The organism is Sorangium sp. So ce834, assembly GCF_051521425.1.
GTDB classification, from domain to species: domain Bacteria; phylum Myxococcota_A; class Polyangia; order Polyangiales; family Polyangiaceae; genus Sorangium; species Sorangium cellulosum_D.
The window spans coordinates 1,960,830-2,076,172 of record NZ_CP150351.1 but is presented as its reverse complement, the minus strand read 5'-3'; the positions used below and the strand labels follow the sequence as shown (position 1 = coordinate 2,076,172).

The following is a 115,343-nucleotide window of genomic DNA, read 5'->3' as shown; positions in this document are numbered from 1 at the left end:
GGGAACGGGTGAGGCCCGGCGACCGTCCCGATCAGGTAGTGCGTGTCCTCGTAGCTCTCGGTCCAGTAGCGCAGCGCCTCGTTGAGGGCGTCCTTCAGCGTCTGCGTGCCCGAGCTCACCGGCACCACCTCCGCCCCCATGAGGCGCATCCGGAAGACGTTGAGCCGCTGCCGCTCGACGTCCTTCGCGCCCATGTAGATGCGCGTGGGCATCCCGAGCAGGGCGCCGATCATCGCGGTGGCGACGCCGTGCTGGCCGGCCCCGGTCTCGGCGATCAGCCGCCGCTTGCCCATGCGCCGCGCGAGCAGCCCCTGGCCGAGCGCCTGGTTCGTCTTGTGCGCGCCGCCGTGGAGCAGGTCCTCGCGCTTGAGGTACACCTTCACCCGCGGGTCGCCGGTCAGGTTGCGGCACAGGGTCAGCGGCGTCGGGCGCCCGGCGTAGCTCGTCAGCAAGGCGTTGAACTCCGCCGCGAACGATGGATCGCCGCGCGCCTCCAGGTACGCGCGCTCGAGCTGCTCGAGCGCGGGCACGAGGATCTCCGGGACATAGGCGCCGCCGAAGGCGCCAAAGCGGCCGCTTTGCTGCATGGTGATTGCCTCGATCGTCGATGGTGCGTGGTGCGTTGTGGAAGATGGGGTTCAGGGAGACGCGCGGTCCGCCGGGGCCGCGGGGCCAGGGTCGTGGCGCGAGGGGCCGCGCGCGGCGTCGAACAGCCGCGCGAGCAGCTCGGCGCACTTCTCGCCGGGCGCGCGCTCGACGCCCGAGCTCACGTCGAGCGCCCAGGTCCCCACCCGGCGCGCCGCGGCGATGTTGTCCGGCGTGAGCCCGCCCGCGAGCAGGCTCCGGCCCCGCGCCGGGTGGCCCTCGATCGCGCTCCACGCGAACGTCCGCCCGGTGCCGCCGCGCGCCTCGGCCGTGCGCGTGTCGAAGACGAGCCGATCGGCGCGGCGCTCGACCTCGGCGCCCGCGCCGGATGCGCCGGCGGCGCCCGGCTGGCCGGCAGCGCCCGCGGCGCCGGCCGCCTCGCCGGACGGCGCCATCGGGACCGCCTTCCAGACCTCGCACCCCTCCGGGAGCGCGCGCCGCAACCCCTCGACGTACGCGGCGTCCTCGTCGCCGTGCAGCTGCACGGCGCGGAGCCCGAGCGCGCGCGCCGTATCGGCGACGAAGTCCGCGGGTTGATTCAAGAAAACGCCGACGAACGCCAGCCCTGCGGCGGTGGCGATCGCGATCTCGGCCTGCTCGCGCGTCACCCGCCGCGGCGAGGCCTCGGCGAAGACGAGGCCGCCGAAGCGGGCCCCGAGCCGCTCCACCTCGCGCGCGTCCCCGGGGCGGGTCAGGCCGCAGACCTTCACCCTGCCGTTCACCAGCGCGCGGGCGGCGTCGGCGATGTCGGGGCTGCGCATGAGCGAGGTGCCGACGAGGAAGCCGTCGACCGAGGGCGCGAGGCGCTCCACGTGGGCGCGCGACTCGACGCCCGACTCGGCGATGACGATCCGGTCGCGCGGCACGCGCGGGGCGAGCCGCTCCGAGACGGCGAGATCGACCTTGAGCGTCTTGAGATCGCGGTTGTTGATCCCGATCACGGGCGCGGGCAGCGCGAGCGCGCGGTCGAGCTCCGCCTCGTCGTGGACCTCGACGAGGCAGTCCATGCCGAGCGCCTCGGCGGCGCCCAGACAGAGGAGCGCGGTCGCGTCGTCGAGCACCGACATCATGAGCAGGATCGCGTCCGCGCCGTGCGCCCGCGCCTCGACCACCTGGTAGGGGCTCACGACGAAGTCCTTGCAGAGGATCGGGACGTCCAGGACCGCGCGCACGGCCTGGAGGATCTCGAAGCTGCCCTGGAAGAAGGGCTCGTCGGTCAGCACGCTCACCGCGTCCGCGACGCCGTAGTAGGCGGCGGCGACGGCGTGCGGGTCGAAGTCCGGCCGGATGAGGCCCTCGGACGGAGAGGCCTTCTTGCACTCCAGGATGAACCGCGCCCCCGGCGCGGAGAGCGCGCGCCGGAGGCTCCGCGAGGTGGGCGGGGCGTTCGCCCTGAGACCGGCGAGCGGTGTGCGCCGCTCGCGCTCTGCCACGTCCGCCCGCTTTCGCTCCACGATGCGCGCGAGCACATTGCCTTTCTCAGCCATGATTCGCCTCCTTGCGCGCTTCTTGGGACGCTTCCCGGCTCAGCGCCACGAAGCGCGCGAGCCGCTCGGCCGCGCGACCCGAGCTCAGCACGTCGAGCGCGGAGGCCGTCCCTTCGCGCAGGCTGTCGGCGCGCCCGCCGATCCAGAGCAGCGCCCCCGCGTTGATGGCGACGGCCTCGCGGTGCGCGCGCTCGCCGCGGCCGGCGAGGAGATCGCGGAGCCACGCCGCGTTCTCCGCCGGGCCGGCGCCCCGGAGCGCCTCGGGCGGCGCGGGCGAGACCCCGGCGTCCGACGGGTCGATCGTGAGCTCCTCGACGACCCCGTCGCGGAGCCGCGCCGCGCGCGTCGGGGCGTGCAGGGCGATCTCGTCGAGGCCCCCGCCGTGCACGACGAGCGCGGCCTGGCACCCGAGCATCCCGAGCGTGCGGGCGGCGTGGCCGACGAGCGCCGGGTCGTAGATGCCCATCACCTGGATCGGCGGCGCGCTCGGGTTCACGAGGGGGCCGAGCAGGTTCATGATCGTGCGCACCTTGAGGGCGCGGCGCACCGGCATCGCGTGGCGCATGCCCGCGTGGTACTGGGGCGCGAAGAGGAAGCAGAAGCCGACCTCGTCGAGCGCGCGGCGCGAGACCTCGGCCGGCGGGTCGAGCCGGGCGCCGAGCGACTCGAGGACATCGGCCGAGCCGCACTGGGACGAGACCGAGCGGTTGCCGTGCTTGGCCACCGGCAGCCCCCCTTCGGCGGCCACGAACGCCACGGCGGTCGACACGTTGACGGTGCACTGCCCATCTCCGCCGGTGCCGCAGCAGTCGGCGTACGCGTAGGCCGGCCGCGCGAACGGCGCCGCGGCACCCCGGAGCGCGCGCGCGGCGCCCGCGACCTCGACGGGTGTCTCGCCCTTCGCCTTGAGCGCGACCAGCAGCGCGGAGAGCTCGAGCTCGGTCAGCGCTCCCGCGAACGCGTCGCGAAACAGCGCCTCCGCCTGCTCGGCGGAGAGGTCCACCCCCGCGCAGAGCGCGTCGATGACTGCATGCATCATGGTTCGCTCCTCATGTTCACGGTCGTTCCGGCAGACACTGCTCCTCGGGATTCGAGCGTCGGACTGCGGCGCCCTGCATAGCGGACAAAAACGAAAAGGCCCACCGTTGTTCGGCGGGCCCTCTTTCTTCTATCTTCAGGTCGGCCTCCCGGGAGGGAAGCGCATTACCCGTCGCTAGGGCCCGCCTTGGTACAGCACCAGCACCACCAGCGCAGCCCGGCCACGCGCGAGCTCACGTGGGCGGCCCCGCGCGGCCGGGCTGCGCCGAGGACGAAGGCCTCGGAGCCGGAGCGAGCGGAGGACGCGGTGAACGCGCTGGGCATGCGGGGAACATAGCTTGCGGTCGCGCGGGGGGTCAAGCGGGTTCGCGGCGGTTTCCGCTTCGCTGGTTCTGCCGGTCTTGTCTGTCGACCGGCCCGCCTCCCGCCGGCAGCCTTCCTTCCCGCGCGCGGTTGCCCAGCGGCGCGACGGACGCCCGTGGGGTCCGGGCGCGGGCGCGCGAGACAGCTCCCGTCGAGGACGTGGTGGATGCGCACGTTTCACGGCGCCGCGGTGGCCACAACGCTCGTCGGGCTCAATCGAACACGAACCAGCGGACAACCGAGACGACAAGACCACTCTCAGGCCGCTCAAAGCGACCACGCAATTCGATGGTCGACACTGTTCCGGTTGGCCGATTCGGATTCGGGGGTTGCATCGTCAACCCGAGCCCATCGCACACCCGATGAGCGGGCGCTTCTCCGTTGACTTCCTCGAGCCGCCTCGCTTCCCTCCCTGGGACATGAGCACCGTGGCGATGGAGGCGGCGTCGGTCGGAGCGCAGCTGCGTCCGGTCGGCGTGATCCGGTCCGCGCTCAAGAGCCGCGGCGATGCGCCCAGGCAGGGCTCGGAGGGCGCGCCCGATGCGTGGGTCGAGGTGCACCCGTGGGCGGCGGAGGCGCTGAAAGGCCTCGTCGCTGGCGACGAGATCCTCCTCATCACGTGGCTTCACGAGGCGCGCCGCGACGTCCTCCAGGTCCACCCGCGCTCTGACACGAGCAACCCGCTCACAGGCGTCTTCGCGACGCGATCGCCGGACCGACCGAACCCGCTCGGCCTCCACCCCGTCTTCGTGCGCGCGATCGAGGGCGACCGCCTCCGCGTCGGGCCCATCGAGGCCATCGACGGAACGCCGGTCGTCGACATCAAGCCGGTCCTGAAGTGAGGGGCCGCACGTCGAACGCACCTCGTGCCCGATCGACCTCCAGCCGGGCGCGAGCGTCGAGATCCGCGAGCTCGCCGCCGCGCGCCCGCGATCGACCCGCGCCGTGGGATCCAGCGCGCCGACCGTGACGAGCCCGTCCACGCAGGGCGTCCCGAACCTCCCCGGGTGGGGCAAAACTCCCCTGTTCGAGCAGGCTCCTGGGCCTGGCGGCACGAGGCATACGACGTGCAATGCGCGTGGGCTCGCCGGCCTCGTCGGCACGGGATGGCTGGCGGAAGGAGCTGTGCATGAGCCTCATCGACCCGTGGGTCGGCGATCCGCCGCCCCCTCCGCCCGCGGACCGGTATGGCGCGGGCTGCCGGGTGCTCGTGGCCGAGGATGACGACGAGATGCGCGCACTGCTGGCGTCCACGTTGAAGTGTGACGGCTTCGAGGTCGTCGAGGCGAAGAACGGCCTGGAGCTCCTCGATTACCTCCTCCCCTGGTTCTCCGGCCGGGAGCCGCCTGCGCACGTGGACGCGATCGTCAGCGACATCCAGATGCCGTGCTTCACGGGCATGGAGGTGCTCGCGGGCCTGTCCGCGGTGCGGCGCCGGCCGCCCATCGTCCTGATCACCGCCTTCGGCGAGAGCTCCACCCACACGCTGGCGCGCTCCCTGGGCGCCGCCGCGGTGCTCGACAAACCGTTCGACCTCGACGCGCTGCGAGGGGTGATGAGCCGGGTGATCGCGGCGCGGCCGGCGCCGGAGGACCCGGGTTGAGCTCCCCGACCCGGGTTGAGCTCCCCGACCCGGGTTGAGCTCCCCGACCCGGGTTGAGCTCCCCGACCCGGGTTGAGCTCCCCGACCCGGGTTGAGCTCCCCGACCCGGGTTGAGCTCCCCGACCCGGGTTGAGCTCCCCGACCCGGGTTGAGCTCCCCGACCCGGGTTGAGCTCCCCGACCCGGGTTGGGCTCCCGCAGGTCGGCGCCCGACCTCGATCGCTCCCCTCCCCGCCGCCCCCAGCCCATCCGCTCCCGCAGGATACTTTCCGGTTCCGTGCACCGATGGTAGGCCCCCGTTCTGCAGGGCGCACGACCTCGCGGCCAGGCGCGATAGGCCCTCGCGAGGCGCCCGCGCGGCCCTCCCCCCAGTGTGCCCATGATCACCGCCGAACCAGGTCCCCCGCCGCCGAGCGCCGCCGGCGCCCATGACAGCGTCCCGCCGCGATCCCCGAGCGGTCCGCCCGCCCGCCCGAGCGCGCCGCCGGCGCGGTCCGCCCCTCCGCCGGCGCGGTCCGCCCCCCCGCCGCCGCGCCGCAGCGCCTGGACCACCCGCCTCGGCGAGGCCTGCGTGCTCGGCCTCGGCGTCGCGTCGCTCTCCGCCGTCCCGACCGCGCTGCGCACCGCCCGCGCCGGCGCGTCGTTCCTCGACGGGCTCCTCGTCGGCACCGCGGTCCTGCTCCCGCTCGTCACGCTCGCGATCATCCTCTCGCGCGCCGCCGGCCGCGGCTTCCGCGGCATCGTCGGCGCGGGCGGCGAGCGCCTCGCGGTCCTCCGCGTCGCGCTGTGGATCGGCGTCGCCGTGCCCGTGCTCGCCGCCCTCGCCGCCCTCCTCAAGGCGACGACCCACCACCGCGGCCTCGCCGGCGCGACGTTCGGCGTCCTCGGCCTCGCCGGCGTCGCCGCCGCGGCGCTCCTCACCCAGCGCCTCGTCGCGCTCGGCGACCGCCTCGCCGCCCGCGGCGTGAAGCCGTGGATCCTCGCCGTCGCCGGCGCCGCCATCGGCGTCCTGCCCCTCGTCGCCGCCTTCGCGCCGCTCGCCGCCCTCGCGGGCAGCACCCCCGGCGACGCCGGCGCCGCCGTGCGCGCCGCCATCGTCGACGGCGCCATCGCGCTCGTGGCGACCGCGCTCGTCTCCAGCGTCGACCTCAGCGCCGCGGTCGGCCGCGTCGCCGGCCTCGCGGGCGTCCCGCTCGCCGCCCTGGTCCTCATGACCGCGACCGCCCGGGTCGAGTCGTTCCCCGCGCTCGGCCAGGCCGTCCGCGCCGGCGGCGGCCTCGCGGCCACCCTCCTCGGCGCGCTCGAGCGGTGGACCGACCGCGACGGCGACGGGATGGGTTCGCACTTCGGCGGCCTCGACTGCGACGAGGGCGACCCCACCCGGTACCACGGCGCTCCGGACATCCCGGGCGACGGCATCGACCAGGGTTGCGGCGATGCGGCCCAGGGCGACGCCTCCCAGCCCGCCCGGGCGCTCGCGGGCCTGCCTGCCCCCGCCAGCGCCTCGCCGGCCGCGCCGGCGGCGCCGGCGCGCGCCACCGCCGCCGCGCCCGCGGACGCCGCCGCGCCCGCGGACGCCGCCGCGCCCGCGGCGCGCGACGATCGCGGCGCGGTCGTCCCGGCCGTCCTGACCAGGACCACCTCCCCCGCCACCGTGGTGGCCGCCGCCGCCGCGGCGTCCGCCGCCGCCGCGGCCCCCGCCGCCGCCGCGGCCCCCGCCGCCGCCGCGGCGCCCGCCACCGCCGCGCCGGCCCCCGCCGCCGCCGCGATGTCCGCGCCGGGGCGCCCCGACATCCTCCTCGTCACCCTCGACACGGTGCGCGCCGACCACACGTCGGCCTACGGCTACGGCCGCGACACGAGCCCGCGGCTCGCCCAGCTCGCGGCCCGCGGCGTGCTGTTCGAGCGCGCTTACGCCGCCTCGAGCGAGATGCAGCGGGCCATCGCGCCCATCGTCACCGGCCGCCGCCTCAACCGGGCGGCGCGCGACCGCCGCGCGTGGCCGACGCTGCTGCCCGAGAACGACACCCTCGCCGAGCGCATGAAGCGCGCCGGCTACCTCACCGCCGCGGTCAGCTCGTTCACGTGGATCAGCCAGGAGCGCGGCTTCGACCAGGGGTTCGACCGCTTCGAGACCGTCTACGGCGAGGCCCACCCCGAGCGCGAGGCGACCGGCCACCTCGCGGTCGAGAAGGCCATCGAGCTCCTCGACGGCTACGCCCAGCGCGCCCAGCCGGTCTTCCTCTGGCTCCACCTCTTCGACGCCCACGAGCGCTACCTCAGCCACCCCGGCATCCGCTTCGGCGCCGGCAGGACGGCCGCCTACGACGGCGAGATCGCCTACGTCGACCGGCAGCTCGGCGCCCTGCTCGACGCCGTGGCCAGCGGCCCCCGCGCCGGCCGCACCGCGATCATCGTCCACGGCGCGCAGGGCGAGGGCCTCGGCGAGCACGCCTCCGTCGGCCACGGGGTCGAGCTCTACGAGGAAGCCATCCGCGTCCCCCTCGTCGTCGCCCTCCCCGGCGCCACGCCCGGCCGCTACCCGCACCCGGTGAGCACGATCGACATCGCGCCCACCGTCCTCGACCTCGGCGGCGCGGACGCCGCGGCCGTCGAGGGCGGCTCCCTCGCCGCCATCGTCGCCGGCGCGGACCGCGCGCCCCGCGGACCGGTGTTCGCCCGCACCGCCCGCCGCGCGGCGGTCGTCGACGGTCACCTCAAGCTCCTCGTCCTCAAGCGCAAGAAGCGCGACCGGATGCTCCTGTTCGATCTCGAGCGCGATCCCCGGGAGACCCGCGACCTGTCCGACGAGCGCGCCGACGACGTGGCGCGGCTCCGCGAAAAGTTGTCTGCCTTCGAGTCCCCCGCGCAGTAATCTACGCGAGGGAGCATGCACAGGTACGCCCACTCGCCGCGGAAGCCCGCGCCCCCCCGCGCGAGGGCGCTGCGCGCTGCCGTCGCCGCCGGCTTCGCGCTGGGCGTCGCCGCCCTCGCGCTGCTCGTGGTGCGGCTCGCCGAGGCGCCGGCCGTGCCGCCGACGCTCGCCACCGGCGCCATCACGGGCGCGCTGCCGCGCCGGCTCCGGTTCGAGTGGCGCCTCGTGCGCGACCGCCACTGGCAGATCGCGTCGTCCCCCGCCGAGCCGCGCGAGGCCACCGACCAGATCGAGGGCAACCGCGGCGTCTGTTCGACGGGCATGGTCGAGGTCTCCGGCCTCATGAAGCTCGACCCCGCGCCGAGGGCCCAGGGCGACCTGCGCTCCATCGACGAGATGCAGCGGACGACCTGCAAGCACTGGATCAGCAGGGATTACCCGGAGCGGTGCGCGGAGTTCGATCGCGAGAAATGGCTCGCCATGTCGGGCGATCTCGACACGAAGCCGATGCATTTCTGCATCGATCGCTACGAGTACCCCAACCAGAAGGGCGTCTATCCGTTCATCCTCGTCTCGTTCTACGAGGCGAACGAGCTCTGCGCCGAGGAGGGCAAGCGCCTCTGCGACGAGGCCGAGTGGACCTTCGCCTGCGAGGGTGAGGAGGCGCGGCCCTACCCGTACGGTTACGTCCGCGACCCGGAAGCGTGCGTCGTCGACCAGCCGTGGCGCCCGTTCATCGAGACCGCGCTGCGCCCGCGGGGCGGCCCCGCCGCCATGGCCGAGATGGATCGGCTCTGGCAGGGGATGCCGTCCGGCGTCCAGCCCCGCTGCCGGAGCCCCTTCGGCGTCTACGACATGACCGGCAACATCGACGAGTGGACCCGTTCCGTCCGCGAAGGCGAGCGCCCCTCCATCCTGAAGGGCGGCTACTGGGGCCCGGTCCGCACGCGCTGCCGCCCCTCGACCCGCTCGCACGACGAGAACCACATGTTTTACCAGCAGGGCTTCCGCTGCTGCGCGGACCCGGGCGCCGCGGGGGCCGCGCCGGCGGACCGCGCCGTCTCCGGCGATCCTGCCGCCGCCCCGCTGCCGCGCGAGCTCCGCTGACGCGCTCGCCGGCCGGCGGGCCCTCGGCCGTCGCCCGCGCCGCCGCGCAGTCGACCGCGCTGGCCGCAGCGCGTATCCTCTGCGCTGATGGACGATTCCCCCGCCGGACAGGGTGCCTCGCCTGGCTCCCGCGACGTGCGCGCCGCGCACGCCGGCACGCGCCTCGCTGCCCGGGCGGAGCCGCCGCCGGGCGCCGCGCCTGCGCCGCCGCGCGCGCGCCGGCTCGATCGGCTGACCGGCCTCGCGCTCTTCGCCGCCACCGCCGTCGCGGCGCTCCCGACGGCGCCGCTCGTGCTGCGCGCGATCGTCGACGATCGGTCGCCGGTGCAGGGCGCCGGCCGGTTCGCGCACCTCCTGGAGGGGCGTTCCCCGGCGGCGGGCCGCGCGCAGGCCCGCGCCCGCTTCCCCTTCGACGACGACCCCGGCGCCGACGAGCCGCGGTCGCCGCACGACGACGGCCCAGCCTTCGACGAGGAGGACGATCCGGCCGCGCCCGCGCGCCTCCAGGCGGGCATCGCCTCGCGCAGCGTCACGCTGCTCGACGAGCCGCGGGCGGACGGCGCCCGGATCGGCGCCGTCGCCGCGGGGGAGCTCGTGATGGTCGTGCGCGAGTCGGGCGCGTGGGCGCTCGTCATGAAGCACGACGGGGGCAACATGATCATGGGCTGGGCGCGCCGGAGCGAGATCGCCATCCGATGAGCGCGCGGCCGCCGGAGTCGCCGCGCGCCTACCGCGGTCGCCTGCTCACCCCGCTCGCGGCGTCGTCCAACGGCGATCGGGTCCGTTACCTGGACGACGCGCTGCTCGTGGTCGGCAGCGACGGTCGGATCGCGCAGGCGGCGCCCTTCGCCCCGGGCGCCTTCCGGGGGCCGGTGCTGGACTTGCGGCCATCGGTGTTGATGCCGGGCTTCATCGACGCGCACGTCCATTTCCCGCAGACGCGCATCATCGGCAGCGCCAGCGGCTCGCTGCTCGACTGGCTGGAGCGGTCGGTGTTCCCCGAGGAGGCGCGCTTCCGCGACGGCGGCTATGCCGCGCTCGTCGCGGGCGAGTTCACGGCGCGCCTCGTCGCGTCGGGCACGACGACGTGCGTGGTCTTCTCCAGCTCGTGCGCCGGCGCGACCGACCAGCTCTTCGGCGCCCTCTTGCGCGCTGGCCTGCGCGGCATCGCTGGCCTCACGCTCATGGACCAGAACTGCCCCGAGGCGCTCCGTGCCCCTCGGGACGAGGCGATCGCGGCGGCCCGGGATCTCGTGCAGCGCTGGCACGGCGCGGGCGGCGGCCTGCTCGAGTTCGCGATCACCCCTCGCTTCGCGCTGTCGTGCTCGCGCGGGCTGATGGAGGCGGCCGCGCTCCTCGCTCACGATCACGACCTCCTCGTGCAGACGCACGTCGCCGAGACGCCTGCCGAGGGCGAGGCCACGCTGCGCGAGCACCCGTGGGCGCGCGATTACATCGACGTCTACGACCGCGTCGGCCTGCTCACCGGGCGCGCCTTGCTCGCGCACGGCGTTCACCTCTCGCCGCGCGAGTGGGATCGCCTCGCCGAGACCCGCTCGTCGGTCGTCCACTGTCCCGACTCGAACTTCTTCCTCGGCAGCGGTCGCATGCGCCTCGCCGACGCGCGCGCCCGCGCGGTCTCGGTCGGGCTGGGCAGCGACGTCGGCGCCGGGCGCAGCTTCGACATGCGCCGCGGCATGTCGAGCGCCTTCGACAATGCCCTCTGTCTTGGCGACCGCCTCCTCCCGTCCGCGCTCTTCGTCATGGCCACGCAGGGCACGGCCGACGCCATCGGGCTCGGCCGGGTCATCGGCAGCCTCGAGTCGGGCAAGGAGGCCGACTTCATCGCCGTCCGTTTCCCCGAGCACATCCTCGGTGAGGCGGACCTCCTGAATCACCTCGTCTTCGCCCCCGAGACCGCCGCCGTCCACCGCGCCTTCGTCCGCGGCCGCCCCGTCCACCTCCGCCGCCTCGGAGCTCCCCCCCATCATTCACCGTAGGCGTCCGTGGATGCCTCGTACACCTCGAGCTCCCAAACGAGGATCTCGAAATCGCGCCGCAGGATGTACCGTGCCCCGTCGTCCCCGCGCACCTTGAAGTAGAGGTGATCGCCCCCTGGCCACCTGTCGAGGATCTCGGTCACCCGCACGCGGCGCTCCCCCAGGGTGAACGCCACGGGCTCCTCGCTTCCGCCGTGGCCGGCACGGCACGCCACATCGACCCGCATCTGCCTTCGCAGGGTAGCAGGCCCGGGCGCCCGGCTCCCGCGATCCGCCGCGCCGGCGCTCGCCGGCCGGGCGGCGCCTTGGAGCGGCGCTCCCGGCGCGATGCGCCCGGGAGCGCCTCCTCGCTTCAGTTGGGGTTGACCGAGCAGCCGTAGAGCAGGTTCATGCCCGCCGAGTTGTCCTGGACCGCCATGGAGCACGTGTCCGGGCACAGCCGGATGATCCCCTCGTCGATGTAGAAGGACATCGGCTTGCACTCCTCGGGCGTCTTCACCTGGGAGAAGGTCTGCTTCTGCCCGCCGTTGCTCGGCGTGAACTCGATCTGCACCGTCTCCAGATCGATCGAGTGCCCGCCTGGCGCCTTGGGCACCTCGATCTCGCACGACAGCTTCGCGCCCGAGATCACGCTGTCGGCGATCGCCTGGAACACGGCGTCGTAGGTGTCGTACTGGTTGATCGGATATCGCAGCCCTCCGGTCATCACGCTGAGCGTCTGGTACGTCGTCCCGGGGTCGACCGAGCCGGGCCGGCACTGCTTCCAGGTGACGGGCTCCTCCGGCGGCCAGGGCGCGGTCGGCGGCGTGTTCTCCACGATGCCCACGAAGCTGAAGAACATGTAGTTGCGCGCGCTCGGCGAGCCGAAGAGCTCGGGCGCGAGCTTCGTCAGGGCCGCGTCGAAGTCCTGTGCCGCCTTGGTGCCTCCGGCCAAGGTCTCCATGTCATCGTCGTCGATATCTTTGAGAGCGATGTCGCCCTCGTCGGTCTTCGTGGCGTCCGCGCCGAGCGAGATCGTCGAGCAGTCGACGCCGTCGTCGGTGATCTCGACGAACACCTTGAGCGAGTCCGGCCGCAGCCACTGCGACCACCCGGGCGAGGTGGTCTCCCCCTTGGGCGGGATCGCGCCCTTCAGGGTGTCGATGGCGAGACAGAGCGAGTTGACGCTGCTGACCTCCAGGCTGTACTGGTAGAAGTGCGGCGGGTTGGTGTTCGGGGTCGTCGGGACCGGCGAACAGCTCCCGCTGCCGAGCGGCGCCTCGATGCAGACCGACTGCTCCAGAGCCGAGCTGCCGTGCTTCGAGATCATGATGACGCGGTAATCGATGCCGCTCCGCTCGATGATGGAGGCGAAGTTCTGGTTGATGTTCCGCTGGACGCTGTTGATCTCGTCCGTCATGCTCTCGGAGTTGTCGATGAGGAAGATGATGTCGGCCGGCCGCTGCTCGTAATCGGCCTGCAGCTTCGTCGCGACACACGCGTTGTCCTCGTTGAGCGACCCGTCCTCGGTCCCTCCATCGAACTGGAGCCCGCCGCCGTCCCCGAGCCCGCTCCCGGTCGTATCGCTGCCCCCGCCGCCGCTGCCGCTGCCAGAGCCGTTGTTGCCGGAGCTCGCCTCACCACCCCCGCCGGAGCATCCACCGATGGATGCCGCCGCCGCAAGCAAACCCAAACCAATCAGCCCAACAAGCGTCTTCGTCGAGAGCTTCAAAATGGACCTCCCAATGGGGGGCGCGATAGTGCGCAGCAACGGATGTTACCAGAGACACGTCCGGATGGATGCGATCGGCATGAAATAATCGAGCCTGACGGCAGGTAGACAACCGTCCACCGTTGTCGGTCCATGTACCTTGTCTGCGACCGATGGACTCGCGATCTGGGACAGGCGCCCCTAAGGAGCGAGGAGATGGCCGAGCGCGGGTGAACGGGCTCGACGCGCGACAAGGAGGGTCCGCGCGTCCCGTCGATACCACCCTCGTGCACACGCGAAGCGCGCCGAGCAGGCCAGCGCAGGGCCGGGCAGGCTCGTCGACGCCTGCCCCCTTACGACCCTTGCGCGCCCGCCCCCTTCGCGGCGACGAGCTCCCGCGCCGCCGCGAGCAGCCGCTCGGGCGTGTTCGCCTCGGGCTCCTCGGTCACGAGCTCGACGAGCCGCTCCAGGATCTCCCCCACGAGCCTGCTCGGCGGGATGCCGAGCTCTTTCATCAGAACGCTGCCGTTCACCGCGAGATCCTTGGCCGACAGCGCCGCGCCCGCGGCGAGCATCGCCTCCACCCGCGCCCGGAGCCGCCCGATCGTCGCGATGTCCTCGGTCACCTCGCGCCCCTTGCCGAGCGCGTCGGCGACCCCGATCTCGTAGAGATCCGGCGCGAGCGCCGGCGTCACCCGCCGCAGCCACCGCCGCACCGCGGCGTCGGTCCACGAGTCGTCGTAGCAGATCAGGTGGTGACGGATGAGCGCCACGATCCGCGCCCGCTCGTCGTTGGAGAAGCGCAGCCGCGACAGGATCGGCTCGGCCATCTCGGCGCCGACCCGCTCGTGCTCGTAGAACGTGTAGTCGCGGGTCTTCTCCGAGAACTCGCGCGTCCTCGGCTTGCCGATGTCGTGCATCAGCGCCGCCACGCGGAGGATCGGCTCCGGCGTGCACGCGTCGAGGCAGGCCATCGCGTGCCCCCACACGTCGTACGCGTGCCAGCGGTTCTGCTCGCACCCGACCGACTCCATCATCTCCGGGCAGGTGATCCCGAGCAGCTCCGTGCGCCGCATGATCTCGAACGCCACGCTCGGGCGGCGCGCGCGCATCGCCTTCAGCCACTCGTCGCGCACCCGCTCCGCGCTCACGCAGCGGAACGTCTGGTGCGACCGCGCCGTGCCCATGGCGCGCTCGGTCTCGGGATCGAGCGCGCCCTCCAGGGTCGCCGCGAACCGCGCCGCGCGCAGCACCCGCAGCCCGTCCTCGGCGAAGCGCTCGGCCGGATCCCCCACCGCGCGGATGATCTTCGCCTCGAGATCCCGCTGCCCGCCGAACGGATCGATGAGGTGCCCGTCCACCGGATCGAGCGCGATGGCGTTCATGGTGAAGTCCCGCCGCGCGAGATCGGCCGTGATGTCGTCCACGAACTCGACCCGATCCGGCCGCCGCCCGTCGCTGTAGGTCCCGTCGCCCCGCAGCGTCGTGACCTCGTACGGCACGCCGCGCACCATGACGGTCACGGTCCCGTGCTGGATCCCGGTCGGGATCACCTTCCGGAACGCGGCCATGACCTCCTCCGGCCGCGCGTCGGTCGCGACGTCCCAGTCCTTGGCGGGCTCGCCCCGGAGCAGATCGCGCACACAGCCGCCGACGATCCAGCCGCGCTTGCCGCGCTCGCGGAGGCGGCGACAGATGCCGAGCACGTCCTCGGGGACGAGGTCGATGAGGTGAGCTATCTGGGTCACCCCCGCGGCTTATCACGGCGCCCGGAGAGCGGGGCCCGCGCCGAGCAGCCGCTCACTTCTTCTGATGCGCCCAGGGATCCCGCACGTCCGAGCCCTTGGGCGGCTTGGCCGTCGTCTGCGGCGGCGGCCGCGGCGTCCCGCCGGCCCTCACCTTCGAGCCGCCCTTCTCGTCGACCTCGACGAGCTTCACGAGCTTGCTCTGCTCCGTCCCGTCGAGCACGACCGTGCTGGGGTGGTACCCCTCGGCCCGGATGTCGATCGTGACCGTCTGCCCCTGCTCCACGTCGATGCTCGCGGGCAGCCGCAGCTCCACGCCGTTGCGGTAGCCGACCGCCGTCTCCGGCACGGCGGCCAGCGCGACCACCGTCTTCTGCACGGCGGGCGGCGGCGCGGGGACCGGCCTGGCCGCCGGCGCCTCGACCGGCGGCTTCGGCGCCTGCGAGCCCGTGTCCCGCGCGGACCCGCTCGCGCCGATGACGAAGATGGCGGTCACGATCCCCACCGCGGCCGCCGCGCCGGCGACCCACACGTAGCGCGGCCACGGCGAGCGCGGCGGCGACGGCGGCGTCGCCGGGACGATCACCTTCGACGTCTTGAAGTAGTCGTGCGGCACGTTGAAGCCGCCCGAGCGCGCCATCATCTCCGCGACCGCGCCGGGCACGCCCCCGCTCCTCACGCGCTCGAGGTCGTCGTGGAGATCGCTCATCGACTGGTAGCGCGACTCCGGCTTCTTGGAGAGGCACTTCAGGATCACCGCCTCGAGCCCCGGCGGGCAGTCCGGGCCGCCGACGAGCGCGCGGATGGGGACCGGCGCCTTGTACATGTGCTGCGTCAGGATCCCCATGAAGTTGTCGGCGTTGAACGGCAGCTGCCGGCTCACGAGCTCGTAGAGCATCACGCCGAGCGAGTAGATGTCGGTCCGGTGATCGATGGGCGCGCCGGCGGCCTGCTCGGGCGACATGTAGTGCGGCGTCCCGAACACCGCCCCGGCGCGCGTCAGCTTGGTCGTCGTGCTGGTCGACACCTTCGCGATCCCGAAGTCGAGGATCTTCACGAAGTTCGGGTCGCTGCCGCGCGCCACCACGAACACGTTGTCCGGCTTGAGATCGCGGTGGATGATGCCCGCGTCGTGCGCGGCGGCGAGCCCCGCGGACAGCTGCAGCGCGATGTGGCAGATGCGGTCCATCGGCAGCTCGTTCGGCGAGTCGATGAGCTGCGCCAGGCTCACGCCCTCCAGGTACTCCATCACGAAGTACGTGGACCCGTCCGGCAGGTCGCCGAAGTCGGAGATGTCGACGATGTGCGGGTTGCCGATGCTCGACGCGGCGCGGGCCTCCTGCACGAAGCGCTCGAAGATCTCGCGGTCCCGCGCGAGCTCGGCGCGGAGCACCTTCACGGCGACGCGCTTGTCGATGACCTTGTGGCGGGCGAGGTAGACGAACCCCATCCCGCCCTCGCCGAGCAGCCGCTCGATCTTGTACCGGTGATCGAAGGTCGTCCCGATGTACGGATCCTTCGCGCCGGGCGGCCGCCGCTCGCGCGGCTCGACCTCGTCCGGCGGCGGGATCTCCAGGGAGGGCTCCGCCTCGCTGATCGGGGCCGCGCTCGTCCTGCCGCTCACCTCGTCGGCGTCCGGCTCGCTCTGCCGTCCGAGCCGCGGGGTCTTCTGGCGCAGCGGCGGCGGCGCGCGGAAGCTCGGCGGGATCTCGCTGTCCGGCCCCTCGACCCAGCCCGACCTGGAGGGCCTCGACGAGGGCCGGAGCTCGACGTCCACGGGCACGTCGTCGCCTGCGCCCTCGGGCTCCACCGCGGGCGCGAACGCGGCGCCGACGCCGGACGCGCGAGCTCCGCCAGCCGCGCCGCTGGGGCGCGACGCCGGCGCCTCATCGAGCGCGCCTGCCTCTTGCTCGAAAACTCTGCTGCGCGCGGTGTGGTGCTCGTTTTTGGTGGCGCTCATGAAAGGCTCGCGGGCAGAGGTGCACGCCACATGCCGGCATCAGCGGCAGGGTCGGATCCTAGCAGGTGTTCGGTCCGGGAAGCGAGGGCCGCGGACGTCGCCCGCGAAAGCCCGCGCGGCCGGTGGCGCCGGGGCGCAAGCCGCCGCGACGGGGCACAGCCGCGCTGCCCTCTGCGGCGCAGCGGGCACCGTGCCGCGCGCGCCGCGTTCTGCTAGGAGGGCTCCGCGATGAGCTACCCCATCAAGGTCGCGCTCTACACGGCCTGGATTGCCCTCAATGTCGTAGTTCTTCTGGTTCTTGCCGCGCTGATCTACGATATCGCGACGCAGCGCTACACCATCCGGGTCGCGCTGCAGTACCTCGGCTCCAAGAAGCGGGCGTTCGTTTCGGTCGGCACCACGTTCGCGATCCTCGGGGTCGCGCTCGGTGTCGCGGCGCTCGCGACCGTGATCAGCGTGACCGGCGGCTTCCGGACGGAGTTCCGCGACAAGGTCCTCGGGGTCAACGCTCACGTCCTGGTGATCAAGTACTCCACGGATTTCCGGGAATACCGGTCCGTCATGGATCAGGTCGCCAAGGTGCCGGGTGTGATCGGCGCGGCGCCCTTCAGCATCAATCCCATGATGCTGACGCACGGCGACGCGACCGCGACAAACGTGCTCGTGAAAGGGGTCGACCCGGCCAGGAGCCTCGGTGTGGGCGCTGACGGCGCCGCCGTGCCCGTGCTCGATCTGCCTCGGTACGTCCTCCCGGGCGGCGATCTCAGCGGGTTGCGGCGCCCCGGGGCGAAGCCCGCCGAGCGCGCGCCGCCGCCGTCGCCGTCGTTGCCTGACGTTCCTCTCCTGGACAAGGGCGCCCGCGGCGCGCTCGAGCCCGACGCTGGCGGGGAGTTCGATCTGCTGAAGGCGTACGAGGCGCGCATCCTGGAGGACGAGCGCAAGGCGGCCGCGCGGGGCGCCGGCGCCGAGCCCGCGCCTCCGCCGGCCGAGCTCGACGTCGCCGCGGAGGCTGGCGCCGAGGAGGCCGAGCCCGCGCTCGACGCGGGCGCCCCCCAGGGTGCGATCGAGCCGGAGGGCGGCTACGGCAGCAAGCTGCCCGACGACGACGAGCTGCCGCCCGAGGTCGATCCGGATCCCTGCGCGGACAAGGAGCGGGTCGCCAAGCTGCCGGGCATCGTCATCGGCGCCGGGCTGGCGAAGAACCTGTCCCTCGACATCGGCGAGTGCGTCACCGTCACCTCGCCGACCATCGGCTTCTCGTTCTCGGACGGCGCCATCAAGCCGCCGGTCGCCAAGCAGTTCCGGGTCATCGCGCTCTTCGAGGCGGGCTTCGAGCAGTACGACACGAAGCTGGCGTACGCCGATCTCTACGAGACGCAGGCGTTTTACGATCACGGCGACACGGTGACCGGCGTCGAGATGAAGGTCGATGACATCGACAACGCCAGCAACATCGCGCGCGAGATCACGAACCTCCTCAGCAACGGGCTTTACTACACGATGGACTGGGAGGAGCTGAACCACGGGCTCTTCACCGCGCTGGTCGTCCAGCAGCTCCTCATGAGCGTCGTGCTGGGGCTCATCATCGTCGTCGCCGCGTTCACCGTGATCGCGACGCTGATCATGGTCGTGCTCGACAAGAAGAAGGAGATCGCGGTCCTCAAGGCGATGGGCTCGACGGACTCCGAGATCCTGCGCATCTTCCTGTACCAGGGCGGGATCATCGGCCTCGCCGGCACCACGCTGGGGCTGCTGCTCGGCGTGGCGGTGTGCAAGGGGCTCCTGGTCTACGGATTCCCGCTCGATCCGAAGGTCTACTTCATCTCCCGCCTCCCCGTGCACGCGACCCCGCAGGCGTTCGCCATCACGGGCGACGTCGCCATCCTCATCTGCCTCCTGGCCACCGTCGCGCCGAGCCTGTACGCCGGGCGCCTGCGCCCTGCCGAGGGCTTCCGCGCGCAGTGATCTCCCCCTCCTGACCGCGCTCCCCGGCCCTCTCCCCGAGGGCCGGGCGCCTCGCCGAGGCCTCCTTACCGCCGCGAAGCCGCGTAGAGCCGCTGCCGCCGGTCGACCGTGTCGAGGTCGGACGCGACGTAGAGCGTGCACTCATCGGGCGAGAGCGACGGCGTCATGACCGCGATCTCCGGCTTGAGGCTCGCCAGCAGCATCTTGGCCTTCTCCCCGGGCACGGGCAGCCCGTCGGCCCCGAGCCTCACATAGAAGCTCCGCAGCACCGACGCCTGCGCGCAGTCGCCCCGCGCGCTGTACGGCGCCTGGAAGAAGAGCAAGCTCCCGTCGGGCGTCACCCACGGCGCGAGGTCGTCGCCCTGCGCCGGGCAGTCGCCGGGCAGGACGATGTGGAGCTCCTGCACCTCCGCGGCGTCGGCGAGCGTCGTGAGGAGCCGGCTCGTGATCTGCCCGCCGTCCTGGTGCTTGTTCATGAACCAGTACCGGTAGGGCTGAACGCCGTGGGCCACCGCCACCGAGTGGCTCCCCCCGTCCAGGTTGAGCGCGTCGAACGTCTCCGCCCGGGTCGCCCCGAGCTCGTCCGCGACGAGCAGCAACGGCAGGCTGCCCGGCCCCGCGAGGAGGCGATCGAAGAGCAGCGAGCCCTTGGGAAAATCCTCGCGCGGCGAGGGCGCGTCGACGGGCAGGAGGAGCGGGCCCGACTCCGACTGCGGCGAGTTGACCACGGGGCTCGCGACCACCTCGCCCGCCGTCCAGGGCCGCCCCGTCGCCGTGGCGATCTGCGCGTCGCTCGACCCGAACGTGGCCACGTAGACGAGCCGCTGCGTCGCCGCGCCCTCGCCCTCGCCGGGCTCCTCGCGCACGCGCGGGAACGCGGGCTTCGAGCCCTCGACCTCGATCGCCGTCGGCGCGACGAACGACAGCGCGGCGCCGCGGTCGGCGCAGCGCACGCACGTCTCGCTGGCCGTGCAGAACTCCCCGGCCTTGCACGCCGCGCAGCCGCCCTCGCCGCCTCCTCCCGCCGAGGAGGACGACGACGAGGTCGCGGCGCCGGCGCCGCCCCCGCCCCCGTCGCCGCCGCCTCCGCCGCCCCCCGAGCTCGACGACGACGCGTCCGACGCCTCGGCCGCCGTGAACGGCTCGCCGCAGCCGGGCGCGCCCCACAGCGCGGCCAGCGAGAAGATCCCGAACAAGCGAAGCGTGCGCACCCGAGCTGCCTCCTGCCGTGTTCCCGCCGCGCGGAGCAGGCGCGCGCCCGGGTCAAGATCCCTTGTTGTAATCCGTGTCCTCAAGAAGGATGACGTTCGTCTTCGAGCGGGTCTCGCCGACGCTGGTGACGTAGACCGCGGGCTTGTCCTGCACCGGGCAGACCTTCTCGCACGCGCCGCAGCCGATGCAGAGCGACGGATCGACGTGCGGGCGCTGCACGTGGACCATCTTCATCGGCGGCTCCTTGCCGTGCTCCGCGGCGACGGGCTCGCGCTTCGGGATGTCGACCTCCTCGACCCAGATCGCCTTGGGCGACGTCGGGCAGAACTCCTCGCACACGATGCACGGCACGCTCATCGACCACGGCAGGCAGCGCCCCTGGTCGTAGAACGCCGTGCCGATCGAGATCGGCTTCTGGCCGATCCCCATCTTCTGCTCCTCGGTGATCTTCTGGATCGCGCCGGTCGGGCACACGTCGCCGCAGAGGACGCACGAGTGCTCGCAGTACCCGATGCGCGGGATGACGATCGGCGTCCAGAGCCCCTCGATCCCCGCCTCGAAGAACGCCGGGTGGATCGCGTTGTTCGGGCAGACCTTCATGCACTCGGCGCACCGGATGCAGCGCTCCAGGAACTCGCGCTCCTCGACCGAGCCCGGCGGCCGGATGACGCGGTGGTCGTAGTTCGCGTCGAGCACGTCGGCGATGCGCGCGGTCGGGATGAGCACCGCGCCGGCGGCGGCGGTCGCGAGGGCGGTGCGGCGGCCCGTGTCGGGCGTCACGAGGGCGCTCTTCCGGTTCGGCAGGAAGCGGAACTTGATGACGTCCTCGGGGCAGGCGTTCTCGCAGTTGAGGCACATGTGGCACTCGTCCTGCCGCCACTTCACGCCGCCCTGGGGCGAGTCGGCGCCCTGGCAGTGCACGAGGCACAGGTTGCAGTCGGTGCACTTCGCGTGATCCTTCTGCATCCCGAAGAGCGCGAAGCGCGCGAACACCCCGAGGAAGGCGCCGAGCGGGCAGAGCACGCGGCACCAGAAGCGCGGGATGAAGCGGTTCATGAACAGGATCGCGACGAACAGGATCCCGACGAACCACGCCTGGTGGAAGTAGAACTGCTTCGTCTGCCACACGCTCGCGGCCAGGAAATCCTGCGCGTGGTCCGCGGCGGTCTGCACCGGCCGGCTCCCGGTCGCGGCCGCGGAGCCGGTCACCACGCCGGCGACGTACTGCGCGGCCGGGATGACCGCGAGGCCGATCGCCCGGACGGCCACGCAGATCGGATCGAACAGGCCGCCGATCACGCTGCCGGCCGCGCTCGCCGCGAGGAACGCGTACATCAGGTAGTACTTCACCCGCTGCCGCGCGTACGTCTTGTTCGCCTCGACGCGCTTGCCGCCCTTGCCGTAGCGCGACGGGAAGATCCACCCGAAGAAGTGGTGGAGCGTGCCGAACGGGCAGATCCAGCCGCAGAACACGCGCCCGAAGACGAGCGTCAGCGCGAGGATGCCGAGCGACCAGAGCAGGCCGCGGTAGACGGTGTGCGTCGAGAGCAGCGTCATCGCCCCGACGAACGGGTCGGCGAGGAGGAACCCCTCGACGGGCAGCGGCAGGCGGACGCGCGCCTCGGACGAGGCGAACGAGCCGCGGAAGCCGGTCTGGAACAGGAAGTAGAGGAACAGCCCGAGGCAGCCCGCCTGCACGGCGCGGCGCACCCAGACGAGCACCTGGATCGCCTTGCGCGCCGGCAGCCCCGAGCCGGGCCGCCGCTTCGCGCCCGGCCGGACGATCGCGCCCGCCTTGCGCAGCAGCGCGGCCCAGGGGTTGGCGCTCGTCGGCACCGCGCGCGCCGCGGGCGCCGTCGCGCCGCGGGGGCTCGCCTTCGCGGGCGCCGCGGGCGCCGCAGCCGCCGAGGGACGGTGCGCCGGCCCGGCCGGCGTCGGATCGGAGTTGGCCATGATACTACACCTCGGCGAGCCGCAGGTTCTGCCAGTGCATCGTGCCCAGGCCCCGCTCGTGGCCCATCTTGAGGTACGGGATCTCCTCGGGCTTGCGGCCGATGAGCTGGCACCCGTACGCGTCGGCGGCGACCTGGTCGGTCGTCGCGATCACGGTGTGCATGTCCTTCGCGTCGGCGACGTTCCCGCCCTGCGGCCCGTTGCGCATGAGGACGCGGACGGCGTCCACGATCGTGAGCGTCGGCTGGATGAACGTCGCGAGGTCGGCGATCGACACGTCGATGTTCTGGTGGAGGCGGTTGCGCCGGCCGCCGAGCGCCCCGTACCAGTTCTTCATCGCCGCGGTGTACTTCGACAGGTTGTGGTGCTTCGCGATCGGGACGTTGATGACCTTGTCCGCGTTCACGAGCGGCGTGTAGACGGGCCAGTCGTCGAGCACCTCGCCCTTCAGGCGCATGCCGCGGAAGCGGTGCGCGGCGGGGATGACGACCTCGGCGCCGACGTCGTACGCGGCCTTCCAGATGCCGGAGCGCTGGAAGCAGCGGTTCGGCTCGTTGCACGAGGCGTCGGTGACGATGACGCTCTTGGCGCCGGCGTCGTAGGCGAGGCGCACCACCTCGGCCACGACCTTGGGGTTCGTGTTGGCGGCGTGGATGGGCGTGCGGTCCCACCCGATGTTGGGCTTCACGACCACGACGTCGCCGCGCGAGATGAAGCGGCGCATCCCGCCGAGCGCGTCGACCGCCTTGCGGACCAGGGCGGCGGGGTCCGGCGCGCCCCCGGCGAGCGCCTCGGCGCCGGCGCGCGCGACGACGAGCTGGGGCACCCCGGCGGGCGCGTCGCGGAGCCGGTAGTCGCGCGTCTGCTGGCGCTCGGGCGCGGCGGCCGCGGTGCCGCCGCGGTCCCACCGGGCCGCCGCGACCCCGGCCGCGCCCCCGAGGACGAGGCCCGCTGCGCCCAGCCGACGCAGCACTTCACGTCGAGAGATGTCACCCATGGCCCTCGCCTTCCCTGGCCCTACGGATAGCCTCCCCGGGCGGCTGCCACAAGCAGAGGCGGCCTGGCGGCGACGACGTGGGCCGCCTTCCAGCGCCGGCGATCAGGGAGGAGCGGCGGCGGACGGCGCCGAGGCCGCCGGGGTCGCCGTCGTCCCGCCCGCTGCTGGGGGCGCGCCCGTCGCGGGGGGCGCGCCCGCGCTCGCCGGCGGCGGCGGCAGCTGCGGCAGCGCGCCGCTCGCGGCGGGCGCCGCCGGCCTCCCCGGCGAGGGCGGCGCGTCGTAGGGATCGGCCGCCTCGGCCCTCAGGCGGTCGCGCTCGGCGGCGCAGCTCGCGCGCTCCGCGTCGCAGGCGGCGCGCAGCTGCGTCGCGGCGGCGAGCTCGGCGGCGCGCTGGTCGGCGAGCGCCCTGGCCTCGTCGCGCTCGGCGGCCATCGCCGCGCGCGCCTTCTCGGCCTCGGCGAGCCGCTCGCGGTCCTCCATGGCGGCCTTCTGCGCGGCCCCGGCGCTGTCCTCGCAGGCCTTGAGGCGCAACGCCTGGGTCGCGTGCAGCGACTGGATCTGGCGGGCGTGCTCCGCCTCCGTCATGGAGTCGCTCTTCTGGAGGGCGGCGAGCGTCTCGTTGAACTCCACGCGATCCTGCTCGCGGGCGGTGCGGCACGCGTTCTTCTCGGCCTCCGCGATCTGGTGGGAGGCGACGCAGGTGTCGAGCTTGTCGAACGACTCGGCGCCCTTCTGGCGGGCGTGCTCGAGCTCGTTGGCGAGCCGCAGGGTCTCGCGCTTCGAGAAGCCGAGCAGCACGACCGCGCAGCCGACGAGGGTCATGGCGCCGGCCGCGATGCGCACGCGCAGGTAGGAGGTCTTCTGCTTGATCCGCAGCCGCTCGGCCTCGCGCTCGGCCTCGCGCTCCGGCTCGAGCAGCACGTCGAGCTCCTCGGCGAGCTGGGTCATCGACGGGCGCTCGTTCGGGTCGATCGCGAGCCACCGCCGGAGCGCGTCCTGGAACATCTGGCGCGGGCGCCCGGTGAGGTCGGGCAGCGCGTTGTCGGCGAGCGGCTTGTCGGCGCGGACGTCGTGGGACGCGGCGAGCTCGGTGCGGGTCTGCGCGGACTCGCCCGGGAAGTCCCTCGGGTTGACGAGCGAGTAGAGGAGGGTCGTGGCGAGCCCGTACGTGTCCATCTTCTCGCTCAGCGGCACGACGCCGGGGAAGCCGTTCAGGGCGCGGATCTGCTCGGGCGAGGCGTAGAGCGCCGTGCCCGCGCAGAAGGAGGCCTCGCGCTCCGCGGCCACGCCGAGGTCGAGCAGGATCGGGTGGACGCGGCCGGCGAACCTCGCGAGGAAGATGTTGTCGGGCTTGACGTCCTGGTGGCGGAGCCCTGCGCTGTGGAGCGCCTCGAGCCCGCGCGCGACGGGCAGGAAGATGTCGTACGCCTCGCGCATGCCGAGGGGGCTGCGCTCGAGGCGCTGCGCGAGGGTCTCGCCCTCGTAGACGGGCATGGTGAGCCACACGTAGTCGGCGTTCATGCCGTGGTCCTTCAGCTGGACGACGTGCGGGTGGCCGACGGTGGCGAGCATGACGAGCTCGCGCTCCACGTTCCGCATCGCGTACAGCGAGCGGGGCATGAGCTTGAGGGCGACCTGGTGCTCGGGGACGTCGATGCGCTGGGCGACGTAGACCTTGCCGAACATGCCCTGCCCGAGGAGGCGCCCGAGGCGGTAGAGCCCGCCGACGATCTGGCCGACGTCGGGGAGGATCGAGGGGCCGCGGCTGCTGGTGGCGGGGTCGTCGGTGCCGCCGCGCGAGGTGGTGCGCACCAGGCTCGACGGGTCCGCCACCGTGACGGCGAACGCGTGGACCATCGTGGTGCGGAGGCTCGGATCGGCGGGCGGCACGGCGGTTGCCAGGGTAGCGGAAGCGGCGAGCGCGGAGAAAAAAGCCGGCAGGCGGGAGACGGCGGGCGCCGGGGGTTTATTCGCGGAGCCTGGCGAACGCGGAAGGCCGCGGGCCGCCTCGCGCGCGGCGCGCCGCGTCGAGGCGGGGGCTGCTCACGGAAGCGGTCCGCGGACGCAGCCCACGCATGGCGAGAGCGTACTACACGGCCCTCGCCGGCGCAGGAGCTCGGCCCGCGGGAGGCACTGGCGGCTCAGCCGTCGAGCGGCGCGGCCGGCGCCGCCGGCGCGGGCGCTGCGGGCGAAGGCGCCGCGGGCGCAGGGCCCGGCTGGGCCTTCCGCCGGGCCGCGGCGCGCTTGCGGCGCTCGTAGGCGCTCGTCACCTCGCGCACGATCTCGGGCTGGCTCCGGAACACGAAGCGCGCCGCGGACCGCACGAGGCCCATGCGCTCGATCAGCAGCGCCGCCAGCTTGTTGCGGAGCTGCAGGGCCTCCTGCGCCTGCCGGGAGATCGCCTCCGCCTGCGCCGGCAGGCTCCGCAGCTCGGCCGCCACGGCGCGCGCCTCGTCCAGGTACTCCGCCTGGAAGCCGCCGAGCCCGTCGAGCGCGTCGCGGTGCTTCTCCCCGAGCGTCGCGTAGTCGTGGAGCGCGCTCGCGAGCGCGTCCGCCGTGTCGGGATCCCCCGCGTGTGCCGCGTCGATCCGGGCGAGCATCTCGTCCCGCTCGTCCTCGACGCCGTCGTCGAAGTAGAAGCTCAGCGTCGCCCCGATCTCTCCGAGCAGGAACTTCCCCCGCTCGCGCGGGCTCTTGTTCTTCTCGACGGTCAGGAGATACCGCGTCTGCGCCTCCTGCGTCGCGCGCTGGAGCGAGAGGATCTCTTCCGCCGTCTTCGGCCCGAGGCGCGCCGCATCGCCCTTCTTGCCGTCCTTCGGGACCGCCGACTCGAGGCCCAGGCGGGTCACCCGCTTCTGGGCGTCGACCTGGGTCTTCCAGTACTTCTCGAAGAACTTCGCCACGTCCACCGCCTCCCCGAGGAGCACGTGCAGGGGCACCGTGCTCGCCGGAAGATCGGCGGCGTTCATCTGCTGCACGACGTCGGACCACCGCTCGATATCGCTCTTCTTCGTCATGTCGACCTCCCCTGGGCTGCGGCGCCGGCCACCCCGTCCGGCCCCGCCATCCCGGGTATCCATTCCGGAGAGCCCTGGCCGGGCTCCCCCTTCACAAGGACCAGATCGCGTAACTCTCGATCTTTCTCGCCCCACAAGCAGCCCAGGATGGGGTTCGGAGCGCGCGGGACGCGGGAGCTGCACGACAGGGCGACGGAGATCCAAGCGCCGTGCCCGGCGGGCGCCGCGCCGGGGACACGCGACGACGCGCCGGGGTGTCCCTGGCGCCTCACCTCCTGTCCCTGGCGACTGGCTCCATGTCCCTGGCGCCCCACCGCTTGTCCCTGGCGACTGGCTCCGTGTCCCTGGCGAGGGCGCTGCCGGTCGCGATCGGTTCGGGCACTTGTCCCTGGCGGCGCGCGTCCTGTCCCTGACCATCCAGCTCGTGTCCCTGGCACCGCGCGACGAGCAGCGCGCCGCGGCCGTCACCGCTCCGCTCGGATTGCCCTCGTGGAAGTTTACGGCGAGAGCTGTCGATTCCGGAGCGCCGCTCGCCGCGGGAGGTGCGCGCGTTCGAGCGCGGGGCCGAAGGGCATCGCCGTCCGATGCGCAAGTACGCAATCCCTTGCGCAAGTGGCGAGACGCGCGCCCACGAGCGCCAGCAGCATGGTGGCGCCAGAGCCACGCAGCGGAACGCCCCCACCGCAACGAGCAGCTCGCGCGCAGGGCGCGTACTGGCCTGTTCGATGCACTGCCGTGTCCCGGACGCGCGCCGGGAGCAACGGTTGCACTCGCGCGCCGCAAGATCGGGAATTCACGCAAATGCTCGCCAGAATCGCGCTCGTGATGGTCTCTCTGGAGCTCGCCGGGTGCGCCGCCCTCCGCCCGCCGGCGCCGCCGCCCGAGCTCGCCCGCGCCGAGGCGGCGATCTGCGGGGCAGCGCAGGAGGGCGCCGGCGCGGACCGGCGCGCGGCCATGCACCTCGCGCTGGCGCGGAGCGAGCTCGCGCAGGCGAGGCGGCGACTGTCGGTGGGCAATCTGGAGGCCGCCCGCTGGCTGATGCGGCGGGCCGAGGTCGACGCGGAGCTCTCGACGCTCATCGTGAGGGAGGCGGGGCTGCGCGACGCCGCGGGCCGCACGCTGGACCAGGCGAGCACGCTCGCCGAGGGGGCGCGGTAGGAGGCCGCATGCGCGCCGGAGCTCCGCTCGCGATGGCCCTCTCGCTCGCCGGCTGCGCGCGGGGCGCGGCCGGGCCGCCCCCCGAGCTCGTCACGGCGCGAGCCGCGGTCGTGCAGGCGCAGGACAACCCGCTCTCGCCGCTCGCGATCGCCGAGCTCAAGCGGGCAGAGCAGGCGCTCGCGATCGCCGAGCGCGAGGCGCGCGAGCGCCCGCGCTCCGCCGCGGCGCGCGACGCCGCCTACGTCGCGCGGCGGCGGGCGCAGTGCTCGCTGCTCACGTCGCTCGTGCGCGCGAACCAGAGCGCGCTCGCGCGCGCGCGGCAGACCCTCGAAGGGCTCCGCGCCCGAGGCGCGCGCGGCGCGCGTGGGCCCGCGGCGCGCGACCGTCCCCCCGCTCTTCCCGACGACGTCGACCTCGAGCCTGACGTCCTCGAGCCCTGACGTCGATCGCGCGCGCACGGCCCCAGCAACCCGCCCGGTGATCGCGGCCGCGATCCCGCGCGGCGGCCGCGCCGCGCCCGCTTGCGCCGTCCCGCAGCGCTGCGCCCGCCGCGCCGCCCGGATCCGCCGCCGGGATCGGGGCGAGCGCCGTCGCGCGCGGGCTACCGCCCCGGGCGTCAGCTCCGCCTCGGCGGAGCAGTTTCTCCTGGGACTGACCGGCTTTTGGATCCAAGATTCGCGCGGCACGCCTCCGCCGGCGGCGAAAGCGTCCCGGGGGCGGGCAGCGGTCGAAGGTCGAAGGGACGCTCGGTCCCGCGTGCGAGGAGAGCGCGATGAAGGAAGGCGCGAACGTGATACTGGTCCCCGTCGACTTCGAGGCGGCGTCGATGAAGGCCATCGAGCTCGCGAAGGACCTCGGGGCGAGGCTGGGGCACAAGATCGTGCTGCTGCACGTCTACCAGCTCCCGGTCTACACGTACCCCGGGCTGGAGCCGGCGCTGATGCCCGGGTTCCACGCCGAGGTGAGCGCCGCCGCGTCGCGCGCGGTCCAGCAGCTCTCGGCCCGGACCGGCGGGCTCGAGACGGCGCTGCGCGAGGGCGATCCCGCGACCGAGATCCTGACCGCCGCCGAGGAGCTGCGGGCGGCGATGATCGTCATGGGGACCCACGGCCGCCGGGGGATCTCGCACCTGTTCCTCGGCAGCGTCGCCGAGCAGGTGATCCGCAAGAGCAGCGTCCCCGTGCTCACCGTGCGCGTGGCCAGCTGATCGCGCACGCGCGCGTGCGTCTCCTCTAGGGCGGCCGGCGCTGCCGCCGGCCAGGGCGCGGCGGGCTCGATCGCGCTCGACGTGAGCAAGGACCACCCCCTTCTGCGGCGCACCTGCGCCGCATGGAGCTCCTCGCATGTCGACCCTGTCTGCGCGCGATCTCGCGCTCCCGCCGAACCTCATGAGCCTGGCCCGGCTGCCGCTCGCGGCGCTGTTCCCGATCGTGGCCACGCGCCCCGCGCTCGCCCTCGCCGTCCTCTGCTGCGCGGGGCTCACCGACGTGCTCGACGGCTGGCTGGCCCGCCGCTCCGGTCAGGTGACCCGCACGGGGGCGATCGTCGACCCGATCGCGGACAAGGTGTTCGCGCTGGCCGTGGTCGCCACGCTGCTCCAGAGCGGCTCGCTCCCGCTCTGGGGCATCCCGGCGCTGCTCACGCGCGAGCTCCTCGAGCTGCCGCTCGCGCTCTGGATCGCGGTGAGCCGCCGCTTCCGCGGCGCGCGCCTCTCGACCGCGAGCGCCAACATCCCGGGCAAGCTCGCCACGGCGGTGCAGTTCGGGGCGGTCTTCGCCGCGATCGCGCTCCCCGGGGCGCTGCCGGCGATGCTCGCGGCGGCGGCGGGCGCGGGCGCCGCGGCGGGCGTCTCGTACTGGGCGCGCCAGCTCCGGCGCGCTCCCGCAGCGGCGAAGAGCCCGCCGGAGGCGGGCGGCTAGCTCGCTCGCCCCTCCTCGCCCCCCCGGCAGCCGGAGGTCTTGCCGAGCTGCCCGGCCCCCGGCGAGGGAGCGCGTCGCGCGGCACGGCGCGGGCGCCTTGCCGTGGTGTAAGGTCGGCCGGGGCAGCGCGTTCTGCGCCTGTCACCGGCTCCACGCTCCGAGGAACCATGCGAAGAACGCTGCCCGCCTGGGCTCTCCTTGCCGTGCTCGCAGGCCCCGTCGCCTGCGCATCCAGCCGCTCCAAGGCGGGCGACGCCGCGAGCGCGTCGATGTACCCCGAGAGCGCCCCGATGTACGCGGCGACGCAGGCTCCGGCCCTGCCGCCGCCGGATCCGACCGTGGGGATGCATCCGACCGCGGCGATGGAGAGGTCCAGCGCCGTAAGGACCAGCGGAGAGCCGGAGATCGAGGTCGACGCGTCGTCGAGCTCGGTCGCGCTCGCCAAGGCGGCGCCGCCGGCGCCCGGGCGGGGGGCGCCCGGCCCTGCGCAGCCCGCGGCGACCAGCAGGCCGGCGCCGACGAGCCCTGCGCCGCAGCCCGGGGCGGCGCCGGCCGCCGCCGGGCCGCAGGGCGCGCAGCAGGGGGCCGCCGAGGCGAGCGCGGCGCCCGCGCCCCTCCTCGTCTACACGGCGCAGGTCGCGATGGCGGTGTTCGAGGTGGGCGCGTCGCTCGGCAAGGTCGAGGAGCTCGCGCGGGACCTCGGCGGCTTCCTCGCCCGCCGCGACGACCGGGCGATCACCATCCGCGTCCCCGCCGCCCGGTTCGACGAGGCGCTGAGGCGCCTGGAGGGCCTCGGCGACGTCCTCCAGCGCAACGTGGTCGCGGAGGACGTCACCGAGGAGTTCCTCGACCTCGGGGTCCGCATCCGGAACGCGCGGGCCGTGCGCGATCGCCTGGAGAAGCTCCTCGAGAGGGCCGCGAAGGTCGAGGAGTCGATCCAGCTGGAGCGCGAGCTCGCGCGCGTCACGAGCGAGCTCGAGCGCCTCGAGGGGCGCCTCAAGTTCCTGCGCGACCGGGTCGCGTTCTCGACCCTCACCGTCTCGTTCCAGCCGCGCTCGACGGAGACCATCACCCCGTCGGGCCCGCGGCTCCCGATCGACTGGCTCAACGAGCTCGGCCTCTCGCGGCTCCTCAACCTGTGACCCGGGCGCTTCCGATGATCCACTCCCTCCGCCACGCCTTCGTCCTCATCGCCGCGCTCGCCGGCGCCGCGGCGCCGCTCGGCTGCGGCCGGCCCTTCGTGCCCGCGACCCCGCCGGGCTTCGTCGACCTCGGGGATCGCTACGGCGACGACGAGTACCGCGCGACCACCGCCGAGGGGCTGGTGCTCGGGATCCGCGCCTTCGAGAACGATCCGGAGGGCGATCTCGCGTTCTGGTCCCGCGTGGTCGAGAAGCGGCTGCGCGAGGGCGGCGGCTACGCGCTGCTCGGCAAGGCCGACGTGAAGAGCCGGAGCGGCCTGCCGGGCGTCCAGCTGCGCTTCGGGCACGACGAGGGCAAGGAGGCGCACCTTTATTACCTCACCGTCTTCGTCGACGACGATCACGTCTTCCTCCACGAGGCAGGCGGCAAGAAGGAGCTGGTCGAGCGCCACCAGCAGCAGATCGACTGGTCCATCCGCAATTTCCTGCCCGATTGATCCGCGCGCTGCCCGCGTCCGCCGCGCGGTGTTCTCGGCCTGCGGCCGCCGCGCTTGCTCGCGGAAGCCCTGTTTGCTACCTGGCGGACGTGCGTTCCCGCCCCATGCTCTGCGACGCGCGGCGGCGCCGGTCGACCCAAGCGCTGCTCCTCGCCCTCGCGGCCTCGCTCGGCAGCGTCGAGGCCCTGGCGCACGGCGAAGGAGAGAGGCCGCTCGCCACGGTGCCCGCGCCGCCGCCCGGCGACGGCGCCAAGGCGGCGCAGATCCTCCGCGAGATCGAGGGGCGCGCCGCGACGGCGACCCCGCCCACCGCCGGCGACGAGGCCGAAGGCGGCGGCAAGGCCGAAGGCGGCGGCAAGGCCGAAGGCGGCGGCAAGGCCGCCGGAGGGCCGGCGAGGATCGCCGCGAAGGTCGTGGCCGAGCCGGTGGCGCAGGCGAAGCGGGCGCTCCAGCGCGCGCACGGCGCGCGCGCGGCGGGCGACGCGACGAACGCGCGGCGGCTCGACGCGGTGGCCCTCGAGTGGGCCGAGACGGCGAGGGCGGTGCTGCGCGCCGTCGCGGTGGAGGCAGCGGCGGCAGAGGCGGCGAAGCAGGCGCGCGAGGTCGAGACGAAGCTCGAGCGGGCGCGCGCGCTGCTCGAAGAGACGCAGGCGCGCCGGGGCCGCGCCGCGGCGGAGCTCGAGCGGATCGAGGCCGAGGCGCGCGAGGCGACCAGGGCGGCGACCAACGTGGAAGCGCAGCGGATCGAGGCCGGCAAAAAGGCGGCCGCCAGGGGGACGACGCCGCGGGCGGAACGGGCGCCGGCCGCCGCGCAGGGCGCCGGGGCCAAGGGCAGCCGGGACGCCGGCAAGGCGGCGGCGCCGGCCGGCAAGGAGGGCACGCCGTGAGCGCGCGCCGCCTCGCAACCATCGCCATCGCGGGGGTGGTCCTCGCCGCGTGCGCGCCGATCCCGCGGCCCGCGGTGCTCGACGAGCTCGATCACGTCCGCGCCGGGGCGGCCGCCGCCGAGTCGAAGCGGTACGCGCCGGGCGCGTTCGCCCGGGCGGAGAAGCTCCGCGGCGACGCGCTCGCCGCGCTCGCCGAGAAGGATCGCGCCGGGGCGCAGATCCTCGGCGAGCAGGCGGTCGCCGCGCACGCGCACGCGCACGCGATCTCGCGGGTGGCCCGGGCCGAGGCGGCCGAGGCCGAGGCGAAGGCGCAGCGCTCGGCCGGCGAGGCGTCCCTCGCGGGCCTCGAGGCGGAGCAGGCGCGCGTCGCGGCCGAGGTCGACGCGCTCGACATGCGGATCAAGGTCGCCCGCGACGCGCAGCCCGTGGTCCCCTCGGGCAGGGCCGACGCGGATCGCGAGAAGGCGCGCCTCGCCGCAGCGCGCTCGCTCGCGCTCCAGGCCCGCCTGCTGTGCGGCGCAGCGCGCCTCCTGACCGCGCCGACGCCGCCGGACAATCCGCAGCCCGACGGTGCGCAGCCCAGCGCCGCGCCGTCCGATGGCGCGCAGGCCGGCGCCGCGCAGCCCGGCAGCGCGCAGCCCGGCAGCGCGCAACCCGGCGCCGCGCAGCCCGGCAGCGCGCAACCCGGCGCCGCGCAGCCCGGAAGCGGCAGCCTTGCGGCGCAGCTCGACGAGGCGACCGCCGCGATCAGGAAGCTCGACGCGGATCTCGCGGAGGCGGGCGTCGCCGGCCGCGCCATCCCGGCGCCCATCGACCAGGCCTCCCGCGCGCGGGCAGGCTGCCTCGCCGCGCTGACCGCCGCCCGCCGCGCCGCCACGCCGGTGACCCGCGCGCCCGGCGCCGGCGACGCGCTGCTCGCAGAGCTCTCGGCCGCAGGCACCTGGTCGCCCGCCCGCGACGACCGCGGCATCGTTGTCACGCTCCGGGGCCTGTTCGCCGGCAACGCCCTCACGAAGACCGGCGAGGCGCGCCTCCGCGACCTCTCGCGGGTCGCCGCCGCGCACCCCGCGTTCCCCGTGGTCGTGGTCGTGCACACGGACCGGGAGATCAGCGCGAGGGAAGAGCCCGCCTGGGCCGCGCGGGCCGATGCCGTCGTTCGCGCCCTCGATCCGGCGCAGGGCGCGAGCGCCGCTGCTGCCCCTCAGGCCCCGCGCATCGCGCCGTTCCTCGCGGGCTCCGCGGCCCCGGTCGTCGACCCGGGCGGCAGCGAGCGCGGCCGCAACGCCCGGGTCGAGATCGTCTTTGTAACCCCGGAAACCCTTTGAGGAGCGATGGTCCCGGCCGACGGAACTCCGCTCCCCGTGGAGAGTCGTTCTCGATGATGCGCTCTTCAACCCTCGCCCGAAGCGAAAACAAGCCCGTCGTGCTCACGTGTGCGCTGGTCGCCGCCCTCGCGAGCGCGTGTCAGGAGGACGGCAAGACGTCGCAGAAGCAGGCCGCGGAGCTCTGCGCCAAGCTCGCTCCGGTCGTGGCGGAGGATGTCGGCCAGGTGCGGGCGGGCCTCCCCGCGGGCTCCCAGAAGCTCGCGGCGCTGATCGACACCGACCCGGGCGCGAACCTGCTCGGGCTGCAGCGGGCGATCGCGGGCGCGCGCGCCTCGGTGAAGGAGCTCGAGTTCGCGAAGAGCACCTTCTTCTCGTTCGCCGATCCGAGCGGCACGGTGCTGCGGAGCGAGGCCGATCCGGACATGCTCGCCAACCGGTCCGTCCTGGCCTCGTTCCCCGAGCTCCGGAAGGTGCTGGCGCCGGGCAGCGGGCTCGTCGAGGCGTTCGGGGAGATGCAGGAGATGCGCGGCGTCCGGAACGGCCCCGATCTCCAGTGGGTCGCGGTGCATCCGGTCAAGGCGAGCGACGGCGAGCTCAAGGGCCTCTTCGTCACGGGCTGGTCGTTCCGCGCCTACGCGTACCGGCTGCAGGAGGCGGCCAAGCGCGACATCACCGAGATCGCCAAGCGCGACGGCCTGAAGTCGACGCCGCTGCTCTACGTCTTCGCGTGGAAGGGCGCGAAGGCCTACGGAGGGCCGGTGACGCCCGATGTCAACACCGACGCGCTCGAGAAGCTCGACCTGCCGGCGAAGACCGCCTCGGGCCCGTGGAGCGGGACGGTCGAGATCGCCGGGCGCACCTTCGGCGCCGCAGCGCAGCGTACGCCGGAGCTCGCCGCCGACGCGGGCGTCGCCGCCCTCGTCTCGACGCTGTGAGGGCGAGCGCGGGGAGCGCCGGGCGCGGGCGCGGGGAGGCCGGGCGCGGGCCCTCGGGCCGCGGCTCCGGGATTGCGGGGCCGGGGCGTTCTCCCGATCGAGCGCTGCCGTGCTAGGCTCGCAGCTGGCTCGCGCTGCGAGCTCACCCCCATGCCGGCTTCCATCGATCAGCTTCTCAAGGTCTGCCGCGAGGTCATCGCGCCGCTCGTCCAAGCCGACGGCGGTGAGCTCTACATCGTGGCGGTCGAGCCCGACCACCTGACGCTCCACCTGGCCGGCGCATGCTCGGGCTGCCCCGGGGCCATGCTCACCGCGCGCGCGGTGATCGAGCCGGCGGTGCTCGCGGTCGCGCCGTCCGCGCGGGTCGTCGTGACCAACGGCATGCGCGTCCCCGACGGCGCCTCCCTCATCGGCTGAGGCGGGCGCTCGCTTGAGGCGGGCGCCCGCGTCGGATACGGGCCCATCTCGACGTTTTCGGTGCTCGGCGTACAAGAGTACGCCTGCGCGCCGAAAACGCCGATCTGGGCCCGTCTCCTGTGCGGGCGACCGCCGCAAGCGTGGCTCTGGAGATGAGAGGGGGCGGAGGAGGAGCCCGCGGGCGGGGCTCCGGGTGTTGGGGGCGGAAGGCGGAGCCCGCGGGAGGGGCTCCGGGGGGAGGAAGGCGGGGGCTACTTCTTCTTGCCGGACTTGTCGGTGGGAGGGGGGGCCGGGGGGGGCTCGTCCTTGCGGACGGCGGAGGCGACGGCAGGGTCGATGGCGTTCGCGTCGACCGGCTTGTTGGGACGGAGCGAATCGAGGCTGCTCAGCGTCACCAGGTCCTCGTAGGCGAAGGCGATCTCGCTGTCGCTGCGCTCGATCGCGCGGAAATGCGTGGCCGCGTCCTTCCAGTCGACCTCGGTGACGTAGCGGCCCTTCTCCGGCTCGGGCGGCGTCACGCGGCCAGGCACCCCGAACGTCGTCGCGAGCTTGATGACCGCCGACTGGTAGTCCTTGCCGCGCGCGTTGCCCTCGCCCAGCGCGTGCTCATCGATGATCTTCCAGAGCTTGTCCTGGATGAAGAAGAAGTAACGCTTCCCGCCGTCAGCGCGGGACAGCGTCATCATCGATTCCTTGTTGAGGTAGGTGTACTCGCCCTTGAGCGGCGTCGCGTCGATGCCCGTCGGCAGCTTGCCGAAATCGATGCGGCTGCGGCGGAACGCGCTCTTCTCCTCGGCGAGCTCGGCGTCGAGCGCCCTCATCTTCACGCCGGGCGACGTCGCCTTGTACCGCGGCACGTACGCCTCATCGAGCATCTTGTCGATCACCGCCGCGACCTGCTTGGTGCTCATCCCCCACGAGATGCCAGCAGGGGTCAGCGCGATCGTCTTCTTCGTCGCCGGCGGCTCGGCAGGCCGGGCAGGGGCCGCGGCCGGCGCCCCGCTCTTCCCCTTCGGCTGGGCAGCCACCACGGTCGTGCTCGTGATCGCCGCAAGGCCCAGCCCAACGGCCAACGCTGCTCCCAAGAGCCTCTTCGCTTTCATGTTCTTCCTCCAGCCGGCGCAGGCCCTGTCCCTGCGCGCTCTGCAATCGCAAAAGTTAGGAACCAGCCCGGCAAGCCCGGGAACGCTAGCACCAGCGGTAGGACAGGAGAATAGGATCCCCGCCGACCGGGGCCGCCCGCTGACGTTGGACGGCGGCTCGGCCCCGTCGATGGAAGCCGTGAAACCGGTGAAGGACGAACACAGGATGACGAGACGATTCAACGCTGGGCGCACGAAGCACAGCGCGGCGCGCGGCGCGGGGAAAACGACGAGGGAAAAACGGCCTCAACAGCGCTTGTGGCCGATGTGTGCGGGGTCCTGACAGGGGCGAGCCGACGTGCTACGAGCTCCGGTCCCAAGGATGATTTCCGCCACCGGTGCTGCTCCGCTTCGCCTCGCGCTCGCCGCGCTGGCGACCGTTGGCCCCGCCGGCGGCTGCGTCGCCGACCAGGAGCGCCCCGTGACGTCCGCCGACACGCTGGGCGGGGCGCCCGCGTGGGAGGGGCACGCGCGCGAGGTCTTCGACGACAACATCGAGCCCGCCGCCGTGGGCTTCTCCCTGGACGGCCCCTCGCCCAGGTCCGACCCGTTCCTCCGCGAGAGGGCGCAGACGGCCGACGTGGTCGCGCGGGTCCGCGTGAGCACGGTGACCGTCGACTCGATCGGAGAACAGAGCACCTATCACCTCGGGATCCAGGTCGGCTACCCTCCCCTGGCTACACCCCGGGTGCCGGATCGGACGTTCGAGCTCCACATCCGCCCGCAGAGCCGCGCGTTCGGCATCGCCAAGGCGATCGACGCGCGGCTCCGAGGGCTCATCTTCATCGCCTTCATCCGGCGCTTCGCCGGCGTGGACGGCGAGCCGGAGATCCACTGGCACCTTTCACCTGATACAGCGGAGGTCGCCGCGGCCGTCAAGGAGGCCGTCGTCCTCGGGGAGCTGTCTGCGCCGTGAGCAACGTGAGCATCAAGACGGTCAAGGAAGTCGACGCCCTGCGGGTGGCCTGCCAGATGGCGGCCGAGACGCTCCTCGGAGTGGGCGAGATGATCCGCGCCGGCATCACCACCGAGGACATCAACACCTTCGTCCACGAGGACACCATCCGCCGCGGCGGCTACCCCGCGCCGCTCAACTACCACGGGTTCCCGAAGAGCGTCTGCACGTCGATCAACGAGGTGGTCTGCCACGGCATCCCGTGCGACCGCGTCCTCGAGCCGGGCGACATCATCAACGTGGACGTCACCACCATCTACAACGGCTTCTACGGCGACACCTCCGCGACCTTCTACATCGGCAAGCCGTCGCCGGAGGCGAAGCACGTGACCGAGGTGTCGCGGCGCTGCCTGCAGCTCGGCATCGCGCAGGTCCGGGACGGGGCGCGCCTCGGCGACATCGGGGCCGCCATCCAGGAGTTCGCCGAGGCCGAGGGCTGCTCGGTGGTGAGGGCCTTCGTCGGCCACGGCATCGGGCGGCGCTTCCACGAGGCGCCGCAGGTCTCGCACGTGGGCAAGTACGGCAGCGGCCCCCGGCTCCGCGCCGGCATGTGCTTCACGATCGAGCCGATGATCAACCTCGGGACGTACGAGGTGGAGATCCAGGAGGACAAGTGGACCGCGCTGACGGCCGATCGCTCGCTGTCGGCGCAGTTCGAGCACACCATCGTGGTCACGAGGACCGGCTGCGAGGTGCTGACCCGGCGGAGCAAGCCGCTCGCGAACAGCGAGATCTTCCCGGATCCGTTCGCCGTCTCCGCGGCGCGGGCGCTCTGAGGCGCGCGCCGGCGCCGCGCGAAGGTACGGCGCGCCGCATCGCGCGCCGCGGGCCGGCCGGCCCCGGCCAGAGGGCCGAGGTGGACCGGCGCCGACGACTGGAAACCGAGTTTTCTCGACCGATCGGCCGAGGATTAAGGGTAGAAGCAGGGCATGGCCTTGGACGAAGCGTCGCGTGCCAGAATCGCGCCGTATGTGTCGAGCCTGACGGCTGACGTCTTCTCGCTGTCGGGTCTGCCGGAAGAAGTCATCGCCGTCCTGTTCGCGTACTACTCGCGCAGCCGCGACGATCTGCGCACCAACCTGGCGCGCCTGCTCGGCGACGAGGAGCTCGACGTGGCCCCCGGCGCCGACGACCGGCCGCACCGGGGGCTCGCGTTCGCGTCGGACAAGGCGCGGAGCTTCCACGAGAAGTGGGTCGTCGGCTACGGCCACGCGTCGGTCGCAGAGCACGCCGTGGTGCACCTCGCGATCGAGAACGTGAGCATCGTCGCCTCCAAGGTGATCGAGGACCTGCGGCTCGGCTCCTACACGGAGAAGAGCACGCGCTACGTCGTCTTCGATCAGCACTCGTTCGTCGACCTGCCGGAGCTCGACCCGGAGCACAGCGCGAGGTACCGGGCCGCGAGCGAGCGGCTCTTCGCGACCTACCTCGACCTGGTGCCGAAGGTGACCGAGCGGCTGAGCGCGCGCGAGCCGAAGCCCGAGAAGATGTCGGACGCGGCCTACCGGGGCGCGCTGCGCGCGCAGGCGTGCGATGTCTTGCGCGGGCTCCTGCCGGCGGGGACGCGGACGAACATCGGCCTCACCGCGAACGCGCGGGCGCTCGAGATCCTGCTCACGAAGATGCTGTCGCACCCGCTCGAGGAGGTGCGCAGGGTCGCCCGCGACATGCACGCGGCGGCGCTCGCCGTGACCCCGACGCTGGTGAAGTACGCCGCGCCGAACGAGCTCCGGAAGGGGCTGCAAGCCACCGTCGCCGAGGCGATGAAGCGCGTCTACACGCCGCCGGAGGAGGGCGTGAGCGCGACGATGGTGATCAACCAGCCCGTCCGGCTCGTGCGCTACGACAAGGACGCGCTGGAGCGCATCGCGCTGGCGCTCGCGTACGAGGGCAGCGACCCGGGCGTGCACGCCTACAACCTCGGCGACGCGCTCCGCCGGGCGACGCTGCCGGAGCTCATCGCCATCGCGCAGGCGGCGTGCGCGAAGCGCGGCCCGTACGACGCGCCGCCGCGCGCGTTCGAGGCGTCGACGATGACCTTCGAGCTGATGCTCGACTACGGCGCGTACCGCGACCTGCAGCGCCACCGGATGCTGACGCCCGCGACGCAGCGGCTCACCTGCCGGCTCGGCTTCGAGACGCCGCAGGCCCTGTCGGACCTCGGCCACGCCGAGGCCTACCAGGACGCGATGCTCGCCGCGCGCGACGCCTGGCACGCGATGGAGGAGCGCTATCCCCTGGAGGCGCAGTACGCGGTGCCGCTCGGCTTCCGCGTGCGGACCCTGTGGACGCTGAACCTGCGCGAGCTCTTCCACGTGATCGAGCTCCGCTCGGCGAAGCAGGGGCACACGAGCTACCGGCGCATCGCCCAGGGGCTGTACCGCACCGCGATCACGGTGCACCCGTGGCTCAAGGACATGATCCGCGTCGATCTGAACGACTACGCGCTCGCGCGGAGCTGATCCGCGCCCTGGGTACGCCGTCGCAGAGCGGCGGTCACCCGCACAGGAGACGGGCCCAGATCGGCGTTTTCGGCGCGCAAGCGCACTCCGGTGCGCTGAGCACCGAAAACGTCGAGATGGGCCCGTATCCGAAGCGGGTGACCGCCGCTCTAAGCGGGTGACCGCCGCTCAGAGGCGCGCCGCCTCGATGAGCTCCGTCGCGGCCCTGAGCGACGCGCCGGTGACCTTCGCGCCCGACAGCATCCGCGCCACCTCGGCGATCCGATCCTTCTTGTCGACGCGCGTCACCGAGCTCTTCGCGATGCCGCCCGCGTTCTCCTTGGCGACCACGAAGTGCGCGCCGGCGAACGCCGCGATGGGCGCGAGGTGCGTGATGCAGAGCACCTGGTGGTGGCGCGCCACGTCGCCGATCGCGCGCCCGATCTTGTCGGCGACGGCGCCGCCGACGCCGCTGTCGACCTCGTCGAAGACGTAGAGCCCCGCCGGCCCGCACTCCGCGAGCACGCGCTTGAGCGCGAGCAGCGCGCGCGACAGCTCGCCGCCCGAGGCGATGCGGCGCAGCGGGCGAGGCTCGATGCCCTTGTTGGGCGAGATGAGGAACTCGACGCGGTCGATGCCGTCCTGACCGAGGCGGGCGCCGTCGACCACGAGCTCGGCGCGGTCGCCGCCGTGCGGCTCGATGTCGACGACCACCCGCGCGCCGCCCATGCCGAGCTCGGCGAGCTCCGCCGAGATCGCGGCGCCGAGCTTCTCGCCGGCCTTCCGCCGCTTCGCCGAGAGCTTGCGGGCGCGCTCGGCGGCGACGGCGAGCAGCGCGTCGCGCCGCCGCTCGAGCTCCGCGACGTGGCTCTCGACCCCCGAGAGGTGCTCCAGCTCCGCCGCGAGGCGCGCCCGCGCGGCGAGCACGTCGTCGAGCGTGGGGCCGTGCTGCCGGAGCAGGCCCTCGAGGCGGTACATGCGGTCCTCGATCTCCGAGAGGCGATCCGGATCGGCCTCCGCGCGCTCGGCGTAGCGGGCGATCTGGCGGGCCGCCTCGCTGAGCTCCGTCCAGCAGCCGTCGACGGCGCGGGCGACGTCGTCGAGCGCGGGATCGATCTCCGCGGCGGCCCGGAGCTCCGAGGCGAGGCGCGCGAGCTCGTCGCACATGGCGTCGTCCCCTTGATCGAGGCGGGACGCCGCGCGCCGCGTGATGTCGTGCAGGCGGCCCGCGTGGCGGAGCCGGTTGCGCTCGGCCGCGAGATCGGCGAGCTCGCCGGGGCGCGGCGAGAGCGCGTCGATGGCCTGGAGCTGGAAGGAGAGGAACGCCTCGCGCTCGCCGCGGCCGCGCTCCAGCTCGCGGGCGGCCCTGAGCTGGGCGGTGAGCGCCTCGAGCTCGCCGACGTCCGCCGCGAGCTCGCTGCGCGCCGGGACGAGGCGGCCGAAGCGATCGAGGTAGCCGAGGTGCGTCGACGGATCGGTGAGCGCGACGCTCTCGTGCTGCGAGGCGACGTCGGCGAGCTCCGGGGCGAACGCCTGGAGCTCGCCCGCGGTGCAGAGGCGGCCGTTCAGGTAGGCGCGCGAGCGGCCGGTCGCCTGGACGACGCGGCGGATCACGAGCTCGCCGTCGCTCGCGATGCCGGCGGCGTCGAGCATCGCCATCGCGCGATCCGAGCTGCGCACGTCGAAGAGCGCCTCGATCTCGGCCTCGTCGGCGCCGGGGCGGACCTGCTCCGCGCTCGCGCGGCCGCCGAGGACCAGCGAGAGCGCGCCCACGACGATGGACTTGCCCGCGCCCGTCTCGCCGGTGAGCACGTTGAACCCAGGCTCGAGCCGGAGCTCGAGGGCATCCATCAGAATGAAGTTCTTGACCCGAAGGGCGACCAGCACAGCGGCGGGAGGATAGGAAGCTTTCGGCCCGTCGTCAGCGGATCTTCACCTGCTTCATGACGGTGACCGGGATGCCCTCGAAGGGCGGCACCGTGGCGCTGCGGAACGCGGCGGCGATGCACGCGGCGGTGGCGGTCCCGACGAGGTCGCCCCCTTCCACGCGGGCCGACATGGTCTTGCCCGAGGGCGCGAAGGTGACGGCCACGCGGGCCGTGCCCGTGAGCCCCTCGCCGGTGCACCCGGCGGCGGCGGCGGCCGCGGACGCGAGCGCGCTCGTCGCCGCGCTCTGATCGAAGCGGGCCGGCTCGTCGCTCGCCGGCAGGAGCGACGAGGTCGCCGGCGGCTGCTTGGCCGCCGGCTTCGCGCGCTCGGGCGCGCTCGGCGCCGCGGCCCGGGCCGGCCTCTCGGCGGCCTGGGCCCCCTCGCCGGACTGCGGGCCGGCGCCCGCCGCCGGAGCAGCGGCCGTCGCCGGAGCCGCGGCCGCCGCCGACGCGGCGCTCACCGCGGGCGCGGCGCTCGGCAAAGGCACCGGCCCGGGCGCAATGCCCGCCTGCGCCGGCTCGAGCGGTGGCGCGGCCGGCTCGCCCGTCGGGCCGGGCGCGGCGGATGCGACCGGCGCCTCGGCGGCGACGCCGCGGGCGGCGGACGGCGAATCCGCGACCGGCTCGTCATCGAGGGACGGCTCCCGGTCGGTGGCCTGGTCGGCGGAGGCAGGCGCGGCGGGCGGCGGCGCCACCTCGGGCGGAGCCGCGGCGAGCGCGCCGCTGCTGCTCGCAGGCGCGGCGTGATCCGCCGCGGCGCTGGACGAGCGGCCGCGGGCCTGCGCCAGGTACAGCGCCGCGCCGAACACGACGAAGACCACGGTCACCCAGCCGGCGATCGCCATGTACTGGCGCGACGCCGGCGTCGAGAGGGCGCGCAGGAGAGGACCGGCGGTGCTCGAGGTGCGCGGCGGCGCCCCCTCCCCGGAGTCCTCGGCGGACGTGTGCCCACCGACGGCGACGAGGTCGGGCTCGACGGGCTGCGCCGAGAACGGCGGGGACGAGCTGCGCGCAGCGGTGGCTCCCTCGAACAGCCCGCCGCTGATGCTCAGGATCTCCTCGTCGGCCCGGTCCTCGTTGCGGCGCGCCTCGTCCTCGGCGCCGGACGGCGGCGCCATGCTGCGGAGGTCGATCAGGCCCGAGTCCTCCTTGCGACCGGCGCGCCCGCGAAGGTCGGTCTGGCTGATCCGGTCGCCCGCCGAGCGGGCGGTCGCCCTGGGGGCGCTGCTCGCGCGCGCCGGCGGCTCGCGCGAGGGATGCTCGTCGCCCTCCTGCTCGCGCAGCCCCTCCGCGGCGCCCTGGGCTCCGGCCGCCTTCGGCCTACCGCGCTCCCGCCGCGACGTCTCGGCGGCATACGCCGGGCCGGCGGCCGGCGGCGGGCTCGGGAACGGCGGCGGCCCCCCGGTCGGACGTTGGCTCGGGAACGGCGGCGGGCCCCCGGTCGGCGTCGCGCTCGGAAGCGGCGGCGGGCCCGCGGTCGGCGATGGGGCCAGCGACCCCAGCAGGGCCAGATCCGCCGGAGAGTCGTCGGCGGGCGCCGCGGGGCCGGGGCCCGACCGGGCGCGGCGCGCGGACGGCAGGGGCTGCGGGGCGAGCGCCGCCATGGCCTGCACGTCCTGGAGGCGGAGCTCGGGCGACGAGCGGTGCGACGAGGGCCGGCCCTCGTCGATCGACAGCGGCGCCGGGGGCAGCTCGGACAGCGGCGCCGGCGGCATCTCGGACGGCGGCGCCACGGGCCGTGGGGAGGCGCCCGCGCGCGGGACCGCGGCGGACCGCGGTCGCGTCGCCGCCGGCGCCGCCGTGATGCGGTGCTCGCGCCGCGCCGGCGGGCGGACCGGGACCGGCGTCCGCGCGACGGTGCGCGGCCTCGGCGGCGCCTCGGGCGCTGGCGCGGGCTGGCTCGCGCGCTCGTCCTCGGCGGTGTCCGCCCCGAAGGAGAGCGAGGGCGGCTCGACCCCGGGAGAGAGCATCTGCGCGAGGTCGTGGATCGAGACGGGATCGGAGTCGGCAGGGGGGAGCGCGGACGGGCTCCGGCTGGCCGCTGGCGGCGCCGCGACGCTGCGGCGCGCGTCGTCCCAGGAGACGCCGGCGAACGTGCGAGGCCGCATCTGGACGTCGCGCCGCCCCAGCCCGCCGTCCGGCGTCACCACCGCGTGCTCGAGCGAGGCCTCCGCCGCCGCGTCGAGCGCGTCCAGCGCGTGCGGCCTCGGGCTGGACGCCGGCGCGTCCTCCAGCTCCTGCTGCGCGATCCGCTCCGCGAGCGTGAGCCCTCGCCGCCGGGCGGAGGGCGCCGACGCCGACGCCGCGCGCCGCTCCGGGTCGCGCGCAGGCGCCGCCCTGCGCTGGATGCCCGCGCCCGGGAGCGTCGTCTCGGCGTCCAGCAGGTCGCTGGACAGCGCAGGCTCCCGCTCGAGCGCGCGCCCGGAGGACGGCTTCGCCCGCTCCGGATCGCTCGGCGGCTCGCGTCGGTCGCGCCCGCTCGCAGAGCTCGGAACGACCGAGGGGGACGATCGCGGCTCGCCCCGGTCGGACGCCGACTGCTTGCTCTTCGTCCGGCAGGATTTGCAGACAAACGGCAGCGACGGACGCATCTCGCGTCCTACCCCGATCTCCACGTAGGCCCTGCAGACAGAGCAGGCGAGTTGCACCTTGGCGAAGAGAATCGCGCAGCTCGTCTGGGCGCGCAATCTTCTTGGCAATTGACCGGGGCGGCCGCCCTCGGGCTCGCCCGCTCCGCGCCGCGGGAGTCCCCCTCCCCCCGGGCCTTCGCGGGGCTCGGCCCTCAGCCGGAGGGTGTTCCGGCGCGCACGGGGAGCGGCGCGGGGGGGCGCACCCAGCGCTGCTCCAGCCACGCCAGCGAGACCGGCGCGCTCCGCAGCGCCGCGTCGACGGCGCGGGCGACCGGATCGGGGGCGAGCGGCGACCCGGGAGCGCGCGTCGACAGGATCCAGTTCGACAGCTCGTAGTGATGGAGGAGCGGGGCGAAGCGGTGCGCGTCGAAGCCGGAGAGGATCTCGGCCGCGCGGCTCAGACGGTCGCAGGGCAGGAGCGCGGTGGTCACGTCGAAGAGCAGCGCGCGGAGGTCCTCGAAGGCGCGCTCCGGATCCGCGGACACGCTCTCCAGGAGCGCCTCGAAGCCGTCGTCGGAGAGCCCGGCCGCCTCGGCCGCCTCGGCCATCGCCGGCACCTGCGTGGCCAGGAACTCGGCGTTCGGCGCGTGCCCGAGGAGGCGCCCGACGAGGTACAGATCGAAGGCGCTCGCGATGGCCTCGGCGAGCAGGAGCGCTTCCGCGCTGGGCGGAGCGCCGGCGCTCGCGGCCGTGAGGGCGCGGTGGGCGAGGTGGTGCCACGCGACGTGCGCGACCACGTCCGCGGCGAGGTGATCGCTGGCGATCAGGTCGCCCTGCTCGCTCTGGCTCCAGAACGTCAGGTTCAGGAAGACGACCCGATCCCAGCTCGCCTCGCCCTCGGGCACCCGGAAGCGGTACCCATCGCGCCGGAGCACCTGCTTCAGATCGTCGTAGAGCACGACGTGCCGGAAAGAGCGCTCGTCGTCGATGGTCAGCTCGTCCAGGGTCAGGCTTCGCAGCTTCACGTGGCGACCTTAGACCCGGATCGTTCCATCAGCCACAGCGGAGGCCAGGAAGAACCCGGAGAGCTCGCGTGTTTGGGGCTGGAGCCGGGTTTTTCCCGACCAGCGCCGCACGTTCCCGCCCATGGCCGGTGTTGCAAGCGCCGCCGGCTTAGGCATGATGCGCCCGTTCCTGCGCCAGCCGAGGAGGCACACCGAATGATTTCCGTCAGGTCTCTCTGTTCCATCGCGCTCGTGCTCGTCGCCAGCGGTGTCGCCGGCTGCAAGGAGGACCCGCCTCCCCCCCAGCCGGAGCAGCCGGCAAGCTCCGCGGCGGCGAACAAGGGTAAGAACCTGCGGACGCCCGTGTCGCCGATCGCGAAGGTCGACCCGCAGTCGATGAAGGAGTACCGCGTCGACGTCTGCTACTTCGGGACGCTCTCGCTGAAACAGGCCCGCGACGCGTACCTCGCGAGCCTCGGCAAGGACGAGCCCAGCGAGAAGAAGATCCCGAAGTTCGGCACCGAGGACCAGGCGAAGGCCGGCGACGCCCCGAAGGGCTTGCTCCCTGCCAAGCCGCCCGTGCCCGGCGCGGCCGCGGCCGCGGCGTCCGGCAGCGCAGCCGCCGGCGCCGCCAAGGCCGGGCCGACGCCGCCCGGCAAGGACGACCGCCGGCCGTTCAACTTCAGCGCGCGCGCCCCGCACGAGCGCAACGCGCGGGCCTGCACCGTCGCGCTCAGTCTCAAGGAGCCGGCCATGCCGGACGTCGACGCGGCGCTCGCCGAGTACGCGCCGTTCGCGACGGAGCTCGCGAAGAACATCGCCACGGCGGCCAACTACTACCAGCGCGAGGAGTACAAGAAGGACAGCTTCGCGAAGGGCAAGGAGCTCCACGCGAAGCTCATCGCCGACTTCCAGAAGCTCGACGCGCACTCCGACAAGCTCGGCCTCGCGGTGTCGGCGTGGCACGCGTCGCACCTGCCCGACCTCTCGAAGGCGGAGGAGGGCCAGAAGGCGGCGATCACGGCCCTCGAGGACGCGCGCGCGCTCATGGTGATCCTCGCCAGCAAGAACGTCGATCCCGCGGCGGCGAAGACCTCGCTCCAGAAGGTGGAGACGTCGACGGCGGCGCTCAAGGCCCACGGCACGAGCCATCAGACCGATCCGTGGGCCAAGATCATGGCCCCCGCGCTCGAGGGCTTCATCCGCGACGTGAAGGCGGCGGAGCCGAAGCTGACCGACCAGGGGATCTCCTCCCCCGCCCTGTTCCTGCCGGTCGTCACGAGCTTCGTGTCGGTGGTCGAGGGCAAGCACCGGGCGCTCTCGCGCTCGCTCATGGCGAAGGGCCAGGCGGCGACGCGCGAGGCCGCCGGGGCCGCGCAGCCGGCTGCGCCCGCCGCGCCCGCCGCCGAGCCGCAGAAGGAGTAGCGCGCCCCGGGCGGCGCTCCCGCAAGGGAGGCGCGCCCGCGGCCGCCGATCGCGCCGCGCCTCCCTCCGGGGGCGCGGGCGCGATCAGAACGGGCGACCGGTGCGGCGGGAGATGGCGAGGCGATAGAGGGCCTCGTACTGCCGCGCCGCCTGCGCCCAGCCGGAGTTCTTCTTCATCGCCCGCAGCTGCATCGTCCGGAAATACGCCGGGTCGGCGCGGTAGAGGTGCACCGCCCACGCGACGGTGTTCCCGAGCGCCATCGACGACATCTCCTCGAACTTGAAGCCCGTGACGTTGTTCTCGACCGTGTCGTCGAGGCCGCCGACGGCGCGCACGACCGGCAGCGTCCCGTAGCGCTGGCTATAGAGCTGGTTCAGGCCGCAGGGCTCGTAGCGCGACGGCATGAGGAAGAGGTCGGCGCCCGCCTCGATGCGGTGGGCGAGCCCCTCGTTCATGCCCACGTAGACACGGAAGCGGTCGCTCGATCCGGCGATCCGCGAGAAGAGGTCCTCGGCCCAGCGCTCGCCAGAGCCGAGGACCACGAGCTGGACGTCGAGCGAGAGGATGTGGTCGAGCGCGCCCGCGAGGATGTCGATCCCCTTCTGGGTCGCCAGGCGGCTGATGAGCCCGAGGAGCGGGACGTCGGGGCGCTCCTCGAGGCCCATCTCGCGCTGGAGCGCCGCCTTGCAGAGGCGCTTGCCGCTCAGGTCCTCGGCCGAGTACGTCGCCGCGATGTGGGGGTCGGTCGCGGGGTTCCAGATGGAGTCGTCGATGCCGTTGAGGATGCCGATCACGTCGGTGCCGCGATCCCGGAGCACGCCGTCGAGCCCCTCGCCGCCCTCCCACGTCTGGATCTCCTGCGCGTACCTGGGCGAGACCGTGGAGACGAGCGTGGCGTTGTAGATGCCGGCCTTGAGCAGGTTGATGCTGTCGTACGCCTCCAGGCAGAACCTGTGGAACTGATCCCAGCCGAGCCCCGTCGTGGGGAGCTGATGCTTGTTGAACCAGCCCTGGTACCCGAGGTTGTGGATGGTCAGGACCGACGCGGCGCGCGCGAGCGGCGACCGGTGCTCGAGGACGTTGAGGTAGAGCGGGACCAGGGCCGTCTGCCAGTCGTGGACGTGGACGACGTCCGGCCAGAAGCCGAGCGCGTGGCACAGCTGCATCGCGCCGCGCGACAGGAGCGCGTAGCGGGCGAGGTTGTCGCCGAACTCGCCGTGCGCGTCCCCGTAGATGCCGTCGCGGTCGTAGAGCACGTCGTGCTCGAGCAGGTACGCGCGGGGCGCGGGCGCGCCGGGGGTCTCGGGATCGAGGCGCGTCTCCCAGACGGCGGTCCACACCTCGCCCGTGCCGAGCGGGATGCCGAGCGGCTCCGGTAGCCGGCGCGGCATGAAGCGCTCCGCCGGCGCCGGCGCGTCCCCACCCTGCGGAGCGGCGATCGCCGCCGCGTCGGCCGGCGCCTCGGCCGGCGCGGCGTCCGCCAGGGGAGCGGCGTCGGCAACGTCGGCCGACGCGCCGGCGGCCGCCGCGGCCACCGCCGGCGCCGCGACCGCCGCGCTGCCGCGAGCCTGCTGCTCGGCGCGCTCGATCTGGCGGGCGAGGTAGCGCTTGGCGACCCGGTAGGCCGGCATCACGACGCGCACGTCGTGGCCCGCTGCGGCGAGCGCGATCGGCAGTGCGCCCGCCACGTCGGCGAGGCCGCCGGTCTTGCTGAAGGGGACGCATTCGGACACCACGAAGAGAATTTTCATGCGCGGCATGGACATGGGAGGGGGGAACGCGCCCCTGTTCAAGGCGAGCGCGTCGCGTCCCTTCTACCAGCTTCACGAGCGATCTTGACCACGCGATCGACAGAGCGGGCGAGTCCGAGCGCCGACGTGTCCACCACGAAGTCGGCTTGCTCATAGAGCGCGCGCCGCGCCTGGAAGAGCGCCCGGAGCTCCTTCATGGCGTCGGCCCGGTTGGCCATGGGGCGCGCGTCCCCCTGCTCGACCACGCGCAGCCAGTGGTCCTCGGGCTTCGCCCGCAGCCAGACCGTCACCGCGCAGCGCCGCAGCCGCTCGAAGGTCGCCGGATCGGTCACGAGGCCCCCGCCCGTGGCCATGATCCCATGGGCGCGGGCGTCGGCGAGCCGCGCGAGCTCCTCGCGCTCCAGGCGGCGGTAGTAGGCGTTCCCGTGGATCTCGAACAGCGCCGCGAGGCTCATCCCGGCGCGCGCGGCCACGAGCCCGTCGAGCTCGAGGAAGGGCACTCCGAGCCGCGCCGCGGCGCGGCCGCCGATCGTGGTCTTGCCGGCCCCGCGCAGGCCGAGCAGCGCGACGAGGACCCCGCCCGCCCCCGCCTCGCCGGAGGCCGGGCCGCGCGGCGCGTCCTCCGGGGCGAGCTCGCCCGCCGCGAGCAGCGCGGCGGCCGAGGTGCCGAGCGCGCGGCCGATGTCCTCCAGCTTCACCACGGACACGTTCGCCCGCCCACTCTCGAGCAGGACCAGGAAGCGCTCGCTCACCCCGGCGAGCTCAGCCAGCTCGCGCAGCGTGAGCGCGAGCTCCTGGCGCCGCTGCCGGAGCCGCCCGGCCAGGTGCGCGAGGATCGGCGACGCGCCGGCGTCGCCCGCAGCGGCCTCCGGGCCCTGCCCGGGGCGCTCCCGCGGCGATGTCTGGCGGGGTGGCATCTCTATAGTGCAATATATTTCATAATAGCCTATCCATCAAGAACTATACTGCTTGACTGAAGGCCATCGCGGTGGTGGGCTCGTCGGTATGGAAGCGACCACCTCTTCTCCTTCCGCGGCGCCTTCGCCGCAGACCAGAGCCCGGGAAGAGGGCTCATCCGGCGAGGGCTCGCCCGTCCGCTTCGAGGCGGAGCCGGGCCGTTACCGGCACTGGAAGCTCTCGTTCGAGGGGGCGATCGCGCGCGTCGCGATGGACGTCGACGAGGACGCGCCGATGCGGCCCGGCTACCAGCTGAAGCTGAACAGCTACGATCTCGCGGTCGACATCGAGCTCGCGGACATCGTGCAGCGGCTGCGCTTCGAGCACCCCGAGGTGAAGGCGGTGGTCGTGACCAGCGCGCAGCCGCGGATCTTCTGCGCGGGCGCGAACATCTACATGCTCGGGTCGTCGTCGCACGCGTTCAAGGTCAACTTCTGCAAGTTCACGAACGAGACGCGGCTCGCGCTGGAGGAGGCGTGCTCCGAGAGCGGGCAGCATTACCTCGCGGCGCTGAACGGCGTCGCGTCGGGCGGCGGCTACGAGCTCGCCCTCGCGTGCGAGGAGATCTTCCTCTGCGACGACGGGAGCAGCGCCGTCTCGTTCCCGGAGACGCCGCTGCTCGCCGTGCTCCCGGGCACGGGGGGGCTCACGCGGCTCGTGGACAAGCGCAAGGTGCGGCGCGACCTCGCGGACGTGTTCTCGACGCTGGCCGAGGGGGTGCGCGGCAAGCGCGCGCAGGAGTGGGGGCTCGTCGATCGCGCGATCCCGAGGAGCCGCTTCGATCAGGCGGTGGCCCAGCGCGCCGCGGAGCTCGCGGCGGCGACGCCGGACCGGCCCGGGCCCGGGGTGAAGCTCGCGCCGCTCGAGCCGCGGCGCGCCGAGGACGGCGACGTGTCGACCTGCGACTACCGCCACGTCTCGCTGAAGGTCGACCGCGCCGCGCGGACGGCGGAGATCCGCGTGCTCGGGCCGGACGGCGAGGGGCCGTCGGACGCCGCCGGGATGCGCCGGGCGGGCGCGGACCTGTGGGCGCTCCGCGCGTTCCGCGAGCTCGACGACGCGCTCCTCGACCTCCGCTTCAACCACCCCACGGTGGGCCTCGTCCTCCTCCGGACGGTCGGCTCGCCGGACGCGGTGCGGGCCGCGGACGAGGCGCTGTGGGCGGCCCGGGACGACTGGTTCGTCAAGGAGGTCCTGCTGCACATGCGGCGCGTGCTCAAGCGGCTCGACCTCACGGCCCGCAGCGTGTTCGCGCTGATCGAGCCGGGCTCGTGCTTCGCCGGGAGCCTGTTCGAGCTCGCCCTCGCGGCGGATCGGTCCTACATGCTGGACGGCGGAGACGACGCGTCGGGCGCGTCTCCCGCGACGGTTGCGCTGAGCTCGCTCAGCTTCGGTCCGCTCGCGATGTCGAACGGGCTGACGCGGCTCGCGTCGCGCTTCCTGGGCGCGCCGGAGCGCGTGGCCGCGCTGAAGGAGCGGACGGGCCTCCTGTCCGCCGAGGAGGCGCTGGAGGAGGGCCTCTGCACCTTCGCGCCGGACGCGATGGACTGGGACGACGAGGTGCGGCTCGCGATCGAGGAGCGCGTGAGCCTGTCGCCCGACGCGCTCACCGGGATGGAGGCGAGCCTGCGCTTCTGCGGGCCGGAGACGATGGAGACGAAGATCTTCTCCCGGCTGTCGGCCTGGCAGAACTGGATCTTCCAGCGCCCCAACGCGGTGGGCCAGCGGGGCGCGCTGACCATGTACGGACGCCCGGAGCGCCCCGAATTCGACTGGAGGCGGACGTGAGCGCGGTCATCAACTCAGAGCGGATCCCGAACAACGTCGACCTCGCGTCGGACAAGAAGCTCCAGCGCGCCCTCGAGGCGTGGCAGCCGAAGTTCCTCGACTGGTGGCGGGAGACGGGGCCCGAGGGGTTCCAGGCGGACGACATCTACCTGCGCACGGCGATCAGCGTCGACCACGAGGGGTGGGCGCACTTCGACTACGTGAAGATGCCCGAGTACCGCTGGGGCATCTTCCTCGCGGATCGGGTGCCCGACCGGAAGATCGGCTTCGGCGATCACCTGGGCGAGCCGGCGTGGCAGGAGGTGCCCGGGGAGCTCCGGAACATGCTGCGCCGGCTGGTGGTGACGCAGGGGGACACGGAGCCGGCGAGCGTGGAGCAGCAGCGGCTGCTCGGCCAGAGCTGTCCGAGCGTCTACGACCTGCGGAACCTGTTCCAGGTGAACGTCGAGGAGGGGCGGCACCTCTGGGCGATGGTGTACCTCCTGCACAGCCACTTCGGCCGCGACGGGCGGGAAGAGGCGGAGGCGCTCCTGGAGCGGCGGAGCGGCGATCCGGACAAGCCGCGGATCCTGGGCGCCTTCAACGAGCCGTGCACGAACTGGCTCTCGTTCTTCATGTTCACCTACTTCACGGATCGCGACGGCAAGTACCAGCTGCTCGCGCTCGCGGAGAGCGGCTTCGATCCGCTGTCGCGCACGACGCGGTTCATGTTGACCGAGGAGGCGCACCACATGTTCGTCGGCGAGACGGGCCTGCTCCGCGTCGTCCAGCGGACGTGCGAGCTGATGAAGCGCAACAAGAACGAGGACGCGCGCGCCGAGGGCGGCGTCGATCTGCCGACGATGCAGAAGTACCTGAACCTCTGGTACTCGCTGTCGCTCGATCTGTTCGGCGGGGAGATCTCCTCGAACGCCGCGTCGTTCTTCGCCTCGAGCGTGAAGGGCCGCGCGAAGGAGGAGTCGTACGAGGATCACCGGGCCGTCGAGGGCGTGTACCGGCTCGACGTGCCCGTGGCGGCGGCGGGCGGCGCGGTGGCCGGGTGGCGGCGCGAGGAGGTGCCGCTCCGCAACGCGATGAACGAGGTGCTGCGCGACGAGTACGTGAGCGACTCGCAGCGCGGGATCGACAAGATGAACCGGGTGATCGAGGAGGCGGGCGTACCGTTCAGGCTGCGGCTGCCGAGCCGGCGGTTCCACCGGAGCTCGGGGATCTACGCGGGGCTCCACTTCGACGTCGACGGCAACCCGCTCTCGAAGGAGGCGTGGGAGCGCCAGCGCGACGCGTGGCTGCCGACCGCGAGCGACGAGGCGTACGTGAAGAGCCTGATGGAGAAGCCGGTGTTCGATCCGAAGCAGATGGCGAACTGGATCGCGGCGCCGGCGAAGGGGCTCAAGGGCAAGCCCGTCGACTTCGAGTACGTGCGGCGCAGCGGCTAGGGCGAGCTGCCCGGCCCTCGAAGGGCCTGCGGTCCGCGCGGGAGCAAGGACGAAGCGATCAGGGGGCCGCGCCCGCGTCGGGAGGGGGCGGCGCGCCCGAGTCGGCGGGCGGCGGCGGCGCCTTCTTCGGAGGATCGCCGTGCTCGGCGGCGAGCTTCTTCACGAGGGCGTCGAGGAGCACCTGCTCGTGGTACTGCGGCATCGCGGGGAGCTGCACGGCGACGTGCACGCCGGCGCGGCCGTTCACGACCTCGATCGCGCCCTGCGTCGCCCTGCCGCCGCTCTCCGGGCTCCTGTACTCGAAGAGCAAGTAGCCGCTCGCGACGTCCTTCTCGACGATCTTGAAGCCGAGATCGACGCGCACGAGGCGCAGCGCCGTGCCGAAGGTCTGCTCGAATGTGTAGGGCGACGCGTAGGCGACGCTGGCGCTGGCGTGCCGCGCGCCGAGGCCGCCGGCCAGGGGCACGGCCAGCGCGACGAGGAGGACCGCGATCGACGGGAGGCGGCGCATGACCGCGGCGTAGAGGGGCCGGCGACGACGGGCCAAGTTTCTTGCCGGCGCGCGCGCGGGTATGCTGGCGTCGACGTCGATGGACCGACCCTACGTCGAGCAGCTCCGTATCCAGGGCTACGGCTGCGTCCAGGATACGACCCTGGAGCTCACGCCGCTGCACGCGCTCATCGGGCCGAACGACAGCGGCAAGAGCACCGTGCTGCGAGCGCTCCGGACCCTCTCCTCCGTGCTCGAGCGGGCGCTCGGGGCGCCGGCGCCGGACCCGCTCGGGCGCGGCGCCCCGGCGAGCAGGGCGCTCGGCGGCGCCGTGTTCGAGGTGTCGGCGGCGACCACGACGTGGCGCGTGGAGCTCGACGCCGCAGGGCGGGTCCGCTCGACGTCGTTCCCCAGGGACCTGGAGCCCCCCTCGTTGCTCGACGACGCGGACGAGGACGACGACGCGAGCGGCGGTCCGAGCCCCGAGCGCCCCGCCCCGGACATCGTCCAGGCCCTGCGCGGCACGCAGATGCTCCGCTTCGACCCGGACGCGCTGCGGGCCCCGCACCCGCTGATCCCCGACGGGCATCCGCTCTGCTTCGCCGACGAGCGCGGCACCGGCCTGCCGGCCCTCTACGACGCCGTCATCAGCCGCGACCTGTCGGCCTACATCGAGCTGAACGCGGAGCTCACCCGCCTGTTTCCCAGCGTGCGCAGCATCCACCTCGCCAACCCGAGCTCCACCACGAAGGCCATCGGGGTGAAGCTCGAGGGCGGCGCCGTCGTGCCGGCGGCGCTGATGAGCGAGGGCATGCTCTACTACCTCGCGTTCGCGGCGCTGCCGCACCTCGATCCGACGCCCCTGCTCCTCGTCGAGGAGCCCGAGCACGGGCTCCACCCCGCGCGCATCGCCGACGTGATGCGCGCGCTGCGGCTCGTCTCCGAGAAGACCCAGGTCCTCCTCGCGACGCACAGCCCGCTCGTCGTGAACGAGCTCCAGCCCGAGGAGGTCACGGTCATCACCCGCGCCGGCGAGCAGGGGATGAGGGCCACGCGCATCCTGCACACGCCGGGCTTCGAGGACAGGGCGCGGGTGTACGCGCTCGGCGAGCTCTGGCTCAGCTACGCCAACGGCGCGGACGAGGCGCCGCTCCTCGGAGGAGGCGCGCGGCCGTGATGAAGCCGCTCGAGAGGACCCGGGTCTTCCTCGTCGGCGAGGGCGAAAACGAGCTCGGCAGCCGCGCCGGAGCCCCGGCCTACCAGTCGGACAAGCACCCCGGCGTGCTCTTCACGCTGCTCTCGCGCGTCCAGCCGAACGGATGGGTCGTCGGCGGCGCCCGCGAGTGGAAGAGCATCCGGAAGTACCAGGCGCGCGGCGCGGCCCACGAGGACACGCACCACGTGCTCGGCGCGGCCCTCGACGCGAAGGAGGCCGGGTGCGACGTCCTCGCGTTCTCCCGCGACATCGACCGCGATCCGGCGCGACGCGAGGCGATCGCCGAGGGCATCCGCCGCGTCTCGTCGAGCCTGTCGTCGCCGCCCGAGGTGATCGGCGGCGTGGCCGCGCCGGCGCTCGAGGGCTGGATCCTCGCGCTCCTCGGCGAGAAGGCGACCGAGGAGCTGTCGCCGCTCCGGGCGCAGGCGATGCTCGCGGCGAAAGGGATGATGCCGGACGACGGCGCCGCCATGGTGCGCGTCGCGGAGGACGCCGACCTCGACGCGGTGCCCCCGGACGCCACGTCGCTCGGCGAGTGGCTCGCGCGCGCGCGCGCTGTGCTGCCGCGGCGGGCCGGCCGTGGCGTGCGGTCATAGCCGGAAAGGGCTATCCCAGAAGTCGAAGCGTGCGAGCTGCTTCGGCAGCGACCCTTGCGCGTTTGTCCCTGACGAACGTCTCGATGAGAGGTCGATCCTGTTCGCGGCCGAACTCTGACAGCACCGCGAGGGCGCCGACGAGCTGCGCCGTTTGCCCGGCGGAGCTCGTGAGAATCGCGAGCGCATGGTCGCGTTGATCGACGCGCCTATGGAGCTTGCGGAGGTAGCGTCGAGCGTAGAAGCGCACATTGGCGTTGCCGTCAAGGCATGCGGCTTCGATGCGGTCAGCGTCTGCGCGACGACGATACTCACGCAATGCCAGCAGTCGGAGCGACGGGCTGCGGTTGTCTGCGAGCAGCCGGAGAAGAGGTTCCAGCTCGTGCTGTGGAACGACGGCGAGCGCGGTCCGCCCTGCCCATAGTCGGACGGGAGGGCTCGCGTCTTCGAGAGCCAGAGCGAGGCGCGGAGCGAGCTCGTCCGGAAACAAGCGAGCAAGGTGAGTGAACGCGCTCAGGCGCAAGTGTTGGTCTGGCGAACGGGTCGCGAGGTCGAGCTCGGCGACGGCCAGGTCCGGGAAGCGGGACATGGAGCGATCGACGTCTCGCAGAACACCGGAGCGCGCGCCCCGCGGCGTTTTGATGACCATGTCGATGAGCGGGAGGCACCAAACCAGGTGCCGAACGCTCGAGGATGACAGCAGAGAGGTCCAGACATCGCGCGCCTGTTCAGCGACCTGAGGGACAGGGTCGACGATCCGGTTTGCCACGCCAGCTAGCGAGATGGCTTCCACTCGGGCGGCGAGCGCGGAGACGGCACGCTGACGCAGGTAGCCGTCGCGCTGCATGGAGAGACAAACCAGAAGCGCGGTGGACAGGCTGGAGATATCGCAGGGGAGTAGCGAAGAGAATTCGGTGAGGTCGAGGCCGACCCTGGCGTACGCTTCACGACTGCGCAGGATTCGGTCGAAGTAGCGAAAGGCGCGCGTCCCGTCCCGCTCGAGGCAAGCTCGCAAGGTCGGGGAGTGCGTGGCGTCGTCCAGAAGCGCGTCTCGAACCAGTTTGTGAAGGCTGAGCATGCGTTTCGTTGGCCAATGGGAGAGTAGAGAGCAGGGGGCATCGCTGGCGGGCTGCCAGCTGCCGCGTCAGCGGCGGCGGCACTGCGGCGCCGCAGCCAGCGCGGCCCTCGCCGTCTCGCGCAGGCCGTGGGGCGTGTCCTTGTCGAGCAGCGGCTTGAGGCGCGCGGGCAGATCCGCCGGGTGCACCGCCCCGAGCGCCGCGAGGGCCGCCGAGCCGAGCCGCTGATCGCGCTCGCCGATCGGCGCCTTCGCCCGCAGCGCGAGCCGCGTCCACAGGTCGACCGAGCTCGCGTCGCACATCGCCCCGAGCGCGAGGATCGCGCGCGCGCGCACCTCGACGTCCTCCTCCTTGTCCTCCGCCCGATCGCGCACGGCCTCGATGTGCGCGGTGGCCCGGTGCGCGCCGAGGCCGTCGAGCGCGTGCCGGCGCACCTCGGGCGACGGGTCGGCGAGCGCCCCGACGAGCGCCCGGTCGCCCGCAGGCGTCGCCGGCATCGCGCCGATCGCGAGCGCGGCGCCGCCGCGGATGAACGTCCACGGGTCGGAGGCGAGCCGCGCCGCGAGCGCCTCGGCCGCGCCGGCCGGCAGCTTCGCGCCGGCGGAGGCCGCGCGCGAGAGCGCCACGATCGCCGCCTCGCGCACGCGCACGTCCGCGTCGGAGGCCGCCGCGAGCAGATCCTGCGCGAGGGCCGGCACCTCCGCCGCGACCTCGGCGGCGCGCAGGCGCACGTGCGGGTCCGCGTCCTTCCGGAGCGACGCGCGGAGGTACGCCTCCGCCGGCGCCTCGCCGGCGCGGGCGAGCGCCGCGGCCGGCGCCTGGAGCAGGTAGCGCCGCTCGAAGGGCGCGGGCGCCGCGGAGGCGAGCGCCTGGAACGCCGCGCCGCCGCCCTTCACGCGCCCGAGCGCCGGCCCGAGCGCGCGCAGCAGATCGAGCTGCGCGCCCTCCGGGCGGGCGCGGAGCCGATCGAGCTGCACCTCCTCCTCGACCACGGGCGCGGCCCGCTCGCTCCGCGCCGCCAGCGCGAGCGCGGCCCGGAGATCCCGCCGCGTCGCGCCGCGCGCCCCGGCGAGGGCGTCGAGCAGCGCCGGGATGGCCTCGGCCGGCGCCACGAGCGCGAGCTCGCGGGCCGCCGCCACCTTGGCCGTGGCGGCGCCCCCCTTCACGATCTCCGCGAGCGCCGGCGCGGCCGCGCGCCCGCAGCGGCGGATGCGATCGCGCGCGTGGTGGAGCTCCGGATCGGGCTCGGGCGCCGCCGCGCGAGGGGCGCGCCCTGGCGCGGCGGACGTGGACCGCGCGGCGGCCGCGCCGGACGCGAGCCGCGCGGTGAAGAACGGGATCTGCACCGCGCACGGCGCCGTGTCGATCACGCCGCGAGCGAGCTGCTTGCCCGCCGCGTCGAGCTTGTCGTACCCGGCGATCGCCGCGTCGACGGCCTCCGGCCCGCTGCGCGCGAGCAGCGCCGCCGCCGCCTTGGATCGCTCGCCGCCGCCCGCGAGCGCGCCCACGAGCGCCCCCGAGCCCTGCCCGTCGAACGCGGTGCGCGCCGTGATCTCGGCGATCGTCACGCGCACCTCCGGCGCGGACGGCGCGCCGCGGTCGCCCGCGCCCCGCGGCGCATACGCCTCGTCGAGGACGACGGCGAGGCACGAGGCCCTGATCTCCTCGGGGAGCTTCACCTCGTAGCCGGCGGGCTCCTTGAGCCACGCGTCCTCGGGCAGGCTCACCTGGAAGAGCCGATCGGGCGTCGCCACGAAGAGCGTCCGCGGCGCGGCGCCGCCGTCGACGCCGTCCTGCGGCTTGATGCGCAGGCCGAGGCCCGTGATCCCGACCTCGTCGGCCGACGAGAACGACACGAACTCGCCCCGGCCCGCGCCCGCCTTCCCCTCGGACCACGCGGTCTTCGGGTCGCCGTCGGCGATCTCCGCGAAGCGCTTGCCGACCGCGCTCGAGGCCGCGGTCGGGCGCAGCAGCCGGAAGGCGGGCGCCGCCGCGTCGGCCTCGCGGCGCTCCGCGACAAGCTTGCCCGCGGCGCGGCGCTCCTCCGCCGGGAGGTTCTGGAAGCTCGCCCCCTTGAGGAGCGTCATCGTCCGGGGATCGACCTCGCTCGCGCCGACCAGCGCCGGCCGCCCGCAGATCGTCACGTCCTCGCGCAGCTGCCCGACGAGCACGCGGCTGCCGCTGCCGAGCGGCTCCACGACCACCGCGTCGCTCCGCCCCTCGCCGTGCTCCCCGGTCGCGACGCCGGTCCAGCCGCTCCAGAGCACGATCGGCTCCGTCCCCTTCCCGGCGAGCGGCGCGGCGACCAGCATCGCCCAGCTGCCGCCCGCCGCGCCCGGCGCGCTCGCGGGAGCCGGCTTTCCCGCGGCCGGCGCCTCGATCTTCGCGAGGTGCTTGCCGTCGGCCAGCGCGATCGGCACGACGCGCGCGCCGCCGAGCAGCGGCGCGACCTCGGGCGGCACGGCGAGGACCTTGCCGCCGTCGGGCGCGCACGTGACTTTCGTGGGACAGGCGCGGGCGGTGATGCCGCCGGGGTCGACGCGGACGGCGAGCGCTTGCTGGCCCGCCGCGTGCGGGAGCACCACGGGCGCGACCTGCGCGGCGGCGTTGCCGAGGAGGGTCGAAGAGGCTGCGATCACCCCGACGGCGGCGCCGACGCGAGGCCGCCGGGAACGAAACGGCGAACGGCTCATGCGCGCCATCCTAGTCGCCTCGGGCGGCCGAGCTCTCGAGAGTTGAGCGCCTCGAGCGGGGCGCCGCAGCGACCCTGACCGCGCTGCGGCGCGTCGTCCGGTCGGGCCCCCCGCGCTCCGCCGCGGGCCCGCGCGCCCTCGCTACTTCGGCGTCTCGGAGGCGGGGATCCAGAAGCCGCCCTCGTCCGGCGGCGTCATCCCGAGCGCCTTCGGGAGCACGTTCGTCCAGCCCGCGACCGTCTCGAGCAGGTAGATCTCCGCGCCGGCCTCGATCTCGCCGACCGGCTTCTCCTTCTCGTCGCGCCGCGCGCGCACCGGGATCGACCGCGTCGCCTTCACGATCGGCGGCGCCTTGTCGAGCGCGAGCTGCGCGCCGGCCACCGCTGTCGTCGGCGGGATGTACTGGTCCATCAGCTCGCCCTTCTTCAGCGCCTCCAGGTCCTTGAGGCGCCCCCAGGCGTCGATCGTGAGATCGCCCCGCGACATCAGGTGGACGAACCCGTTCTTGGCCTCGGTGCTCCAGAAGAGCTGGGCCGCCCCCTCCAGCATCTTCAGCGTGAAGATCACGTCGCCGTTCGGGCGATCGAACAGCTCGATCGTCGACGTCTTCATCAGGTAGCCGCGGGCGCTGCCGGGGACCTCCATCTTGGCGGGGACGCCGCGCTGCAGCGAGAAGGCGTCGCACGAGGCCGAGGCCCGCGCCGTCTGCCCCTCGGACCCGGAGATCGAGAGCTCCGCGCGCAGCGAGTCGCCCGTGGCCGCGACGAGCTTCACCTTCTGCGCGCTCGAGATCCAGATGTGCCCCTGGATGACCGGGATGTCGCGCGTCGTGTAGGCCGCGACGTCCGAGGGCGCGATGTAGCCGTCGATCCGCAGCGCCGGCCCGCTGTCCGACGTGCTCAGCCTCGCCCGGCCGGAAGGCGGGTCCGCCGGGATCGCGCTCAGCGTCATCGGGACCAGCGCGCCGGTGAAGTTCGCGATCGTCCGGCCGCCGCTCGGCGCGTCGTAGAGCCGGGCGCCCTTGCTCACCGGCGCCGTCCCCTTCAGCTTGCAGGCGGGCCCCGTCACCGCCGGCGCGGCCGCCCCCGCCGCCTGCACCGCCGCGCCCGTCGCCTGCGCGGCCGACACCGCCACCTGAGCGGGCTCTGCCCTCGCCTCGGAGACGGCCGGCGCGCCCGGGAGCCCGGCGCCGCAGAGCATCCCCCCAACAGCCAGAAGACCAAGTCCCAGAACGTCGCTTCTCATCCACTTCCTCCGACGTACACGGGCAGCCCCGCTCGCGGCGATCCCGGGCGCGGTCCCCTCCTGTCGCGTCTGCCTGAGCCGCCGGCCTCCAGCGCGGCGGCGACCTGCTGGAACGCGCCCGGGAGCGCCGAGCCGTCCCTGCCGTTGGTCGGATCATCCTAGCGGATCATTCAGGCCCCGCCCGTGAAAGGTCCTCCGCCGCAGCGCTTACGCCATTTCGGGTGTATGGAGCAAGGCGCCCGACGCGGCTCGCGCCGGGCAGCCCGGCGGGGCGGTGCCCGCCTCCCCGGAAGCGACCCCATGCACGGATTCGATCTCGCCTTCGCCTCCCCCCGCAAGCTCCCCCGCGCCCGCGATCTGCGCGGCAACGTCGCCGTGCTCGACATCGCCTTCGCCTCCGAGGCGGGGGGCAAGAGCTTCGAGACCGTCACGCTCCCCCTGATCCAGGAGCTCGGGCCGCGGCTCGCCGCCTGGGTCGACCACCACGACAGCGCCCACCACGCGCGCTTCGCGGGCGACCCCCGCTTCGTCCTGTCGACAAAGGCCGAGCACGGCGCCTGCCCCGAGATGATCACCCCCGAGGTCGTCGCCCGCGCCGGGCGCGTCGACACCCTCGTCTGCCACGTCGACTTCGACGGCCTCGCCAGCGGCGCCAAGTGGATGCGCGGCGGCGTCGAGCCCTACCCCGGCTGCGACGACGACGCCCGCGCCATCGACACCCGCATCGGCGTCCCGGGGCCGGTGGCCACCCGCATGGACCGCGCCCTCCGCGCCCGCCCCCGCGACCAGGCCCTCTTCGGCCTCATCGTCCGGCACCTCGCGTCCGGCCTCTCCGACCCGTCGCTCTGGGCCCCCATCGACGCGGCCGGCGCCGAGCTCGCCGTCATGGAAGCCGAGACCCGCCGGATCGCGCTCCGCTACGAGCGCGTCGAGCCAGGCCTGGTCCTCGTCGACGCCTCCCAGCGAGGCGGGCCCTACGACAAGACCCTGCTCCTCCTCATCGGGCAGGAGCGCGCGCCCATCTCCGTCGTCGTCGACAACGACAGCGTCACCTTCGCCGCCCGCTTCGACAGTGGGGTGAACTTCCTCGAGACCTTCAAGATCTCCGGAGGGATGCCGACCCGCATCTCCCTCCAGCGCTCCAAGCTCAAGGACGCGCTCGTGGCGCTCGGGGTCAAGCCCGCCGACGCGGGCCGGCTCGCCGCCGCCCCCTGACCTTCCCCGTCACCCCTCCCCCGATCCCTCGGCCTCACCGACATCGTTGACGCTGTGGGCCCCGGCTGCTAGGGGCATTTCAGATTTGCAATTTGCATTTCTGCAATGACCGCGTGACCTGAGGCATCACGCCTGCGCCGAGCACGAGGGGTATGGCAGCAAGAAACTTGTCTTCGACGTCGAGCAGCGGTGTCGACGAGCTCCTGTTCCGGAACGACGCTGTTTCGCTCTGTCTCCTGGTCAACCGACGGCACCGGACGCTCCGCATCATCGACTTCCGGGCGGGGCCGACGCCGTCGAAGCGGAACTTCGTCCTGTCGGCCGCCAAGCGCGAGGGGGTCGAGAAGATCTTCACCCTGGTCGAGCGCGACGAGGTGCCGACCTGGACCCGCCTGGGGTTCGTCCGGGAAGGCTCGATCCCCGGCTTCTACAAGCGCAGCGACGCGTGGATCCTCGGGGCGGTCGTGTCCCAGATGTCCCCGCAGCTCCGCGAGGAGAGCGACGACGACGAGGGCGCCGAGGGCGAGGACAGGGCGGGCTCGCCGGCGGTCCTGCTCGCGGAGCGCACGATCGCCCGCGCGAGGCGGCTGCTCCGGGAAGGCGAGGGGCGGCCGATGCCCGCGATCAAGATCGCGCCGGCGAGCGCCGCCGAGCTGCGGCGCGCGGTCGCGGCGGCGCAGCGGGCCGGGCGGGCGCTCACGGGCTTCGAGCCGTTCGGGCGAGACGCCGTGCGGACGGGCTACGCGCTGTCCGCGCGGGGCGGCTTCACCCTCCACGCGGCGTGGGAGATGCAGTCGTGCTTCGGGAACTCGTTCCTCGAGATCCTCACCTCGCCGCGCCACGAGTCGGAGCGGCTCGCCACGACGGCGGCCATCGGCGCCCTGTGCGAACGCCTCGTCGAGGAGAAGGCCGTCAGCACGTTCACCTTCGCCCCCGCCGACGACCAGGAGCTGTGCGCCGCCCTGCTCGCGAACGGCTTCCGCCGCTCGGCCGTGCTGGCGCGCCACCTCGTCGTCGGCCGCGCCCGCAAGGACGCGATCCTCTGGGCGAAGAAGCTCGTCGCGCCCGAGGCGTGAGCGCCGCCCGCGGCCGCGCCGCGCGGCTGCGGCGGGCTACGGCGCGAGCGTGACCTCGTAGTCCTCGATGACCGTGTTCGCCAGCATCTCGTCCGCCATCTTCTTCAGCCGCGCCTCGAGATCGGGCGCGCTGCCGAGGGAGGGGTCGAGCTCGATCTCGATGATCTTGCCCACGCGCACGCCCTTCACGCCCGGGAACCCGAGCGAGGTGAGGGCGCGCTTCACGGCGTCGCCCTGGGGATCGAGGACCTCTTTCTTCAGTCGGACGGTGACGACGGCTTTCACTGGCTTTGCTCCAAGCGCTCTCTGCGCGACGCTAGCACGGGCACGGGCGAGGCCGCGCCCACCTACACTCCCAGGTTGCGCGGGATGCGCACGGCCGGGTCCTCGAGGTCGGGGACGAACGCCGCGCCGGTGATCCGCTCGAACGCCTCGATGTAGCGGCGCGACGCCTCGATCCGGACCTCGTCGGGGATCGGCGGGATCGGCCCGTCGCCCTGGAAGCCGCGCGCGGCGAGCCAGCGGCGCACGTACTCCTTGTCGAAGGACTCCGGGTCCTGGCCGGCCGCGAAGCGCTCGTCGTAGGACGAGGCGAACCAGAAGCGGGACGAGTCGGGGGTGTGGATCTCGTCGATGACGACGATGTTCCCGCTCCGGTCCTTGCCGAACTCGTACTTGGTGTCGACGAGGATCAGCCCCTGGTCCGCGCAGAAGCGGGCGCCGTGCTCGAAGAGCGCGAGCGCCATCTCGGCGGCGGCGTCGAAGTCGCCCGGCGCGATCGTCCCGAGGGCGAGGATCTCTTCGCGCGAGGCGGAGAGATCGTGCCCGCCCTTCGGCGCCTTGGTGCTCGGCGTCAGGATGGGCCGCGGCAGGCGCTCGTTCTTGCGGAGGCCGTCGGGGAGCCGGTGGCCGCAGAAGACGCGCTCGCCGCGCGCGTAGTGCGTCCAGATGCTGGTCGAGGTCACGCCCGTCACGTAGGCGCGCACCACCATCTCGACCGGCAGCGGCGTGCACTCGATCGCCTCGAGGACGTTCGGGTCGGGCTGGGAGATCATGTGGTTCGGCGCGACGCCCCGCGTGCGCTCGAACCAGAACGAGGAGAGCCGGTTCAGCACCTGCCCCTTCAGCGGCAGCGTGCCGAGCACGCGGTCGAAGGCGCTGATGCGGTCGGTGACGACGAGCAGGCGCCGGCCGTCCGGCGTCGTGTAGCAGTCCCGCACCTTGCCCTCGTAGCGGGCGAAGGGGCCCGCGAGCGAGGTGCGCTCGAGCACCCGGCCGAGCGCGGTGCGCAGATCGTCCTCGGTGACCATGGGGCGCGGCTTACCCGGCCTCGCGGGCCGAGTCGACAGGTTTCCGAAGGCCCCGGCCGAGTTCCTTCCCCCGCGCCCCGGCCGGGACCCCCGTTGGTCTCCGGCCGGGGGGGTGGTAAAGGGGCCGCCCATGGCAAACCGAAAGAAGATCGCCCTCATCGGCGCCGGGAACATCGGCGGGGAGCTCGCGGCCCTCATCGCGCGCAAGGAGCTCGGGGACGTCGTGCTCTTCGACATCCCCCAGAAGACCGACTTCGCGAAAGGCAAGGCGCTCGACCTCGAGCAGAACGGCGCCGTGCTCGGCTACGACGCGTCCATCAAGGGGACCTCGGACTGGGCCGACTGCGCCGGGGCCGACGTCCTCATCATCACGGCCGGCATCCCGCGCAAGCCGGGCCAGAGCCGCGACGACCTCGTCGCGACGAACCTGCCGATCATCCGCAGCGTGGCGGACGGCGCGAAGCAGCACTGCCCGAACGCGCTGGTGATCGTCATCTCGAACCCGATCGACGCGATGGTCTACGAGTTCAAGCGCCGCACGGGCTTCCCGCGCGAGCGCGTGCTCGGCATGGCGGGCGTGCTCGACAGCGCGCGCTTCCAGCTGTTCCTGGCGCGCGAGGCGAACGTGTCCGTGAAGGACGTGCGCGCGATGGTCCTCGGCGGCCACGGCGACGACATGGTGCCCATCCCGTCGGCGTGCACGATCAACGGCGTGCGCGCAACCGAGTTCATCAGCAAGGAGAAGCTCGACGCGCTCATCGCGAGGACCCGCAAGGGCGGCGGCGAGATCGTGCAGCTCATGGGGACGAGCGCCTACTACGCGCCCGCGTCGAGCGCCGTCGTGATGGCCGAGAGCTACCTGCTCGACCAGAAGCGGCTGCTCCCCGCCGCGGCGTACCTCGACGGCGAATACGGCTACAAGGACATCTACATGGGCGTCCCGGTCGTCATCGGCGGCAAGGGCGTCGAGAAGATCGTCGAGCTGCCGCTGACCGCGGAAGAGAAAGAGATGCTCGCGAAGAGCGCGAAGAGCGTCCAGGGCATCACCGACGTGGTGAAGGCCGCGAGCTGACGCCGGTCCCGGGCGATCCCGGGCACACGAACGAGGAGAAACCGCGGAGAGCGCAGAGGGCGCGAAGGACATCGATGAGAGAAGAGCTCTCATCCCTTCCCTCTGTGTTCTCTATGCCTCTGTGGCTCCTCTCTCCTCCTCGCTCCGGCAGATCTTCTCCTCACGCCATCCGAGATCTCCGCGGCTCACTCCGCGGCGGGAGCCATCGAGAGCGCCTCGAGCCCGCGCGGTGAGGCGCCGGCGACGACGTCGGGCGCCGGGAGCTCCGCCGTCGCGTGGCAGCCGCGCTCGGCGATGTCGCTGATGCGCTGGCAGATCAGGTTCATCATCTGCCAGCCCTCGATCAGCGCGCCCCGGAGCGGGGCGATGTCCAGGCCGGGGAGGCTCTTCAGGAGCTCGACCCCGAGCCTGAAGTGCTCCGCGTCCACCTCGGCGTGCGTGGCGAAATAGTCCGAGTCGGGGAAGATCCGCTGGGCCGCGCTGAGGAGGATGTCGGCGCAGCGCTCGATGACGAAGTGGATGAGGACGGTCCGCTCCTCGGTGGACGCCGAGCCCATCCGCTCGATGAACCAGGACGACGCCGCGGCGATGCCCCGGTCCCAGGACGGCGAGGACGACGGGCCGTGCATCCGGGCGAGCCGCCGGTTGTGACCGACCTCCTCGGCCAGATGACGCTCGGCGATCTTGATCGCGGCGGGGTGCGACTCGAACACGACCCTGGCACACAGGACCTTCTGGAAGGCGTTCGACCAGATCTGGAGCGCGCCGAGCATCCGTCGCTTCACGTCATCGCCGAGCGCGCGCTCGGAGCCGATGAGCTGCATGAGGGGGCTGCCGGCGAACTCCCGCGCGTGGGCCTCGTTCTCCTCGACGAGGCGATCCAGAGGAGACTCCAATCGATCCGAGGGAGCGCCGCCCGGGGCGACCGCCGCGCACAGGCACGGCGTGTCCCAGCGGGCGTCCTCTCCCTCGAAGTGGATGGATATCGCGGAGAGCCCGTCCGGCGCCCCGCCCACGAGCCCCTGCAGCCCGCCGGGAGGCACCAGCACGACGTCTCCCGCCTGGACCCTCCGGACCGAGCCTCCGATGATCTCGCCCGAACCGTCGGTGACGACGATCATGCCTTTGCCGGGGAGCTGACGAGGCTTGATCGGCTGACCCCAGGCGAGGCGCACCCATCTCAGGGAGAGGCGGCACGCCTCGGGCAGGAAAGCCGAGAGCTCCTCGTGTTTCCGGATATCCCTGAAAAGCCCCAGCAGGGTGCGCTCATCCGCTTTGAGAGACTCGATCGCGGGGATGCTGGCTGTGTTGACTACGCGCATCGACACTGTCCTCCGGACGACTTCGTGGTGTGGTGACTCTGCACGGCTTGATCGCTCGTGTCCAGACGGTACACAGGTGCGAAGGTGAAAGTCGGAGGCCAAGAGAAGGAAGAGAGCCTGTAAATTCTTTTCAACCACGATTCCGCCTCTTCGCTGGAGTGCTCGCGTTCGGAGGTGGGTCCGCGTGCCGAAGGCGAACGCTTGGCCGAGCGCACCACGCTCGTGTCCCATCACGAGGCGCCCCAGGATCTGAATGGCCGGCGCCCTCTGTTTCGGGTCGCTCCAGTCGACGCCGAGCCCGCCCTTGATGCTGAGCGTCAGAAGCAGGAGGATGCCCACTTTACGGCAGATCTTCTCGGGCGGACGCCGGGAACGCGGGCGTGGTCACACCCAGGCAGTTGAGATTCGAGGTCGCTGCTGCGCGGCGGATGACGAACCGATTCCTCCTGACGACGACGTCGCGCGCGCTCTTCTTTATGATCCTCGCCGCGATGTGATCGATCGCATGCTCTACGGCTGTCCGCTGCCGGAGCACGTCACGCTCTGGCCGGTCTGCCGCAGCCGTCGGAGCCTGCGCTACAGATTTTCATCAGCGCTGGATAGCGCCCGACCTCGTCCCGAAGCGACTTGGGTGCAGCTGACTCGGAGGGGGCACGCCACACTCCTGGGGAGCGAGCTCCACCGTGTCACGCGGCTCTAACACTACTGTGTCACAGCCGGAGGGACTGGAGCCTGGGGCGCTCGGCGTGTCGATGGTGGCAGCTGGGTCACCGGGGCAGCCAGCGGGTCAGCACGCGGGCGATGGCGAGACGACAGGTGGCGAAGGAGTCGCTAACCCTCGGCCCAGCTCCGAGGCAGGTACGCCGCCTGAGAAAGACGAACAGTACTCTCACGCGGGTCAACCGCTTCATCAGCGACTGCTCCTGCCAAGCGACAGTCAATTTTCCCCCGTGCGTCCGTAAAGCTCCCCCCACCTCGTGAGGAGGGGGGCAGTTTTGCTCTCGCACCGGGATCATTTTTACTGAGCTCTACAGATCCCGGCGCGACAGCTCTACCGGCCGTGACCATCGTCCCATCCGTGCGCCTCCGGACGCGGACGAGCTCATCGTCCGGCGAGGCCGTCGAGCATTCCACCGGAGCACCCTGGATTATCAAAAGATCGACCTGATCGACGCTATAGGTGCGCCGGGCGCGACCGCTCGTCTAGGACGTTCCGTTCAAACCGTCGCGCAGAGGACGCCGTGCGTCCAGCGAGCGCGCTGGTCCCCGGGCCGCCGATGGATGGGTCCGCCGACAAGTGGGAAGTAAATGAAATTTAACTTGATTCGCAACGCGAGCACATTAGGGTGCATAAAAATTAACCGATCCGGAGTGACTGGTGAGTCGAGCGATACAGACGATCAGGCACAGGGTCTTCGAGATGCTGGAGGAGCGCGGGCAGAAGCAGCGCTGGCTCTTGTCCCAGCTCCGCGCACGCGGCTACGACGTCAGCGCGAGCTACCTCTCGCAGGTCAAATCCGGCACCAAGGAGCCCAGCAGACAGTTCATCGATGCCGTATGCAGCGTCCTCGGCAAGCCAAAGAACGAGCTTTTCTCCCAACCCAATAAGAGGGATAAGGACATGAAGGGAAAGAGGACCAGCGGAAGCCGAGCCAAGAACACCCCACCTGCAGCCAAGAACACCCCACCTGCAGAGGAGCCGACGCACGGCAAGGGCCCGATCAATGTCGCGATCGTGGGCGTGGGCAACTGCGCGTCGTCCCTGGTCCAGGGACGATATTTCTACGAGAATGCCGAAGAAGATCAGTTCGTCCCCGGCCTGATGCACGTCAACCTAGGCGGCTACCACGTCCGGGACATCAAGTTCGTCGCCGCCATCGACATCGACGCCAACAAGGTCGGGAAGGATCTCTCCGAAGCAATTTTCACCTACCCTAACAACACCGTGAAGTTCTCCGACGTCCCGCATCAAGGCGTGCGCGTCGCGCGCGGCATGACCCACGATGGGATCGGCAAGTACCTCTCGCAGATCATCAAGAAGTCCAGCGGGGGCACCGAGGATATCGTCAAGATCCTAAAGAGCACCAACACCCATGTTGTCGTGAATTACCTGCCGGTCGGCTCCGAGGAGGCGACCAAGTGGTATGTGGAGCAGCTCCTCGCGGCCGGGTGCGGCTTCGTCAACTGTATCCCGGTGTTCATCGCGCGCGACGAGCACGGCTACTGGCCCCGGCGCTTCGCGGACGCCGGGCTGCCGATCATCGGCGACGACATCAAGTCTCAGGTCGGCGCGACCATCGTTCACCGCGTCCTCACGCGCCTCTTCCGCGAGCGCGGGGTCAAGCTCGATCGGACGTACCAGCTCAATTTCGGCGGTAACACCGATTTCCTCAACATGCTCGAGCGCGAGCGCCTGGAGTCGAAGAAGATCTCGAAGACATCCGCGGTCACCTCGCAGCTCGGCTTCGATCTACCGCCCGACCAGGTCCACGTGGGGCCATCGGACTACGTGCCCTGGCTCACGGATCGCAAGTGGTGCTACATCCGGATGGAAGGCACCACGTTCGGTAACGTGCCCCTAAACGCAGAGCTGAAGCTCGAGGTGTGGGACAGCCCCAATTCCGCCGGGGTGGTCATCGACGCCATCCGCTGCTGCAAGCTGGCTCTGGACCGCGGCATCTCCGGGCTGCTCGAGGCACCATCGGCCTATTTCATGAAATCGCCCGCCAAGCAGTTCGCGGACGACGCGGCGCATGACATGGTCGAGGACTTCATCCGCGGATGATCCCTCCTCCGACGCTTCTCCCGCTCCGGCTTGGGCGCACGAGCAGAGGCTCCCGCTCCGCCCCGAACGGCGCTCATGGAACGGAGAACGCCAACAGGTTTGAGACAGGCCGGACGAGAATCCTATGAGTGGATCGCGCCGAGGGGCGCGTTCCGGCGCTGGGGCCCGAGCGGTCGAGGTCGGGGCGGCTGCGGCACGGCGGTGGGCGTGGCGCCCGGTTCGGGCCGACCGGGCTTGCGCTCCGCGAGAGCCTCGCTGCCGTGGAGGGCGAGCTGCTTGCGTCACGCCGCCAGGAGGGAGCTGTAGATGCCCTCGCGGCGCAGCAACGCCTCGATGTCCCCGCGCTGGGTGCACGCGGCCGCCTCGCGAACGATGCGCAGCTTCTCCGCCGCCGAGAACTTCCGCCACTTGGCCGGCTTCGGCACGCTCTCGACGGCGGCGCCACTCGGGCGGGGAGCAGCGCCCTGCGCCGCTGGGGCGGAGCTAGGATCGACGGATCGGAGATGCGAAGGCTTCGGCACGGGTCAGGTCCATTCTCCGCCCTCTCGCCACAGATTTCCAGGGTAGCTTGTCTCACCCGACGTTGGCACAGAGGGGAAACACCTGCGCCCGGTCAGCACCGGCCGGAGGAGTGAGGACCATAGGTCTCCAGCATCCACTCCCTCCATGCCGCTCGGCCAGCTGCGCGCCCTGCGCCCAACCGCTCCGCAGAAGCAGGGAGGAGACGAACCGGGGCGGCACGGTCCAGGCGCGAGCAGATAGGCAGCCACCCAGCACGCTGTGTACGCTCAGCACAGGAGGTCCCAGCGTGGCTACGACGAAGAGGATGACGGAGACGACCGGCGCCGCGAAGACCGCAAAGACCGCAAAGACCGCCGGCGCCGCGAAGACCGCGAAGAGCGCAAAGACCGCCGGCGCCGCGAAGACCGCAAAGACCGCCGGCGCCGCGAAGGCCGCGAACGACGTGCGCGGCGGCGGCGGCAACGGCGCCTTCGAGGCGCTGCGGAGCATCCTCCAGCGGCACGCGCGCGATCTCGTGGTCGTGCACGACACGCCCGACAACTACTACCTCGACACGCGCACGACGGCGCCGAACGGAAAGCCGCTCTTCTTCGGCGCGGCGCGGGCAGGACGGGCCTACACGAGCTTCTACCTCATGCCGGTCTACACGAACCCCGAGCTGCTCGGCGGGATCAGCCCGGAGCTCAAGAAGCGCATGCAGGGCAAATCGTGCTTCAACTTCAAGACGAGAGAGCCCGCGCTCCTCGACGAGCTCGAGGCGCTCACCGGGCGCTGCTTCGCGCAGTGGAGATCCGCGGGCCGCATCGGGTGATCAGGCGCAGGCGCGCCGCCCCGAGGAGCCGCCCCCGCGAAAGAGCGCGGACGCAGCGGCGCAAGGGGCGCCGGCTCAGCGGCCTTTCGACGCGCGCCCGTTCACCGCCCGCTCACGAGGAGAGGCTCCCCCTCGGCCCCGAGCAGCGACAAAGGGAACACCTGCGCCCCGGCCAGCACGTCGGCGCAGAACCACTCCGCGTCGGGGCCGCGCAGCGGCAAGGCCCGGAGCTCCTTCAACGTGACCCACCGCGCCTCGAGCGAGTGCTCGTCCGGCTGGCTCTTCGGCGGCGTGCCGTCCGCAGGGCGCGCGAGGAAGATGACCCGGAAGCGCGACTCGTAGCGGCTCGGGCTGTGCTCGACGCGCAGGATGCCCTCCAGCTCCACCGGGACGCCCGTCTCCTCCAGCGCCTCGCGCCGCGCCGCCTCGGCGAACGTCTCCCCGGGCTCGACGCGGCCCGCCGGCAGATACCAGAGCTGGCCGTGCTTGCGCTCGTGCACCAGGAGGAAGCGCTGCTGGAGCCTCACCAGCACCACGGCGAAGCACCAGGTCGGAATGGCCGTGCGGGACATGTTCGCTCCGATCGACAGCTTATCCGGAAGCGCCGCTCAAAATAAGAGGAACGCGCGGCGGCGCAGGACGGCGCGGAGACGGGCCGCTGCCCCGCGGAGGCGCTCGCCCTCGACGCAGATGTTGCGCGAGGCGAGGTTCTAGGCGCCGCCGTCGCGCTCGAGACGACGGCGGCCGTGAAATCGAAGCACGGGCGGACGGCACCGCGTTTGCTCCTACCGCCTGTAACGGAGAGATCGGCGCACGGCTCGACGCCGTGCGCGGAGCGCCGCGTCGGCAAGCGCATCGCGGGAGCCGCCATGTCGACGCGGCGCCGGCCCGCGTCGCCGCCGGTCGCCCTCGCGGACGCCCCGGCGCCTCTCTGCGCTCTCCCCGAATGCCGAGCTCACCGGATGAGGAGGAATCCATGCTCAAGCGCCCGTGTTTCAGGTGGATGTCGCTGGCGTGCGGGGCCGTCGCGGCCTGCAGCTCCGGAGGCGGCGAGCGCCGCGGCGAAGCGCCGAGCCCGCCGAGCGAGGCGACGTTCTCCCCGGTCGAGAGGCCGCCGAGGCTCGCGCTGCGCCTCGACCGCGTCGTGTACGATGCGGGCGACGCGCTGTCGGCGACGCTCGACCCGGGGGGCGTCGACCTCGGCCCCGGGCCGCTGACGATCGCCCTCGCCTCACCGGAGACGGGCGACGTGGAGCTCCTCGAGCTCGTCGCCGCGCGCGCCGGCTTCGCCTCGACGGCCCCCCTGCGCGTCCAGGCCGACGGGGGCGGCGCGCTCAACGACGGCGTGCTCAGCGCGCAACCCGGAAAGTTGTTCTATGCGCAGTACTTCGTCGACAGGACGCGGGCGCCGCAGGGCGCGCTCGAGGAGGACGTGGTCTTCGACTTCGCCTTGCTCGCGGACCCCGCGGCGGCAGCGCCGACCGTCGACGCCGGCGTCGCGATGAGCGACGACGAGGGCCGCGCAGGCGCGAAGCCGAACGGCACCCTGCTCCCCAGGGGAGGGCTGCCCGTGCAGATCGCCACGCGGGAGCTCATCCTCTACCCAGCCGACGGCGACGAGCTCGAGGCGTTCCTGAGAGACACCGGCGGGAGCGTCAAGGCGACGCTCGAGAGCGACGAGGAGGGGGGCCGCGACGCGGTGCTCGTCGAGGTCGACCCGAGCGGCGAGCGGGCCTCGGACGCGACCGCGCTGCGGGCGCTGCTCGGGGAGGACGATCCGCTGTACGCCAGCGACGCCGGCGCGCTGCAGATCGCCTCGCTCGCCATGAAGCTGCAGCTCGACGGCTACCTCGTCGGGGTGAACCCGCGCTTGCAGCTGCAGGGAGCGCCCGTCATCTCGGCGACGGAGGAGGGGCACCTCACGCACTCGATGAAGATGACGCCGGCGCGAGGCAGCCCGCTCCCGTGCGTGCCGGGGGACGCGAGCCGGCCTTGCGTGGAGAACGTGCCGGCGGTGTGGGCGTTCAACGCGCTGTGGGAGATTGACGAGGAGCGGATCAACGTCGCCGTCCTCGACACGGGGTTCGCGCCGACGGACGATCTCCGATGGCCGGACCGCGGCGCTCTCGTCGCGTGCGACATGACCGCGGGCTGGTTCGGCGGCGAGCGCTGCGGGCCCGGGGCCGCGTGGGGGCCTCCGACCGTCGGCAACAGCTTCTTCGGCAAGCGATCGTGGCACGGGACCGGCGTGGTCGCGGCGATCGGCGCGAAGGTGAACAACGGCATCGGCGCGGCGGGCGTGGCGGGCCAGGTCGCCGTCCCGATGCTCTACAAATACGACGCGGCCGCGTATGCGTTCGAGATCGGGCGCGGCGTCCGGCTCGCCGTGTCCCAGGGGGCCTCGGTCGTGAACATCAGCGGCGGGTATCCGTGCCGGATCCTCACGAACCTCGGCCCCGACGTCGACATCTGCGCGCCGGAAGGCCGCCTCGGGATCTGCGGCGTCGTCACGGCGGGAGCGCACGCCGCCGCGGCGGCCACGTGCGCGGCGGCCAGCGCGATCCCGATCGTCGGCGCGATCGCGTGCGCCGCCGCGGTGGGCTCGGCCGCCGTCGCCACCGCGGCCTGCGTCGCGACGCTCTCGTTCGGCGACCTGAAGGGCCCGATCAGCGCCGGCGTCCGCAGCGCGGCCGCCGCGGGCGTGCCCGTCGTGACGATCGCCGGCAACGCGCTGTCGCGCGGCTCGCTCCCCGCGGTGGTGCGCGACCTCGTCGACCTGCGCGACCCGAGGACGGAGCGCTGGGGCATCGTCCCCGCCATGATCCCGGAGACGATCGTGGCGGGCGCCGTCGGTGCGGGGCTCGACAACGCGGAGTTCTACGGAGACCGCGTCGACATCTGGGCCCCCATCCGCACGGCGTACCTCGCGCCCGAGGGCGTCGACGACATCGACGCTCCGCGGGTGCGCCGCGAGCTCGGCGGCACGAGCGCCGCCGCCCCGTTCATCGCCGGCGTCATCGCCAACATGCAGGCGGCGAATCGCCGCCTGAACCCGCGATCCGAGGGCCTCAGCGCGGCGGAGCGCGCCCGGATCGTCGCGCGCATCAAGGAGATCTTGCTGTCGCCGGACAACACGTTCAGCAACGCCGAGCTCGCGGCGCTCGGCTATGCCGACCAGCCCGATCGGCGCCGCAAGCTGGTGAACCCGCTCGCCGCGGTCATGGCCGCGGCCGACGTGCCGGACGTGGCCGCCATGGGGTTCTCCGATGCGTCGCTGAACTTCAGCGAGCTCCTCGCGCGGAACGACACCGCCGAGACGGCGACGCCGCTGCCCTTCGGGCGATCGGTCAGCGGGACCATCCTGACCTTGCCGGCCGACCTACCGATGACCGCGACCCCCGACGTCGACTTTTACCGGCTGCAGCTGCCGGCCTTCCCGGCCGTGCCGCAGGAGGTCACGGTGACGCTGGAGATGCCCGACGCGACCACCTACGGTCATGTGACGATCGCCGAGGGCCGGCTGATGGCGGTCAGCGCCTCGCCGACGCAGCGCACGTACCGCCTCGTCGCCGAGGCGGGAGAGCGCGTCGAGTTCGCCGTGCGGGCGGCGATGGGCGAAGACAACGTCTACAAGGTCACCGCCTCCGCGCCGGTCCCGGCGCGGCCCATCGGGCGCATCACCCAGCCGGCGAGCGCGGTGGAGGTCTGCGCGAACGAGGAGATGACCTTGACGGCCGAGGTCCAGTTTCCGGGGTTCGGCTCGGTGGTCGTGCCGGACGCGCGGATCCGGTGGCGCGCGAACGGCGCGAGCCACGGGACGGGCAGATCTCTCACGACGTCGTTCGCGGAGGGGGCCTCTCGCGTGGAGCTCCTCGCTTACGACGACCCGGCGCCGCTCGACAGCGTGCTCATCTCCGCGAGGACCTGCACGGACGACCCGCCCGCCGCGAGCATCGTGACGCCCGCCGGAGATCTGGAGCTCGAATCGTGGGACGGCTACGACAACGAGCGATCCAGGTGGTTCAAGGACGTGACGCTGGTCGGCTCGGCGATGGACCTCGAGGACGGCCCGCTGAGCGGCGAGAGCCTGGTCTGGACCACGGACCGGACGAGCGACCAGCCGGCGGATCTCGGGACGGGGAGCAGCGTGGTCGCGCGGCTGTACTCGGGGGAATGCTTCGGCGACACGCACAGGATCACGCTGCAGGCGATCGACTCCGGGGGAAACCGATCGGCGCCGGCGACGCGCACCGTGACGATCTGGCAGGTGTGCTGATACGGCAGCCCGAAGAGCCCCGCGCGCTCTTCCGAGGTGAAACGGGTAGTCTCGCAAATCTTCGTATGATATTTGCCATGTTGGAGATACTTCGTTGGCACACGTGGGAAGGGAGTCGTCCGCGGCCGATGGCGGAATGCGCCTCATATCGGCATCTCATGTGGGAGCCCCTCGCCCAGCATCGCCGAGCTGCTTCGGCTCGGCGGGGTTGGCCTGGAGAGGTGCCGTCACACGCTGTCTCGGAGCTTTGCCGCGGCAGCTCGCGTCGCGGCCGCGGCGCTTCACATTGCGCGCGCGGCGTCGACGTCGCGACTTATTGATGCATCTCGGAGAGCGGTGTCATGACCCTGAACAGCATGCTGGCTTTTGCGCGGTGTACCGGCGGATGCGTCATTGCGGTGCTCGGGCTCGGGTGTGCCCAGATCTTCGGCTTCGACAAGAGCTACGAGCTCGGGATCGATGGCCTCGGAGGCGCGGGCGCTGGAGGTGAAGACCGGTTCGGCCTGGTTCATCGTCACGGCCAGCGGCGATCGCGCTTCAGGTGCTCGCGCAGCGCGCCTAGCGCGGCCTCGTCCATCGCGTCCAGCGACGCCTCGCGCTCCGGGGAGAGCGCGATGCCGAGCAGCTCGCACAGGTCCCGCACGGCGGCGCGCAGGCCCTGCCTGCGCCCCTCGTCCCGCACCGCGTCGAGGCCGTCGTACCCCTTGCGCTGCAGCAGGTTGCGCAGGGTCGCCTCGTGCGCGGCGCTCCGGTCATAGAGCGCCTCGACCGGAACCGCATTCCGGAGCACCCCGGGCGCCTCGAGCGTCTCGCCGGCGACCGCGACGCGCGCCGGCTGCCGCACCTGCGGCCAGACGCGCGCCGCCGCGCGCGCGGCGGGCGCCAGCGGAGGCGTCGCGCGGGCCGAGAGCGGCGCTGGCGCCGCAGGCGTCGCGTCGCGCTCGGGTGCGTCGGGCGCTGCTTCATGCACCTCGACCCGCCGCGTCCCGTGCAGCCGCACCACCCAGACCCAGCGCGTCCCTGCCGCCAGCAGCTCCTCGATCTTGCGCTGCAGCTCCGCCTCGTCCTGGCCCGTGTCCGCGTACTCGACCGCGAGCGGCGGCGCCGCCGTCGCCCACCCGGGCTCGTCGGGGATGTTCCCCACCACGAGGTCGGGCGCCCGCAGCATGTCCGGCCTCGGCGAGATGCCGATGTCCACGCCGGCGGCCTCGACCGCGGGATCCGTGTCCAGCACCTCGCCGCCCACCAGGTTGCTCCGACCGCCGCGCCGCCCGGTCGGCAGGCACTCGACGAGGCGTCCCTCGGACAGCTCGTACGGATCGCCAGGGCGGAGCTGGTCGGCGGTCACGGGGGAACGAGGCGGCGCGCTCATGGGATGTTTCATACCTCCTTGTTCCGGGGAGGCGCCGGCGCTGAGGTCGGTTTTTCGATCCGGCGGGAGCGCCTCCGGCGCGGAGCAGCGCCGACGAGCCCTGGAGAGGGCTACTGAGGAACCTTCACGGCCGCCAGGGCACGCAGCGTCTTTGCCAGGGCGGAGAGCGGGATCCCGGAGAGCGAGACCTCGCCGCGGGCGACCTGGACCTTGACGTCCGGGGCCCCGATGTCGCGGAGCGCGCTACGGAGGGCGGCGGTGGCGGGCGGCTCGCCGGCCCCGCCGGAAGGGCGCGGTTTGCCGCGCAGCGCGCGCGTGGCTGCGCGGATCTCCTCGACCGAGGCTTCGTCACCCGGAAGCCTCTCGGCCGGCGCGGCAGGCAGCTCCGGACGAGCCGAGCGCTCACATGCCCCCGTCGCAAAGGATGCGCGCTCCTCGCGCCAGCGCTGCCATTACGTTCTATCTCTTCCTATCGTGCGCAAATCGCGATCTGGGCGCTCACGATCATCGCCTGTCGCAAAGGATGCGCGCTCCTCGCGCCGACAGAACCGTTACGTCTTACCTCTTCCCGCCATGCGCAAATCGGCACCTAATTTTGCGCATTTTTGAGCACGCTCGCCGTGATTTCTCCTGGCCGACAACGCCGCCACAAATTAGACACCTCCTGCGTCATGACCGAGCCCGAAGTTCCTCCGCGAGAGGGGGTCACCGCCTGGCACCCCATGCTGGTCGCCCTCCTCGAATTTTACTTGCCCAGCGGCTGGCGGTTGTATCCCGAGCTCCTGCTGAATCGCATGCCCCTCCGGGTGGACATCGTTGTCCTGCGTCTGGCCGATCAACCGGCTGGAGACGCGCGCAAGCTCCACAGCATCTTCGGTCACCTGCGGCAGCACACGCTCATCGAGCACAAAGGCCCCACCGACGATCTGGAGCCCGAGGACGTGCTGACCTTGCTCGCCTACGGCGCCCTGTACATGCGGCACCACAAGCTGCTCGACCCGGACGAGCTGTGCCTCATGGTCATCGCCGACCGCATTCCCGCGGGTTTCGCCAGGCAGGTCGAGCGCCACCGCGGGAGCTTCGCGCCGGTGGGCGGGGGTCTCTGGCGGGGCGAGCTCAACGGCCTCTTGCTCCACGGCGTGGAGGCACGCGAGGCCTGCCGGCAAAGCCCCACGGAGCATCTGCTCTACATGTTTTCCCGGGCGTACCTGAAGGGAGCGGGGCAGATCCTGCCGCTGGATCCGGAGGAAGCTCGGGTGTACAATACGCTGTACCAGCAAGTCGAACAGTTCCGGAGGCAGCGAGGCACCATGGCCATGAAGGACTACGAGCTGGCTCGCCATAGCTACGAAGAGGTGCTGGAGCAGATGCTCGCGCAGCTGCCGCCAGAGAGGCTCCTGGCGAAGCTGACGCCCGAGCAGCGCCTCGAGGGGCTCACGCCCGAGCAGCGCTTCGAGGGGCTCACGCCCGAGCAGCGCTTCGAGGGGCTCACGCCCGAGCAGCGCTTCGAGGGGCTCACGCCCGAGGAGATCCTGCGGGCGATTCCGCCCGAGGTGCGGGAGTTGATCGCGAAGAAGCTGAGCCGCGGAGAGCCGCAGGAGTAGGCGCCTGCCCCGCTCAAAAGAGCGACGCTCTCTTCCAGAGAGCATGCGCACGACCCGGACATGCGCGCGACCTGCGGCGCGTGATCCGGAGCCCGCCGGCTCGCCAGTCGACAGATCGGCGCCCCTCATGCGGCGTCAGTCGGTGCCATACCGTTCGCGTGGGGCTCCGGTAACGGCCATCGGGGGTGAAGGCCGCCCAGCCCTCGGGGCAGGCAGGAGGATGGCGAGGCGGCGGCCGGTAGCCACGTGCCAGGTCGCCGCTCTCGGGGCCAACGTTGGCCCGTCGAGCGGCAACGCCGTGACTTTGCCCCCGGTTCCAGCCGGCTGCCGGACAGGCTACGGTGAGCTCACCTCGAACGGGAGAGCCGCGCCGTGAACGACGTCGATTTCGCCTTCGCCTGGGAGGGCGCCTCGGAGGGAGCTGGCCCCTGGCGACACCTGCAGGTCGTCGAGCTCCGCGGCAGCGAGGCGATCTCGAGCCTGCACCGCTACGAGCTCACGCTCGTCGCCCACGAACCGGCCCCGGTCGTGGACCCCGAGGAGCTCGTCGGGGCCCGGGCGACCCTGCGCCTCGCCACGCACGCCGAGCCGGCCTACCGCGTGGTGCACGGCATCATCACCGAGGCGGAAGAGCTCGCGCCCATCTACGACGGCATGCTCTACCGCGTGGTGCTCTCGCCGCCGCTCGCGCGCTCGATGCACCGCACCCGCTGCCGGATCTTCCTCGAAAAGACCACGCGCCAGATCATCGACGCCGTGCTCCAGGGCGACCCGTCGCTGCACCGCGACGACGGCGCCTCGGTCGAGCCCGACGGGGGCGACGCGCTCACGTTCCAGGCGGCGAGGGAGCTCTACGCCTGGCGGGTGACCGACCCCTCCCGCATCGACGACGTGGCCGCGCGGCCCTACTGCGTCCAGTACAACGAGAGCGACCTCGCGTTCGTGTCGCGCCTCCTGGAGGAAGAGGGCATCAGCTACCACTTCGAGCACGGCGACAAGATGTGCCTCCTCGTCCTCGCCGACGCCGACGGCGGCAGGGCGCGCCTCGCCCCGTTCGCCCCGCTCGGCCCGGGGGTGCTCGGCCGCGAGATCGCGACGATGAAGCTCGGGGCGCGCCTCCGGCCCAAGAAGGTGTCGCTGGTCGACTACAACTGGAAGAAGCCCGCGCTCGATATGGCCGTCACCACGACGGGCCAAGAGGACGGCGAGGCCCTCGTCGACCACGAGTACCCGGGGCGCTACCCGGACACGCCCGATCAGGGGCGGCCGCTCGCCCAGGCGAAGCTCGATCGGCTGACCGTGGAGGCGAGCTACGCCGTCGCCGAGGGCACCGCGCGGGTGCTCGGCGCAGGCAGCGTGTTCGCGCTGGACCACCCGGCGGCGCGGTACGACGGGGAGTACCTGGTGACCCGCGTCGAGTCGCGCGGCGAGCAGCAAGGCACGCTGCCGCCGGAGCTCTCGGGGCGCTTCGCGCTGCAGGGCGTGCCGTTCACGGCGCGGTTCGAGTGCGCGCGGCGCGGCAAGAACGGGAGCGTCGCCGAGTCGCGCTTCCGGCCGGCGCGCGTCACGCCGAAGCCGCGCGTGCAGGGGACGCAGACGGCGTTCGTCACCGCGGAGCCGAGCGCGAAGGGCGCGGAGATCCACGTGGGCGGCCCGCCCGGCGCGGAGATCGGCTGCGTGCGGGTCAAGTTCCACTGGGACCAGGACGCCGAGCGGCTCGCGAAGGAGCCGTCCTCGTGCTGGGTGCGCGTGAACCAGGTGTTCGCCGGCGTGGGCGAGGGCGCGGTGTTCCACCCGCGCGTCGGCGTGGAGGTGATCGTCGACTTCGAGGAGGGCGACCCGGACCGGCCGATCGTCGTGGGCCGCGTCTACAACGGCCAGAACCGCCCGCCGGGCGGCGCGCCGACGGAGAGCACCTTCAAGACGATGACGAGCCCCGGCGGCGGCACCCACAACGAGCTTCGCTTCGACGACACCGCCGGCAGCCAGCAGATCCTGCTGCACACGCCGATGAACTGGAACAGCGAGGTCGGCAACGACCGGAGCGAGCAGGTGGCGGCGAACAGCGGCTCTTCCGTGGGCAGCAACCGCAACGAGTCGACCGGCGCGAACCGCAGCACCATGGTCGGCGGGAACAACTCGGAGATCATCGGCGCGAACGAGTCGACCACCGTCGGCGCGAACCAGAACGTGACCATCGGCGCGAACCAGACGATCTCCGTCGCGGCGAACCAGACCCTCACCGTGACCGGCAACCAGAGCGCGAGCATCACGGGGAACCAGGAAGAGATGGTCACCGGCAACCGCTCCGGCGACGTCACCGGCAACGACGCGCTCACGGTCACCGGGACCCGGAGCGTGACCGTGACCGGGGCGCAGACGACGTCGTACCTGGCCACCCACGAGGTGAGCGTCGCCGCGAGCCAGAAGATCAACATCGGCGGCGAGCAGACCGTCGCCGCGACCGGGCCTCAGGGGCTGAGGTCCTCGGCGAGCCAGAAGATCGAGGCGCCGTCGCAGGAGATCAAGGCCGACGGGGTGCAGGCGCTCACGTCGACGACCCTCGCCGTGAACGCGTCGAGCACGATGAAGGTCGACACGTCGCTCTTCGACGTGAACGGCTCGACGCTGGAGCTGAAGGGCGGCCAGATCCTGATCAAGGGCGGCCAGGTGGTCATCGAGGACGGCGAGATCGCCATCAAGGGCGGCAAGGTCACCGTGAACGGCTCGCCGATCGAGATGGACGGCGGCGGGATGGTCCAGGTGACGGCGGGGCTCATCAAGCTGAACTGACGGGACTGACGGGACTGACGAGACCGACGGCCGCGATGCGCTTCTCGAACGACACGCCGCTCCCCGCGGCGATGCTCCCGAACGCGGAGCAGGACGACCGGGTGACGGCGATCTTCCTGGCCGCGATCACGTACCGGATCGCCGGCGGCCGGCTCGCCCTCGCGGCCGCCCAGCGGCCGCTCCTGCTCGACCCGGAGCTCCCGTACCCGCGCGACGGGATGCTCCAGAAGAGCGTATCGTCGGTGTGCGCGACGGGGTTCGTCTACCCGAAGGAGGGGCGCGCGCGCGAGGCCACGGCGGTGCTCCGGGTGGGCGACCGCGACGCGGCGATCGTGGCGTACGGGCAGCGCGTCTGGCAGCGCTCGCTCGGCGGAGGGCTCGTGCCGAGCGCGCCGCTCGCGTTCGAGCGGGTCGAGATGAGCTGGCGGAACGCCTACGGCGGCGTCGTGCAGGAGGCGGCGCGGGTGGTGTCGCTCGACGACGACGACGGCGGCGGCGAGGCGTTCGTCCCGGAGCACGAGAGCGGGTATCCGCACAACTTCGAGGGCAAGGGGTTCATCACCGACGCGGCGCGCGCGCAGGACCAGCCGCTGCCGCAGCTGGAGCACCCGGAGCAGCTCATCCGGCGCTGGAACGACCGCCCCGAGCCGGTCTGCTTCGCCCCCTACCCGCTCTGGGGCGGCCTGCGCGCGGCGCACGTGTGGCACGACCGGCAGTTCGACCAGAGCGGCGCGAGCAAGCTGGCGAGCCGAGCGGCGCCGCGGACGACGTTCGACGCGATCGCGCCCGGCACGCGGATCGCGCTCGGCGGGATGCGGCCCGGCGGGGAGGCGCTGGTGTTCGAGGCGCCGGCGCCGCCCGTCGCGGTGACGGTGGCCGTGGGCGGCGCGTCCGAGCGGCTCGTGCCGGCGCTCGACGCGGTCGACATCGACGCCGAGGCCGCCGAGGTGCGGCTGCTCTGGCGGGCGAGCGTGAGCTACGGCCTTGTGCAGCTGGAGCACCGGCGGGCGCGGCTCGAGGCGACCGAGGCCTTCCCGCGCGGGTGAGGCAGGAGAGGGGCGGACGTGGCACACAACTTCCACGACATCAATGGCTGGCTGATCGTGGGCCTGGAGATGCACCAGGGGTTCCACATCTTCCCGCCGGCGCCGATGAAGTTCTTGAAGCTCGTGCTCTTGCACCCCTTCACGCTGGGGGACAGGCAGCAGCCGACGGTGCTGTTCAACGGCGTGCCCTCGGTGACGCACCAGCACGAGCCCAAGTTCCTCTGGCCGCACCTCGGGATCATCCCGGATCCGCTGGACGCGCTGACGCCGCTCCACATCCTGTTCGGCTCGCACAAGTGCTGGCTGCCGCGCGGCGCGGTGGAGATCTGCGGGGAGAAGGCGACCTGCTGCGTGATCGGCGGGCCGGTGTCGCTCAACGCGGACTGCTGGGACATCGGCCGGTGGCCGACCTCGCTGGTGCTCAACCCGGGGACGGTGCAGACGACGCCGACCTTCGGGGACTTCGCGATGGGGGCGGTGACGCTGGCGATCGACCTGGTGCTCGACCTGCTGTTCGAGGGGGCGGCCAAGATCGCGGGCGGGCTGCTGCTGAAATTCGGCGGCAAGGTGCTGAAGCCGCTGTTCAAGAAGGGGAAGGACCTCGTCGGCAAGGGGCTGCGGGCGGCGACAAAGCAGATGGGGAAGGCGGGGAAGGCCCTCGGGAAGGGGGCGCGCGCGCTCAAGGGCAAGGCGGCGTCGGCCTTGAAAAACCTGAAGTGCCGCGTCACCGGTCACCCGGTCGATACGACGTCTGGCCGGGTGATCGACGCCAAGCTGGACATCAAGCTTCCCGGCGCGATTCCGCTCGCGTGGGAGCGCCGTTACGCGTCCGACAGGGCGCTCGAGCGGACCTCCCTCGGGCGCGGGGGTTGGACGCACAGCTTCGAGCAGTGGATCGAGCGGACCGAAGACGGCCTCGTCCTCCGCGACGAGGAGGGCCGCGACGTCTATTTTCGGCTGCAGGCGCCCGGATCGAGCGCGTTCCACCGGCCGGACCGGCTCACGCTCACCGCGCTCGAGGACGGCGGGTTCACCGTGTACAGCCACGAGACCCGGCTGACGCGCCGCTTCGCACCGGCGGAATCAGGAGAGAAGGCGCTCCTTCGCTCGATCAGCGACGCCCATGGCAACACCATCGCGCTCGAGTACACGGGGAGCCGGCTCCAGCGGATCGTCGACACCGCGGGCCGAGAGATCCGGGTCAAGCTAACCCACGGCGCCCGCATCGCGCGCCTGGAGGTGTGGGCAGGCGGTCGCCTCGAGCAGTGGGTCGATTATGCCTATTCCAAGATGGGTGAGCTCGCGAGCGCCACCGACGCGATCGGCCACGCGGAGCGCTACGAGTACGATGAAGACCACCGGATGGTCAAGACCACGCTGAAGAACGGCGTGAGCTTCTATTACGCTTACGATGAAGAGACCGGCCGATGCACGAGGACCTGGGGGGACGGCGGGCTGCACACGGTCGCCATCGAGGCCGATCTGGAGAGGCGGATCACCCGCCTCAGCGGTAATGACGAGCCTCGGCTGCTCTACTGGAACGAAGACGGGCTCGTCGTCCGGGAGGAGACGCCCGACGGGCTACTCCTCCGCGCGTGGGAGTATGACGAGGATCAGTACATCGCCGCCGAGATCAACGGGGCTGGAGAGGCGACGCGGTTCGAGTACGACGCGCAGGGCAACAAGACCCGACAGATCGACCCTGCGGGGAACGTCACGCAATGGCAGTACCAGGACGACCTGCCCGTACTGCACGTCGGGCCCGACGGGCTCGCGACACGATACCGGTACGACAGGAAGGGATCGCTCGTCGAGATCACCTACCCGTCCGAGCTCCGGTACGCGCTGGCTTACGACGGCCGTGGCCACCTGCGCGCCATCGCGCAAGGGCAGCGCAACCTGGTTGAGTATGCTTACGATATCCGCCACGACCTCGTCGAGGAGATCAACGCCTATGGCGGGAAGACGCGCTACGAGCCCGACGCGCTCGGTCGCCCGACGCGCAGCGTGGATCCGCTGGGCCGGAGCACCCGGGTCCAGTACGATCGGCTCGGACAGCCGGTCATGGTCATGCGACCCGATGGCACGGCGCGGCACGCGGCTTACGATCCGCTGGGCAACCTGAGCAGGAGCACGGACGCGCTCGGGCGCGTCGTGGAGATGGAGCACGCCGGCACCGGCGTGCTCACCAAGATCACGCAACCCGACGGGAGCACGTGGAGGTTCGCCTACAGCGCAGGCGAGTCGCTGCGCAGGATCGTGAATCCGAAGGGGGAGATCTACGATCTCGCTTATGACGAGGCAGGCCGCCTGACGCGCGAGGCGGCGTTCGACGGGCGCGCGCTCTCCTACCGCTACTCGGCGGCCGGACGCCTGGAGCGGGTGAGCTATCCGGACGGCAGCTTCCGCGCTTTCTCGTACGATGCGCTCGGCGGCCTCGTCGTCGAGCAATCCACGGACGGTCCTGTCACGTACCAGCGCGACCGGTTGGGGCGCCTGCTGGGCGCGGTGCTGGAGCAAGACGGGCAGACCGTGGTGACGCGCCTGGAGCGCGATCGCCTCGGGCGCGTGGTCGCCGAGACGCAGGGGGAGCGCCGGATCGGGTATCACCTCGACGCCTCTGGCAGGCGCGTCGCGCGCATCATGCCGACGGGAGAGGCGACACGGTATGCGTACGACGCGCTCGGGCGGCTGTCCGCCGTCGAGCACGCCGGGCGCAGGATCGCCTTCGAGCGCGATGCAGTTGGGCGCGAGATCGCGCGAGGTGAGCTGGGGGGTCGCTTCTCGCTCCGAAGCGAATACGACGCGATGGACCGGATCGTCGAGCAACGGCTCGATCTGCGCTCACCCGGCGCCGAGGCGGCCACGATGGCGATGCGGCGGCTCTGGCAATATGACGCGCTCGGGCGGGTGCAGCTGGTCAATGACGCTCGGTGGGGAGCCACCGCGTATCGCCACGGATCCATCGACGAGCTGATCGAGGCGCGCAGCGCGCGAGGCCGCGAGGTCTTCACCTACGATGCGGTCGGCGCCGTCCAGAAGGTCTTGCGGGCGCTGGAGGCCGGCGAGGCCGATGAGGCGGAGCCGCCCTGGGAGATCGCTCGCGGCGACACGGTGCAACGCACCGATCGCGCCGAATACGCCTACGACGGGCGGTCTCGCAGGATCGCACGGACCGAGACCGCCGGCGAGGCTCAGGACGAGCGCGCGCGGACGGAGTACCGCTGGGACTGCCGCGATCGGCTGCGCGAGATCAGGTTGCCTTCGGGAAAGAGCATCTCGTTCACCTACGATGCCTTCGGACGGCGGGTGCGCAAGGAGGTCCGCGCCGACGACCCCCGTGAGAGCCATGTGGTCGAGTTCCTGTGGGACGGTGACGCGCTGGCCGCGGATATCCGCAGCGAGGGCGGCTACCGCTGCTTCGTCCACGAGCCCGACTCGCTCGTGCCGCTCCTGCAAGCCGAGCAGGGCGAGGTCTTCGTCTACGTGACCGACCACGTGGGCACGCCGAGGGAGCTCATCGATGCGGAGGGCAGGGTGGCGTGGTCCGCGGCCCACTCCGCCTGGGGGTCCGTGGCCGCGATCCACCAGGCGCCGGAGCGCCGGCGCCCGGTGGAGTCTCCGTTCCGGCTGCTCGGACAGTACGCGGACGAGGAGACGGGGCTCTGCGTCACGAGGTTCCGTTACTTCGACGCCGAGCTGGCCCGGTGGCTGAGCCCGGATCCGCTGGGGTTCGCCAGCGGGGGATCGCTCTTCGCCTTCAACGCTTCCCCGGTCACGACCGTCGATCCGCTGGGTCTCAAGCTCTGCGATGGCACGATCTACCGCGCGCTGAGCGCCGACGATTACGACGCGTTCTTGCGTGGAGAGCGGATCATGCCAAAGGGCACCGGAGGTTCCATCGGCGATCATGTGGCCGGGAAGCCGACGAAGTACATCTCGGCGTCCGAGACGCCGGCCGGGACCAGCCATTATCAAGGGGGCAGCCCCGTGCTGGTCGAGATCGACGTCAAGGCGCTCAGGGAGACCGGCAGCACTGTCGTCGACCACAACAACGTGCTCCAGGCGGTCAAGCGAGAGGGGACCGCGCTCGACCTGAGGAACGCGATCAAGGCAGAGGAGGTCCTCATCAAGGGCGGTATCGACCCGTCGGCCATCAAGGTGTTCAAGAAATTCTGGGACTGAGCGGCCGCCGTCGCGCGGCAGCGCGCCGCTTGCTGCAGGAGGGCGGAACGATGAAATACGTGCTTCGATCGCTGGACCGGTTCGGTGCCCCGAGGTGGGAGCGGCTCAGCCGGAGCGACGCGGCGGTGCTCGTCGGCTACTGGTACGGGAGAGGCGCGGCGGCGGAGCGGCCGCTCGAACGGTTGACGTGCGCTCGAGGCATGATGATGACGCTGTTCTGCGCTGCCGCACCGTGGGACGAGATCGCGAAAGCAGCGGACGGATACGTCAATGAGGCCCTCGCCGCCCCGCGCGACGCAGAGAGCACAATCATGCGGGCGATCCATCTTACCGAGTGCATGCAAATCCAGCTCGTCTTCCCGGACGACGCCGCGAGGCGAGCGCGGCTCATCGAGGCGGGGTCTGCGTTGCTCGCCGAGCAATCCGGGACACGCGGGGTCCCGGGACACGCGGAGACGCTCGCCGATCTGAAGCTCCACTTGGCTGCGGTGGGCGAGCGCCGGGAGGCGCTGCCCGCCCTCGAAGGGCTGGAGTTAGGGTGCTACTCGCTGCTCGAACCGGTGCATCGCGCCGACGGCGCCGCCTTCGCTGAAGCCATCGATGCGATCGTGAGGGGCGCGAGGGACCGGGGCACGCGCTGCGCGCGCCCGGACAGCGCCCTGTTCGTGCAGCGGATCCAGGGCTTCGAGGATGTCGGCTCAGGCTTTCTGTACGGCGGATCGCGCCGGATCGGCGCGGTCTTCGGCCTCCGGGTGCCGGAGCCGCCCCCTGACACCTTGCCCTTCTATCCGCCGGACGCGCGCAGCGGGTGAGGCGGGGCGAGGGGGCCGCGGGCGACAGCAGGATCCCCCCCGGCGGCCCGCGCGATCACCACCGCCCCCACGTCACCCCGAGCTTCGTCTCCGCGAGCTGCTCCTCCCCGAGCGGCGCGAGGAGCCGGACCGCCCCGCACCACGTCAGCGACACCGTCCGCCGCTCCCCGTCGATGCGAACGGTCTGCAGCACCGCCTCCGGCGTGAAGATCTTCGGCGCCCCCGGCGGGCGCACCGACAGGCCCGGCGCCTCCCCGGGGAGCGCGAGCTGCACCTCCGGCTGCCCCTGCACCAGGTACTTCAGGATCACGAGCTCGTCGCCCCGCAGCCGCTCGGCGGCCAGCCCCGGCGCCGCGCCCTGCACGAACCGCGGCAGCACCTCGTTCTTGCGGAACGGCCCCCCGAGGTCCGCCCCGTCCGCGAACGCCATCTCCCGGATCGGCTTCGCCGGCGGATCGTGCTCCAGGAAGGCGCCGAGCCCCCGCATGATCCGCGGATACCAGGTGTGCGCCACCCAGCCGAGCCCGCCGGAGGCCGGCGCGTCGAGCCACGCCCGCGGCGCCTGCACGAAGAAGCGCGACGCCGCGAGCGGATCCCCCGGGTCCTCGATCTGCGGCAGGAGCTCGCCGTCCGCCCGGTCCCGGTCGACGTCGAGGAAATACCCCCGCCCGACCTTGTTCCGCGGGTAGGCGAAGACGCCCTCCTCGCGCGGCGAGGGCTCGACCCGCCGCCCCTTGCGGCGCTCGGGCGGGTCGAGCTCGTCGTGGGCGTATGCGTCGTAGCCGCCGTAGGCCAGGTCCCACGACAGCGGCACGCTCTCGAACGGCGCCGGATCCGGGAAGCGCACCTGCCCCTCGAGCGTCACCTCCACCCGGCGCTCGCCGAGCACCCGCAGCACGCGCGCGCTCCGCCCCGCGGCCACGCCGACCATGAGCTCGCGCACCTTGCCCGGCGCGTGCGCCCGGCCGGTCACCACCACGTCGGTGGCCGGCTTCGGCGGGAACAGGTCCGTGTCGTCGCGCAGCGCGCGGTAGCGGTCGTGCTGGTCGGTCTCGATGTCGGGGTCGATGACGACCGGCGCCTGCTCGTCCGCGAGCGTCACCCGGCCGCCCGCGAAGGAGTAGGTGCGCTTGGCCACGCAGACCATCCACACCTTGCCGTCGTGGCTCTTCGCGCACCGCACGGTCTGGGTCGCACGCGGGGAGGCCTCTGCGCTCATCGGGCTCCTTGCAGGCTCGCGTTTCGACGGGTATCTCCGCCCACGCGCGCGCGCAAGGGCGAGGACCGGCGCGCGCACGCGCTGAGCCGCGGCGCCCGCGCCGAGCCACGCGCGGCGCCCGGCCCTGCGCTACGATGCGGCCGTGACGGACGCGCCCGCCCCTCCCCCGCAGGCTCCCTCGCCGCAGGATCCTCCGCCGCAGGCCGGCGCCCTCGCGCCCGCGCCCGGCGCGGAGCTCGCGCCGCGCGCTCGGGTGGTGCCCCTCGCCTCGGGGCGCTCCATCGAGATCGCCGAGGAGGGCGCCGGCGAGCGGATCCAGATCCGCGCCGCGGCCGGGCGGATCCTGGTCTCCATCCGGATGACCGACGACGGGCCGGTGCTGTCGCTCGCGGGCGCGTCGCTGGAGATCGCCGCCGCGAGGACGCTCTCGCTCTCGTGCGACACGCTGCAGATCCAGGCGGCGCAGGACGCCGCCATCGAGGTGGGCGGGAGCCTGCACGAGCGGGTGCGCGGCAGCGCGGTGCGCGAGGCCGGCCGGAGCGCGCGCACGACGGCGCGCGAGGTGAAGGTCGAGGCGTCGCCCGGCGGCGTGGAGATCCGGGCGAACGACGACGTCGACATCGTCGGGGAGCGGGTGCGGCTCAACTCCGAGGATCCGCCGATGCCGCTGTCCTGGGAGGAGTTCCGCGCGCGCCAGGCGCTCGCCGGCGGCCCCGGGCAGCCCTCCGCGCTGGCCGCCGGAGAGGCGGCGCCGCGAGCGCCGGACGGCGGCGCCCGCCCCGGGGAGTGAGAGGAGCGCTCACTCGGCCCGCAGCTTCTCCAGGAGCGCCATCAGCTCGGCGGAGAGCGCCATGTGGCCCGCGGCCTTCTTCGTCCACACCCGCACGATCGGCATCAGCGCCGCCCGCTGGATGGCGAGCGCGTCGAGGACCTCGCCGGCCGCACCGCGCTCCAGCCCCACCGCGATCCGGGCGTACTCCTCCAGGGCGATCGGGCCGCGGAACGTCTCCACGGCCGCGACGTAGGCGGCGTCGTGCGCGGCGCGCAGCCGGCCGCCGGCGCGCGCGTCCTTGTCCAGGAGGGCCCGGAAGCGGTGCTCCACCGCGTCCCAGGCGCGCTCGCCGAGCCCGTGCGCGCGCAGCACCTCCGGCCGCGGCGCGCGCCGCTCGGCGATCTCGGCGGAGATCGCCGCGAAGCGCTCCACCGGCACGTCCTCCGGTCGCACGGCCGGCTCCGGCGCGGGCGCGGGCGCGGCGAGCGGCGACGGGGGATCCTTCGCGGGCTCGGTCGCCGAGCTCGGCGGCGCGGAGGGCGGCGGTGCGTTCGCCTGCGCCGCGGCCGGAGGCGGCAGCGAGCTCGGCAGCCGCTGACCGAGGATCGGGGGCGGCGGCGGCGGCGCGATGCCCGGATCAGGGACAGGCGTCGCTGCGACGCGCCCTGTCTGGAACGGCAGCGGCTCCGCGGGCACGGGCACGAGGCCCGAGGTCAGGGTGCCCGGCGTCAGCGTGCGCGGCACCAGGGTGTCCGTCCCCTCGTCGAGGGCGCCGGCCGCGGCGCGCGGCCGCGGCTCGGCGGGCGCCGGCGGGAGCGGCGCCGACGACCGGTCGCTCGGCGCCGCCCCGGGGGGCCGCGCGGGCGCGCCGCTCCCCTCCCCGGCGCCGCCCTGCGCCGCCGGCGCGAAGGGCAGCCCCGACGGCGAAACGAACGGCAGCGCGTTGGAGGAGCCCGCCGCGCGCAGATCCGGCACGAGCGTGGTCACCATCGCCGCCGGCAGAGCTCCGCCCGCCGCCCCGGGCGCGGGCGCGCCGGTGTCGTCCCGCTCCGGCGCGAAGGCGGCGATCGCCGGCATCAGCGTCTCCGCCAGCTCGGCCTCGGCCCCCGGACGCTCCGCGGTCACCACCGCCGTCACGTCCTCGGCCGCGTGCCGCAGCGGCACCGCCCCGCGCCACGTCAGCGTGCAGATCCCGCGATCCGCGTCGATCCACAGCGTGTCGCAGCGCAGCCGCATCTCCTGCGGCGCGGCGCCGCCGCGGAGCAGCGCCGCGCGCGGGATCACGCCCTCCAGCGCGGTCGCGAGCTCGGGGTGCCGGGGGTGCAGGTGCTCGAGGACGAGCCGCTCGCCCGCGGGCAGCTGGTCGAGCTGCTGGTCGGGCGGCGCCGCGTTGAAGTAGCCGGGATCGATGTCCTCCGGCAGAGGCCGCTCCGCCCAGGCGTCGTGGCCGAACGTGGCGGCGTGCCGGCGCAGCCTCGCGGCCCGCTCGGGCCACGACGGCGCGATCGGCCCGAAGCCCGCGGGCGGCAGCGGCTCCGCCGGGCCGCGGAGCTCGGCGCCGGGCGGCAGGAGGCTCGGCGCCGGCCGGAGCCCGCGCGCGTCGGGCGCCGCGTTCGCGGGGATGCCCACTGGGTTCCAGCCGTCGGGCCCGCGCGCCGCGCGCTCCCACCGGAGCGACGCCCTGGCGAACGGCGCGGCCGCCGTGATCTGCCCGCCCGGCGTCCACGCGCGCTGGCCGTGCACCTCGATCCGCTTGTCGATCGCGCCGATCGCGAGCCGCGCCACGAGCGAGGCCGAGGGCTCGCCGCGGGGCGCGTGGGCGTGGCCGACCACGAGCACGTCCACGCGGCGCTTGAAGGGCGCGAGATCGCTCGCGGCCCACAGGCTCGCCCGGGGGTCGTCGCCCCACGGGACGTCCGCCTCCCACGGCGCCTCCTGCGCGGGCGCGAGGCGCGAGCGCCCCGGCTCGAGCGCGAAGGTCGCCTTGCAGACCACGGTGAGCGCGAAGGCCTCGGGGCGGGGCCGCCAGACGAGGGACGCGACGCGGAGCGGGCAGGTCGAGGAGACGCGCACGCCGGGAGCTTATCGCGCCCGGGCGGCCGGCGACGGCGCGCCCGGCGCGGCGCCGGCGCTACTCCTGCCAGAGGACGCCGAGCTCGATCTCCACGGCGTCGAACGGCGCCGCGCGCACGGTGACGTCGCCCTCCCACGCGCCCATGCGCGCGAACCGCCCGCCGTCGATGCGGTAGACCTCGAGGCGCCGGCCCCGCGGATCGATGAGCCAGTAGTGCGTCACGAGCTCGCGCGCGTAGATCTCCATCTTGTCGCGGCGGTCGAGCGCCTCGGTGGACGGCGAGATCACCTCGCACACCCAGTCGGGCGCGAGGAAGATGGCCGCGTTCCGCATCGGGATCTGCGGCATCCGGTCGCGGCGCCACGCGGCGATGTCGGGGATCACGATGTCCGGATCGGTGCCGAGGTGCAGCTCGGGCTCGACCAGGAGCGCCCACCGGCCAGGCCCCTTGATGCCCCGGCGAAACGGGAGGTAGAGCTCGCCGGCCAGGACCGACGTGACGTTGCGACAGGACAGGGACGGCCGCGGCGTCGCGTGGAGGACGCCGTTCAGGATCTCCGCCACCTGATTCGGGGGCGTGTCGAGCACATCCTGGTACGTGGCGCGACGACCGTCGGACATGGTCGGAACTTAGCACGCACGCCGCGCGCAGCGGCTCACGTCGCGAAGATCTGACGCATGTCCTGGAACGACTTGAACTCGAGCGCGTGGCCGCTCGGGTCGACGACGAAGAGCGTCGCCTGCTCTCCCGGCTCGCCGACGAAGCGGATGTGCGGCTCGATCAGGAACGCGACCCCGAGCCCGCGCAGCCGCTCGACCAGCGCGTGCCAGGCGCGCCACTCGAGGATGGCGCCGAAGTGGCGCACCGGCACGTCCTTGCCGTCGACCGGGTTCGTGGGGAGCACGGCGCCGGGCTCATCGACGAGGTGGGCCGAGATCTGGTGGCCGAAGAAGTCGAAATCGATCCACCGGGCGGCCTCGCGGCCGACGCGGCAGCCCAGCACGTCGACGTAGAAGCGGCGGGTCGCCTCGAGGTCCGAGACCGGGAAGGCGAGGTGGAACGGCGGGGCCTGGGTCATCGAGGTCCTCCCTTTGCGGCGCCCGCCATCGTAGGGGAGGCGGCGGTCTCGGGACAGGCCCGCCGCCGGGCCGGCGCCGCCCGCCGGCCCCTCCGCGCCGCCAGGCGCCGCCTGCGGGCCTGCCGCCGCCCGCGCCCCTGGACGCCCCCGGGCCCCCGACCGGCGCGCCAGGGCGCGTCGAAATTCCCCGAGCGGCCCCCCGATCGCCGCAGCTTCGTTGTAGATTCCGCCGCCATGAGCGAAGCCGCCCCCTCTCCCAGTCAACGCCCCCGCCCGCTCGTCCTCTGCATCCTCGACGGATTCGGCGAGCGCGAAGAAAAGGACCAGAACGCGATCGCCCTCGCGAAGATGCCGAACCTGGACGCGATCAAGCGCGACGCGCAGCAGACGCTGATCGGGACGAGCGGCCCCGACGTCGGCCTCCCGGTGGGGCAGATGGGCAACAGCGAGGTCGGCCACCTGAACTTCGGCGCGGGGAGGATCGCGCTGATGGACATCTCGCGCATCGACGTCGCGATCGCCGAGAACAAGCTCGGCTCGAACGAGATCATCGATCGCACGTTCCGCATCGCGCAGGACCGCAAGTGCCGGCTGCACCTGTTCGGCCTCGTCTCGGACGGCGGCGTGCACTCGTCGCTCGATCACTTCTTCGCGCTGTTCAAGCTCGCGAAGTTCCACGAGGTGCCCGTGGTCCTGCACGCGTTCCTCGACGGGCGCGACACGCCGCCGAAGAGCGCGTGGGGCTACGTCGAGAAGGTCCAGGAGGCGCTCGAGGGCGTCGGCGTCATCGGCACCATCGCGGGCAGGTACTACGCCATGGACCGCGACAAGCGCTGGGACCGCGTGACGAAGGCCTACACGGCGATCGTGCGCGGCGACGCGCCGCGGGTCGACACGCCGTTCGACGCGATCCAGCAGTCGTACGCGGCCGGCAAGACGGACGAGTTCGTCGAGCCCGTCCGCATCGGCGACTACAGCGGCATCAAGGGCGACTTCATGGCCGACTTCGCCTCGAAGGAGGCTCGCTGGGAGTGGTGGGGCGAGGAGGTCGGCCTCTCCGTCAACTTCAGGCCCGACCGCATGCGCGAGATCTCGGCGATGCTCACGCGGCGCAACCTGCCGCCCGAGGTCGAGGAGCTCCTCACCGATCGCGGCAAGCCGGTCTACGCCTTCCAGGAGCACTGCTACAGCTGCATGACCGAGTACGACGCGGCGCTGAAGCTGCCGGTCGCGTTCCCGAAGGACGAGGTGACCGACTCGTTCCCCGAGGTGATCTCCCGCGCCGGGCTCACGCAGCTCCGGTGCGCGGAGACCGAGAAGTACGCGCACGTCACGTACTTCTTCAACGGCGGCCGCGAGGAGACGTTCCCGGGCGAGGACCGCAAGCTCGTGCCCTCCCCGCGCGACGTCGCCACCTACGACAAGAAGCCCGAGATGAGCGCGGCCGGCGTCGCGAACGAGGTCGTGGCCGCGATCAAGAGCGGGAAGTACGACTTCATCCTCGTGAACTTCGCGAACCCGGACATGGTCGGGCACACGGGCATCCTCGAGGCCGCCATCCACGCCGTCGAGGCGGTCGACAAGGGGCTCGGCGACATCGCGGACGCCGTGCGCGAGGCCGGCGGCGCGCTCATGATCACCGCGGACCACGGCAACTGCGAGCAGATGAAGGACGAGCACGGCAACCCCCACACCGCCCACACGTTGAACCCGGTGCCGCTCTACTACCTGAACAAGCACGACCCTGGCGTCGTGCTCCGGTCGGGCGGACGCATCTGCGACGTGGCGCCGACGATGCTCGAGATCCTCGGCATCCAGCAGCCCGCGGCGATGACGGGGCGCTCGCTCCGCGTCCGACAGCGGTAAGTGGGCGCCGCGGAGAGGCAGCTCGGCCCGTACATCCTGCGCGAGGCCGTCTCGTCGCGGGCGCTCACGGTGACGTACCGGGCCGAGCACGAAGGGCTCGGCCGGGCGGCGCTCATCAAGACGCTGAAGCCCACGGTGTCGGCCGCGAGCGCGTTCGCGGCCGGCCTCGAGCGCGAGGCGAAGATCCTCGCCCGCATCCGGCACCCCAACATCATCGACATCCACGATTTCCAGCGCGACGAGGACCGGATCTGGCTGGTGCTCGAGCCGCTCTCGGGCCCGACGCTCGCGGAGCTGTGCGCGCGGGCCGGCCGCCTCCACGAGGGCGCCGCGGCGGCCATCGCGCTGGAGATCGCGCGCGGGCTCGGGCACGCGCACGAGCGCGGGGTCGTGCACCGCGAGCTGCGCCCGGAGCGCGTCATCGTCACGCCGCCCGGCGGCGTGAAGATCCTGGAGTTCGCGGCGGCGTTCGACGGCCGGCTGCCGTCGCTGCCCGAGCCGTTCGAGGGCAGCGACACGTTCGCGCGGCCCGACTACATGGCGCCGGAGCAGATCCTCGGGGCGGAGGCCGGGCCGCAGGCCGACGTGTTCGCGCTCGGCGTGGTGCTGTTCGAGATGCTCGCCGGCGCGCGCCCGTTCGACGAGCCGAAGCAGGAGCCCGCCGACGCGGGCGCTGCGCCTTCCGCCTCCCGCGCGTCGCGCGCGCCGCGCGCGCCGCGCGAGCGCGAGGAGGACCGGTGGGCCGAGGGCCGGGCCGTCGCGCACCGCATCCGCAGCGCGCCGCCGCAGCCGCTGCGGGCGCTCGTGCCCGACGTGTCGCGCGGCCTGGAGCGGGTGGTGCTCCGGTGCCTCGAGAAGGAGCCGGAGCAGCGCTACGAGAACGGCCGCGCCGTCGCGGACGCCCTGGCCGAGGAGCTCGCCGAGCACGGCCATGCGCAGCCGAGGGCGCTCATCGGCAGGGCGCTCGCGGCGGCGAAGCTCGGCGGGGACGAGCTCCCCCTCGCCCACGTGCCGTCCGTCCGCCCGGCCGCCGAGCGGCGCCACGCGGCGTCGCTCGCGCCGGACGCGGTCCGGCTCCTCGGCATCTTCGCGCTGGTCGTCGCGGGCGGCGCGCTCATCGAGCTCGGCCTGCGCGAGCAGGACGCGGTCGGCCCGCCCAGCGCCGACGCCAGGCAGCCCGGCGCGCCGTCGGAGGGGCGCGGCTACCTGAAGGTGCTCGCCCGGCCGTGGGCGGAGGTCGTCATCGACGGGGAGCTCATCGACGTGACGCCGATGGCGCGGCCGATCCCGCTCCAGGCGGGGCGGCACTACGTCACGTTCCGCCACCCGAACGCGCCCGAGGAGAAGCGCACGATCACCGTCTCCGCCGGGCAGACGGTCACGCTCGACGTGAGCATGCGGATCGACCGCAGCGCGCTCGACGCGGGCGCGCCGCCGGTGGAGGACAGGGACGCCTCGCCCTGACCGCGAGGGGGGCAGCGCCTACGCGGCGCCGCCGCCCTGCCCCGCGCCGCCCTCGCCCGCCGCGCGGCGGCGGAGCGCGTCGAGCGCGATCAGCGGTCGCTCCCGCTTCTCGTGGAGCTCGCCGAGGCACGCGCCGCTGCCGCGCTCGAGCGCGCGGCAGCAGTCGGGCCGCACCTCGTAGATCGAGCACAGGAAGCGGCCGAGCTCCGCGTCCAGCGTGAGCGCGGCGCATCGGCCGTCCTCGACGCGCATGTAGCAGCGGTTGCCGATGAACCGCGTGAGCGCCCGCGCGCGATCGTCCATGCGATCGTAGTCGCAGCCGAAGACCCGGATGTACTCGGGCAGGGTCGAGAAGCAGCAGGTGCCGCACGCGGTGCACTCGGGCACGTCCGCCTCGCCGCGGCCGCCCGCGCTCGCCGCGCCGCGCGCGCCCCCGCCCGTCAGAGCCGGACCTCCACGTGCGTCCCGCGCTTCAGCTCCTCGAGCCACTTCTGCTTGGCCTTCTGCAGGATCTCCGCCTGCAGCCGCTGGAGGATCTCCGGCCGGGCGGCCTCGAGCGTCGTGAAGCGCGACGGCTGGCGGCTGAGGAGCTTCATCACCACGAGCGCGTCGCCCGCGCGCATCGGCCCGGCCACGCCGCCCGGCTCGATCGCCATCAGCGCCGCCTCGAGCTCCGGGGCCATCACCTCGCGCTGGCCGCTCGCCGCGGCCTGCGTCCCCTGCGGCGCGCGGACCCCGAGGTCGCCGCCCTCGTCGCGGGTCGCGGTGTCGTCCGAGAACTGCCGCGCGAGCGCCGCGAAGTCCTCGCCCCGCCGCGCGCGGTCGGCGAGCGCCGCCGCGAGCGCGCGCCGCTCCTCGATCGCCTCGGCGCTCGATCCGGGCAGGATGCGCAGGACGATCCACGCCGGGTGGTACTCGCGCCGCCGGCGCTCCTCGCGCACCATCCGGTCGTAAGCGGACCGCACGTCCTGCTCGGTGAGGCGCACCCGCCCCTTCACCCGGAGCTGCAGCATCTTCCCCTCGAGGATCTGCCGGCGGATCTCGTCGCGGTACTCCTGCTCGGTGAGCCCGGAGCTCGTCCGCGCCAGCCGGAACAGCTCCTCGACCGTCGTCTGCTCGGCGGCGGCGATGTTCCGGAAGGCGTTCTCGATCTCGTCCGAGGTCACGCGGATATTGGCCTTCTCGGCGGCCTGGCTCTCGAGCTCCTCGTCCACCACCTTCTGGACGAGCTCGCGGAAGAGCTGCGACTCGGCCGCCGCCTGCTGCGGGCCCGGCGGGACCCGGGCCTGGATCTGCAGGAGGAAGGGGCGGGCCCGCTGCCGCAGGTCCGAGAGCAGGATGGCGCGATCGCCGACGACCGCGACGATCCGCTCGCTCACGACCGCGTGGGCGAGCGGCGAGGCGAGGGCGGCGGCGGTGATGAGCCCGGCGAGGGCGATGCGGAGCGGGGCGCGCATCGCGCGGCTCTACCATTTGACCCCGGCCGGTTCCACGCGTTTCCGGCCCCGCGCGGCCCGACATGACGCGCCGCGCCTCGCTGCGGAGCGCGCCGCGCCGCGGCCGCCCACGCCGCGCCGCGGCCGTCCAGCCTGTTGCCGCAGCGATCCCGGCGCGGTAAGCGGCCGCCATGACGACCTTTGCCGAGCCCACGCAGGGACAACCGATCTCCATGTCGCGGGCAGGCACGCTGGTCGACCGGACAACCCCATCGTCCCCCTCATCGAGGGCGCGTGGCCCCGCTCGGTCCCGCACGCCTCGATGGCAATGCGGGGGTGTGAGCAGTGAAGTTGTCCAGCACCAGGTGAATCCGACTCGCCCGCGGGTAGGCACGGGCGATCCGACAACCCCGGCCCTTCAACCCTCGAGGAACTAGTGGAAACTCAATATTCTACCATCATCTACACGAAGACGGACGAGGCGCCGGCCTTGGCCACCTATTCGCTCCTCCCGATCGTCGAGGCGTTCACGAAGGCCGCTGGGGTCCGGGTCGAGACGCGCGACATCTCCCTGGCGGGCCGCATCCTCGCCAACTTCCCGGAGCGCCTGACGGACGGCCAGAAGCTCGGCGACCACCTGGCAGAGCTCGGCGAGCTGGCCAAGACGCCAAACGCCAACATCATCAAGCTGCCCAACATCAGCGCCTCCATCCCGCAGCTCGTGGCCGCCATCAAGGAGCTGCAGCAGCAGGGCTACGCCGTGCCGGACTACCCCTCCGAGCCGAAGACGGAGGAGGAGAAGGCGATCAAGGCGCGTTACGCCAAGGTGCTCGGCAGCGCCGTGAACCCCGTCCTGCGCGAGGGCAACAGCGATCGCCGCGCCTCGCCCGCCGTCAAGGACTACGCCAAGAAGCACCCGCACTCGATGGGCGCGTGGAGCCGTGACTCGAAGAGCCACGTCGCGCACATGTCGGGCGGCGACTTCTATGGCAGCGAGAAGTCGGTCGTGGTGGACAAGGCGCAGGAGCTGAAGATCGAGCTCGTCGCCGGCGGCAAGACGACCGTGCTCAAGCCGAGCGTCAAGGTGCAGGCGGGCGAGGTCGTCGACGTCAGCGTGATGAGCGCCAAGGCGCTGCGGGCGTTCTACGCCGAGCAGGTGGAGGACGCGAAGAAGCAGGGAGTGCTGTTCTCCCTGCATCTCAAGGCCACGATGATGAAGGTCAGCGACCCGATCCTCTTCGGGCACGCCGTCAGCGTGTTTTATGCCGAGGCGCTCGACAAGCACGCGGCCACGCTGGCCAAGGTCGGCTTCGACCCGAACAACGGCATCGGCGACCTGTACAACAAGATCCAGGGCTTGCCGGCAGACGAGAAGGCGAAGATCGAGGCGGACATCAAGGCCGTCTACGAGCGACGCCCGACGCTGGCCATGGTCGACTCCGACCGCGGCATCACCAACCTGCACGTGCCCTCGGACGTGATCATCGACGCCTCGATGCCGGCGGCCATCCGCTCCAGCGGCAAGATGTACGGCACGGACGGCAAGCTCTACGACACAAAGTTCACGATCCCCGATCGCTCCTACGCCGGCATCTACCAGGCCACGGTCGATTTCCACAAGCAGCACGGGGCGTTCGACCCGCGCACGATGGGCAGCTCGCCGAACGTGGGGCTCATGGCGCAGGCCGCGGAGGAGTACGGCTCGCACGACAAGACCTTCAAGATCCCCGAGAGCGGCACGGTGCGCGTCGTCGACGCCTCCGGCAACGCCCTGCTGGAGCAGAAGGTCGAAGCTGGCGACATCTTCCGCGCTTGCCAGACGAAGGACATCGCGATCAAGGATTGGGTCAAGCTGGCCGTCGCCCGCGCGCGCGCCACGGGCGCCCCGGCGGTGTTCTGGCTCGACGAGAACCGCGCCCACGACAAGAACCTGATCGCCAAGGTCAAGGCCTACCTGCCCGAGCACGACACGAGCGGCCTGGAGCTCCCGATCATGAGCCCGGTGGAGGCGATGAAGTTCACGCTCGGCCGCATGAAGGAGAGCAAGGACACCATCAGCGTCACCGGCAACGTGCTGCGCGACTACCTGACGGACCTGTTCCCGATCCTGGAGCTGGGCACCAGCGCCAAGATGCTCTCCATCGTGCCGCTGCTGGCCGGCGGCGGCCTCTACGAGACCGGCGCCGGCGGCTCGGCGCCGAAGCACGTCCAGCAGCTGCAGAAAGAGAACTACCTGCGCTGGGACTCGCTCGGTGAGTTCCTGGCGCTGCAGGTCTCGATCGAGGACCTCGCCAACAAGACCGACAACGCCAAGGCCAAGGTGCTCGCCAAGGCGCTGGACACGGCGATCGGCCTGTTCCTCGAGAACAACAAGAGCCCGGCGCGCAAGGTCGGCGAGATCGACAACCGCGGCAGCCACTTCTACCTCGCGCTCTACTGGGCGCAGTCCCTCGCCAAGCAGACCGAGGACAAGGAGCTGGCGGCCAAGTTCGGCAAGCTCGCCAAGACGCTGACGGACAACGAGCCCAAGATCAACGACGAGCTGATCGGCGCGCAGGGTAAACCCGTCGACCTCGGCGGCTACTACCACTTCGACGATCAGAAGACGTTCGCCGCGATGCGGCCCAGCGCCACGCTGAACGCGGCCATCGACGGCTTCTCCTGAGCCGCGCGGGGCCCCCGCCGAGCGCGCACGAGTCCACAGGCGACGCGCTCGGCGGCCACGGCCGCCGAGCGTCGCCGTCAGGGCTGCTGGGGCGCCGCTTCCAGGGAGCCGGAGTTACACCGTCTGCCGGAAAGCGCGCGATCAGCCGGAGCCGGCAGCGCCGGGGTATACCGTCCGCCGGGATGCGCGCTCGCGGACGGCCTCGCGCGCAAGCGCGTCGGCGCGCTCGTTGAGCAGCACGCCCGCGTGCCCTGGAACGTACACGAGGCGCGCGCGCGGCCGCGCCGCGAGCGCGTCGCGCAGCGAGGCGATGAGCTCGGCGTTCGCCTTGGCCTTCCACCCCTTCTGGAGCACGCCGATCGAGTACTGGCTGTCGGTGTGGATGACGATGGGCCGCTCCGGCTGGTCCACCTCCTCGAGCGACCGGAGGATCGCCGTCAGCTCCGCGATGTTGTTGGTCGCAGTGCCGAGGTACTCGCTGCGCTCGATCCGCCGGCCGCCGTCGATGATCACCACGCCGAGACCCGCGGGCCCAGGGTTCCCCGAGCACGCGCCGTCGGCGTAGACGATGACGGCCCCCTCCGGGACAGGCGCCGCGGCGGTCGCCCCCCGCGCCGACGCCTTGCGCTGCCCGCGCGCCGCCCCGGCCGGCGCCGGCGCGCCTGCGCCCCCTGCCCCGTCGGGCTGCTCGCCGGCGCGCGCCTTCACGACCGCCTCGGCCGGACCGCAGGTGTCGTCGGGCAGCACCTTCGGGTCGACGATGGTCAGATTGTCCAGGCGGGCCTTGTACTTGCGGCCGTCGTTCGGCTTGTAGCGGATCTCGACGCCGCCTCCTTCCTCGGCGACGAAGGCGCCGGCGGCATCGGCGCGGGCGTAGACGGTTTGACCTCGAAGCGATGCGCGAACCCAGGGCACGCGCGCACCCTGGCATGAATCGCGGGCCGGCGGTACGGGAGACCCGGCCAGCCGAGCGCGGACGATCGGACCGGACGGGCGCGGCCGGGCGCGCGGCGCGGCCGGCCACCGGCCGATGCGCGCCTCCTCGATCCGCTGCAAGGCGGAGCGAGCCACCAGCTGCAAGGCGGAGCGAGCCACCAGCTGCAAGGCGGAGCGAGCCACGCGGGCGATCCGCGCGAGCAGCAGCTTCGTGGAGACGGTCCACGTGCCGGTCAGGCTTGATAGTTAATAAGGCTAACTAATTTTATGGATCGGGGTCATGACGCCGGTGAGAGCCCCCTGCCGTGCCGAAGCCGCGCGGTGAGGGGGCGGCGTCCGGTCCTCCTTACGTGGGGGGCGACGCCGGCGCCGTGGAGGCGACGCCGGCGCCCGTTCACGGGAAGCGCATCAACGTTCATGGGGCCGTGCCGCGAGCGCCGCGGTCGGTCCACCGCTCGATGCGCTCACCGCGGCGCGGTCACCGCTCGATGCAGAGGGCGATGGACCACGAGTTCAGCGTGCCGGAGTCGGACCCGGCGTCGTCCCCGACCCGGAGCGTCCACGTGCCGCTCGCCGGCCGGGACAGGAACGCCGCGAACGAGGCCTCCGGGCGGAAGCACCCGCGGAACGGCGCCACGCCCGCCGTGACCGGGGTCCTGCACCCCATGTCGAAGAGGGTCCCGCGGTAGTCGTCGCCGGAGCCCCCGTTGTCGCTCGAGACATCGACCATCGTCCCCGCCGGAGAGGCGAGCGAGATGTCGACGTCCGCGTCGAACGAGTGCGCGATATCGACCTCGAGCGTCACGCGCCGCACCGCGCCGCTCGCGCCGACCGCGAGGACGCTGGCGGCGACCGCGCGATCCGTGACCGCCTTGGGCACGTCCGTGGACGACTCCACCCACAGCACCTGCCCCGGCGCGCAGCCGCCCACGCCACCGTCGCAGCCGGTCGCGCAGTCCGGGTCGTCGCAATCCGTCTCGCCGTCGAGGTCGTTGTCCTCCGCATCCCCGCAGTTGCGCTCGATCGAGGAGGTACACACGCTCGGCGTGCCCCGGCACGCGTATCCCGCCTCCACGACGCAGGTCGCGCTGCATCCGTCGCCGCTCGCCGTGTTGGCGTCGTCGCAGCCCTCGACGCCGGCCCGCACGAACCCGTCGCCGCACCGCGCGACGCGGCACGTGATGGGGCAGCCGTCGGTGCTGTCGGTGTCGCCGTCGTCGCACTCCTCGCCGGACCGGATCGCGCCGTCGCCGCACCCCTCGCGGAGGCACCCGGGGCTGCACCCGTCGCCGGCGATCCGGTTGCCGTCGTCGCACGCCTCGACGCCGGTGCGCACGAACCCGTCGCCGCACGCGGCCGCCGCGCAGCCGGCCGGGCAGGCGTCGGCGTCGCTCGCGTTGCCGTCGTCGCACGCCTCGACGCCGGCCTGCACGAACCCGTCGCCGCACGAGGCCGCCTTGCACGTCGTGAGGCAAGCGTCGGTGTTGCTCGCGTTGCCGTCGTCACACGCCTCGCCGGCCGCGTTGACGACCCCATCGCCGCACGCGGGCGCCGCGCACGTCCCCGCCGCGCTGCAGACGCGGCTCAGGCAATCGCGCCCGATCGCGCAGCCCATGCCGGCGGCGCACCCGACGCACGCCGGCCCGCCGCAGTCGATGTCCGTCTCCGCGCCGTTCCGCGCGACGTCGGTGCACGACGGGAGGCACGTCGTCCCCGAGCACCGTCCGCCGAGGCAATCGCCGTCCGCCGCGCACGCCTTGCCGGTGGCGCACGGCGGGCACGCCGGCCCGCCGCAGTCGACGTCGGTCTCCGCCCCGTTCGTCGCGCCGTCGGTGCACGAGGACGCCCTGCACGCCCCGTCCCTGCAGATCCCGCTCCGGCAGTCCGCGTCGGCGACGCACGCCGCCGCGTCCGGGCACGGCACGCACGCGGAGCCCCCGCAGTCGACGTCGGTCTCCGCCCCGTTCGTCGCGCCATCGCCGCAATCGGGCGCCACGCACCTGTTCCCGACACAGACGTTGCTCAGGCAATCGCCCGGGGCGAGGCACTCGACGCAGGCGCCGTTTCCGTCGCAGTAGCGCCCTCCGGACGGATCGGCCCCGCCGCACACCGTCGTGGCCGGCGCCGGCGGGTTCTCCGGCGCGCCGGCGACGCAGACGTCGGCCGAGCACGGGTCTCCATCCGAGAAGACGTCGAGCTCGTCGTCGATCTCGATCACGGCGCCTTGCCCGTCGCAAACGCTCTTCCTGCAGTCGCCCGGCACCTGCTCGGCCACGGGCTTGCCCCGCGGCGCAGGGTCGAGGCCGCACCGCCCGCCCTCGCAGGTGCGCCGCTGACACGCGCCGTCGACCCCGGGGCAATCCGCGGCCACGCTGCAGGGCGCCCCGCCCCCGCCGCTCCCGCCGCTTCCGCCGGCCCCTCCGCTCCCGCCGCCCTCGCCGTTCCCGCCGCCGCCGACCTCCGAGCCCGACGGCTCCCGGGGCTGATCGCAGCCGGATGCGGTGATGGCAGCGACGATGACGAGCGGCGACAGGGCCCTCGTGAACGGAGCGCTTCTGAAGAGGTCCGCTGGCACTGGCACCTCGATCTCCTCCGCGTCTCGCGGGAACGGCGATGTCCCTTCAAGGCTCGTTCCGAGCCTGACGGACTCGCGCGGTCGATCCTCAGCGCACTAGACTGATATGGAATCGAGAGGACGCCAGCGGCCGAGCGCGCGAGGCCGCTGCGAGACCGTGCGGACGTTCACGCCCGAGCGCGCGGCCAAGGCGGCGAGCGCGCGCCAGGGCCGGCGCGCCGACATCAGACGATGTGTGCCCGGCTCGTTGCCATGTCACGTCTTCATGCAGCCGCCGACGGTGAGGATCTTCGCGCCGTTGATCTTGGTGCGCATGCACGGGTCGGTGATCCTCTCGGCCACTGTCCCCATCGTGGGGTACGGGATCGGTAAGGGGCTCGGCGCAGCGGGGGTCAGGCAGACGCTCACGGCGATGCCCGTCATCTGATGGCCGGATTTGTCGGTGATCGTATCCAGCCCAAGCGCAGTCACTTTCCCCATGACAAGACCAGCGTACTGGCCTCCCCGCGTGAAGGCAGCCGCCTTGCGGCGCACCGCATACCGCACTCTTTAGAACTGGCAGCATCTCCGACGCACCAATACATCCTAGACGGAACGTACCCGCGGGCGGAGTGAAGACATCCGCTCTGCCTTGCCACGTGCGAGACGTGCGCTCGTCGAGCAAATCTCCGTCGCGTCGAGCGGATTGCGTCCGGCCGCGACCTCCACGTAGCTTCCCAGGATCCACGCACGCCGCTCTCGGCGCGCGCCCAACCAAGGAGGTCAGTTCATGCCCAAGCAACCTGTGCACGACCCCACGGACGTCGATCAGCTCTCGGCTGCCCAGATCGAGGAGCGCGTCGAGAAGACGCTCGCTCACGTCGAGGCCATCAAGGCGCTCTGGCCTGGCATCGAGCGGCTCGAGGAGGACCGGCGCAAGCGCAGCCTCGGCCGCAGCCTCGCCGTGCTGGGGCCACCGCTCGGCAAGCTGTTTGCGCTCCTGCGCCCCAAGGACGGCAAGGAGAGCGTCCTCGCCCGACCGTTCCATGTGCTCGGGGATCAGGACGACGGCGATGATCCCGAGCGGTTCGAGGTCGAGCTGCTGGAGCGGCGCCTGAAGCGCGCCCTGGCCGAGCAGAAGGTCGCCGACGCGCTCGAGGACCTGGCGCGCCACCTCGACGACGACGCCCTCGCCACCGGCGAGGCGGTCATCGGTCCGGGCCTCGCCGCGCTCGACCTGGCGCGCACGATCGCCCGCCAGAACGCGACCCTCCGCGCCATCCTGGCGCCGGTCCTCGACGACTTCCGGGCGATGACCAAGCAGGCGCGCAAGGGGAAGAAGCCCGATGCGCCGAAGGCTGAACCGCCGGCGCCCGCGCCGATCTGACTCAGCCGCCGGCGCCGCACTGCCCGCGGGGTACCCGGCGATGCCTCGCCAGGCATCCGCCGGTACCTCGCCAGGCATCCGCCGGTACCTCGCCAGGCATCCGCCGGTACCTCGCCAGGCATCCGCCGGTACCTCGCCAGGCATCCGCCGGTACCTCGCCAGGCATCCGCCGGTACCTCGCCAGGCATCCGCCGGTACCTCGCCAGGCATCCGCCGGTACCTCGCCAGGCATCCGCCGGTACTCCGCCCGTTCGGCGGAGGCGCCGCCTCGTCAGTATTCGACGTCCTGCTTGAAGACGAGCTCCGAGGAGGGCGATGCGGGATTGGCGTTCTGCTCGAGGCTGATGACGAGCTCGAACCGGGTGAGCGGCACGCTCACGTCCTTGAGCTTGCCGGTGCGGGCATCGGCGTCGAAGTTGAGCGCGCCGACCCGCTGCCAGGGCGAGTCGCTGTCCGGGCGCGCCCAGACGACGTAGGCGGAGCTGCTCGAATCGATGCGCTCGGGCGGCGGGAGGTTCTTCGCGCTGATGTCGAGGCGGGTCATGGCCGCGTCGAAATTGACGTCGGCCACGATCAAGGCGTCGGCGCCCGGCGCCTTCCCGATGCCCTGCGGCGTGTAGCGCAGCGGGCCGCCGCAGCCCGCCATCATCGCGCACGCAAACGCCACGACAGCGAGCCGCAGCACCTTGGAAACATATCCTCTCATCTCGGTAGCTCCTCCTTCATCCCTCTGCTGCGGGCGAAGACGCCTCGCGAGCCGCCGGCACCGGCCGGCGGCCGAAACCGCGGCGGCATCATAGCCGCTTTCGGCGGCGCGGACGGCGCTGACCGAGATGCATCTCGGCGGCCGGACGCGCTGGACGAGCCGGCGGGTCCGCTGCGCGCGCGCTCGCCCCTGGCTCCGCCGCCGCGCGCGCCTCGCCAGCGGCTCCACCGCCGCGCGCGCCTCGCCAGCCGCTCCGCCGCCGCGCGCGCCTCGCCAGCCGCTCCGCCGCCGCGCGCGCCTCGCCAGCCGCTCCACCGCCGCGCGCGCCTCGCCAGCCGCTCCGCCGCCGCGCGCGCCTCGCCAACCGCTCCGCCGCCGCGCGCGCCTCGCCAGCCGCTCCGCCGCCGCGCGCGCCTCGCCAGGCGCTCCGCCGCCGCGCGCGCCTCGCTCCGCGCCGCCGCGCGCCCCGCCGACCGCGCGCGCCCTCCCCGGCCGTCGCAGCCGCGGGGCCCTCCCGCCGGCAGGCGCCGCTCGGCCGCGAGCACGACGCCGGCGGCCGACCCCCGGGATCGGCGAGCGGCGCGGCACGGACGGATCGCATGGCGAAGCGCCGACTATCGACTAAAGTCTCGAATTCGAGATGGATTTGGCACACACGCGGCTCGGAGCGCGGGGCGATCGCTGGTCGACCTCGAGGGGGGTCCTGGACGTCCGCACGCCCGCGTCCGACGTCGTGACGCGGCGTTTCGAGGGGTACGCGACGCTCGATCTCATCGAGCCGGCGGTCAGGCACCTGGAGACCCTGATCGACTCGGGCCTGCACCCGATCGTGTTCGACGATTTCGAGCTCGGCGCAGGCTACGACAGCGACGTCCGGGCCAAGCTCACGGCGTGGCACCTGCGGAACCCCGGCAAGCTGAAGGAGGTCCACATCCTCGTGAAGCCGGGGCTCGTCGCCATGGGCGTCACGGTCGCCAACCTCGCCACGGGCGGCCGCTTCAACGTCTACACCGACCGCTCGGCGTTCGAGTGGGCGCTCGCGGGCGTGCTGACCGCGAGGATCACGGCGGGGCCCGCCTCGTCGGCGCGCGCGCCGTCCCTGCGCTGACGAGCGCCCCCGGCGGCGCGCGAACGACCCGCGCGCCGCCGCCCCGCGCTCACGGGTGCTGCGCGACCCCGCTCGCCGGGACATTCCGCGGGCCGAGCGTGATCTCGCTCATCCGGCTCGCGTGCTTTCCCTCGATGCCCTCGTAGTAACGGCGAATCGCCGCGATATCGGCCTCGATGTCGCCCGTCGGGTAGAAGACGTGGAGGATCCCGCCGCGCTTCCTGGGGAAATCGAGGTATCCGAGGATGATGGGCACGCCGGCGCCGAGCGCCACGTAATAGAAGCCCGTCTTCCAGCGCTTCGTGCGCGAGCGCGTCCCCTCGGGCGCGATGATCAGCTTGAGCTCATCGTGCTGCTTCAGCACGTCGACAACGGCCGCGACGAGGTTGTTGCGGTCGCGGCGGTCGACGGGGATGCCGCCGAGCCACCTGAAGAAAGCGCCGAACGGCGGCTCGAAGAGCGTGTGCTTGCCGAGCCAGGAGAACTCGAGGTCGAGCATGTAGCTCACCGCGAGCGTGAACGGGAAATCCCAGTTCGAGGTGTGGGGCCAGGCGATCAGCACCGCCTTCGGCGGCAGATCCGTCACGCCCTCGACGCGCCAGCCGAATACGGACAGCCATGTCTGGCCGATGAACCGGCGAATGGCGCGGCGGGTGGCGGAAAGACGCGGTGCGGCGGCGCTCGGCATGGACGACCTCGACGGTAAGCAGCCGGAGATTCGTCGCAGCCCGGGTGGAAGTCACGTCACGCTTCCGTCATTCCGCGCCGCGGTCGCGCGCGCGTGGAGCGCGGCGCGCGGCGCGCGCACGGCGCTACGCGGATCTACGACCGTGACGGCGCGCGGCGCGCTCACCGCCGGTCATCGCCGCTCACCGCCGGTCATCGCCGCTCACCGCCGCTCATCGGCGCTCGAGCCCGTGGGGCTTGCCCTCGCCGTAGCCGGCCAGCGTCTGCACGCCGATGACGGCCTTGTCGTGGAGCTCGTCGAGGTTCGCCGCGCCGGCGTAGGTGCACGCCGACTGCACGCCGGTGATCATCTCGATGAGGATGGCCCCGACGCTCTCGCGGCCCTCGTGGATGTAGATGCGCGACGTCGAGATGCCCTCGCGGAAGAAGACCTTCTTGGCGCGCTCGAACGGGTCGAGATCGGCGGTGCGCTCGCTGACGGCGCGGGCGCTCGCCATGCCGTAGTTCTCCTTGTAGAGCAGCCCCTCGCGGTCCTCCATCACGTCGCCGGGGCTCTCGTAGGTGCCGGCGAGGGTCGTCCCGACCATGACGCGCGAGGCGCCGGCGGCGAGGTAGAGCGCCACGTCGCGCGGGTGGCGGACGCCGCCGTCGGCCCAGACGCGCTTGCCGTGGCGGCTGGCCTCGCGGGCGCACACGAGCACCGAGGAGAACGTCGGCCGGCCGGCGCCGGTCTGCATGCGCGTCGTGCACATGGCGCCGGGGCCGACGTTCACCTTCACGATGTCGGCCCCCGCCTCGATGAGGTCCCGCGTGCCCTCCGCCGTGCAGACGTTGCCGGCCACGAGCGGGACGGCGTCGCCGATCGCCCTCCGCACCGCGCGGACCGCCTCGATCATGCGCCGCTGGTGGCCGTGCGCGGTGTCGAGCACGATCGCGGAGACGCCGATCTCGAGCAGGCGCGCGGCGCTCTGGGCCGCCTGCGCGGAGATGCCGATCGCCGCCGCGACCATGAGCTCGCCGCGGGCGTCGAGCGTCGGCCGGAGCAGCTCCAGGCGCACGGCGTCGTCGCGGGTCAGCACGCCGTGGAGCCGGCCCTCCTCGTCGAGCACGGGCACCGCCTTCACGCGCGCGTCCTCCATCAGGAGGAACGCCGTCCGGTTCGGCGTGCCCGCCTGGATGGTGATGAGGCGCGACGACATGAGCGCGGACGCGGGCGTGTACTGGTCGCGGTTGCGCAGGTCGGCGTGGGTGACGATGCCGATGGGGCGGCGCTCGTCGTCGACCACGACCACCATGTCGTGCGACCGCTTCCGGATGATGCCGTGCACGTCGCGGAGCGTCGCCCGCGGCGAGACCGAGAGCGGCGTGTCGTACCGCGGGTCGGCGCGCTTGATGTGGCCGACGATGCGCTCGACCGTGTCGAGATCCATGTCCTGCGGGAGCACGCCGAGGCCGCCGAAGCGGGCCATCGTCTCGGCCATCCGCTTGCCGGTGACCGCGTTCATGTTCGCCGAGACGATCGGGTGCGAGCCGCCGGGGAAGTCCGTGGGGCGGAGGTCGGTGTCGAGGCGAGAGCCGCCGGCGAAGTACCCGGGGGTCAGGAACACGTCTTCGAGGGCGAGCTCCAGGGACTCGTCACGCTCGGGGTGGAGAAAGCGCATGCACAGCTCCGATCCAGGGTGGTGGCGCCGCGAAGGCGGCGCGGCGCGCGGCAGTCTAGTGCCTGCCGGCGGGGTGGGGCGCGCCGGCCAGGACGCGGTCGAGGATCGCGGCGATCCGGGCGGCCGCGGCCTCGGAGGAGAGGTCCGGGGGCGGCGGGGCGGGCTCCGGCAGGGCGCCCGTCTCGCGGAAGCGCGCGAGGTGGCGCGCGAGCGCCGCGGCGAGGCCCTCGACGTCGTCGGGCGGCACGCGCGCGCTGTCACTGCGGTGCGCGAGCAGCTCGTCGACCTCGGGGTTCGCCGCGGCGCTGACGATCGGCATGCCCGACGCGGCGTAGTCGTAGGTCTTCGCGGCGATCCGCAGCACGACGCGAGGGTCCACCAGGGTGAGCAGCACGTGCGCCCGCCGCAGCTCGGCCATCACGTCGCGCTGCGGGATCGGCGGCAGGATCTCGATGTACGGGGTGAGCCCGAGCCGCTCGAAGCGGTCGCGATCGTAGGCGGACGTCCGGCCGATCTGCCGCAGGACGAGCTCGCCAGGGGCCAGCCGCTCGCGGTCGATCAGCCGCCGCAGCACGGCCCCGATCGCGTCGGCCGAGGTCTCCTCGCGCAGCGTGCCGAGGTGGAGGATGACGAACGAGCGCGGCGGCTCCGGCGCGGGGGCCGGCGCGTACAGCGCGAGATCGAAGTGGTTGCGCACGAACGACGACTTCGTCGCGAGCTCGGGGAAGCGCGCGCGGTAGGCCTCGAGCGCGCTCCTCGTGTTGAGGATCACGTGGTCGGCGCCCGCGAGCCAGCGGCGCTCGAGGCGCGGCACGACGGCGCGCCGCGCCCGCTCGGCCAGGCCGGACGGGGGGCCGTGGCCGGTCTCGTGCAGCGACCACGGGTCGCGCAGATCGAAGACGAGCGGCACGCCGAGCGCGCGCTTCACGTGGAGCCCCACCGGGCAGGCGGAGAACGGGCCGGCGCTCACCACGACGGCCTGCGCGCCGGCGCGGCGGGCGAGCGCGACGGCCACGCGCGCGGCGTGGGGCGCGTGCAGGGTGCAGCGATCGGTGAGCGCCCGGAACGGGCGGAGCCCCACGAGCGGGCCCCCGGGCCCCGCCCGGCGCGGCACGCGCGCGCGCACGGCGGCGAACGCGGCCTCCGCGGCGAGCACGGCCGGGTCGAGGAACGCATCGGCGACCTCCACCTCGGGCGGCAGCGCCGCGAGGAGCCCGTCGTCGCGCGCGTCTCCGGGGAAGGTCGCGGACAGGACCACGGGACGGAAGCCGTGGCGCGGCAGGTGCCGCGCGAGCTTCACCCAGCGGAACGCGCCCACGCTCGTCTGGGGCGCGAAATACGGCGAGATCAGCAGGAACGGGCGCACGGTCGCGGACTCCATCGCAACGATCCAGGCGCTCGGGCGCTCCGGCGCTCCGGCGGCTCAGCCATCGCGAGGCGGCCCGCCGCCGGCGCGCCCGCCGCCCTGGCCGCGGCCGAGCAGGTCCGCGTACAGCGCGAAGAGCGCGTCGAAGTGCTCGTCGCTCGCGGGCAGCCGCTCGCCCGCGGCGCGGGCCGCCGCGGCGCGCTCGGCCCGGGGGCGCTCCAGCACCCGCTCGATCGCGGCGGCGACCTCGGCGGCCGGGGCGCGCGGCGGATACGCCTCCGCGGCGCCGGGGCTCACGAAGTCCATGGCCGCGCCGGCCGCGGGGACGACCAGCGGCAGGCCCGAGCAGAGCGCCTCGCCCAGCACGAAGCCGAACGTCTCGGCGGCGCCCCCGTGGACGAACACGTCGGCGCTGGCGAGCAGCGCCGCGTAGGTGGCGCGGTCCTTCGCGAAGCCGAGGAAGCTCACCTGCGGCAGCCCGGCCGCGCGCCGCTCGAGCCGCGCCCGCTCGGGCCCGTCGCCCAGCACCGCCAGCGCCACCGGGCGCCGCGCCGCGAGCTCCCGCGCGGCGTCGATCACGAGCGCGACCCGCTTCTCGACGGCGAGCCGGCACGCGACGAGCAACAGCGCCGCCGAGGGGTCGTCCGCGAACCGCCCGAGCAGGCTCCGCCGCAGCGCGGCGTCGGCGCGGGAGGGGTCGAACGACTCGCGGCGCACGCCGAAGGTGACGCGGTGGACGCGCTCGCAGCCGTGCGCGCGGAGCTGCTCGGCGATGAACGTCCCCGGGGCGATCGTCGCGTCGAACCGCCGCGACAGGGCCCGCGGCCAGGCGAACAGCGCGCCCGAAAGGGCGCGGGCGACCGCGCGCGGGCGCAGCCGGTCGAGCAGCGGCGCGGCGTACGTGCTGATCTGGTCGGAGTGGTACACGAACGTGCGGAGCGGGACCCCGCGCTCGGTCGCCGCGACGAGCGCGGCCGTGTACGGCGCGCTCGCCTGCAGCACGTCGGGCGCCTCGCGGCGGATGATCGCGCGGACCGCGCCGAGCCGGAGGAGGGCGTGGTACGTCGGGTCGTAGGGCATCGGCGGGCCGGCCACCCGCACGATGCGGCCCTGCTCGAGCGGCACCACCTCGTCGCGCGGCCCGGGCGCCACGACGACCACCTCGTGGCCGCGCCGGCTCCCCTGGCGCACGAGCTCCTCGAGGTACGACCGCACGCCGCCCCCGCGCGACGAGAAGAACTCCGCGACGTCGAGGATCTTCACGAGTGGTGGCTCCCTCTCCAGAGCAGGCCGCCCTTCCAGGCGCGCTTGAGCGCCCCGGAGCGGCTCATCACGTGGAGCAGCGCCGGCAGGAACAGGAGCGCGCTCGCCACGCACGCGATCTCGCCGCTCACCGCGACCCAGCCGAACGAGTTCAGCGCCTGGTTGTCGGCGAAGACGAGCGACCCGTAGCCCAGCACGGTCGTGTAGCTGCAAAGCGCCACCGGCCCGGCCGAGCGCTTCAGCGCGAGCGCCACGTCGCCGCCGAGCAGGCGCGCGCGATCGAAGACGTTGAACGGGTACTCGCAGCCGATGCCGAAGGTGATCGGGAGCGCGATGAAGTTCAGGAAGTTGATCTTCACGTCGAGCATGGCCATCGCGACCGCCGTCCCGAGCACGCCGAGCACGAGGGCCGACAGCACCGAGGAAGCGCCCATCAGGCTCCCGGTCGCGAGCACCACGACGCCGGTGACGGCCAGGAACGACGCCGCCGTCGCCAGCGGGCCGTCGCGCTCCATCGACCGGATCATCTCGGCGAAGACCGTCGGCCTGCTCGCCGTGACGACGTGCGTCCCGTCGGGGAGGACCACGTTGCCGGTCGTGTTCGCCATCCGGAGGAGGTTCTTGCCGTTCGAGAACGAGACGTTGTTCTTGTACTTCACGTAGAACACCGTGCCCACGACCCCGTTGTTCTCCTCGAACCGCCGCCGGATGAGGTCGGGCAGATCGTGGGGCGTGATCACGCGCAGGGCCTGCGGCGGCCGCATCTGCAGGGCGCGCTCCCGATCCTCCGGGGACAGCGATTTCAGCACGCGCGGGGTCAGCCGGTCGCGGATCCGCCCCAGGATCTCGAGCTTCTGGCGCTGCTCCTCGGGCGAGCCGGGGAGGACGTCCGCGATGGTCGCGACGTCGGCCACGAGCTTGCCCTCCGGGTCCTTCGCGTCGTTCGCCAGGATCTGCGCCTTGATGGCCGGCACCTGCTCGGGGGTGTCCGCCAGCATCATCGCGCCCGCGACGTTCATCTTGCCGCCGAACACCTCGGACGCCTTGAGCGACCAGCTCCCCGCGCCCTTCTCCCGCGAGCTCTTCGAGCCGAGGCGCGCGAAGTTGTACTCCCACGGGTCCTTCACGTACGCGGGGAGCTTCCACGCCGCGAGGATCAGGACGACCGGCGCCACGGCGAGGATCACGACCGGCCACCGCCTCGTGACGCGGGCGAGCAGCCGCGCCCCGGGCCCGGCGGTGCCCTCGTCCGAGACGCGCGGCGCCGGATCGCGCAGCCAGCGCGGGAGCCTCGCCTGGACGCGCTCGATGGCGACGAGCGTGGCCGGCACGAGCGGCACGATGGACGCCCACACCATGAGCATCCCGACGAAGCCGATCGTGCCGAACTGGCTGAACCCCCGGAAATGCGTGATCGTGAGCGATCCGTACGCGATCGCCGCCACGCACGCCCCCACGAGCTCGGCCCGGAACGCGTTGACGACCGCCTCGCGCCGCGCCTCGTCCGCCGCCATGCCGCGCGCGCGGAAGTCGCGGTAGCGGGACAGGAGCACGATCGGGTAGTTGACCCCGTTGCCGACGATGATCGCCCCGAGGAACGCGCCGACCGTGTTCACGTAGCCGTACGTCGCCGTCGCGAACGCGTACCCGGCGCTCGCGCCGAACGCCGTGGGCAGGGCGATCACGATCAGCGACCAGGGCGAGCGGTAGTAGAGCACCACGCCGCCGAGGATCAGCACGAGGGCGATGACCGTGGCCCACACCGCCTCGCTCACGAGCGACTTCTGCTCGGCGATCGCGTTCGGGATGTCGCCGGCGTACCCGACCTGCATGGCCGGGTGGAACTTCGCCGGATCGAGGCGCCCGACGAGCGCGGTCACCTCGTCGAGGAGCTTGGCCGCGCTGCGATCGCCCATCCCGGCGCTCCGCGAGACGATGCGGATCGCGACCATGCGGCCGTCGGGCGTGGAGAAGTAGCCGCTCGGGAACTCGTCGATCTTCTTCAGCCGCCGCTGGAGCTCCGCCCACGTGTCGTCGAGCGACAGGCCCTTCTTCGCCGGCGCGCCCGCCTCGCCCCCGCTGGCGGCGCCGCTCGCGCCGCCGCCCCCGCCCGCCTCGAGGTCGTCGATGAGGCCGCTGCGGAGCGCGATCTCGAGCTCGATCGCCTCGTCCGCCTGCTCGAGCTCCCGGACGCCCGCGTAGAGCCACTTGTTCTCGTCGAAGAAGCGGCGCACGTCCTTGGTGCCGGTCTCCACGTAGCGGATGAGCGACGCGGGCCCGCACGCGCTCCGGCACGCGTCGTCGGCGCACGCCGCGACGCAGGCCGCGCGCCGCCGGAGCGGCTCCTCCAGCTGCTCCGAGAGCGCGTCGATGAACCGCTCGTTCGCGCCGCGATCCGGCGACTCGGCGATCACGATGAGCTGCGCGCCGCCGTCCACGCGCTTGGCCTGGCGCTCGTAGGCCATGAACGCCGGGCTGTCGCTCGGCAAGAGCTCCCGGAGCTCCGTGCGCAGCTCGAGCCGCGAAGCGTAACCCCATAGCCCTGCCATGGCGGCGATCGCCAGGCCGATCACGAGCCAGGGACGTCGCCCGCTGAAGTCGACGAGCGCCCCGATCATCCTGAGGAGCATGCTGAAGAACACCTCGAGCCGGCGCCGCGCGGAGGGCGGCGCCGGGCCGGTCTTACCACGCGCGGAAGGCGCGCACGGCGGTCAATGGCGAGAAGGACCTCACGCGCAGAACGACGGCTGGATGCCCTTCGGCCGCGGCGCCGCGGCCGGGCGCAGGTGTCCGAAGGCGAACAGGCCGCCGGTGAAACCCACCCACGAGCGGAAGTGCCGGAAAGTCTCCAGCCACTGGAGCGCCTTCGGCCCCTCGACGAGCGGCCGGATCCCGGCCTCCCGGGCGTGCTCGCGCGCGTTCACGAAGGCGTTCGCGAGCATCCGCTGCACCACGATCGGCGAGGACCGCTCGCGCGCGCGCTGCGCGGCCGCGCTCCCCAGCCGCGCGGCCGCCTGCGGGTCCCGCGCGAGCGCGAGCGCGGCGTTGCCGAACGCGGCGTTCGCCCTGTCCTCCGCGAGCGCCCCGCGGCCGGGATCGAGCAGCAGGCCGTTGTAGCCGCTCTGGATCTGCGAGCTCACGCCCATGCCGTCGGCGAACGCCACCGTCGGGGAGCCGCACCAGAGCGCCTCGCTGAGCACGTTGCCGAACGTCTCGCTCAGCGACGCGTGCAGGAAGGCGGTCGCGTGCCGGTAGTAGTCCGAGATGCGGCTGTACGGCACCTCGCCCGTCATGATGACCCGCCGGGCGACGCCGAGCTCCCGCGCGAGCGCCGCGTACGCCGCGCTGTCGGGCCCGTCGCCGACCAGCGTGAGCGTCGCCTGCGGGTGGTGCGGGGCGATGTGCTCGGCGAAGATGCGGATCAGGCGGTGCTGCGACTTCTCGCGCGTGTGGCGCCCGGCGCAGACGAAGCGCGGGCCGCGCACGTCGAGCCCGCGCTCCTCGAGCAGCGGCGCGTACGGGTCGGGGCCGAGCGGGCGATCGAACACGTCCTCCGGGACCATCCGCGGGATGACGTGGATGGGCACCGCCACCCCCCGTTCGCGCCAGTAGTCGCGCAGGCCCTCGCTCAGCACGACGAGCCCGTCGCCCTGGTTGTACAGATCCACGAAGAGCCGCTCCATCGGGGCGCGCAGCGTCTTGTGGAGCACCGTGTGGACCGCGCCGATCCGGGACACGCGCTCGGGCAGGAGCACGTCGTACGCGGCCGCGAGGTGCGTCGTGTTCACGCAGAGCAGCGGGATTCCGCGCATCTTGCGCAACCAGATGCCGAACTCGACCAGGAGCGTCGTGGTCTGGGCGAAGCAGATGTCGAAATCCCACCGCATCGGATCGAACACGAAGGACTCCAGGGGCATCGGCAGGTGCACCCCCGGATAGGTGCGCAGCGGCACGCTCGGCAAGGCGACGGTGCCGGGGGGCATCTCGTCGGCCGAGGCGTCCGGATCCCGCGGTCCGATCAGTGTTGCCTGGTGACCACAGGTGTTGAGCGCGCGATACAGGGCCCGCGTCTGGAAGACCGCCCCGTTCGCGTAAGGAATGCGCGTGAAGTCGCTGAGGATGGCGACCTTGAGCGGCCGCCCGTTGGCTCCGGAGAGGGCAGCGAAGGGATTTTCAGGAAGAGCCGCCTGCGCCCGGGCGGGGGAATGCCCTCCCCGCGCCGATCCCGTCGATGGAGTGTGGCGCACCGACGCGATCGCCTCGTGCTGTGCGCGATCGATGCGGTGCTCACCCAGCGGCCGAATTGCATCCATGGTCATCTTCGTTGCTCCTTCGAGAAGCGGCGCAGCCCTTCGTCAACGGCCGGCGCGCGCGGCGCGACGGGCGATATGACGTTCGTGTCGCGCTCCTGGCAGCCGTGTCGTCCTGCGCCCGCGAGCGCAGCCTGCTGCTCGCCACAGCAGCGATTCCTCGCCCTCGTCACTCCGAATCGACGGGGACGTTTAGCAAACCTCGTGCCTATCTCACCACCTGCCATCGTCGCGCGAGTGCGAACGCGGCGATGCACCTAGGCCATTCGGCGCGCCTCATCAAGCATGGCGAGCACGGCCGAGGGCGCGTCCGGCAGCGAGCCCGCGAGGTCGACGCGCGCGAAGTCGCCTGCGCGGACGCGCTCGAAGAAGCTCTCCACGCAGCGCGACGAGAGCGACGCGAACGAGCTCGCGACGGCGACCCCCGCGGCCGCGGCCAGGCTCGCGTTGAGCGCCTGCTCGTGATCGCGCCGTTCGTGGAGGGCGAGCACGGGCTTGCCCGCGAGGACGCACTCGGCGAGCAGGTTGCTCCCGGCCGAGGCCACGACGGCGGACGCGGCGGCGAGGTGGGCGAGGAAATCGCGGCTGTCGAACGGCATCGCCCGCACCCCGGGCACGCGGAGGTCCGGGTCGCCGAACGCGATCACGCGCCGCCCGCCGGCCGCGACGAGCTCGATCGCCGCCCGCGCGTTGCGATCGCGGAAGTAGCAGACGACGGCGCCGGGCTCGATCCCCTGCCCCGCGCCCGCGGGCGGCCGCCGCGGCGCCGGGCGCGCGACGATCGTGCGCGGCATCGCCGGCTCGGCGGGCAGGAAGTGGACGGCGACCGCGTAGGTCCGCCGGGTGACGGCCCACGTGGTCCGGCGGCAGGCGAGCACATCGAGGCGCGGCAGCGCCTCGGGCAGGCGGCAGCGCTTGAAGAGGAGGTCGTGGCCGAGCGCGACCGCGGGGATCCCGAGCGCGCGGGCGGCGAGCAGCGACGGCACGTCGCCGTCGCTCAGGAGGGCGTCGGGCCGGAAATCCGCCTGCTCGACGAGCTCCTTGGCGAGGCGGCGCGGGAGCTCGATCACGCCCCCGAGGCCGGGGTAGATGGGCCGGACGAGGCGGTGCTCCGGGAGGGCGCCGAGCAGGTCCGCCGCCTGGCCGCCGCCGTAGATCCTGAGCTCGTGGCCGCGCTCGCGGAGGGCTCCCGCGATCGCGAGCGCGCGGCTCGCGTGCCCGCGCCCGCGGCCGTGGACGTAGTAGCCGATCTTCGCCACGGGCCGTCAGGGCTCGCGCGGCGCGGCGCATCGCCCACGCGGGTGACCGCCCACCGGGACGCCGGCGCCGCAGAGCGCCCGGTCGCGGTGGTCGTGCTGCCTGTCGAGGATCACGCGCGCGCTCCCCTGGTTCATCTCCGCTTCTTCCCCGAGCCGGCCCGAGCGCCGGCGATGGCCTTCACCGGCTCGTACCGGAAGCAGCCCACGAGGTGATCGTTGACCATCCCGGTCGCCTGCATGAGCGCATAGCAGATGGTCGAGCCGACGAACTTGAAGCCGCGGCGCGCGAGATCCTTGCTGAGCGCGTCCGAGACCTCCGTCCTCGCCGGGACCTCCGCGAGGGCGCGGAACGCGTTGACCACGGGCGCGCCGCCGACGAAGCCCCAGAGGTACGCGTCGAAGCTGCCGTGCTCGCGCTGCACCTCGAGGAAGCGCTGCGCGTTGACGACGGCCGACGCGACCTTGAGCCGGTTGCGCACGATCCCGGGGTTCGCGAGGAGCTCCTCGACGCGCGCGGGCGTGAAGCGGGCCACGCGGGCCGGGTCGAAGCCCGCGAACGCCTCGCGGTACGCCGCGCGCTTGCGCAGCACGGTGAGCCAGCTGAGCCCCGCCTGCGCGCCCTCGAGGATCAGCATCTCGAAGAGCGCCTGGTCGTCGTGCAGCGGCACGCCCCACTGCTCGTC

At 72.9% G+C, this 115,343-nt stretch carries 90 protein-coding genes (2 of these 90 cut by a window edge); 42 read left to right on the top strand and 48 right to left on the bottom strand.

Going from position 1 to position 115,343, the window contains the following annotated elements; all coding sequences use genetic code 11:
- The 3 genes in view from trpB to trpD are tightly spaced (at most 51 nt apart) and all read right to left on the bottom strand, a layout consistent with a single transcriptional unit that may run on beyond the window.
- Positions 1–587 carry the start of a tryptophan synthase subunit beta gene (gene trpB, locus WMF20_RS07465; RefSeq protein WP_129573682.1) on the bottom strand. 607 nt of this gene lie to the left of the window's left edge, so the window shows 587 of its 1,194 coding nt (coding positions 1–587); its start codon is at positions 585–587; its stop codon lies off the left edge, out of view.
- A 51-nt stretch (positions 588–638) separates the two neighbouring features.
- On the bottom strand, positions 639–2,132 hold the full coding sequence (gene trpCF, locus WMF20_RS07460) for a bifunctional indole-3-glycerol-phosphate synthase TrpC/phosphoribosylanthranilate isomerase TrpF (protein ID WP_437611886.1): 1,494 nt from the start codon (positions 2,130–2,132) through the stop codon (positions 639–641).
- On the bottom strand, positions 2,125–3,168 hold the full coding sequence (trpD, locus tag WMF20_RS07455; RefSeq protein WP_437617088.1) for an anthranilate phosphoribosyltransferase: 1,044 nt from the start codon (positions 3,166–3,168) through the stop codon (positions 2,125–2,127). Before trpD ends, trpCF begins: the two co-directional genes overlap by 8 nt.
- 784 nt (positions 3,169–3,952) lie before the next feature.
- Here trpD and tsaA point away from each other — a divergent pair.
- From tsaA to WMF20_RS07425, 6 genes are all read left to right on the top strand, one after another.
- On the top strand, positions 3,953–4,375 hold the full coding sequence (gene tsaA, locus WMF20_RS07450) for a tRNA (N6-threonylcarbamoyladenosine(37)-N6)-methyltransferase TrmO (protein WP_437617087.1): 423 nt from the start codon (positions 3,953–3,955) through the stop codon (positions 4,373–4,375).
- A 287-nt stretch (positions 4,376–4,662) separates the two neighbouring features.
- Positions 4,663–5,136, top strand: a complete 474-nt coding sequence (locus tag WMF20_RS07445; RefSeq protein WP_437611884.1) for a response regulator — start codon at positions 4,663–4,665, stop codon at positions 5,134–5,136.
- Between the two features lie 570 nt (positions 5,137–5,706).
- Positions 5,707–8,010 (top strand): sulfatase, encoded by a 2,304-nt coding sequence (locus WMF20_RS07440; protein ID WP_437611882.1) that lies wholly within the window; start codon positions 5,707–5,709, stop codon positions 8,008–8,010.
- A gap of 15 nt (positions 8,011–8,025) precedes the next feature.
- On the top strand, positions 8,026–9,117 hold the full coding sequence (locus WMF20_RS07435) for a formylglycine-generating enzyme family protein (RefSeq protein ID WP_129573678.1): 1,092 nt from the start codon (positions 8,026–8,028) through the stop codon (positions 9,115–9,117).
- An 87-nt stretch (positions 9,118–9,204) separates the two neighbouring features.
- Complete coding sequence (locus tag WMF20_RS07430; protein WP_437611880.1) at positions 9,205–9,816, top strand: SH3 domain-containing protein; 612 nt, start codon at positions 9,205–9,207, stop codon at positions 9,814–9,816.
- A complete protein-coding gene (locus WMF20_RS07425; protein ID WP_437611878.1) occupies positions 9,813–11,117 on the top strand; it encodes a guanine deaminase in 1,305 nt (434 codons plus the stop codon). The genes WMF20_RS07430 and WMF20_RS07425 overlap by 4 nt, the downstream gene beginning before the upstream one ends.
- Here WMF20_RS07425 and WMF20_RS07420 read toward each other — a convergent pair.
- From WMF20_RS07420 to WMF20_RS07405, 4 genes are all read right to left on the bottom strand, one after another.
- The gene (locus tag WMF20_RS07420; RefSeq protein ID WP_437611876.1) at positions 11,105–11,293 is read right to left on the bottom strand and encodes a hypothetical protein; all 189 of its coding nucleotides are present in this window, start codon (positions 11,291–11,293) and stop codon (positions 11,105–11,107) included. The genes WMF20_RS07425 and WMF20_RS07420 overlap by 13 nt on opposite strands.
- 176 nt (positions 11,294–11,469) lie before the next feature.
- Complete coding sequence (locus WMF20_RS07415) at positions 11,470–12,789, bottom strand: hypothetical protein (protein WP_437611874.1); 1,320 nt, start codon at positions 12,787–12,789, stop codon at positions 11,470–11,472.
- 371 nt (positions 12,790–13,160) lie between these two features.
- Positions 13,161–14,555, bottom strand: coding sequence for a CCA tRNA nucleotidyltransferase (locus WMF20_RS07410; protein ID WP_129573674.1), 1,395 nt, complete (start codon positions 14,553–14,555; stop codon positions 13,161–13,163).
- Positions 14,556–14,607: 52 nt separating this feature from the next.
- Complete coding sequence (locus WMF20_RS07405; protein WP_437611872.1) at positions 14,608–16,512, bottom strand: serine/threonine-protein kinase; 1,905 nt, start codon at positions 16,510–16,512, stop codon at positions 14,608–14,610.
- A gap of 228 nt (positions 16,513–16,740) precedes the next feature.
- Here WMF20_RS07405 and WMF20_RS07400 point away from each other — a divergent pair, with 228 nt between their 5' ends.
- A complete protein-coding gene (locus tag WMF20_RS07400) occupies positions 16,741–18,477 on the top strand; it encodes an ABC transporter permease (RefSeq protein ID WP_437611870.1) in 1,737 nt (578 codons plus the stop codon).
- A gap of 65 nt (positions 18,478–18,542) precedes the next feature.
- Here the strand turns inward: WMF20_RS07400 and WMF20_RS07395 are convergent, their stop codons facing one another.
- The 5 genes from WMF20_RS07395 to WMF20_RS07375 form a co-directional block, all read right to left on the bottom strand.
- Positions 18,543–19,688, bottom strand: coding sequence for a hypothetical protein (locus WMF20_RS07395; RefSeq protein ID WP_437611868.1), 1,146 nt, complete (start codon positions 19,686–19,688; stop codon positions 18,543–18,545).
- A gap of 52 nt (positions 19,689–19,740) precedes the next feature.
- Complete coding sequence (locus WMF20_RS07390) at positions 19,741–21,642, bottom strand: 4Fe-4S binding protein (protein ID WP_437611866.1); 1,902 nt, start codon at positions 21,640–21,642, stop codon at positions 19,741–19,743.
- A 4-nt stretch (positions 21,643–21,646) separates the two neighbouring features.
- A complete protein-coding gene (locus tag WMF20_RS07385) occupies positions 21,647–22,639 on the bottom strand; it encodes a DUF362 domain-containing protein (RefSeq protein ID WP_437611864.1) in 993 nt (330 codons plus the stop codon).
- A gap of 102 nt (positions 22,640–22,741) precedes the next feature.
- The gene (locus WMF20_RS07380; protein ID WP_437611862.1) at positions 22,742–24,529 is read right to left on the bottom strand and encodes a protein kinase domain-containing protein; all 1,788 of its coding nucleotides are present in this window, start codon (positions 24,527–24,529) and stop codon (positions 22,742–22,744) included.
- A 251-nt stretch (positions 24,530–24,780) separates the two neighbouring features.
- On the bottom strand, positions 24,781–25,656 hold the full coding sequence (locus WMF20_RS07375) for a hypothetical protein (protein WP_129573668.1): 876 nt from the start codon (positions 25,654–25,656) through the stop codon (positions 24,781–24,783).
- A gap of 801 nt (positions 25,657–26,457) precedes the next feature.
- Between WMF20_RS07375 and WMF20_RS07370 the strand changes: the two genes are divergently transcribed.
- The 10 genes from WMF20_RS07370 (at position 26,458) to WMF20_RS07325 (ending at position 33,936) form a co-directional block, all read left to right on the top strand.
- Complete coding sequence (locus tag WMF20_RS07370; RefSeq protein WP_129573667.1) at positions 26,458–26,814, top strand: DUF4398 domain-containing protein; 357 nt, start codon at positions 26,458–26,460, stop codon at positions 26,812–26,814.
- Between the two features lie 8 nt (positions 26,815–26,822).
- Positions 26,823–27,254, top strand: a complete 432-nt coding sequence (locus tag WMF20_RS07365) for a DUF4398 domain-containing protein (RefSeq protein ID WP_437611859.1) — start codon at positions 26,823–26,825, stop codon at positions 27,252–27,254.
- A gap of 332 nt (positions 27,255–27,586) precedes the next feature.
- On the top strand, positions 27,587–28,021 hold the full coding sequence (locus tag WMF20_RS07360) for a universal stress protein (RefSeq protein ID WP_437611857.1): 435 nt from the start codon (positions 27,587–27,589) through the stop codon (positions 28,019–28,021).
- A gap of 136 nt (positions 28,022–28,157) precedes the next feature.
- Positions 28,158–28,733 carry a CDP-alcohol phosphatidyltransferase family protein gene (locus tag WMF20_RS07355; RefSeq protein ID WP_437611855.1) on the top strand — a complete coding sequence of 192 codons (576 nt, stop codon included), beginning with the start codon at positions 28,158–28,160 and terminating at the stop codon, positions 28,731–28,733.
- Between the two features lie 167 nt (positions 28,734–28,900).
- Positions 28,901–29,875, top strand: a complete 975-nt coding sequence (locus tag WMF20_RS07350; RefSeq protein ID WP_437611853.1) for a DUF4349 domain-containing protein — start codon at positions 28,901–28,903, stop codon at positions 29,873–29,875.
- Positions 29,876–29,889: 14 nt separating this feature from the next.
- A complete protein-coding gene (locus tag WMF20_RS07345) occupies positions 29,890–30,372 on the top strand; it encodes a serine/threonine protein kinase (protein WP_129573663.1) in 483 nt (160 codons plus the stop codon).
- A gap of 89 nt (positions 30,373–30,461) precedes the next feature.
- On the top strand, positions 30,462–31,259 hold the full coding sequence (locus WMF20_RS07340; RefSeq protein WP_437611851.1) for a hypothetical protein: 798 nt from the start codon (positions 30,462–30,464) through the stop codon (positions 31,257–31,259).
- Positions 31,256–32,584 carry a hypothetical protein gene (locus tag WMF20_RS07335; RefSeq protein ID WP_437611849.1) on the top strand — a complete coding sequence of 443 codons (1,329 nt, stop codon included), beginning with the start codon at positions 31,256–31,258 and terminating at the stop codon, positions 32,582–32,584. Before WMF20_RS07340 ends, WMF20_RS07335 begins: the two co-directional genes overlap by 4 nt.
- A gap of 98 nt (positions 32,585–32,682) precedes the next feature.
- Complete coding sequence (locus WMF20_RS07330) at positions 32,683–33,519, top strand: hypothetical protein (RefSeq protein ID WP_437611847.1); 837 nt, start codon at positions 32,683–32,685, stop codon at positions 33,517–33,519.
- 150 nt (positions 33,520–33,669) lie between these two features.
- Positions 33,670–33,936, top strand: a complete 267-nt coding sequence (locus WMF20_RS07325; RefSeq protein WP_129573660.1) for a NifU family protein — start codon at positions 33,670–33,672, stop codon at positions 33,934–33,936.
- Between the two features lie 251 nt (positions 33,937–34,187).
- Here the strand turns inward: WMF20_RS07325 and WMF20_RS07320 are convergent, their stop codons facing one another.
- Positions 34,188–35,039 (bottom strand): hypothetical protein, encoded by an 852-nt coding sequence (locus WMF20_RS07320; RefSeq protein ID WP_437611845.1) that lies wholly within the window; start codon positions 35,037–35,039, stop codon positions 34,188–34,190.
- A gap of 460 nt (positions 35,040–35,499) precedes the next feature.
- On the opposite strand from WMF20_RS07320, the gene WMF20_RS07315 reads away from it, so the two are divergent.
- The 3 genes from WMF20_RS07315 to WMF20_RS07305 all read left to right on the top strand — a co-directional run bounded on the left by WMF20_RS07315 (position 35,500) and on the right by WMF20_RS07305 (position 38,495).
- Positions 35,500–35,994, top strand: coding sequence for a cobalamin ABC transporter substrate-binding protein (locus WMF20_RS07315; RefSeq protein ID WP_437611843.1), 495 nt, complete (start codon positions 35,500–35,502; stop codon positions 35,992–35,994).
- Positions 35,991–36,809, top strand: a complete 819-nt coding sequence (map, locus tag WMF20_RS07310) for a type I methionyl aminopeptidase (RefSeq protein ID WP_437611841.1) — start codon at positions 35,991–35,993, stop codon at positions 36,807–36,809. Before WMF20_RS07315 ends, map begins: the two co-directional genes overlap by 4 nt.
- A gap of 195 nt (positions 36,810–37,004) precedes the next feature.
- On the top strand, positions 37,005–38,495 hold the full coding sequence (locus tag WMF20_RS07305) for an FAD-dependent thymidylate synthase (RefSeq protein WP_437611839.1): 1,491 nt from the start codon (positions 37,005–37,007) through the stop codon (positions 38,493–38,495).
- Between the two features lie 168 nt (positions 38,496–38,663).
- Here the strand turns inward: WMF20_RS07305 and recN are convergent, their stop codons facing one another.
- From recN to WMF20_RS07290, 3 genes are all read right to left on the bottom strand, one after another.
- Positions 38,664–40,361, bottom strand: a complete 1,698-nt coding sequence (recN, locus tag WMF20_RS07300; protein ID WP_129573655.1) for a DNA repair protein RecN — start codon at positions 40,359–40,361, stop codon at positions 38,664–38,666.
- Between the two features lie 34 nt (positions 40,362–40,395).
- Positions 40,396–42,993 carry a hypothetical protein gene (locus tag WMF20_RS07295; RefSeq protein WP_437611837.1) on the bottom strand — a complete coding sequence of 866 codons (2,598 nt, stop codon included), beginning with the start codon at positions 42,991–42,993 and terminating at the stop codon, positions 40,396–40,398.
- 191 nt (positions 42,994–43,184) lie between these two features.
- Entirely contained in the window at positions 43,185–43,997 is an 813-nt protein-coding gene (locus WMF20_RS07290; protein ID WP_437611835.1) for a hypothetical protein, read from the bottom strand.
- Positions 43,998–44,192: 195 nt separating this feature from the next.
- Here WMF20_RS07290 and WMF20_RS07285 point away from each other — a divergent pair, with 195 nt between their 5' ends.
- The gene (locus WMF20_RS07285) at positions 44,193–45,401 is read left to right on the top strand and encodes a DUF3829 domain-containing protein (RefSeq protein ID WP_437611833.1); all 1,209 of its coding nucleotides are present in this window, start codon (positions 44,193–44,195) and stop codon (positions 45,399–45,401) included.
- 84 nt (positions 45,402–45,485) lie between these two features.
- Here the strand turns inward: WMF20_RS07285 and WMF20_RS07280 are convergent, their stop codons facing one another.
- A complete protein-coding gene (locus WMF20_RS07280) occupies positions 45,486–47,162 on the bottom strand; it encodes a glycogen synthase (protein WP_437611831.1) in 1,677 nt (558 codons plus the stop codon).
- 29 nt (positions 47,163–47,191) lie between these two features.
- The gene (locus WMF20_RS07275) at positions 47,192–48,070 is read right to left on the bottom strand and encodes a shikimate kinase (protein WP_437611829.1); all 879 of its coding nucleotides are present in this window, start codon (positions 48,068–48,070) and stop codon (positions 47,192–47,194) included.
- A gap of 88 nt (positions 48,071–48,158) precedes the next feature.
- Here WMF20_RS07275 and boxC point away from each other — a divergent pair, with 88 nt between their 5' ends.
- Both boxC and boxB read left to right on the top strand, forming a co-directional pair.
- Positions 48,159–49,898: a 2,3-epoxybenzoyl-CoA dihydrolase gene (boxC, locus tag WMF20_RS07270; RefSeq protein WP_437611827.1), complete on the top strand. Its 1,740-nt coding sequence runs from the start codon at positions 48,159–48,161 to the stop codon at positions 49,896–49,898.
- Positions 49,895–51,334 carry a benzoyl-CoA 2,3-epoxidase subunit BoxB gene (gene boxB, locus WMF20_RS07265; protein WP_437611825.1) on the top strand — a complete coding sequence of 480 codons (1,440 nt, stop codon included), beginning with the start codon at positions 49,895–49,897 and terminating at the stop codon, positions 51,332–51,334. Before boxC ends, boxB begins: the two co-directional genes overlap by 4 nt.
- A gap of 58 nt (positions 51,335–51,392) precedes the next feature.
- Here boxB and WMF20_RS07260 read toward each other — a convergent pair whose 3' ends face one another.
- A complete protein-coding gene (locus tag WMF20_RS07260) occupies positions 51,393–51,845 on the bottom strand; it encodes a hypothetical protein (protein WP_437611823.1) in 453 nt (150 codons plus the stop codon).
- Positions 51,846–51,924: 79 nt separating this feature from the next.
- On the opposite strand from WMF20_RS07260, the gene WMF20_RS07255 reads away from it, so the two are divergent.
- On the top strand, positions 51,925–53,001 hold the full coding sequence (locus WMF20_RS07255; RefSeq protein WP_437572038.1) for an AAA family ATPase: 1,077 nt from the start codon (positions 51,925–51,927) through the stop codon (positions 52,999–53,001).
- On the top strand, positions 53,001–53,636 hold the full coding sequence (locus WMF20_RS07250; RefSeq protein WP_437617086.1) for a hypothetical protein: 636 nt from the start codon (positions 53,001–53,003) through the stop codon (positions 53,634–53,636). Before WMF20_RS07255 ends, WMF20_RS07250 begins: the two co-directional genes overlap by 1 nt.
- A gap of 10 nt (positions 53,637–53,646) precedes the next feature.
- Here WMF20_RS07250 and WMF20_RS07245 read toward each other — a convergent pair whose 3' ends face one another.
- The 3 genes from WMF20_RS07245 to WMF20_RS07235 all read right to left on the bottom strand — a co-directional run bounded on the left by WMF20_RS07245 (position 53,647) and on the right by WMF20_RS07235 (position 58,647).
- Positions 53,647–54,711, bottom strand: coding sequence for a HEAT repeat domain-containing protein (locus WMF20_RS07245; RefSeq protein WP_437611821.1), 1,065 nt, complete (start codon positions 54,709–54,711; stop codon positions 53,647–53,649).
- Between the two features lie 66 nt (positions 54,712–54,777).
- Entirely contained in the window at positions 54,778–57,402 is a 2,625-nt protein-coding gene (locus WMF20_RS07240) for a HEAT repeat domain-containing protein (protein WP_437611819.1), read from the bottom strand.
- Positions 57,403–57,543: 141 nt separating this feature from the next.
- Positions 57,544–58,647, bottom strand: coding sequence for a hypothetical protein (locus WMF20_RS07235; protein WP_437611817.1), 1,104 nt, complete (start codon positions 58,645–58,647; stop codon positions 57,544–57,546).
- A 300-nt stretch (positions 58,648–58,947) separates the two neighbouring features.
- On the opposite strand from WMF20_RS07235, the gene WMF20_RS07230 reads away from it, so the two are divergent.
- Complete coding sequence (locus tag WMF20_RS07230) at positions 58,948–59,862, top strand: hypothetical protein (protein WP_129573643.1); 915 nt, start codon at positions 58,948–58,950, stop codon at positions 59,860–59,862.
- A 152-nt stretch (positions 59,863–60,014) separates the two neighbouring features.
- Complete coding sequence (locus WMF20_RS07225) at positions 60,015–60,938, top strand: hypothetical protein (RefSeq protein WP_437611815.1); 924 nt, start codon at positions 60,015–60,017, stop codon at positions 60,936–60,938.
- A 36-nt stretch (positions 60,939–60,974) separates the two neighbouring features.
- On the opposite strand, the gene purS is transcribed toward WMF20_RS07225, so the two are convergent.
- Positions 60,975–61,223, bottom strand: a complete 249-nt coding sequence (purS, locus tag WMF20_RS07220) for a phosphoribosylformylglycinamidine synthase subunit PurS (protein WP_020733510.1) — start codon at positions 61,221–61,223, stop codon at positions 60,975–60,977.
- A gap of 62 nt (positions 61,224–61,285) precedes the next feature.
- Positions 61,286–62,248 (bottom strand): phosphoribosylaminoimidazolesuccinocarboxamide synthase, encoded by a 963-nt coding sequence (locus WMF20_RS07215; protein WP_437611813.1) that lies wholly within the window; start codon positions 62,246–62,248, stop codon positions 61,286–61,288.
- A 130-nt stretch (positions 62,249–62,378) separates the two neighbouring features.
- Between WMF20_RS07215 and mdh the strand changes: the two genes are divergently transcribed.
- Entirely contained in the window at positions 62,379–63,320 is a 942-nt protein-coding gene (mdh, locus tag WMF20_RS07210; protein ID WP_129573640.1) for a malate dehydrogenase, read from the top strand.
- A gap of 185 nt (positions 63,321–63,505) precedes the next feature.
- Here mdh and WMF20_RS07205 read toward each other — a convergent pair whose 3' ends face one another.
- Complete coding sequence (locus WMF20_RS07205; RefSeq protein ID WP_437611811.1) at positions 63,506–64,642, bottom strand: cupin domain-containing protein; 1,137 nt, start codon at positions 64,640–64,642, stop codon at positions 63,506–63,508.
- A 1,720-nt stretch (positions 64,643–66,362) separates the two neighbouring features.
- On the opposite strand from WMF20_RS07205, the gene WMF20_RS07200 reads away from it, so the two are divergent.
- Positions 66,363–67,427, top strand: a complete 1,065-nt coding sequence (locus WMF20_RS07200; RefSeq protein ID WP_408022423.1) for an inositol-3-phosphate synthase — start codon at positions 66,363–66,365, stop codon at positions 67,425–67,427.
- Between the two features lie 281 nt (positions 67,428–67,708).
- Here WMF20_RS07200 and WMF20_RS07195 read toward each other — a convergent pair whose 3' ends face one another.
- Positions 67,709–67,852 carry a hypothetical protein gene (locus WMF20_RS07195; protein ID WP_437611809.1) on the bottom strand — a complete coding sequence of 48 codons (144 nt, stop codon included), beginning with the start codon at positions 67,850–67,852 and terminating at the stop codon, positions 67,709–67,711.
- A 383-nt stretch (positions 67,853–68,235) separates the two neighbouring features.
- Between WMF20_RS07195 and WMF20_RS07190 the strand changes: the two genes are divergently transcribed.
- Positions 68,236–68,760, top strand: a complete 525-nt coding sequence (locus tag WMF20_RS07190) for a hypothetical protein (RefSeq protein ID WP_437611807.1) — start codon at positions 68,236–68,238, stop codon at positions 68,758–68,760.
- 101 nt (positions 68,761–68,861) lie between these two features.
- Here WMF20_RS07190 and WMF20_RS07185 read toward each other — a convergent pair whose 3' ends face one another.
- Positions 68,862–69,332 (bottom strand): NUDIX hydrolase, encoded by a 471-nt coding sequence (locus tag WMF20_RS07185; protein ID WP_129573637.1) that lies wholly within the window; start codon positions 69,330–69,332, stop codon positions 68,862–68,864.
- 404 nt (positions 69,333–69,736) lie between these two features.
- Here WMF20_RS07185 and WMF20_RS07180 point away from each other — a divergent pair, with 404 nt between their 5' ends.
- Positions 69,737–73,036: a S8 family serine peptidase gene (locus WMF20_RS07180; RefSeq protein WP_437611805.1), complete on the top strand. Its 3,300-nt coding sequence runs from the start codon at positions 69,737–69,739 to the stop codon at positions 73,034–73,036.
- A gap of 281 nt (positions 73,037–73,317) precedes the next feature.
- Here WMF20_RS07180 and WMF20_RS07175 read toward each other — a convergent pair whose 3' ends face one another.
- Positions 73,318–73,554: a hypothetical protein gene (locus WMF20_RS07175; RefSeq protein WP_437611803.1), complete on the bottom strand. Its 237-nt coding sequence runs from the start codon at positions 73,552–73,554 to the stop codon at positions 73,318–73,320.
- The gene (locus tag WMF20_RS07170) at positions 73,551–74,420 is read right to left on the bottom strand and encodes a Uma2 family endonuclease (protein WP_437611801.1); all 870 of its coding nucleotides are present in this window, start codon (positions 74,418–74,420) and stop codon (positions 73,551–73,553) included. The genes WMF20_RS07175 and WMF20_RS07170 overlap by 4 nt, the downstream gene beginning before the upstream one ends.
- 659 nt (positions 74,421–75,079) lie before the next feature.
- Here WMF20_RS07170 and WMF20_RS07165 point away from each other — a divergent pair.
- The 5 genes from WMF20_RS07165 (at position 75,080) to WMF20_RS07145 (ending at position 84,848) form a co-directional block, all read left to right on the top strand.
- Complete coding sequence (locus tag WMF20_RS07165; protein ID WP_437611799.1) at positions 75,080–76,012, top strand: hypothetical protein; 933 nt, start codon at positions 75,080–75,082, stop codon at positions 76,010–76,012.
- Positions 76,013–76,384: 372 nt separating this feature from the next.
- Positions 76,385–78,805, top strand: a complete 2,421-nt coding sequence (locus WMF20_RS07160; protein ID WP_437611797.1) for a type VI secretion system Vgr family protein — start codon at positions 76,385–76,387, stop codon at positions 78,803–78,805.
- Between the two features lie 35 nt (positions 78,806–78,840).
- Complete coding sequence (locus tag WMF20_RS07155; protein ID WP_437611795.1) at positions 78,841–79,851, top strand: DUF2169 domain-containing protein; 1,011 nt, start codon at positions 78,841–78,843, stop codon at positions 79,849–79,851.
- Positions 79,852–79,869: 18 nt separating this feature from the next.
- Positions 79,870–84,036: a DUF6531 domain-containing protein gene (locus WMF20_RS07150; RefSeq protein WP_437611793.1), complete on the top strand. Its 4,167-nt coding sequence runs from the start codon at positions 79,870–79,872 to the stop codon at positions 84,034–84,036.
- 50 nt (positions 84,037–84,086) lie between these two features.
- Positions 84,087–84,848: a hypothetical protein gene (locus WMF20_RS07145; RefSeq protein WP_437611791.1), complete on the top strand. Its 762-nt coding sequence runs from the start codon at positions 84,087–84,089 to the stop codon at positions 84,846–84,848.
- 55 nt (positions 84,849–84,903) lie between these two features.
- On the opposite strand, the gene WMF20_RS07140 is transcribed toward WMF20_RS07145, so the two are convergent.
- The gene (locus WMF20_RS07140; protein WP_437611789.1) at positions 84,904–86,067 is read right to left on the bottom strand and encodes a DUF2169 domain-containing protein; all 1,164 of its coding nucleotides are present in this window, start codon (positions 86,065–86,067) and stop codon (positions 84,904–84,906) included.
- A gap of 142 nt (positions 86,068–86,209) precedes the next feature.
- Between WMF20_RS07140 and WMF20_RS07135 the strand changes: the two genes are divergently transcribed.
- Positions 86,210–86,857 carry a hypothetical protein gene (locus WMF20_RS07135; protein ID WP_437611787.1) on the top strand — a complete coding sequence of 216 codons (648 nt, stop codon included), beginning with the start codon at positions 86,210–86,212 and terminating at the stop codon, positions 86,855–86,857.
- Positions 86,858–86,866: 9 nt separating this feature from the next.
- Here the strand turns inward: WMF20_RS07135 and WMF20_RS07130 are convergent, their stop codons facing one another.
- Genes WMF20_RS07130 through WMF20_RS07120 form a run of 3 tightly spaced genes read right to left on the bottom strand, consistent with a single transcriptional unit; the run spans position 86,867 to position 89,992 of the window.
- A complete protein-coding gene (locus WMF20_RS07130) occupies positions 86,867–88,912 on the bottom strand; it encodes a DUF2169 domain-containing protein (protein ID WP_437611785.1) in 2,046 nt (681 codons plus the stop codon).
- Positions 88,913–88,970: 58 nt separating this feature from the next.
- A complete protein-coding gene (locus WMF20_RS07125) occupies positions 88,971–89,534 on the bottom strand; it encodes a Uma2 family endonuclease (protein ID WP_129573626.1) in 564 nt (187 codons plus the stop codon).
- Between the two features lie 35 nt (positions 89,535–89,569).
- Positions 89,570–89,992 (bottom strand): VOC family protein, encoded by a 423-nt coding sequence (locus tag WMF20_RS07120; RefSeq protein WP_437318619.1) that lies wholly within the window; start codon positions 89,990–89,992, stop codon positions 89,570–89,572.
- Positions 89,993–90,226: 234 nt separating this feature from the next.
- Between WMF20_RS07120 and gpmI the strand changes: the two genes are divergently transcribed.
- Complete coding sequence (gene gpmI, locus WMF20_RS07115) at positions 90,227–91,858, top strand: 2,3-bisphosphoglycerate-independent phosphoglycerate mutase (protein ID WP_129573624.1); 1,632 nt, start codon at positions 90,227–90,229, stop codon at positions 91,856–91,858.
- Positions 91,859–93,322 carry a protein kinase domain-containing protein gene (locus WMF20_RS07110; protein ID WP_437611782.1) on the top strand — a complete coding sequence of 488 codons (1,464 nt, stop codon included), beginning with the start codon at positions 91,859–91,861 and terminating at the stop codon, positions 93,320–93,322. It begins immediately after the preceding gene.
- Positions 93,323–93,340: 18 nt separating this feature from the next.
- Here the strand turns inward: WMF20_RS07110 and WMF20_RS07105 are convergent, their stop codons facing one another.
- Both WMF20_RS07105 and WMF20_RS07100 read right to left on the bottom strand, forming a co-directional pair.
- Positions 93,341–93,709, bottom strand: coding sequence for a YkgJ family cysteine cluster protein (locus tag WMF20_RS07105; protein ID WP_437611780.1), 369 nt, complete (start codon positions 93,707–93,709; stop codon positions 93,341–93,343).
- Positions 93,710–93,762: 53 nt separating this feature from the next.
- Positions 93,763–94,779, bottom strand: a complete 1,017-nt coding sequence (locus tag WMF20_RS07100) for a peptidylprolyl isomerase (protein ID WP_129573620.1) — start codon at positions 94,777–94,779, stop codon at positions 93,763–93,765.
- Between the two features lie 415 nt (positions 94,780–95,194).
- Here WMF20_RS07100 and WMF20_RS07095 point away from each other — a divergent pair, with 415 nt between their 5' ends.
- Entirely contained in the window at positions 95,195–97,423 is a 2,229-nt protein-coding gene (locus WMF20_RS07095) for an NADP-dependent isocitrate dehydrogenase (protein ID WP_437611777.1), read from the top strand.
- A gap of 141 nt (positions 97,424–97,564) precedes the next feature.
- Here WMF20_RS07095 and WMF20_RS07090 read toward each other — a convergent pair whose 3' ends face one another.
- The 3 genes from WMF20_RS07090 to WMF20_RS07080 form a co-directional block, all read right to left on the bottom strand.
- The gene (locus WMF20_RS07090; RefSeq protein WP_437611775.1) at positions 97,565–98,338 is read right to left on the bottom strand and encodes a ribonuclease HI; all 774 of its coding nucleotides are present in this window, start codon (positions 98,336–98,338) and stop codon (positions 97,565–97,567) included.
- Between the two features lie 499 nt (positions 98,339–98,837).
- The gene (locus WMF20_RS07085; protein WP_437611773.1) at positions 98,838–100,940 is read right to left on the bottom strand and encodes a DUF4215 domain-containing protein; all 2,103 of its coding nucleotides are present in this window, start codon (positions 100,938–100,940) and stop codon (positions 98,838–98,840) included.
- 249 nt (positions 100,941–101,189) lie between these two features.
- Positions 101,190–101,414 (bottom strand): PAAR-like domain-containing protein, encoded by a 225-nt coding sequence (locus WMF20_RS07080; RefSeq protein ID WP_437611771.1) that lies wholly within the window; start codon positions 101,412–101,414, stop codon positions 101,190–101,192.
- Positions 101,415–101,703: 289 nt separating this feature from the next.
- Between WMF20_RS07080 and WMF20_RS07075 the strand changes: the two genes are divergently transcribed.
- Positions 101,704–102,300: a hypothetical protein gene (locus tag WMF20_RS07075; protein ID WP_437611769.1), complete on the top strand. Its 597-nt coding sequence runs from the start codon at positions 101,704–101,706 to the stop codon at positions 102,298–102,300.
- A gap of 271 nt (positions 102,301–102,571) precedes the next feature.
- On the opposite strand, the gene WMF20_RS07070 is transcribed toward WMF20_RS07075, so the two are convergent.
- Entirely contained in the window at positions 102,572–103,006 is a 435-nt protein-coding gene (locus tag WMF20_RS07070) for a hypothetical protein (protein WP_207217770.1), read from the bottom strand.
- A gap of 640 nt (positions 103,007–103,646) precedes the next feature.
- On the opposite strand from WMF20_RS07070, the gene WMF20_RS07065 reads away from it, so the two are divergent.
- Positions 103,647–104,114 carry a hypothetical protein gene (locus tag WMF20_RS07065; RefSeq protein WP_129573615.1) on the top strand — a complete coding sequence of 156 codons (468 nt, stop codon included), beginning with the start codon at positions 103,647–103,649 and terminating at the stop codon, positions 104,112–104,114.
- A gap of 49 nt (positions 104,115–104,163) precedes the next feature.
- On the opposite strand, the gene WMF20_RS07060 is transcribed toward WMF20_RS07065, so the two are convergent.
- The 9 genes from WMF20_RS07060 to WMF20_RS07020 all read right to left on the bottom strand — a co-directional run.
- Positions 104,164–104,700, bottom strand: a complete 537-nt coding sequence (locus tag WMF20_RS07060) for a lysophospholipid acyltransferase family protein (protein WP_437611767.1) — start codon at positions 104,698–104,700, stop codon at positions 104,164–104,166.
- A gap of 313 nt (positions 104,701–105,013) precedes the next feature.
- Complete coding sequence (locus WMF20_RS07055; protein WP_437611766.1) at positions 105,014–106,462, bottom strand: GuaB1 family IMP dehydrogenase-related protein; 1,449 nt, start codon at positions 106,460–106,462, stop codon at positions 105,014–105,016.
- A gap of 55 nt (positions 106,463–106,517) precedes the next feature.
- Positions 106,518–107,843, bottom strand: a complete 1,326-nt coding sequence (locus WMF20_RS07050; RefSeq protein ID WP_437611765.1) for a glycosyltransferase — start codon at positions 107,841–107,843, stop codon at positions 106,518–106,520.
- 42 nt (positions 107,844–107,885) lie between these two features.
- Entirely contained in the window at positions 107,886–109,091 is a 1,206-nt protein-coding gene (locus WMF20_RS07045; RefSeq protein WP_437611764.1) for a glycosyltransferase family 4 protein, read from the bottom strand.
- A complete protein-coding gene (locus WMF20_RS07040; RefSeq protein WP_437611763.1) occupies positions 109,088–111,721 on the bottom strand; it encodes an efflux RND transporter permease subunit in 2,634 nt (877 codons plus the stop codon). The genes WMF20_RS07045 and WMF20_RS07040 overlap by 4 nt, the downstream gene beginning before the upstream one ends.
- A gap of 99 nt (positions 111,722–111,820) precedes the next feature.
- Entirely contained in the window at positions 111,821–113,410 is a 1,590-nt protein-coding gene (locus tag WMF20_RS07035) for a glycosyltransferase (protein ID WP_437611762.1), read from the bottom strand.
- Between the two features lie 248 nt (positions 113,411–113,658).
- Positions 113,659–114,660: a glycosyltransferase family protein gene (locus tag WMF20_RS07030; protein WP_437611761.1), complete on the bottom strand. Its 1,002-nt coding sequence runs from the start codon at positions 114,658–114,660 to the stop codon at positions 113,659–113,661.
- 6 nt (positions 114,661–114,666) lie between these two features.
- Positions 114,667–114,795, bottom strand: coding sequence for a hypothetical protein (locus WMF20_RS07025; protein WP_437611760.1), 129 nt, complete (start codon positions 114,793–114,795; stop codon positions 114,667–114,669).
- Positions 114,792–115,343, bottom strand: partial view of a DNA-3-methyladenine glycosylase I gene (locus WMF20_RS07020; RefSeq protein ID WP_437611759.1) — the 3' portion only. It continues 54 nt past the right edge of the window; only the last 552 of its 606 coding nucleotides appear in the window; the start codon falls outside the window, past its right edge; the stop codon is at positions 114,792–114,794. Before WMF20_RS07020 ends, WMF20_RS07025 begins: the two co-directional genes overlap by 4 nt.

Bases quoted from the DNA above. Each gene is read 5' to 3' on its own strand.
- trpCF (WP_437611886.1), bottom strand. From the start codon at position 2,132: ATGGCTGAGAAAGGCAATGTGCTCGCGCGCATCGTGGAGCGAAAGCGG.
- trpD (WP_437617088.1), bottom strand. From the start codon at position 3,168: ATGCATGCAGTCATCGACGCGCTCTGCGCGGGGGTGGACCTCTCCGCC.
- tsaA (WP_437617087.1), top strand. From the start codon at position 3,953: ATGAGCACCGTGGCGATGGAGGCGGCGTCGGTCGGAGCGCAGCTGCGT.
- WMF20_RS07445 (WP_437611884.1), top strand. From the start codon at position 4,663: ATGAGCCTCATCGACCCGTGGGTCGGCGATCCGCCGCCCCCTCCGCCC.
- WMF20_RS07435 (WP_129573678.1), top strand. From the start codon at position 8,026: ATGCACAGGTACGCCCACTCGCCGCGGAAGCCCGCGCCCCCCCGCGCG.
- WMF20_RS07430 (WP_437611880.1), top strand. From the start codon at position 9,205: ATGGACGATTCCCCCGCCGGACAGGGTGCCTCGCCTGGCTCCCGCGAC.
- WMF20_RS07425 (WP_437611878.1), top strand. From the start codon at position 9,813: ATGAGCGCGCGGCCGCCGGAGTCGCCGCGCGCCTACCGCGGTCGCCTG.
- WMF20_RS07405 (WP_437611872.1), bottom strand. From the start codon at position 16,512: ATGAGCGCCACCAAAAACGAGCACCACACCGCGCGCAGCAGAGTTTTC.
- WMF20_RS07400 (WP_437611870.1), top strand. From the start codon at position 16,741: ATGAGCTACCCCATCAAGGTCGCGCTCTACACGGCCTGGATTGCCCTC.
- WMF20_RS07390 (WP_437611866.1), bottom strand. From the start codon at position 21,642: ATGGCCAACTCCGATCCGACGCCGGCCGGGCCGGCGCACCGTCCCTCG.
- WMF20_RS07385 (WP_437611864.1), bottom strand. From the start codon at position 22,639: ATGGGTGACATCTCTCGACGTGAAGTGCTGCGTCGGCTGGGCGCAGCG.
- WMF20_RS07375 (WP_129573668.1), bottom strand. From the start codon at position 25,656: ATGACGAAGAAGAGCGATATCGAGCGGTGGTCCGACGTCGTGCAGCAG.
- WMF20_RS07370 (WP_129573667.1), top strand. From the start codon at position 26,458: ATGCTCGCCAGAATCGCGCTCGTGATGGTCTCTCTGGAGCTCGCCGGG.
- WMF20_RS07365 (WP_437611859.1), top strand. From the start codon at position 26,823: ATGCGCGCCGGAGCTCCGCTCGCGATGGCCCTCTCGCTCGCCGGCTGC.
- WMF20_RS07360 (WP_437611857.1), top strand. From the start codon at position 27,587: ATGAAGGAAGGCGCGAACGTGATACTGGTCCCCGTCGACTTCGAGGCG.
- WMF20_RS07355 (WP_437611855.1), top strand. From the start codon at position 28,158: ATGTCGACCCTGTCTGCGCGCGATCTCGCGCTCCCGCCGAACCTCATG.
- WMF20_RS07350 (WP_437611853.1), top strand. From the start codon at position 28,901: ATGCGAAGAACGCTGCCCGCCTGGGCTCTCCTTGCCGTGCTCGCAGGC.
- WMF20_RS07345 (WP_129573663.1), top strand. From the start codon at position 29,890: ATGATCCACTCCCTCCGCCACGCCTTCGTCCTCATCGCCGCGCTCGCC.
- WMF20_RS07325 (WP_129573660.1), top strand. From the start codon at position 33,670: ATGCCGGCTTCCATCGATCAGCTTCTCAAGGTCTGCCGCGAGGTCATC.
- WMF20_RS07320 (WP_437611845.1), bottom strand. From the start codon at position 35,039: ATGAAAGCGAAGAGGCTCTTGGGAGCAGCGTTGGCCGTTGGGCTGGGC.
- WMF20_RS07295 (WP_437611837.1), bottom strand. From the start codon at position 42,993: ATGCGTCCGTCGCTGCCGTTTGTCTGCAAATCCTGCCGGACGAAGAGC.
- WMF20_RS07285 (WP_437611833.1), top strand. From the start codon at position 44,193: ATGATTTCCGTCAGGTCTCTCTGTTCCATCGCGCTCGTGCTCGTCGCC.
- WMF20_RS07280 (WP_437611831.1), bottom strand. From the start codon at position 47,162: ATGCCGCGCATGAAAATTCTCTTCGTGGTGTCCGAATGCGTCCCCTTC.
- WMF20_RS07275 (WP_437611829.1), bottom strand. From the start codon at position 48,070: ATGCCACCCCGCCAGACATCGCCGCGGGAGCGCCCCGGGCAGGGCCCG.
- boxC (WP_437611827.1), top strand. From the start codon at position 48,159: ATGGAAGCGACCACCTCTTCTCCTTCCGCGGCGCCTTCGCCGCAGACC.
- WMF20_RS07260 (WP_437611823.1), bottom strand. From the start codon at position 51,845: ATGCGCCGCCTCCCGTCGATCGCGGTCCTCCTCGTCGCGCTGGCCGTG.
- WMF20_RS07255 (WP_437572038.1), top strand. From the start codon at position 51,925: ATGGACCGACCCTACGTCGAGCAGCTCCGTATCCAGGGCTACGGCTGC.
- WMF20_RS07250 (WP_437617086.1), top strand. From the start codon at position 53,001: ATGAAGCCGCTCGAGAGGACCCGGGTCTTCCTCGTCGGCGAGGGCGAA.
- WMF20_RS07245 (WP_437611821.1), bottom strand. From the start codon at position 54,711: ATGCTCAGCCTTCACAAACTGGTTCGAGACGCGCTTCTGGACGACGCC.
- WMF20_RS07240 (WP_437611819.1), bottom strand. From the start codon at position 57,402: ATGAGCCGTTCGCCGTTTCGTTCCCGGCGGCCTCGCGTCGGCGCCGCC.
- WMF20_RS07235 (WP_437611817.1), bottom strand. From the start codon at position 58,647: ATGAGAAGCGACGTTCTGGGACTTGGTCTTCTGGCTGTTGGGGGGATG.
- WMF20_RS07230 (WP_129573643.1), top strand. From the start codon at position 58,948: ATGCACGGATTCGATCTCGCCTTCGCCTCCCCCCGCAAGCTCCCCCGC.
- WMF20_RS07225 (WP_437611815.1), top strand. From the start codon at position 60,015: ATGGCAGCAAGAAACTTGTCTTCGACGTCGAGCAGCGGTGTCGACGAG.
- WMF20_RS07215 (WP_437611813.1), bottom strand. From the start codon at position 62,248: ATGGTCACCGAGGACGATCTGCGCACCGCGCTCGGCCGGGTGCTCGAG.
- mdh (WP_129573640.1), top strand. From the start codon at position 62,379: ATGGCAAACCGAAAGAAGATCGCCCTCATCGGCGCCGGGAACATCGGC.
- WMF20_RS07205 (WP_437611811.1), bottom strand. From the start codon at position 64,642: ATGCGCGTAGTCAACACAGCCAGCATCCCCGCGATCGAGTCTCTCAAA.
- WMF20_RS07185 (WP_129573637.1), bottom strand. From the start codon at position 69,332: ATGTCCCGCACGGCCATTCCGACCTGGTGCTTCGCCGTGGTGCTGGTG.
- WMF20_RS07180 (WP_437611805.1), top strand. From the start codon at position 69,737: ATGCTCAAGCGCCCGTGTTTCAGGTGGATGTCGCTGGCGTGCGGGGCC.
- WMF20_RS07170 (WP_437611801.1), bottom strand. From the start codon at position 74,420: ATGAAACATCCCATGAGCGCGCCGCCTCGTTCCCCCGTGACCGCCGAC.
- WMF20_RS07165 (WP_437611799.1), top strand. From the start codon at position 75,080: ATGACCGAGCCCGAAGTTCCTCCGCGAGAGGGGGTCACCGCCTGGCAC.
- WMF20_RS07155 (WP_437611795.1), top strand. From the start codon at position 78,841: ATGCGCTTCTCGAACGACACGCCGCTCCCCGCGGCGATGCTCCCGAAC.
- WMF20_RS07145 (WP_437611791.1), top strand. From the start codon at position 84,087: ATGAAATACGTGCTTCGATCGCTGGACCGGTTCGGTGCCCCGAGGTGG.
- WMF20_RS07140 (WP_437611789.1), bottom strand. From the start codon at position 86,067: ATGAGCGCAGAGGCCTCCCCGCGTGCGACCCAGACCGTGCGGTGCGCG.
- WMF20_RS07125 (WP_129573626.1), bottom strand. From the start codon at position 89,534: ATGTCCGACGGTCGTCGCGCCACGTACCAGGATGTGCTCGACACGCCC.
- WMF20_RS07120 (WP_437318619.1), bottom strand. From the start codon at position 89,992: ATGACCCAGGCCCCGCCGTTCCACCTCGCCTTCCCGGTCTCGGACCTC.
- gpmI (WP_129573624.1), top strand. From the start codon at position 90,227: ATGAGCGAAGCCGCCCCCTCTCCCAGTCAACGCCCCCGCCCGCTCGTC.
- WMF20_RS07100 (WP_129573620.1), bottom strand. From the start codon at position 94,779: ATGCGCGCCCCGCTCCGCATCGCCCTCGCCGGGCTCATCACCGCCGCC.
- WMF20_RS07080 (WP_437611771.1), bottom strand. From the start codon at position 101,414: ATGGGGAAAGTGACTGCGCTTGGGCTGGATACGATCACCGACAAATCC.
- WMF20_RS07075 (WP_437611769.1), top strand. From the start codon at position 101,704: ATGCCCAAGCAACCTGTGCACGACCCCACGGACGTCGATCAGCTCTCG.
- WMF20_RS07070 (WP_207217770.1), bottom strand. From the start codon at position 103,006: ATGAGAGGATATGTTTCCAAGGTGCTGCGGCTCGCTGTCGTGGCGTTT.
- WMF20_RS07065 (WP_129573615.1), top strand. From the start codon at position 103,647: ATGGATTTGGCACACACGCGGCTCGGAGCGCGGGGCGATCGCTGGTCG.
- WMF20_RS07055 (WP_437611766.1), bottom strand. From the start codon at position 106,462: ATGCGCTTTCTCCACCCCGAGCGTGACGAGTCCCTGGAGCTCGCCCTC.
- WMF20_RS07050 (WP_437611765.1), bottom strand. From the start codon at position 107,843: ATGGAGTCCGCGACCGTGCGCCCGTTCCTGCTGATCTCGCCGTATTTC.
- WMF20_RS07040 (WP_437611763.1), bottom strand. From the start codon at position 111,721: ATGCTCCTCAGGATGATCGGGGCGCTCGTCGACTTCAGCGGGCGACGT.
- WMF20_RS07035 (WP_437611762.1), bottom strand. From the start codon at position 113,410: ATGACCATGGATGCAATTCGGCCGCTGGGTGAGCACCGCATCGATCGC.
- WMF20_RS07025 (WP_437611760.1), bottom strand. From the start codon at position 114,795: ATGAACCAGGGGAGCGCGCGCGTGATCCTCGACAGGCAGCACGACCAC.